95 protein-coding genes and 1 tRNA gene (1 of these 96 cut by a window edge) are annotated in these 115,343 nt (G+C 50.2%); 38 read left to right on the plus strand and 58 right to left on the minus strand.

All coding sequences use genetic code 11. From position 1 onward, the window contains the following. The 3 genes from C0081_RS12390 to C0081_RS12400 form a co-directional block, all read right to left on the minus strand. Window positions 1–99: the 5' portion of a TRAP transporter substrate-binding protein gene (locus tag C0081_RS12390; protein WP_101534140.1), read on the minus strand. The gene continues 885 nt to the left of window position 1, outside the view; 99 of the gene's 984 nt are visible here — the first part of the coding sequence; its start codon is at window positions 97–99; its stop codon lies off the left edge, out of view. Window positions 100–144: 45 nt separating this feature from the next. Further along, window positions 145–558, minus strand: coding sequence for a cupin domain-containing protein (locus C0081_RS12395; RefSeq protein WP_101534141.1), 414 nt, complete (start codon window positions 556–558; stop codon window positions 145–147). A 705-nt stretch (window positions 559–1,263) separates the two neighbouring features. After that, window positions 1,264–2,046: an IclR family transcriptional regulator gene (locus C0081_RS12400; RefSeq protein ID WP_101534142.1), complete on the minus strand. Its 783-nt coding sequence runs from the start codon at window positions 2,044–2,046 to the stop codon at window positions 1,264–1,266. A gap of 740 nt (window positions 2,047–2,786) precedes the next feature. Here C0081_RS12400 and C0081_RS12410 point away from each other — a divergent pair. Next, window positions 2,787–3,125, plus strand: a complete 339-nt coding sequence (locus tag C0081_RS12410; protein ID WP_245417947.1) for an acyl-CoA thioesterase — start codon at window positions 2,787–2,789, stop codon at window positions 3,123–3,125. Window positions 3,126–3,201: 76 nt separating this feature from the next. Here the strand turns inward: C0081_RS12410 and C0081_RS12415 are convergent, their stop codons facing one another. The 8 genes from C0081_RS12415 to C0081_RS12450 form a co-directional block, all read right to left on the minus strand. Beyond that, window positions 3,202–4,179 carry a glucokinase gene (locus tag C0081_RS12415; protein ID WP_101534145.1) on the minus strand — a complete coding sequence of 326 codons (978 nt, stop codon included), beginning with the start codon at window positions 4,177–4,179 and terminating at the stop codon, window positions 3,202–3,204. Beyond that, window positions 4,176–5,195 (minus strand): SIS domain-containing protein, encoded by a 1,020-nt coding sequence (locus tag C0081_RS12420; protein ID WP_180966881.1) that lies wholly within the window; start codon window positions 5,193–5,195, stop codon window positions 4,176–4,178. The genes C0081_RS12415 and C0081_RS12420 overlap by 4 nt, the downstream gene beginning before the upstream one ends. An 82-nt stretch (window positions 5,196–5,277) precedes the next feature. After that, window positions 5,278–6,522: a Gfo/Idh/MocA family protein gene (locus C0081_RS12425; RefSeq protein WP_101534147.1), complete on the minus strand. Its 1,245-nt coding sequence runs from the start codon at window positions 6,520–6,522 to the stop codon at window positions 5,278–5,280. A 124-nt stretch (window positions 6,523–6,646) separates the two neighbouring features. Continuing rightward, window positions 6,647–7,663, minus strand: coding sequence for a LacI family DNA-binding transcriptional regulator (locus C0081_RS12430; protein WP_101534148.1), 1,017 nt, complete (start codon window positions 7,661–7,663; stop codon window positions 6,647–6,649). Between the two features lies 1 nt (window position 7,664). Further along, window positions 7,665–8,657, minus strand: coding sequence for an ABC transporter permease (locus tag C0081_RS12435; protein WP_101534149.1), 993 nt, complete (start codon window positions 8,655–8,657; stop codon window positions 7,665–7,667). Beyond that, window positions 8,654–9,628: an ABC transporter permease gene (locus tag C0081_RS12440; protein WP_101534150.1), complete on the minus strand. Its 975-nt coding sequence runs from the start codon at window positions 9,626–9,628 to the stop codon at window positions 8,654–8,656. The genes C0081_RS12435 and C0081_RS12440 overlap by 4 nt, the downstream gene beginning before the upstream one ends. Next, window positions 9,628–11,139, minus strand: a complete 1,512-nt coding sequence (locus C0081_RS12445; RefSeq protein WP_101534151.1) for a sugar ABC transporter ATP-binding protein — start codon at window positions 11,137–11,139, stop codon at window positions 9,628–9,630. The genes C0081_RS12440 and C0081_RS12445 overlap by 1 nt, the downstream gene beginning before the upstream one ends. 86 nt (window positions 11,140–11,225) lie before the next feature. After that, window positions 11,226–12,245, minus strand: a complete 1,020-nt coding sequence (locus C0081_RS12450) for an ABC transporter substrate-binding protein (protein ID WP_101534152.1) — start codon at window positions 12,243–12,245, stop codon at window positions 11,226–11,228. Between the two features lie 540 nt (window positions 12,246–12,785). On the opposite strand from C0081_RS12450, the gene C0081_RS12455 reads away from it, so the two are divergent. The 7 genes from C0081_RS12455 (at window position 12,786) to C0081_RS12485 (ending at window position 20,173) form a co-directional block, all read left to right on the plus strand. Beyond that, window positions 12,786–13,529 (plus strand): sulfite exporter TauE/SafE family protein, encoded by a 744-nt coding sequence (locus C0081_RS12455; protein ID WP_210200483.1) that lies wholly within the window; start codon window positions 12,786–12,788, stop codon window positions 13,527–13,529. A gap of 176 nt (window positions 13,530–13,705) precedes the next feature. Beyond that, complete coding sequence (locus tag C0081_RS23865) at window positions 13,706–14,071, plus strand: ArsR/SmtB family transcription factor (RefSeq protein ID WP_101534154.1); 366 nt, start codon at window positions 13,706–13,708, stop codon at window positions 14,069–14,071. Next, window positions 14,065–15,150, plus strand: a complete 1,086-nt coding sequence (locus tag C0081_RS12465) for a permease (protein WP_245417938.1) — start codon at window positions 14,065–14,067, stop codon at window positions 15,148–15,150. The genes C0081_RS23865 and C0081_RS12465 overlap by 7 nt, the downstream gene beginning before the upstream one ends. A 27-nt stretch (window positions 15,151–15,177) precedes the next feature. Continuing rightward, the gene (locus C0081_RS12470; RefSeq protein ID WP_101534155.1) at window positions 15,178–15,414 is read left to right on the plus strand and encodes a thioredoxin family protein; all 237 of its coding nucleotides are present in this window, start codon (window positions 15,178–15,180) and stop codon (window positions 15,412–15,414) included. A gap of 521 nt (window positions 15,415–15,935) precedes the next feature. Beyond that, window positions 15,936–16,718, plus strand: coding sequence for a LytR/AlgR family response regulator transcription factor (locus tag C0081_RS12475; protein ID WP_101534156.1), 783 nt, complete (start codon window positions 15,936–15,938; stop codon window positions 16,716–16,718). A gap of 56 nt (window positions 16,719–16,774) precedes the next feature. Next, window positions 16,775–18,493: a LytS/YhcK type 5TM receptor domain-containing protein gene (locus C0081_RS12480; protein ID WP_101534157.1), complete on the plus strand. Its 1,719-nt coding sequence runs from the start codon at window positions 16,775–16,777 to the stop codon at window positions 18,491–18,493. Between the two features lie 249 nt (window positions 18,494–18,742). Then, window positions 18,743–20,173 carry a carbon starvation CstA family protein gene (locus tag C0081_RS12485; protein ID WP_101534158.1) on the plus strand — a complete coding sequence of 477 codons (1,431 nt, stop codon included), beginning with the start codon at window positions 18,743–18,745 and terminating at the stop codon, window positions 20,171–20,173. Window positions 20,174–20,281: 108 nt separating this feature from the next. Here the strand turns inward: C0081_RS12485 and C0081_RS12490 are convergent, their stop codons facing one another. After that, window positions 20,282–20,965 carry a response regulator gene (locus C0081_RS12490; protein ID WP_101534159.1) on the minus strand — a complete coding sequence of 228 codons (684 nt, stop codon included), beginning with the start codon at window positions 20,963–20,965 and terminating at the stop codon, window positions 20,282–20,284. Continuing rightward, entirely contained in the window at window positions 20,962–22,482 is a 1,521-nt protein-coding gene (locus tag C0081_RS12495) for an ATP-binding protein (RefSeq protein WP_180966882.1), read from the minus strand. The genes C0081_RS12490 and C0081_RS12495 overlap by 4 nt, the downstream gene beginning before the upstream one ends. Before the next feature lie 409 nt (window positions 22,483–22,891). Between C0081_RS12495 and C0081_RS12500 the strand changes: the two genes are divergently transcribed. The 4 genes from C0081_RS12500 (at window position 22,892) to C0081_RS12515 (ending at window position 27,386) form a co-directional block, all read left to right on the plus strand. Next, on the plus strand, window positions 22,892–23,680 hold the full coding sequence (locus C0081_RS12500; protein ID WP_101534161.1) for a C-type lectin-like domain-containing protein: 789 nt from the start codon (window positions 22,892–22,894) through the stop codon (window positions 23,678–23,680). A 190-nt stretch (window positions 23,681–23,870) separates the two neighbouring features. After that, the gene (locus C0081_RS12505; RefSeq protein ID WP_101534162.1) at window positions 23,871–25,760 is read left to right on the plus strand and encodes an FAD-dependent oxidoreductase; all 1,890 of its coding nucleotides are present in this window, start codon (window positions 23,871–23,873) and stop codon (window positions 25,758–25,760) included. A 16-nt stretch (window positions 25,761–25,776) separates the two neighbouring features. Then, window positions 25,777–25,992, plus strand: coding sequence for a 4Fe-4S dicluster domain-containing protein (locus C0081_RS12510; RefSeq protein ID WP_101534163.1), 216 nt, complete (start codon window positions 25,777–25,779; stop codon window positions 25,990–25,992). A 17-nt stretch (window positions 25,993–26,009) separates the two neighbouring features. Further along, window positions 26,010–27,386: a ferredoxin reductase family protein gene (locus C0081_RS12515; protein WP_101534164.1), complete on the plus strand. Its 1,377-nt coding sequence runs from the start codon at window positions 26,010–26,012 to the stop codon at window positions 27,384–27,386. A gap of 171 nt (window positions 27,387–27,557) precedes the next feature. Here the strand turns inward: C0081_RS12515 and C0081_RS12520 are convergent, their stop codons facing one another. Next, on the minus strand, window positions 27,558–29,834 hold the full coding sequence (locus tag C0081_RS12520) for a putative bifunctional diguanylate cyclase/phosphodiesterase (RefSeq protein ID WP_146006456.1): 2,277 nt from the start codon (window positions 29,832–29,834) through the stop codon (window positions 27,558–27,560). A 78-nt stretch (window positions 29,835–29,912) separates the two neighbouring features. Between C0081_RS12520 and C0081_RS12525 the strand changes: the two genes are divergently transcribed. Then, window positions 29,913–30,728 carry a substrate-binding domain-containing protein gene (locus C0081_RS12525; RefSeq protein ID WP_101534166.1) on the plus strand — a complete coding sequence of 272 codons (816 nt, stop codon included), beginning with the start codon at window positions 29,913–29,915 and terminating at the stop codon, window positions 30,726–30,728. A 200-nt stretch (window positions 30,729–30,928) separates the two neighbouring features. Here the strand turns inward: C0081_RS12525 and C0081_RS12530 are convergent, their stop codons facing one another. Next, the gene (locus C0081_RS12530; RefSeq protein ID WP_101534167.1) at window positions 30,929–31,846 is read right to left on the minus strand and encodes an MYG1 family protein; all 918 of its coding nucleotides are present in this window, start codon (window positions 31,844–31,846) and stop codon (window positions 30,929–30,931) included. A 468-nt stretch (window positions 31,847–32,314) separates the two neighbouring features. On the opposite strand from C0081_RS12530, the gene fliK reads away from it, so the two are divergent. From fliK to C0081_RS12545, 3 genes are all read left to right on the plus strand, one after another. Then, window positions 32,315–33,781 (plus strand): flagellar hook-length control protein FliK, encoded by a 1,467-nt coding sequence (gene fliK, locus C0081_RS12535; RefSeq protein WP_180966883.1) that lies wholly within the window; start codon window positions 32,315–32,317, stop codon window positions 33,779–33,781. Next, window positions 33,778–34,143: an EscU/YscU/HrcU family type III secretion system export apparatus switch protein gene (locus C0081_RS12540; RefSeq protein WP_101534169.1), complete on the plus strand. Its 366-nt coding sequence runs from the start codon at window positions 33,778–33,780 to the stop codon at window positions 34,141–34,143. The genes fliK and C0081_RS12540 overlap by 4 nt, the downstream gene beginning before the upstream one ends. Window positions 34,144–34,286: 143 nt before the next feature. Continuing rightward, the gene (locus C0081_RS12545) at window positions 34,287–34,991 is read left to right on the plus strand and encodes a fumarylacetoacetate hydrolase family protein (RefSeq protein ID WP_180966884.1); all 705 of its coding nucleotides are present in this window, start codon (window positions 34,287–34,289) and stop codon (window positions 34,989–34,991) included. On the opposite strand, the gene C0081_RS12550 is transcribed toward C0081_RS12545, so the two are convergent. Both C0081_RS12550 and C0081_RS12555 read right to left on the minus strand, forming a co-directional pair. Continuing rightward, the gene (locus C0081_RS12550; protein ID WP_101534170.1) at window positions 34,978–35,622 is read right to left on the minus strand and encodes a nucleoside/nucleotide kinase family protein; all 645 of its coding nucleotides are present in this window, start codon (window positions 35,620–35,622) and stop codon (window positions 34,978–34,980) included. The two genes, C0081_RS12545 and C0081_RS12550, sit on opposite strands and share 14 nt — an antisense overlap. Before the next feature lie 100 nt (window positions 35,623–35,722). Further along, a complete protein-coding gene (locus tag C0081_RS12555) occupies window positions 35,723–37,315 on the minus strand; it encodes an MBL fold metallo-hydrolase (protein WP_101534171.1) in 1,593 nt (530 codons plus the stop codon). Between the two features lie 246 nt (window positions 37,316–37,561). Here C0081_RS12555 and C0081_RS12560 point away from each other — a divergent pair, with 246 nt between their 5' ends. Then, window positions 37,562–38,311 carry an LOG family protein gene (locus C0081_RS12560; RefSeq protein WP_101534172.1) on the plus strand — a complete coding sequence of 250 codons (750 nt, stop codon included), beginning with the start codon at window positions 37,562–37,564 and terminating at the stop codon, window positions 38,309–38,311. A gap of 71 nt (window positions 38,312–38,382) precedes the next feature. Here the strand turns inward: C0081_RS12560 and C0081_RS12565 are convergent, their stop codons facing one another. Then, window positions 38,383–39,351 carry a DUF2793 domain-containing protein gene (locus tag C0081_RS12565; protein WP_101534173.1) on the minus strand — a complete coding sequence of 323 codons (969 nt, stop codon included), beginning with the start codon at window positions 39,349–39,351 and terminating at the stop codon, window positions 38,383–38,385. 191 nt (window positions 39,352–39,542) lie between these two features. On the opposite strand from C0081_RS12565, the gene C0081_RS12570 reads away from it, so the two are divergent. Then, window positions 39,543–40,568 carry an adenosine deaminase gene (locus tag C0081_RS12570; protein WP_101534174.1) on the plus strand — a complete coding sequence of 342 codons (1,026 nt, stop codon included), beginning with the start codon at window positions 39,543–39,545 and terminating at the stop codon, window positions 40,566–40,568. 30 nt (window positions 40,569–40,598) lie between these two features. Here C0081_RS12570 and hemH read toward each other — a convergent pair whose 3' ends face one another. The 5 genes from hemH to C0081_RS12595 all read right to left on the minus strand — a co-directional run bounded on the left by hemH (window position 40,599) and on the right by C0081_RS12595 (window position 45,769). After that, window positions 40,599–41,633 carry a ferrochelatase gene (gene hemH, locus C0081_RS12575; protein WP_101534175.1) on the minus strand — a complete coding sequence of 345 codons (1,035 nt, stop codon included), beginning with the start codon at window positions 41,631–41,633 and terminating at the stop codon, window positions 40,599–40,601. Window positions 41,634–41,981: 348 nt separating this feature from the next. After that, window positions 41,982–42,722, minus strand: coding sequence for an RlmE family RNA methyltransferase (locus tag C0081_RS12580; protein ID WP_101534176.1), 741 nt, complete (start codon window positions 42,720–42,722; stop codon window positions 41,982–41,984). A gap of 50 nt (window positions 42,723–42,772) precedes the next feature. After that, window positions 42,773–44,512, minus strand: a complete 1,740-nt coding sequence (locus C0081_RS12585; RefSeq protein ID WP_101534376.1) for a Ppx/GppA phosphatase family protein — start codon at window positions 44,510–44,512, stop codon at window positions 42,773–42,775. Window positions 44,513–45,291: 779 nt separating this feature from the next. Then, window positions 45,292–45,501, minus strand: a complete 210-nt coding sequence (locus C0081_RS12590; RefSeq protein ID WP_101534177.1) for a transcriptional regulator — start codon at window positions 45,499–45,501, stop codon at window positions 45,292–45,294. Between the two features lie 58 nt (window positions 45,502–45,559). Continuing rightward, the gene (locus C0081_RS12595; RefSeq protein WP_101534178.1) at window positions 45,560–45,769 is read right to left on the minus strand and encodes a cold-shock protein; all 210 of its coding nucleotides are present in this window, start codon (window positions 45,767–45,769) and stop codon (window positions 45,560–45,562) included. Window positions 45,770–47,168: 1,399 nt separating this feature from the next. Here C0081_RS12595 and C0081_RS12600 point away from each other — a divergent pair. Together C0081_RS12600 and C0081_RS12605 are read left to right on the plus strand one after the other, a co-directional pair. Further along, window positions 47,169–47,242: transfer RNA gene (locus tag C0081_RS12600), tRNA-Gln, on the plus strand. Between the two features lie 300 nt (window positions 47,243–47,542). After that, window positions 47,543–48,130 (plus strand): hypothetical protein, encoded by a 588-nt coding sequence (locus C0081_RS12605; RefSeq protein ID WP_101534179.1) that lies wholly within the window; start codon window positions 47,543–47,545, stop codon window positions 48,128–48,130. A gap of 205 nt (window positions 48,131–48,335) precedes the next feature. Here C0081_RS12605 and C0081_RS12610 read toward each other — a convergent pair whose 3' ends face one another. Both C0081_RS12610 and C0081_RS12615 read right to left on the minus strand, forming a co-directional pair. Then, window positions 48,336–49,595 carry a phage head spike fiber domain-containing protein gene (locus tag C0081_RS12610; RefSeq protein WP_101534180.1) on the minus strand — a complete coding sequence of 420 codons (1,260 nt, stop codon included), beginning with the start codon at window positions 49,593–49,595 and terminating at the stop codon, window positions 48,336–48,338. Then, window positions 49,595–49,849: a spike base protein, RCAP_Rcc01079 family gene (locus C0081_RS12615; RefSeq protein ID WP_101534181.1), complete on the minus strand. Its 255-nt coding sequence runs from the start codon at window positions 49,847–49,849 to the stop codon at window positions 49,595–49,597. The genes C0081_RS12610 and C0081_RS12615 overlap by 1 nt, the downstream gene beginning before the upstream one ends. A 353-nt stretch (window positions 49,850–50,202) precedes the next feature. On the opposite strand from C0081_RS12615, the gene C0081_RS12620 reads away from it, so the two are divergent. After that, complete coding sequence (locus C0081_RS12620; RefSeq protein WP_101534182.1) at window positions 50,203–50,718, plus strand: pentapeptide repeat-containing protein; 516 nt, start codon at window positions 50,203–50,205, stop codon at window positions 50,716–50,718. Between the two features lie 123 nt (window positions 50,719–50,841). On the opposite strand, the gene C0081_RS12625 is transcribed toward C0081_RS12620, so the two are convergent. From C0081_RS12625 to C0081_RS12645, 5 genes are read right to left on the minus strand one after another with little or no spacing between them, the layout of a single operon-like run. Beyond that, entirely contained in the window at window positions 50,842–52,482 is a 1,641-nt protein-coding gene (locus C0081_RS12625; RefSeq protein WP_101534183.1) for a signal transduction protein, read from the minus strand. Window positions 52,483–52,504: 22 nt separating this feature from the next. Next, window positions 52,505–54,097: an FGGY-family carbohydrate kinase gene (locus C0081_RS12630; protein ID WP_101534184.1), complete on the minus strand. Its 1,593-nt coding sequence runs from the start codon at window positions 54,095–54,097 to the stop codon at window positions 52,505–52,507. 46 nt (window positions 54,098–54,143) lie between these two features. Beyond that, window positions 54,144–56,840, minus strand: coding sequence for an alpha-L-rhamnosidase (locus tag C0081_RS12635; protein WP_146006457.1), 2,697 nt, complete (start codon window positions 56,838–56,840; stop codon window positions 54,144–54,146). Beyond that, window positions 56,841–57,518 (minus strand): GntR family transcriptional regulator, encoded by a 678-nt coding sequence (locus C0081_RS12640; RefSeq protein WP_101534186.1) that lies wholly within the window; start codon window positions 57,516–57,518, stop codon window positions 56,841–56,843. A gap of 26 nt (window positions 57,519–57,544) precedes the next feature. Then, entirely contained in the window at window positions 57,545–58,444 is a 900-nt protein-coding gene (locus C0081_RS12645; protein WP_180966885.1) for a dihydrodipicolinate synthase family protein, read from the minus strand. A gap of 198 nt (window positions 58,445–58,642) precedes the next feature. Between C0081_RS12645 and C0081_RS12650 the strand changes: the two genes are divergently transcribed. The 3 genes from C0081_RS12650 to C0081_RS12660 are packed head-to-tail and all read left to right on the plus strand — an operon-like array spanning window position 58,643 to window position 61,478. Further along, window positions 58,643–59,635 (plus strand): sialic acid TRAP transporter substrate-binding protein SiaP, encoded by a 993-nt coding sequence (locus C0081_RS12650; RefSeq protein WP_101534188.1) that lies wholly within the window; start codon window positions 58,643–58,645, stop codon window positions 59,633–59,635. A 12-nt stretch (window positions 59,636–59,647) separates the two neighbouring features. Next, the gene (locus C0081_RS12655) at window positions 59,648–60,154 is read left to right on the plus strand and encodes a TRAP transporter small permease (RefSeq protein ID WP_101534189.1); all 507 of its coding nucleotides are present in this window, start codon (window positions 59,648–59,650) and stop codon (window positions 60,152–60,154) included. 16 nt (window positions 60,155–60,170) lie between these two features. Continuing rightward, window positions 60,171–61,478, plus strand: coding sequence for a TRAP transporter large permease (locus C0081_RS12660; RefSeq protein WP_101534190.1), 1,308 nt, complete (start codon window positions 60,171–60,173; stop codon window positions 61,476–61,478). Between the two features lie 134 nt (window positions 61,479–61,612). On the opposite strand, the gene phnN is transcribed toward C0081_RS12660, so the two are convergent. The 14 genes from phnN to phnG all read right to left on the minus strand — a co-directional run bounded on the left by phnN (window position 61,613) and on the right by phnG (window position 74,605). Next, window positions 61,613–62,221, minus strand: a complete 609-nt coding sequence (gene phnN, locus C0081_RS12665; protein WP_101534191.1) for a phosphonate metabolism protein/1,5-bisphosphokinase (PRPP-forming) PhnN — start codon at window positions 62,219–62,221, stop codon at window positions 61,613–61,615. A gap of 30 nt (window positions 62,222–62,251) precedes the next feature. Further along, a complete protein-coding gene (locus C0081_RS12670) occupies window positions 62,252–63,406 on the minus strand; it encodes an alpha-D-ribose 1-methylphosphonate 5-triphosphate diphosphatase (protein WP_101534377.1) in 1,155 nt (384 codons plus the stop codon). A 78-nt stretch (window positions 63,407–63,484) separates the two neighbouring features. Next, a complete protein-coding gene (locus C0081_RS12675) occupies window positions 63,485–64,174 on the minus strand; it encodes a DUF1045 domain-containing protein (RefSeq protein ID WP_101534192.1) in 690 nt (229 codons plus the stop codon). Between the two features lie 53 nt (window positions 64,175–64,227). Further along, window positions 64,228–65,805 (minus strand): phosphonate ABC transporter, permease protein PhnE, encoded by a 1,578-nt coding sequence (gene phnE, locus C0081_RS12680; protein ID WP_101534193.1) that lies wholly within the window; start codon window positions 65,803–65,805, stop codon window positions 64,228–64,230. 14 nt (window positions 65,806–65,819) lie between these two features. Continuing rightward, the gene (phnE, locus tag C0081_RS12685; RefSeq protein ID WP_101534194.1) at window positions 65,820–66,785 is read right to left on the minus strand and encodes a phosphonate ABC transporter, permease protein PhnE; all 966 of its coding nucleotides are present in this window, start codon (window positions 66,783–66,785) and stop codon (window positions 65,820–65,822) included. A gap of 147 nt (window positions 66,786–66,932) precedes the next feature. Then, on the minus strand, window positions 66,933–67,847 hold the full coding sequence (phnD, locus tag C0081_RS12690; protein WP_101534195.1) for a phosphonate ABC transporter substrate-binding protein: 915 nt from the start codon (window positions 67,845–67,847) through the stop codon (window positions 66,933–66,935). An 81-nt stretch (window positions 67,848–67,928) separates the two neighbouring features. Beyond that, a complete protein-coding gene (gene phnC, locus C0081_RS12695; RefSeq protein ID WP_101534196.1) occupies window positions 67,929–68,774 on the minus strand; it encodes a phosphonate ABC transporter ATP-binding protein in 846 nt (281 codons plus the stop codon). 198 nt (window positions 68,775–68,972) lie between these two features. Continuing rightward, the gene (locus C0081_RS12700; protein ID WP_101534197.1) at window positions 68,973–69,629 is read right to left on the minus strand and encodes a DapH/DapD/GlmU-related protein; all 657 of its coding nucleotides are present in this window, start codon (window positions 69,627–69,629) and stop codon (window positions 68,973–68,975) included. Window positions 69,630–69,643: 14 nt separating this feature from the next. Beyond that, the gene (gene phnL / locus C0081_RS12705; protein ID WP_101534198.1) at window positions 69,644–70,405 is read right to left on the minus strand and encodes a phosphonate C-P lyase system protein PhnL; all 762 of its coding nucleotides are present in this window, start codon (window positions 70,403–70,405) and stop codon (window positions 69,644–69,646) included. 14 nt (window positions 70,406–70,419) lie between these two features. Beyond that, the gene (gene phnK / locus C0081_RS12710; RefSeq protein ID WP_101534378.1) at window positions 70,420–71,202 is read right to left on the minus strand and encodes a phosphonate C-P lyase system protein PhnK; all 783 of its coding nucleotides are present in this window, start codon (window positions 71,200–71,202) and stop codon (window positions 70,420–70,422) included. Window positions 71,203–71,285: 83 nt separating this feature from the next. After that, a complete protein-coding gene (locus C0081_RS12715) occupies window positions 71,286–72,209 on the minus strand; it encodes an alpha-D-ribose 1-methylphosphonate 5-phosphate C-P-lyase PhnJ (protein WP_101534379.1) in 924 nt (307 codons plus the stop codon). Window positions 72,210–72,220: 11 nt separating this feature from the next. Further along, window positions 72,221–73,378, minus strand: a complete 1,158-nt coding sequence (locus tag C0081_RS12720) for a carbon-phosphorus lyase complex subunit (protein WP_101534199.1) — start codon at window positions 73,376–73,378, stop codon at window positions 72,221–72,223. A gap of 1 nt (window position 73,379) precedes the next feature. After that, a complete protein-coding gene (phnH, locus tag C0081_RS12725) occupies window positions 73,380–74,060 on the minus strand; it encodes a phosphonate C-P lyase system protein PhnH (RefSeq protein WP_245417939.1) in 681 nt (226 codons plus the stop codon). Beyond that, the gene (gene phnG / locus C0081_RS12730) at window positions 74,060–74,605 is read right to left on the minus strand and encodes a phosphonate C-P lyase system protein PhnG (RefSeq protein WP_101534200.1); all 546 of its coding nucleotides are present in this window, start codon (window positions 74,603–74,605) and stop codon (window positions 74,060–74,062) included. The genes phnH and phnG overlap by 1 nt, the downstream gene beginning before the upstream one ends. A 294-nt stretch (window positions 74,606–74,899) precedes the next feature. Between phnG and phnF the strand changes: the two genes are divergently transcribed. From phnF to C0081_RS12745, 3 genes are all read left to right on the plus strand, one after another. After that, the gene (phnF, locus tag C0081_RS12735; protein ID WP_101534201.1) at window positions 74,900–75,661 is read left to right on the plus strand and encodes a phosphonate metabolism transcriptional regulator PhnF; all 762 of its coding nucleotides are present in this window, start codon (window positions 74,900–74,902) and stop codon (window positions 75,659–75,661) included. 42 nt (window positions 75,662–75,703) lie between these two features. Then, window positions 75,704–76,042 (plus strand): hypothetical protein, encoded by a 339-nt coding sequence (locus tag C0081_RS12740; RefSeq protein ID WP_101534202.1) that lies wholly within the window; start codon window positions 75,704–75,706, stop codon window positions 76,040–76,042. Window positions 76,043–76,169: 127 nt separating this feature from the next. Further along, entirely contained in the window at window positions 76,170–76,793 is a 624-nt protein-coding gene (locus C0081_RS12745; protein ID WP_101534203.1) for a LuxR C-terminal-related transcriptional regulator, read from the plus strand. Window positions 76,794–76,841: 48 nt separating this feature from the next. Here C0081_RS12745 and C0081_RS12750 read toward each other — a convergent pair whose 3' ends face one another. Then, window positions 76,842–78,647, minus strand: a complete 1,806-nt coding sequence (locus C0081_RS12750) for an ATP-binding response regulator (protein WP_101534204.1) — start codon at window positions 78,645–78,647, stop codon at window positions 76,842–76,844. Window positions 78,648–79,007: 360 nt separating this feature from the next. Here C0081_RS12750 and C0081_RS12755 point away from each other — a divergent pair, with 360 nt between their 5' ends. The 4 genes from C0081_RS12755 to menA all read left to right on the plus strand — a co-directional run bounded on the left by C0081_RS12755 (window position 79,008) and on the right by menA (window position 82,791). Beyond that, window positions 79,008–79,727 (plus strand): Crp/Fnr family transcriptional regulator, encoded by a 720-nt coding sequence (locus C0081_RS12755; protein ID WP_210200484.1) that lies wholly within the window; start codon window positions 79,008–79,010, stop codon window positions 79,725–79,727. 28 nt (window positions 79,728–79,755) lie between these two features. Next, window positions 79,756–80,355 (plus strand): DUF4202 domain-containing protein, encoded by a 600-nt coding sequence (locus C0081_RS12760; protein WP_101534205.1) that lies wholly within the window; start codon window positions 79,756–79,758, stop codon window positions 80,353–80,355. Window positions 80,356–80,825: 470 nt separating this feature from the next. Beyond that, window positions 80,826–81,590: a CbiX/SirB N-terminal domain-containing protein gene (locus C0081_RS12765; protein ID WP_101534206.1), complete on the plus strand. Its 765-nt coding sequence runs from the start codon at window positions 80,826–80,828 to the stop codon at window positions 81,588–81,590. A gap of 274 nt (window positions 81,591–81,864) precedes the next feature. Then, window positions 81,865–82,791 carry a 1,4-dihydroxy-2-naphthoate octaprenyltransferase gene (menA, locus tag C0081_RS12770; RefSeq protein ID WP_180966886.1) on the plus strand — a complete coding sequence of 309 codons (927 nt, stop codon included), beginning with the start codon at window positions 81,865–81,867 and terminating at the stop codon, window positions 82,789–82,791. A 50-nt stretch (window positions 82,792–82,841) separates the two neighbouring features. Here the strand turns inward: menA and C0081_RS12775 are convergent, their stop codons facing one another. Then, window positions 82,842–83,351 carry a copper chaperone PCu(A)C gene (locus C0081_RS12775; RefSeq protein ID WP_101534208.1) on the minus strand — a complete coding sequence of 170 codons (510 nt, stop codon included), beginning with the start codon at window positions 83,349–83,351 and terminating at the stop codon, window positions 82,842–82,844. Between the two features lie 281 nt (window positions 83,352–83,632). Between C0081_RS12775 and C0081_RS12780 the strand changes: the two genes are divergently transcribed. Further along, window positions 83,633–84,523 (plus strand): bile acid:sodium symporter family protein, encoded by an 891-nt coding sequence (locus C0081_RS12780; protein ID WP_146006458.1) that lies wholly within the window; start codon window positions 83,633–83,635, stop codon window positions 84,521–84,523. Window positions 84,524–84,623: 100 nt separating this feature from the next. On the opposite strand, the gene C0081_RS12785 is transcribed toward C0081_RS12780, so the two are convergent. After that, window positions 84,624–85,241: a cupin domain-containing protein gene (locus tag C0081_RS12785; protein ID WP_101534210.1), complete on the minus strand. Its 618-nt coding sequence runs from the start codon at window positions 85,239–85,241 to the stop codon at window positions 84,624–84,626. 181 nt (window positions 85,242–85,422) lie between these two features. Here C0081_RS12785 and aptA point away from each other — a divergent pair, with 181 nt between their 5' ends. Further along, window positions 85,423–86,748, plus strand: a complete 1,326-nt coding sequence (aptA, locus tag C0081_RS12790) for an omega-aminotransferase AptA (protein ID WP_245417940.1) — start codon at window positions 85,423–85,425, stop codon at window positions 86,746–86,748. Between the two features lie 123 nt (window positions 86,749–86,871). Here the strand turns inward: aptA and C0081_RS12795 are convergent, their stop codons facing one another. The 5 genes from C0081_RS12795 to C0081_RS12820 form a co-directional block, all read right to left on the minus strand. Beyond that, window positions 86,872–87,984 (minus strand): ABC transporter ATP-binding protein, encoded by a 1,113-nt coding sequence (locus tag C0081_RS12795; RefSeq protein WP_101534211.1) that lies wholly within the window; start codon window positions 87,982–87,984, stop codon window positions 86,872–86,874. Window positions 87,985–88,039: 55 nt separating this feature from the next. Then, window positions 88,040–89,677, minus strand: coding sequence for a beta-galactosidase BglA (gene bglA / locus C0081_RS12800; protein WP_101534212.1), 1,638 nt, complete (start codon window positions 89,675–89,677; stop codon window positions 88,040–88,042). 60 nt (window positions 89,678–89,737) lie between these two features. Beyond that, on the minus strand, window positions 89,738–90,892 hold the full coding sequence (locus C0081_RS12805) for a carbohydrate ABC transporter permease (protein ID WP_101534213.1): 1,155 nt from the start codon (window positions 90,890–90,892) through the stop codon (window positions 89,738–89,740). A gap of 2 nt (window positions 90,893–90,894) precedes the next feature. Next, window positions 90,895–91,905, minus strand: a complete 1,011-nt coding sequence (locus tag C0081_RS12810; RefSeq protein ID WP_101534214.1) for a carbohydrate ABC transporter permease — start codon at window positions 91,903–91,905, stop codon at window positions 90,895–90,897. A gap of 563 nt (window positions 91,906–92,468) precedes the next feature. Further along, a complete protein-coding gene (locus C0081_RS12820) occupies window positions 92,469–93,824 on the minus strand; it encodes an ABC transporter substrate-binding protein (RefSeq protein ID WP_101534216.1) in 1,356 nt (451 codons plus the stop codon). A gap of 403 nt (window positions 93,825–94,227) precedes the next feature. On the opposite strand from C0081_RS12820, the gene C0081_RS12825 reads away from it, so the two are divergent. Continuing rightward, complete coding sequence (locus C0081_RS12825; RefSeq protein WP_101534217.1) at window positions 94,228–95,256, plus strand: LacI family DNA-binding transcriptional regulator; 1,029 nt, start codon at window positions 94,228–94,230, stop codon at window positions 95,254–95,256. 60 nt (window positions 95,257–95,316) lie between these two features. Then, window positions 95,317–96,690, plus strand: a complete 1,374-nt coding sequence (locus C0081_RS12830) for a GH1 family beta-glucosidase (RefSeq protein ID WP_101534218.1) — start codon at window positions 95,317–95,319, stop codon at window positions 96,688–96,690. Window positions 96,691–96,928: 238 nt separating this feature from the next. Here C0081_RS12830 and C0081_RS12835 read toward each other — a convergent pair whose 3' ends face one another. From C0081_RS12835 to C0081_RS12860, 6 genes are all read right to left on the minus strand, one after another. Continuing rightward, window positions 96,929–97,375 carry an Lrp/AsnC family transcriptional regulator gene (locus tag C0081_RS12835; RefSeq protein WP_101534219.1) on the minus strand — a complete coding sequence of 149 codons (447 nt, stop codon included), beginning with the start codon at window positions 97,373–97,375 and terminating at the stop codon, window positions 96,929–96,931. A gap of 551 nt (window positions 97,376–97,926) precedes the next feature. Beyond that, window positions 97,927–99,282, minus strand: a complete 1,356-nt coding sequence (locus C0081_RS12840) for an amidase (RefSeq protein ID WP_101534220.1) — start codon at window positions 99,280–99,282, stop codon at window positions 97,927–97,929. 218 nt (window positions 99,283–99,500) lie between these two features. After that, entirely contained in the window at window positions 99,501–101,705 is a 2,205-nt protein-coding gene (locus C0081_RS12845; RefSeq protein ID WP_101534383.1) for an anthranilate synthase, read from the minus strand. Between the two features lie 392 nt (window positions 101,706–102,097). Continuing rightward, the gene (locus C0081_RS12850) at window positions 102,098–104,242 is read right to left on the minus strand and encodes a methyl-accepting chemotaxis protein (protein WP_101534221.1); all 2,145 of its coding nucleotides are present in this window, start codon (window positions 104,240–104,242) and stop codon (window positions 102,098–102,100) included. A 286-nt stretch (window positions 104,243–104,528) separates the two neighbouring features. Further along, a complete protein-coding gene (locus tag C0081_RS12855; RefSeq protein WP_101534222.1) occupies window positions 104,529–106,673 on the minus strand; it encodes a methyl-accepting chemotaxis protein in 2,145 nt (714 codons plus the stop codon). 254 nt (window positions 106,674–106,927) lie between these two features. Next, a complete protein-coding gene (locus C0081_RS12860; protein ID WP_101534223.1) occupies window positions 106,928–107,620 on the minus strand; it encodes a response regulator transcription factor in 693 nt (230 codons plus the stop codon). 417 nt (window positions 107,621–108,037) lie between these two features. On the opposite strand from C0081_RS12860, the gene C0081_RS12865 reads away from it, so the two are divergent. The 3 genes from C0081_RS12865 to C0081_RS12875 all read left to right on the plus strand — a co-directional run bounded on the left by C0081_RS12865 (window position 108,038) and on the right by C0081_RS12875 (window position 115,212). Next, window positions 108,038–109,480 carry a short-chain fatty acyl-CoA regulator family protein gene (locus C0081_RS12865; protein WP_101534224.1) on the plus strand — a complete coding sequence of 481 codons (1,443 nt, stop codon included), beginning with the start codon at window positions 108,038–108,040 and terminating at the stop codon, window positions 109,478–109,480. Between the two features lie 314 nt (window positions 109,481–109,794). Beyond that, entirely contained in the window at window positions 109,795–112,485 is a 2,691-nt protein-coding gene (gene pepN, locus C0081_RS12870; RefSeq protein ID WP_101534225.1) for an aminopeptidase N, read from the plus strand. Window positions 112,486–112,674: 189 nt separating this feature from the next. Next, complete coding sequence (locus C0081_RS12875) at window positions 112,675–115,212, plus strand: PAS domain-containing sensor histidine kinase (RefSeq protein WP_101534226.1); 2,538 nt, start codon at window positions 112,675–112,677, stop codon at window positions 115,210–115,212. Window positions 115,213–115,343: the final 131 nt, after the last annotated feature.

The following is a 115,343-nucleotide window of genomic DNA, read 5'->3' on the forward strand; positions in this document are numbered from 1 at the left end:
GCCAAGCTTTAGTGTCAGTGCTTGGGCAGCCCCCAACGCAAAGATGCTAATCGCTGCGCCACAGGTGGTGATTTTCAGTAGTTTCGAAAGAATGCTCATGGTTTCCTCCCTTTTGCATTTCAATGATCGTATGAGGTCGCGTATTTAGTCGTCGATATTGTTCTTGGCAGGATAAGTGCCATCAGGATTTGGCATCGTTCCGTATTGCTCCATTTTTGCCAAATGGGCGTCACGGTGCGGAGCAAAAACATCAATTGCCTTCATGCCTGTCGTGGTTTTACCGCCGTGCGGTACATTAGATGGATGCACGGCGACGTCGCCGGCTTTCATCATAATTGTCTGATCCCCAACCACATGCTCTTCAGACCCTTCCGTCATGATCATGATCTGTTCACATTCATGGTGGTGAATTGGGAAAGAGGCTCCAGGAGGATTCTCGATGAAGCTGATCATCATATTGTCACCAAGCAGGAAACGGGTGCTGATGCCTTGGTCTTCAACGATTGGAGTTAAAGGCAAATCTTTGATTGTGTAGACATATTGTTTGCGTTCAGCCATGGGACTACCTCGTCTGATAAAAAGGTTATTACGAACTCTCAATCCAAATTATTCATAAATAAATTCTCTTAGTCAAGTATGAATTTATTTATGAATNTGGAGTTAAAGGCAAATCTTTGATTGTGTAGACATATTGTTTGCGTTCAGCCATGGGACTACCTCGTCTGATAAAAAGGTTATTACGAACTCTCAATCCAAATTATTCATAAATAAATTCTCTTAGTCAAGTATGAATTTATTTATGAATAATGGTCTTCACACAAACATTAAACAGAAAAAAAGACGCAATTTCATCGTGTTACAATCCATGCAGGCCGAAAAACCAGCGCGACTGTAGAGGTAGGATGTTTAGTAATTAGAAAATTCTTCCATAACCGCAGGTATCACAGCAAATAGTTCTAACAAAGATGAATAACTAATGCGATCTACACGGATCTCCCTTGCATCACACGCATGAGCACTGCGCATTTTGAAAGCGAAATATTGAATCGACACACGTAGACTGACAGCTTTTCTGAGGAAAAATGGAAAACGGGCATTGAGTTTCAAACGAGCAATTGAAATCAATCAGGATCGCCAATTAACAGCCCTGCTCAATACATGGCGCCATATGGCGTCGAGCCTGCACGAAGCGCGCATGCTTTTGTCTCACGAATGGACAGGTATCTTTAATCTAGCTCTATTTCAGAGGAACGAGGCGCAGACTTATAGAGTGGGGTATTTGCCGCCGATTGCCGCAGTCAATCGCGCTGCCGTTGCACCAACGGCACGTCGGGACTCTTCAAAACTAACCACCTGATGATGCAGGCTGTCCGAGTTAAGCGTCAAAAAGGGTACCGTCAACACCCCCTCAACTTGTTGCTTGGCATTAAATATGGGGTAGCTGATGTTAGTAATACCACTGACTTGAGGGCTGGCTCCTACAAAAAAACCCTGCTCGCGAACTTTTTCCAGTTTGCTCACGGCGCTGTCAATTTCCACCTGCGAAGCGTGTGTTTGATTTAGAATGGCTTTTGCTTGTTCCTTTGTCTGGTAGGCCAGCATTGTGAGCCCTGAACCAGACGCGTGAATGTCAATCCGCGCGCTCATCCGAATGGAAAATCCCATTTTATAGGGGCTATCCTGCTTAGCTACAACAACCATCATGCCGTCATGAAAGACAGTGAGATGACAGGATTGTTGCGTGACGCCCGCGAGATCGGATAACTCGGTGCTCGCCGCGCTTAACAATCTTTCGAGAGGGGGGTATTTATTTGACAGCTCGAATGTTTTTAAAGTCAGGTGATACTTGCCAGTTTCGCTATCAATCGCGACATATCCCCTCGCCTCAAGGATATTGAGCATTCGAAACAGCTCATTAACAGAACGCCCGAGTTTTTCTGCCATTTCCTTTTTGGCCAGCGGTTCTTCTTGTTCGCTCAACAGCTCAATAATGTCCAGCCCACGCTCCAACGCCGGAGCCCTGTACTTTATCGTCGCATCACTCATTCTGTATCACCTTATGGAAACCCATTGTCTACTTCGAACAGGCGTGCATGAAGCAGAGAGAGCTGTTGGAATATTCAATCTTATAACCCCAGTCAACTCTTAGAGGGTCTCAGGTCTAGAGGATTTTGATTATTCCATCTCAAATGCCTCCCCCTCACAAAAAATTCTCTATTTTGGCGAGTAGACCGAGAATTTTCCATCCTTAATCAATTTATATACATACGTACTTATGCATATTTAAATAGAATTGAGCAACCCTCTAATGCGCCAATTGAGATGCCTTGATTTTAGCCCCCCACACCCGGAATTTTAGCTTGGCCAAGGACAATAAAACGACCATCACATAAAACGGCTATCACAGACAGAACGCCGAGCCCCCCCTGGTTGGGGCGTACGATAGGCAAGAAATCTCTCAAAAGCACTTTAATGAACGCAAAGCCGCGGCCTATCATCGACACCTCAGGGGTTCTCCGACAGAATGGCATCTGGTTTTGATGAAGCTTCATTGTTATTCTCTTCACAACGATGCCTGTAACCAAAAGTCTGGGCTATCTTTTTTAGAGATTGATAGATAGCTCAAGAGACAATGAAGTCTTAAATCATACTGCAGCGTGTCACGGTGTATCACGGGAGCGATCTAAATGAGCGATAATACAGAAAGCAGTCTGGCGAGGGGGCGACAGCGCAGCTCACATGGACGACAACAAGACGAAGGCGTATTGCTTATTCGCACCATTGCTATGCCTGCGGACACCAATCCGTCCGGTGATATATTTGGTGGATGGCTGATGTCACAAATGGACCTTGCCGCAGGCAATATGGCCAGCCGGGTCTCTCTGGGGCGATGCGCTACGGTATCAGTCGATACGATGCAATTTCTACGTCCCGTCAAAGTCGGTGACGAGGTGACCCTTTATGCTACGTTGCAAAGAGTTGGACGGACGTCTTTGAGCATTCATATTGATGTCTGGGCACGTCCTAGATACTCTGAAAAATCAGAAAAAGTAACAGATGCCGATTTTGTTTTTGTAGCATTGGACGACAATGGTGTGCCGCGCCCCGTTTTCGATGAATCCTGATACGGCTCGATTCATCAACTAATGCGAAGAGACCCCTACTCAAAGGAAAACGTTATGATTGTGGCGGTTGAACCTTCTAGAATTGCGAGGTGACTTCTGATGCCGATTCTCTCTTGCCTATAAATGCAGCGCAGCCATATAGGGCGACGTGATCATCCTTTAATAGATAGATTGGAAATCGCCCCATATATGTGCTCATTCGACCTTTTTCTTGAAAAGAGCGCACGAACCCGCCATTGGGCTTTGAGAGAAACATTTCAAGCGCCCGCGTAATACCGCCTGTGAGGTAGATGCCAGAAAGCGGTAGAGTAAGAAGAGCGAGATCACCGACAGCACGTCCCAATATGCGCACAAACTCCTCGCAAGATTTTGTTACGATTGGATCCGCGGACAAAAGACCGGCTTGCACAATCTCGTGGCTGGTTTTTAGGCTGGGGCATTGATTGGAGTTATAGCAAAGCATTTTATATATCTCGACCATGCCGCTGCCTGACAAAATGCGCTCCATTGAGCAACGGCCAAATCGCTCGATAAAACTATCTTGCAGTTGGCGATCAAATGCGGTCTCGGTGACCAGCGAGCTGTGACCTGCTTCGGCGCAAATCACTTCCCCCTTGAGGGAATGAAGTGCCATATTCAGGCCAGTCCCTGCCCCAACAACCAATTTGGGTGCGGGCTGTTCAGATTTAGTTCCTCGAACGATCAAATCAGTTGATAGCCGGCTTGACATGGCAAGAGAGTAGCCCAGAGCCTCAAAATCATTGAGGAAATAAACCTGCTTTGCTCCAAAGGTCTGTTGCAGTTCCTTTCTATCCAACTTCCAATCACGATTGGTAAGCCAAACGCAATCCCCTTCGATGGGAGCTGCAAGTGCAACGACTATCATGTCAATTTCGCCAACGGCCAAGTCTTGCAAATAAGCAGAGACCAGCTGCGCAAAATTGTCAAAATCCTGATTGGCGAAACGGCAGAAATTGTGCGGCTCAGTAGCTTGGGATGTATTTATTGCCAAACGGCAATTGGTTCCGCCAAGATCACACAAAAGATTAGTCATAAAGTCACCGTCACTTTCGAAAGCAAAGCTGGGGAATCGGGATCACCTCCAAGCTGTACAGACAGGCTCTCAACTGCCCGATAAAAGCTAACAATTTGGCAAATGGGATCAAGCAAAGGATGGTGTGCTTGAGTAACAGGCAGTGCCCCTCGCCTTTTTGCGGAGAAAGATGTTTCGAGCACAGGAACATGGGCGTCTCGCAGATGGCCAATTGTCTCTAAAATACCCGGCCCGGCCTCCTCTCTAGTGGCAAAACAGAGAGCTGCAAAATTGGATTGGGCCACCGCGATTGGTCCGTGTAGAACCTCTGCAGAACTAAACGCCTCGGCATGAAGGCCACATGTTTCTTTGAATTTAAGAGCAGCCTCATGAGCGATAGCAATACCGGGGCCGCGCGAAATCACGAACAAGCCCTTTGCCTTAGCCAGCTTTGCAAAATCCGGCATCCAGTTGTTTTGCAATGCGATTGCCAATGTTGATGGCAGCTGATGGATGGCCTTTATCAAGTCCTTGTCTTGTGCCCAGCCTGCAAAGATCGAAGCCAAAGCAACCAATGAACATACAAATGTTTTGGTTGCCGCTACGGCCTTTTCTTCGCCAGCCCCAATAGGTAAGACGGTATGCGCGCTTTTGGAAAGCAACGACTGGGTGTTGTTGACCAGCGCGACAGTAGCAAGACCAGATTGTGCAGCTTTGCTGCACAAAGCAGCAAGATCCTTGCTGCCACCTGACTGGGAGACAGCAATCAAGCTGGCGTTCTTTGTGACAATTGGTTGGCCATAAATAGATGCAATCGATGGCCCCATAGAGCAGACAGGCACACCCAGTTTGCTCTCAACAAGATATTTGAAAAAGAGCGCAGCATGATCCGAACTGCCGCGTGCGCAGGTGATGAGACAATTGGGTTGTTGCTGCCTAAGATGCTCTCCTTGTGCAAGATAAAGCGCAAGTGTTTGTTCCAATTGATTTGCAACCACCTCAGGGATGGAAGCAATTTCCTTGGCCATGATCGTCATGCTATGTCCCCACATTGCTTTGATAGAGAATGGTTAGCAGCCGGTGGCTGCTAACCATGGTTTGACTGCCTTTGCTGGCGCTCTAGCTTGATGCAACCCGAGCGACCAAGGGAACATAATCTTCCAAATCATCTGCAGGGAAACTGACTGTCTGGCCAATCTCGGCCGAGCGATATAGGCCAATGAGCATTTGTACCACGGCCAGCCCGTCCTCAAAGGTCTCCGACGGGGTCAAACCTTTACGGAAGCATTCGACCATATGACGGTTTTCGTCGGTATAGCCATAAACACCAGCTTCATCTTCCAATACGGGCATCAGTCCTTGTTCTGCATTCTGCTTTTCGACCAGATCCTCACCCTCTTCACCCGTCACTTCTCGGGACATAAAGACTTTCAGGCCCGTCGAAAGGGAGTTGAACTCCATGGAATATTCAGGCCCCAACAACTCTAGCTGAATGCGCAACCCTGCGCCGACATAGGCCCAAGATGTGGTTGCTTCTATCATCAACTCATTGCCTTCTTCATCTTCAAGAATAACAGTGGCACGAGCAAAATCCTCGCTAGGCCGGTTGATAAAATCTACGGCACCGCCATAACGGTCCGCCAGCTGCTGGGCATATTTTGGACGGGTCCATTTTAGATTGGCCACGGTGCCATTGACGGCTTTAACCTTCAATGAACTGCGCGGCTTATCGGGATCTGTAAGCAAATGCCGAGAAACTTCCACACTGTGACACATCATGTCTGACAGAACGCCGCCCCCTTGTTTGTCACCCTGCCAAAACCATGGCGCATGGGGACCGGAATGCTCTTCTGCGGCACGCGCAAGATATGGACGGCCGGTGGTTGATGCCGCCCGACGCCAAATAATTTCCTTGCCACGCAGCACAGGGGTACAAAAGACCTGATTTTCCAGATAGCCGTGATTGAGTCCGGCATCAGCCGCCAGACGCAACATTTCGCGCGCTTCGGAGATTGTGCGTGCCAATGGTTTTTCGCAAGCAACAGCAAAAACATTACTGCGTTTCTCTGTTACAGCGTCATGAATTTGCTTCATAATATCAAGGCGTGTGTGGTTGGGCGAAAGAATCCAAATCGCGTCCACATCACCCGATTCCAGCATTTGATCCAAAGACGCAAAAGACACACATGGGCCAAGGTCGAGTTTTTGTGCCAGACTGACAATGCGTTCGCGATTTTCGGCCTGACGGCTATAAACACCGGCAACACGCACATTGCGCACCCCAATCATCGAGCGCAGGTGAAATTCAGCAATGAAGCCAGTGCCAACAATCCCGATATTGAGGGTATCTTTTTGTACTGCCATGACTTTTCTCCCTTTCATTAAGACAAGACCATCCGTTACTCAGACAGCGCTGTCTGAATGTTCTATGATGATCAATATTTTGATTTCTCTGTCCCGCTCTACACCTGAATGCAGGGCGGGAGATCTAAGAGCCCTTCATGGGCGGCGCGGTTGTCTCCCGCATCACGATGTGGGTTGGAACCACGATAGGCTCAGTTGTGGGATTTTCTCCTGCCAAATGCGCCAAAAGTCGGTTCATCGCCTGCTGACCAATTTCCAGGCAAGGCTGATTGACCGTAGTTAACGCAGGCACAAATGCCCCGGCCAGATAGATATCATCAAAGCCTATGATTGATAGGTCCTGCGGAATTGACAGCCCTTCGTCTCGAGCAGCCCGAATGGCTCCGAACGCCATTTCGTCGTTGGCTGCATATATTGCAGTTGGGCGACTTTCCAGAGCAAGCAACCGCTTGGTCGCAGCCTCTCCACTCTGATAGGAAAAATCGCCCTGCTGCACATAGTCATCGGGCACAGCAAGACCTTCTTGCTTCATCGCTTTACGGAAACTTCTAAGCCTGCGTGCACTCATCCCTTCAGGGACGGGCCCCGCGATATGTGCTATTCTTTTATGCCCGAGCGAGATCAAATGATTGACCACATCGATCGAGGCTTGCTCATTATCAATAACAACGTGTGACAGGTCGACATCGTCAATCATTTCAAGTGCAACAACAACTTTATCCGAAATATTCTTAGGGAGTTTATAGCCTCGCGGCATTTTACCTGTCATCAGGATCATACCGTCTGCATGGCCGTCCTGCAGCATGTCAAAATAATCAGCTTCCCGCTTTGAGTCATTCTCGGTATTGCCCATCAAGACAGAATAACCTGCATCATGAGCAACGCTTTCAACGCCTTTAAAAACATTGAGGTAAAATGGATTACCGATGTCACGCACCACAATCAAAATCGACATGGTTTTTTGAGTTCGCAAGTTCCGTGCGCTGATGTTGGGCCGATAGCCCATTGAGGCCGCGACTTGCTGGATTTGCGTTACGGTCGGCCCTGCAACAAGGCTCGATCCACTCAAGGCTCTCGATACCGTTGCGGGAGAAACGCCCGCACGGACAGCTATATCCTTGATTCTCGCTTTTGTACTCACATCACCCTCTCAGTGCTTTACTGCGGCCGTAAAACAGAAGCAAAATCAATAATGTAGATCCAAATATAATTTGCCTGCCTGCCTCACCCATATTCAATGTGGTGAGAATAGATTGCATCAGGACCAAAAGGAATGCCCCAGCCATTGTACCGGTATATGCGCCGGTTCCTCCCGCCAATGCAGTTCCCCCCAGCACAACAGCAATGATAGAGGAGAGCATATAGCGGTCACCAACGTTGGCAAACGATGATCCCGAATAACCCAAAATGCAGATACCGGCGACCGCGGCAAACATACCCGAGAAAGCAAAGAGAAGGATACGAATGGTTTTTACCGGTATGCCTGCCATAAAAGCTGCATTCTCGTTGGAGCCGATGGCATAAATGCGATAGCCAAATGACGTGCGTGTCAGCATAAAGGCCATCAACACGCCAACACCGAGCCAAAGCCAAATAATGCCGGGCAAACCCAACAAAAACGGTTGAGTAACAAAGCTTGCCAAAGCCGGAGCAGACAGCCCTGAGGGTATACCGTTACGGATAACGACCAACAATCCCTGCAACACGCCTAACATGCCCAACGTCATTACCAGCGGTGGAATACCAAAAATCGTTATGCCAACACCATTCAAGAGGCCAATGAAGCCCCCTGCGGCAAGACAGGTCAGAATGGCAGGGATGATGTTGGCATTGCTGCCATCCATCACGTTACCTGCCAATACTGCGGCCAGAGAGACCACACCACCAACAGAAAGATCAATGCCCTCACGGCCACCAAGGATGACCAAATTCTGCCCTGCCGCTACTATTCCCAACAATGCGGCGACAATCGACAAACGTAGGATTTGATCAAGAGAAGCGAAACCCGGGGACAAAAAATTACCTACCGCTAACAGTGCAATTATTAGCAAAAGTGCGATCAACAGAGGATTTTTCGCCCAGACAACCAAGGCATTGTTGGCAATTGCTGTGTTTTTGTGGCTCATCATAGTCATTTATTGATCCTCCGCGACACCAGAACACCAAGCATCAGCACAGCCAAGATGGTTGCTCCTTGCACTAGATTTTGCCACTCAGACGGCGTGCCTGCATAAAAGACCAATGAACTGATCAGGCCTATAATCAAAGCGCCAATTGCCGACCCGAACGCTGAGCCCGCACCACCGGAAAGAGCGGTTCCGCCCAAAACAACGGCCGCCACGCTGGACAGAGTCATTGCCCCACCAACCAAGGGATCACCACTGGCTGTATCCCCTGTGATGCAAAAGGCTGCCAAAGCTGAAAAGACACCACAAATCACATATCCATAGATACGTATCTTTGTGACAGGCAGACCCGATTGATAGGCTGACAACTGGCCATTTCCCACCGCCAGCAGTTTGGTAACGAGGCGTGTTTTGGCAAGAATGACCAGTAGCGCAACAAGTGCTAACATAAAGAAGAAAACATTCGGAATGCCCATGCTGCGCCCGCCGTATATTTTCCAGAAAGCACTTGGTGCAGGCAAGCCGGCGACAGGCAGTATCCAAAGAGCGACACCCGAAATCAAGATGCTTGTTGCGAATGTGGCTACGATCGGCTGAAGACGGAGCCCTGCAACCACAAATCCATTTAGCAATCCGCATAAGGCACCGATAAAGATACCGATCAGACAAGCCAACAAGACAGCATAGGGCCCGCCCCCCATCTGTTGCATTATGACGACCATACTAACATTAACGATGGACAGAATAGCGCCCACGGAAAGATCAATATCGGCAGTATAGACAACGAATGTCTGGGCAATCGAGAGGAAAACGAGTGCCAGATAGGTGCTGATAACCCCTTTTATGGCGCGTACTGTCAAACTGTTTGGTTCTGCAATTCCATTCAGAACAAACAACAGACACAGGATAGCCAGCGCTGGCAAGAATGGATAGCGGCGGAGCAGATCAACCGCTCTCGACTTAGAAAGTGTAGATGGCATTATTTTGCCCCCGCGTAGGCTGCCTGATAGAGATTGAACCGGTTTTTTTCCGTGCCAACCAGTTCCTTCGATATTGACCCATTGTTAAAAACAAGAATTCGATTGGAGTGCGCCAACAATTCAACATCCTCTGATGAGTAGAGAATGATAGCCATGCCCTCATTTGCCAGCTTGCGGACAAGCGCAAATAACTCGTTTTTGGCCCCCAGATCGATGCCCTTCGTCGGGTCATCGAGCAACAGGATGTCTGGTGGATTGGTCAACCAGCGCGCAATGACCGCTTTTTGTTGATTGCCACCCGAGAGAGATCCAATCGAGTGGCTCAAACTTTCATATTTGGTACTGAGTGCAGCCAACGCTGGCTCGACCACCGGGGTCAAGACCGAAGGAAACGCTAGAAACTTATTGTCTTTCAGAAAGTGGATCGGAGCAACATTCTCCATAATAGAACGGCCTGAAATGACACCATCGCGCACCCGGTCGCCCGAAACATAGGAGAATCCATTGCGGATAGCGGCGCGTGGGCTAGAATTTTTAAAAGGACCCTGATTGCCCAAAATCTCACCTGACTGAAGCCGTTCAGCTCCAAACAACGTGCGCAACAACTGGGACTGACCTTGCCCATGCAGTCCACCCAAACCAAGAATTTCCCCTTGAGCAAGTTCAAAGGAAACATTTTTGAGACGGGAGCCTACGAGATTCTTTGCCTGAAGTCGGAGCTTGTCACTGGATTTGTGCTTTGCATGAGGGGCAACCGGTGTCGGAGTATCGACAGGAGCCTGTTCACCGATCATATCGTGAATGACCGCCTCGTGCGTGGTTTCCGAGATGAGCCGCGACGACACCGTCGTGCCATCACGAATGACCGTAATCCGATCTCCAATCTCAAAAATCTCATCCATTCGGTGAGAGATGAATATAATCGAACGTCCTTCGCGCTTCAGGTCGGCAAGGATGGAAAAAAAGCACTCCACCTGCGCCCTGTCCAAGGCTGAAGTCGGTTCATCAAAAATCAATATCGAGGCTTCACTGGCCAGTGTTTTCATAATTTCGACCAGTTGTTTTTGATCCGGTCTGAGTCTGCCAACAGGGATCTCTGCAGAGAACCCATCTCCAACCACAGCGGAAAATTTCTCAATATAGCGGGCTGCCCTGTTTTGCAGAGCCTGATCATCAACCCAGACACCGGCTTTGGTTGGAATCGCATACAGGCAGATATTTTCGGCAACGCTCAAATGATTGGATAAACTGAGCTCTTGATAGAAAAGACAAATTCCCTTTTCGCGAGCGGCTTGTGGACTGTCCAGAGAAACAGACTTGCCGTCGAGTTCAAACAATCCGCCATCCGGCTTAACGCTGCCTGCAACCACTTTACAAAGCGTACTCTTACCTGACCCGTTCGCTCCGATCAGGACATGAACTTCCCCTTGGTCCAGTACCAGATCTCCCGAGGCAAGGGCCGTTGTCGCGCCGTAAGTCTTGCAGATTTTCTGGAGCTGTAATCGACACATGTCTGCATGTCCCTTCGCGTCTATCCCAGTTTAATGGTGCTCCCAATCGGGACTTAGCCGAACCGGGAGCACCAAACGCTCACCAATTATTTAAAGTAAGCTTCGGCTTCCTCGATGGAGAGGGAGCTCGTGTAGGAATAAAAGCCAGGTTTGTCGGACAGCTCCTTTGCGACTTCAGCAACATTGTCACTGCCGATAAATGGGATCGGCAAATACATCGCATTTTTATACTGCCCAGAAGTCGCTGGCGCTTTTAGCTCGCGCCCTTTCAGCATAAACACTGAAATATTGAGTGCGCTGGCCATAACGCCTGGAGGGTTTACAGAGGCACCAGAGTTGAAATTATTACCAACCCAAAGATCGATGAAGTCCTTGCGGATTTCACCTGTAGCAGCAACCTCACCCGCTTTTTTAGCATCCATCAACGAACGCCAAGCACCAGCGGCCATGCCATCCTGAACCCAGACGCCATCGATATCAGGATAGGTTGCAAGCAAATTCTGCATGGCTTGCTGCCCCTGCGCCTGATCCCAGTTGGCATTGACTTCGTTGACAACTTTTATGTCAGGATAGTTTTCAAACACACCGCGATAACCAGCAATGCGCATTTCATTAGCTGGATGGCCCGCAAATCCGTTGATAGCAACGACTTGGCCTTTGCCATTCAAGGTTTCTGCCAACCATTTTGCGCTGATTGCAGCCCATTTGGTTTGATCAATACCAACATAAATCGCATCTTGCGAAGAAACTTCAGCATCGGTCGAAACAACAAGGATACCCTCTTCTTTTGCCTGAGAAAAAACCGGATCAAAGGCCGTTGGGCTGTTGGGGTTGATGATGATTGCATCGACACCCTGATTAATGAAATTGCGGACATGAGCAATCTGCCCAGGAACATCGACGTTGGCGCTTTGCACGACAACTTTTACATCAACGCCATGCTCTTTCCATTTGACTGCAGCAGCTTGCGCTTCTTCAATCATCTGGGTGCGCCATTCAGATCCAACCCATCCATTGGATAGGCCGATGACAAATTCTTCGGCGTGAACTGCCGGGATGGTCATAGCCATCGCAGCAAGCCCCAAAACTACTTTTTTCAGCTTCATTTTTCTTCTCCCTTTGCAACGTCTTCGTTCAGTATGAACGCATATGAAATCGATTTCAAACAAAAAATGTATTCGATTTCATTGGCTGTTTTCAGCCGTTAATTGAAATAATAAAATTAATTCATCTTTCCCACGCAACCAGTTGAGATAATTATGAAAGATGTAGTTCACTCTGAAAGACAGCCCTGGTGCACCGGGATCTGTATAACTGGGCACAAGTGTCCTTTTTCAGCCCAATAGTAAGGGCAGATATGCTTGACCAGTGCTCAAGAGACCAAAGAAGGCACACCGATTAAATCAAAAGGCTGCATATTCATTTACATGCATATTCTCTTGGGTATAAGCTCCTTCACCCAAGCTCGAGTCCCACGCAACAAATTGCAGGTCATTTCTTCACCAGACATCGATTGATCAAGCAGCATGCGCAGCGATCTCGCAGATTCTGGCTATGAAGAGACGTATCTCACGGGGAAACTTTGTGGGTCTCGCCGATAAGCTCAAAGGCAAAATAGGCACGAGCTCACAACTGGAGCAGAGTATTTGACCTTTTCAGATTACAGCCTTTATTTTGGACTAACACTATTGCTTTCAACTCTGTTTTCAATGGGTGGCGTGGGGTCAGCCATTGCATTGGTCCCCTGCTTTTCCATGGTGGGGCTATCTATTGATTTGGCCAAGTCATTGGGGTTGTTTGTTAACACAGCTTCGACGGCAACTGCCTCGATGATAGGGTTTCGCCGCGGCCTACTGGAAATGCGTTTCGCTCTACCACTCGTCATATCGGTCCTGATCACAACCCCTGTCGGAGCCTGGATGAGCCAATATGTGGCACGCGACATGATAGAAGGACTGTTGATTGCCTTTCTGGTCATGGCCGCCATGCTACTGCTCTTCTCTAAACGGGCTGCATTGGTCGCATATCGGCGAACATGGCCGCTTTACCTGATTGGTGGCGGTGTCGGTGTTCTTTCTGGTATGCTCGGCGTTGGAGGCGGCGCACTCATGATGCCAGCTTTAATTGTGCTCGGCTACGACGCCAAACAAGCGGCTCGTGCCATCAGCTTTGTCATCCCTTTTTCCTCCGCAGGTGCATTCCTCACATATCTTTCTTTCACTGAGATGAACTGGCGCCTCCTTACTGTTGTGTCTGTAGCCGCAATTATTGGAGGTTATCTTGGAGAAAAAATCATGCACCACCGGTTGAGCGCCACCCATATCAAAAAGTTTATCGCGGTCTTTTTGTTGCTCATCGCAACCAAGATGTTGTGGCAGCTTGTCACTTGATTGAGAGACATCAGAATTGTCCTATTAGGGTTGTGCTTTGAAGGCCAGGGCTCGGAAGTGATTACAAAGAATACCATAATTCTATCGGCGCTTTGGCCAACTTTGAACGGAGAGAAGGGTGCATAAAACTGAATATACATTGACTTGCATATTCGATAAAATGTATATTCGGCCTTATGAAAAACCTCACAAATACATTTGGCGCTCTGTCTGACCCGATCCGTCTAAGGATCTTGGCCTTAATTGCGCATGAGACCGAGCTTTGCGTCTGCGAGCTGGTTGAAGCGTTGGAGTTGTCACAACCAAAGATCTCTCGCCATTGTCAGTCGTTAAATGAAGCAAACTTGATCAAGTCTCGACGACAAGCCCAATGGGTACTCTATTCACTTGCCACTGACATACCCGACTGGACCAAGCGTGCTATGGACTCAGCGATAGAGGGGGTCAAATTAGACGCACAATATGTGACAGATTGTGACCGATTGAAATCGGTCGACCGGCCGCCCGTCAGGTGTGCCCCCAAGGAGAAAGAAGCATGTTAGACAATGCATCCGCAATGGGTGACGCAGGCGCGCCTCTCGAAGAGAGCAGTAAACCGAGCCCTACCCGCTTGATACTAGCCACTGTTGTCGGCGTTGCAATTTGGTGGATTGTATACAATCAGCTCATTCCGTTCTCAGAAGCCGTAACTTCTCTTTTTCCGGTTGAGCGGCACAGCCATGCCGGCGAAGCAATCGCCTTCTTTTTCTATGATGTTCCAAAAGTATTGATGCTTTTGACCCTGATCGTGTTTGCAATGGGAGTAGTTCGATCATGGTTCAGCCCTGAAAAGACTCGCGCCCTACTCTCTGGCAAACGAGAGGGCGTTGGCAACGTCATGTCGGCAGGCTTGGGCATTCTAACACCATTCTGTTCGTGCTCTGCCGTACCTCTTTTCATCGGCTTTGTCTCTGCCGGTGTTCCGTTAGGTGTGACTTTCTCTTTCTTGATCGCTGCTCCAATGGTCAACGAAGTGGCTTTGGTGCTGTTGGTTGGTCTCGTCGGTTGGAACGTTGCTCTCACCTATCTATTCTTTGGATTGGGCATTGCCATTGTGGCCGGATGGGTCATTGGCAAACTGAAGTTAGAAGGTTGGCTGCAGGATTGGGTGCAGGAAATTCATTCTGGTGCCAATGCTCCAACCGCCGCATTTGATGAAAAGCTTACATTGCTTGACCGATACAAACTTGGGTATGAGACTGTCAAAGAAATCCTCTCAAAAGTCTGGATCTGGATCATTATAGGCATTGGTTTGGGCGCAATCATTCACGGTTACGTACCCCAAGACCTTATGGTGCGGATCATGGGAGCCGATGCATGGTGGTCTGTGCCTGCCGCAGTGGTGATGGGGGTTCCTCTCTACACCAATGCCGCCGGAGTTATTCCCATTGTTGAAGCGCTTTTGGGCAAAGGAGCCGCACTAGGCACTGTGCTGGCCTTCATGATGAGCGTCATCGCACTATCCCTGCCCGAAATTCTGATTTTGCGGCAAGTTCTCACTCTTCGCCTGATCGCAGTCTTCGTCGCAGTGGTAAGCAGCGGCATTTTGGCGGTGGGATTCTTATTCAATTTGATTTTCTAAACAAACAAGACAAAGAAAGACCCTGATATGAAACACATAAAAATATATGGCCCCGGCTGCAAACGCTGTGAAGCAACCGCTCAAATGGTACGCGATGCTGCTGCCAAACTGGATCTGGAAGCCAATGTTGAAAAAGTGACTGATCCTAAGGAAATCGCTATGGCAGGCGTGATGTCTACGCCGGGTATTTCCATCGATGGCAAGCTGGTGCATGCTGGCGGTTTACCAGATGAAACCAAACTTGAGACATGGCTGAAAGCATAACCATTCAAGCAATCAGCTCCAATACTGACTGTCTCGCGATTGCACATATAATTCTGACGTCTGTTTGCTCTGAAGACACTCGGCGCCACATTTTTCCCATGAAATGCTCCATTGCATATCAAAGAGGACAATGGGGCGTCGGGTCAAAAAAATCCCAGAGAACCATTCTTTAGCGCGTCGCCCCCCATAGCGAACAAATCCCTATTGCATGCCGAGCTGTGAGAAAGATACCGCCTATATCCATGGGATTGACCGATTGCAAAACGGGCCGAAATACTGCCAACTGCCCCTCCCTGCGATGATCTTTCTGAAGGGGCATATTGTTTATCGACTACAATTCAAGCACTGAAGAATGACGCAAGTCTTATCCTAAAAGCTAACAATGTCGGTTGTCTATAATTCAACAGGCTGACTATCTCTGTGATCTAAGTCTAAGCTTGCGTGAGCCAAATTTGCTATACCGATGCAAAATAACGGCTGCACTCTATTGGAACGGAATGGTCACGGTACCTTAAATCGTCATGCAAATCAGATGTTTAATTGTCGATGATGAAGCGCCCGCTCGGGATGAACTAAAGTTTTTACTTTCCAGCCACGCTTTAATCGACGTGATCGGCGAAGCTGGGTCAGCAGCACAAGCCATAGACCTTTGTCAGCAAAGCAAACCCGATCTGGTATTTCTCGATATCCAAATGCCGGGGCAAGACGGCTTTGACGTTATCCGTACACTGGCGGATTGCCTGCCCTCACCGCCCCTGTTTGTATTTATCACTGCCTATGATTCCTATGCGGTCAAAGCATTCGAAGCGAGCGCAGTGGATTATATTCTCAAACCCGTCTCCCAGAGCCGCTTGGCAACCACCATAGATCGGGCCGTTAAATTGTTGCATGAAAGGCAAATGCCGTTGCAACAACAGATTGAAAGCCTGCTTTCTCAGGTCACCGACAAGCGCCCTACGCCAAAGCCCTCTCGGGTTTCAGTAGAAAAGAACGGTCGCATTAGGCTGATTGACCCTGCTGAAATCATTTATTGTGCTTATGAAGACAACCGGATCATGGCCTATCGCTTTGACAGCGTACTGCCAATTTATGGCATTGCCAGTATGGACCGGATGGAGGAGCATTTGGCCAATTCTGGCTTTTTTCGCGCCCATCGAGCCACATTGGTCAATCTCAATGCCATTCGGGAATTCAGCCCCTGGTTCAATGGAAAATACAGCCTTGTCATGAATGACCAGACAGGCAGCGAGCTGACCGTCAGCCGCTCTCGGGTCAAAGAATTCAAAGATCAGTTGGGGCTATAGTCGCCCTAGAATCACATCAATCATCCGTTCCTTTCTTAAAAGAGCATCCAACCGCTATGTCTATCGTCGACCTGATTGCATTCTTGCTCAAACATGTAGGCCTATTGGTTGCGGGTGCGTTTGTGCTGCTCACCCTATCGCCAGTTCAGGAAATCAATTTCCAAAGGACCGGCATTTCCAACCGGCTCTTTCTGATCGTCTTTTTTGGGTTGATGGGCATTCTGGGCACCTATAGCGGCAATGCCATATTCGACTCCATTGCCAACTTGCGAGCCATGGCTGTGGTCACAGCAGGATTGGTTGGTGGCCCCTTGGTTGGACTGGGCGCCGGTCTCATCGCTGGCGGGCATCGCTTTATGATCGATCCGTGGGGCTTTTCGGCGTTGGCCTGTTCGCTGGCAACCATCGTAGAAGGACTGATGGCGGGCTGCGTATATCTTAGGATGAAAGACCGCAGCATGAACTGGCGGGTTGCGCTCATCGTAACGCTGATCGGAGAGACGATGCATATGGGTATGGTGCTGGCCTTTTCGCGCCCAATAGAGGACGCCATGGCACTGGTTCAAGTCATCATGTTACCAATGCTGATTGGCAATGGCTTGGGAGCCGTGCTTTTTGTCCATGTGATCAATTCCATTCAGTCCTTCCGTGAACGCAAGGCATCGGATTATACCCAGAGAATTTTTGAAATCACCAATAGCACCGTAGCCCATTTGCGTGCAGGCTTAAATCAGGACAGTGCCAGCGCCATGGCAGCAATCATTCATGACCGCCTGCCCGTCGCCGCCGTGTCTGTGACCAATGCTAGCCACGTCTTGGCCCATGTAGGCGAAGGCAGCGACCACCATCTGCAAGGCTCGCCCATTGTCACCAAAGCAACTCAAAATGTGATTGCCAGTGGCAACTCCATTTTTCTGAAAGAAAAAGGCGCCATCGGGTGCAGCCATGCCCATTGCCCCTTTTCCTCGGCCATCATCGTACCGCTGAAAAAGAATGGCACTATTGTAGGCACCCTCAAATTCTATGGCTCATCAACGCAAGAACTCAATTCGATTTTGATGGAAATAGCCAAGGGACTGACAGACCTCTTCTCGATTCAGCTGGAGTTGGAAGACATTCAGGTCAAGGCCCGCTTGCTTGCCCATGCAGAGATCCGCCACCTACAGGCCCAGATCAACCCGCATTTTTTGTTTAACTCGCTCAATACGATTGCCTCATTCTGCCGCACGGCCCCAGACAAGGCACGCGAATTAATCCTCGATCTGTCGTTCTATATGCGCAAAAACCTTGATTCCAGCCGCGGCTTTATCCGCCTTGCCGACGAGTTGGACCAGATCAATTCCTATCTCGCGATTGAAAAGGCCCGTTTTGGCGAGCGTATCCGCGTCAAACTTGAGGTGGAACAAGGCTGCGAAGACTGGCCCATCCCTTCACTGATCATCCAGCCGTTGGTAGAAAATGCCGTCAAGCATGGCCTGAAGGTGCGTCCGGATGGCGGTATCGTTGGATTGGAAATTCATCGAGAACAGGGCGAGTTGTGTGTCACGGTTTATGATGATGGCGCGGGTATTCCGCCCGAGATACTGGGGTCTTTGCTGGTCCAACGGGTTATCGAATCCCAACAAGACGGGGTCGGGCTACGCAATTCCAATCAACGCCTAGAGCAGATTTACGGCCCCGAACATGGCATGCATATTATCAGTGCCCATCAGAAAGGAACCAGTATTTCATTTACTATCCCCCATAGGCGAGAGCTGCTGCCCCAAGCTTCATAAGTGCGCGCGAAGGCCTATTTAGGGCATCACTTTAGCATTTTTTAATGCTGACTGAGTCGTGCAAAGGGCCTTTGCTGCTAGAGATGCATCTACTGGTGTGCATTCCAGCGCCTGTCAGTGCATTCCAGCCTCCCAAAGTGATCTTCCAAACACAATTCTTTGCTCCGTTAATAAGTGTTAACTAGATTGCCGCCATCGCAAAAGACATGTGGCTCCTTTCCGGGCCACCCCGCTGAAGGAGGATGCGGTATGATTTATTTTCTATCTTGCGTCGGGTTGCTCATACTCGGCTATTTTACCTACGGTGTTTTCGTAGAGAAAATCTTCGGTATTGAGCCTGAAAGAAAAACACCCTGTTGGACCAAAGAAGACGGCGTTGACTATATTAACATGCCAACCTGGAAGGTCTTTTTCATTCAACTGCTCGACATTGCCGGTCTTGGGCCGATTTTTGGTCCTATTCTGGGGGCGCTCTATGGTCCACAAGCTCTGCTGTGGATTGTGATCGGTAGTATTTTCGCCGGTGGTGTCCATGACTATTTCTCAGGCATGCTTTCCCTGCGCAGTGGCGGCAAGTCTATTCCGGAAGTGGTTGGAGACGAGATGGGCATGGCTGCACGCCAGACCTTGCGGGTATTCTCCGTCGTGCTTTTGTTGCTGGTGGGTGTCGTCTTCATTCTCGGCCCAGCCAAGCTGCTCGGCTCACTGACAGGCTTCAACGTATCGCTGCTGGTTGGTCTGATTTTCGTTTACTATTTCATCGCGACCGTGCTGCCAATCGACAAAATCATTGGCCGTCTGTATCCCATCTTCGGTGCCTTGTTAATGTTTATGACCATCGGCATCACCTTCGGCCTGATCTATCATGGCTATGAATTCTTGCCCAACATGGACTTTGCCGTCAATGTGCATCCCGGTGACCTACCCATCTGGCCCCTGCTCTTCATCACTCTAAGCTGTGGTGCATTGAGTGGGTTCCACTCGACCCAGTCTCCGCTAATGGCCCGTTGTATGCGCAACGAGAAAAACGGTCGCCCGGTCTTTTACGGCGCCATGATTGCCGAAGGCATTATTGCGCTCGTATGGGCCACCGCTGGTATGTCCTTCTATGAAACACCAGAAGCCATGAATGCTGTTATTGCTGCCAGCTCTCCTGCCGGTGTTGTCAATGAAGTGTCAAATGCTCTGCTCGGGCCTCTTGGTGGCTTCCTTGCCATTATGGGCGTGATTGTTTTGCCTATCACCAGTGGCGATACAGCTTTCCGGTCCACCCGCCTAATCCTTGCCGAAGCCTTCAATGTGGATCAGACGAAAATCGTTAAACGCTTAATGATCGCTCTGCCACTGTTTGGAGTTGCCTATTTTATCACTTTGGTCGACTTCAATGTGATCTGGCGCTATTTTGGTTGGTCCAATCAGATGCTTTCCATGCTCATGCTTTGGAGCGCGGCTATCTGGCTGGCACGTAAAGGAAAACTACACTGGATCGCGACCATCCCCGCCGTCTTCATGACAGGTGTGGATGCAGCCTTCATCCTGCAAGCCAAAATCGGGCTGGGTTTGCCTGCAACAATGTCCAACATTGCCAGTGTGGTCATAGCTGTGGCATCTTTGGTCGCCTTCCTTATGCTGGTGCGCCCTGTCGCTGAAACCAGCAAAGATCCGGCACCTGCGGAATAAGAGACCACGTTAAAGAGCTTTTATCACCGACAAAAGACCGCGCAGAAGCAATCCTGCGCGGTCTTGTTATGCCTCAACCGATACAGTGAGGGGACAATCAATTTGGTTTCAGTCCCCGAACGCATAACCGATGCCATAGATAGACCTTATAAGATCCATCCCCGGGGCGATGGCCTTGACCTTTATGCGGATGTTTTTGATGTGACTATCAATGGTGCGATCCACCATATCCAAATTGTCGGAGAAGACCAAATCAAGCAACTGAGCACGTGAATAAACCCTACCAGGGTGATTTGAGAGAATTCTGAGGAGTTGGAATTCCCGTCGTGTAAGATCCAGCGCATGGCCTTCAAGACAAGCGGTCCATTTGTCTTCATCAAATGTCAAACCATGCTGGGGGAGCGATTGCTCCAGAGACCGAACTTTCGTTCGGCGCAAAACAGCCTTAACACGCGCCACCAATTCACGAGGTGAAAAGGGCTTACATAGATAGTCATCGGCTCCCAGCTCCAACCCCAAAAGACGATCAATCTCCTCGAGCTTGGCGGTTTCCATGATAATTGGAACATCAGACTGATCTCGCACTTCCCGAGCGATAGCCAACCCATCCTTGCCCGGTAGCATCAAATCCAGCACAACGAGGTCCGGTGAAAGTTCCAGAATTGTTTCCACGGCATGACTGCCCTCATGCAACATCGTAACAGCAAAGCCGGAATGCTCAAGATACTCTTTAATCAGATCCGCAAGGACCACCTCGTCTTCGACAATAAGGATGTGATCCGCCTGTGTCATTTTGTTGTATTCCTTGGCAAAGTAAGTGTGATGCGCAGTCCACCCAAAGGTGACGGGGACGCTTCAATCGTACCACCATGAACCTTGATAATCGCTCTGCAGATAGAAAGTCCAAGACCAGATCCACCCGATTGGCGCGCTCGCGATCTATCCGTACGATAGAAACGATCAAATAAATGCGGCAAATCATTAGGTTCCGGACAAGGGGCACTATCCTCGACCGTCGCGATGATCCGATCTTCCTCACGGTAGGCGCTCACTTTGATTTCACCGGGGCTGTTCGTATAGCGCAAGGCGTTCTCAATCAGATTATCGACGACCTGATGCAAACGTTGGTGGTCACAGAGGATAGGCAAGCAATCCACAGCTGTGAAGGACAAAGATAAACCTTTGCTCTCAGCCCGCAGTCGCTGACTGTCGACAACAGATTCTATGATATCTCCCAGATCATCAGGATACATCATTTCAGATCGCTGTCCCTCTTGAGTGATAGACAATATCTTAATATCATTGACTAAGCGTGAGAGACGCAAGATGGCAGCATGCATCTCGGCGTATGATTTCTCGTCAGGACTACGGATACCATCCTGAAACGCCTCGATTTCGGCTCGGAGAATGGCAATTGGGGTTTGCAACTCATGAGAGGTATCAGAAATCCATTGCCGCTCGGTCCGGCGACTGGCATCCAGGCTCTCTGCAAGGGCATTGTAGTGATTGACCAGCTCTCCCAGCTCATCGGAACGATCATTGACGATGTGGTGGCTATAATCCCCCGCAGACAGGATCTCCGCCCCATCAGCAACGCGTCGGATTGGCAACAGCAGGCGTTTGGCTAAAACAAATGCAATAAAAACAGAGACCAGAAGCGCAATTAGCGCCGACAGGGCCAAGGATTTATATTGTCCGAACAGATAGAAACGATCCGTAGGCCCGCGCGCGCCCTCCGGTTCACTGAGGCCGAGGTAACCAATGATCTCAGCATTTTGGTTTTGAACGCGCTTGCGAATTGTGCGTGTCTCAAAAAGGGAAGAACGCCGAGATGAGCCGACGACCCGTTTTCCATTAGCATCCAGTAAAACAAGGCGTTCAAACAAGATCATTGGCAAAGGGTCAGGAGGGGGTGGGAGACGCAGGGTTTGATCGGCCGTAACCAGTTCTCCTTGCGGAGAATGCGGCACTATCTGGCTACGGGGCGAAGATTGGGGGATCTCCGATCTATCTGCATCTCCCGATTTGACCTCACGATCGAGGTCTTCTGTCAGCTCCAAATGGGACAATACGAGGTTTTGCCATTCGGTTTCTGCGGCTTGAAGCTCAGGCCAGCCAGGTTGATCCGGATCGTAGCTATTGGACAGAGCCAGTTCCAGACTATCCAGACGCTGCAACTCTCCTCTAAGCAGGTATTTGGAGAAACCATCCTGCATTGCGTAACTAATCAGGGTCGCCATTGTGATAATCACAATAACCACCGTGAATAAGATGGCGACAAGGATTTGCCCAGCCAGCGAGTGCTTCATATTCAACATGTCCTATTCAGTGATCGGCAATTGTGCAGTGATTATGAAGTTATTTGAGGTGAATTCAGACAAACAAGCGCCTCGAGATACAAATCCATATCTCGAACACTGTCCATAACTACATGACTCTTATAAATAATTACAACTTTTACGCAGATAAAACCTTTAATAGGGGCTGCCCTTTTTTTACCTTTATTTCTACTCATTGGCTGCATTTTTCCCCAGTCTATTGCTGTCAAATCAAGGGGCCAACATCGCTTGATCCATCACTCAGTAATAGAAACGAAAAGGGCAAAATATGTTGCACAAGGTTTCACGTCTGACGAACACCCTATTCAGCGGTGTCTTACTACTGGTCCTGCCTGCGTGTGGACAGACCGGCGGCCAAGATGGCCCTAAGGGAAGACCAATGGGCGACCCGCCCCAACAAGGTTCACAACGTCCAGACGGTGCTGGTCAAGCAAAAGAAATCCAAGTCGGAAACCTGACCTTTAAAGCCAGCAAGCAAGTGTTTGACGGTTTTAACGCCCTTCCTGATGCTCTGACCTATACCCGCCTCCCCATCAAGGCCTTTACCCGCCCTGAAGGCGGCACTCACTATTATGAAACCGTATTGATGACGTCTCGTAATATTAGCTGGTTACAGGCCGCTGTGCTGGCTCAATCTGAAGGCGGTTATCTTGCTTCCGTCACCAGCGCGCGCGAGAATGCTTTCATTTACAAGCAAGTAAATTCTGCCAAATTTTTCTGGGAACTCCCAGACGGTCTGACAAACGCATCCCCACTTATCGGTCCATTCCTAGGCGGTATCAAACAAGGCCAAAGCGAAGATGTGAACTCAGGATGGAGTTGGGTCAGTGGCGAACGATGGTCCTTTGATAATTGGGCCGCCAACTGGATCCAAACCGAGGACAAGCAGGATAAGACAGACTCCTCCCGCCAGACCAGCAGTAGCCAAAATGGAAGGCAAGGGCCCGGAAGACAAGGTGGCAAAGGCGGGAGAGGCCCCAGCCGCGATGGTCAAGACCAGAGACAATCCCCTTCGGAAAGCACCAGTTATGTCGCAATGTCCTTTGCTGGCCTGAACAAACCGTCATCCCAATGGGGTGCATTGGTCTCGGGGCGAGGCAGCAGCATCCGGGCTCCTATCGCTTATAGTCGTGCCTTCATCATCGAATATGACAAAAAGCCTAAATAGTTACTTTTTCTGCGAAGGGTACCAAAACTCGATGACTGCATATTTGATGCACATTGTTGGCATATTTCATGTTGGCATGATGCAAAAAGAGCTACTTTTTCTGGATAGGAATGCCATTGGGTTTCCATGCCCAACAAACCTTCAACTTGTATATGCACCAGCCAAATAGTTGAGCCTAATAGGTGTTTTAATGACCAACAAAGACCAAAAGAAACCGGGCCGCACGCCTTTCTCGGCTATGTCTCGGCGCGATCTGCTGACACTGGGTGCCGTGACAGCAACAGCCGTGGCGGCGCCCATGATCATACGCAACGGAACTGCCAAACCGATGGGACAGATCATCAAAGATAACTATGACACCGACATACTTGTCATTGGCTCGGGGTTTGCCGGAGTGTTTGCTGCGGTTGAGGCCAGTACAAAGGGTCAACGGGTGTTGTTGCTGGACAAAGGTTCGGTTGGTTGGTCCGGCCTTTCTCCTTGGGCTTCAGACAGTCGCCCGTTTGACCCCACGATCTACGACCGTGACGAGTGGATGGAAAATCTCTCGACCAACTGTGAGTGGATCAATGATCGTGGCTGGCTTGATATCTTCATGGATGAGTCCATGAATATTTTCGAGACACTGGACAGTTGGGGTGTCCACAAATGCAAACCTTTCGAACGCTCCAAAGTCTTTTTGAACAAGTTGCAGCAGGCCGGTGTAGAAATCATCGAACGGGTGATGGTGACCAGTCTGTTGAAAGATGAAGCGGGCCGTGTCGGTGGTGCCGTTGGCTTCACATTTGATGACAGCAATGATGAGTGTAAATCAGTCATCGTTAAAGCCAAAGCGACCATTCTTTGCACCGGTGCAGGCGCTTACAAAAGCCCTGGGTTCCCCAATTGGGGGCAGACCTTTGATGGCGACGCCATGGCCTATATGGCGGGCGCCACAATCACGGGCAAGGAATTTCACGATACACACGGCACATTTTCCAACTACCCCGCCGCCGCCTATGAGAATTGGAGTTGGGCACAGGATGTGACTGGCGCTTTCATCATGGTGGGCGCTCCGGAAAAAGCTTCAGGTGGATTGACAATTGACGAGGCATTGCAAGCAGCACAAAGTGGTGTGTCACGGGGTGGCCACGGGCCCGGCGGCGCTGGCGGACCACCTCCCGAGATGGAAGCAATGAAGACGTCTGCCGAGAAAAACCAGTCCTATAAAGGCAAGGGCTTTCTGGCCCGCGAGGATCTTATCCTAGACTTTGGCGAACCACCATCAGGCCCACCGCCCAAGGGCCACATAAACAAAGGATATCATGTCGGAGGTGCCACATCCGGTATGGGTGTGCACAAAAGCGAAGGTGTGTTTAACGCCGACCTCAGCTGCCGGGCAGACGGTATCAAAGGCCTTTACGCCGCCGGTGATGCGTTAGGATCCATGCTGTGTGGTTCGTCCTATCCCGGCCGTGGATTTTCGTCTTACGGCTCTGCCATTCAGGGACGGATTGCCGCACAAACTGCCTGTGCAGACGTGGCAACCCTTGAAGAAGCAACCGTCACCGATGCCGAGATCGAAACCAAAGTTGCCCAGATGTGGAGCCCACGCGAAAGAGATAAAGGCTATTCTCCGAGCTGGGTCACTCAGGTGCTGCAAGGGGCTATGACGCCCTTTCACATCCTTTACATCAAAGAAGAACGGCGACTTGAAGGAGCCTTGTCCTCCATCGAGTATTTGCGCAAGCATGTTGTGCCCAATCTTGTGGCCTCAAACGGACATGAACTGCGGATGGCCCATGAAACCGCCAGCATGCTGCTCAATGCAGAAATGAAACTGCGGGCAAGCCTTTATCGTACGGAGAGTCGGGGCACACATTTTCGCGAAGATTACCCTGCCCGCAACGATGCAGACTGGCATTGTTGGGTGCTGTTACAGCAAGGCGCTGACGGCGCTATGCAGTTAGCCAAACATATGCTGCCTGAAGAATGGCGGCCTGACGCCACGGCCAGCTACCGCGAAAATTATCCCCGCGCCTATCCCGGTGAGGAAGCGTTCCTTGCCGCGCAGGGCATAGATGTAGCCAGCCAGAGCTGAACAGGAGAAGCACCAAATGGCTATTGAACAAATACATGGCTGCACCGGTTGCGGCAATTGTGTAAGGGCCTGCCCGACTGACGTGATCCGCATGGACCCTGACACGGGACTTGCCGTCATCACCTATCAGGATAATTGCCAGATTTGTCACCTGTGCCGCCTCAGCTGCCCGGTAGACGCCATAACTCTGACCCCGGACAAGGCCATATCCCCTATGGTTTCTTGGGCCTGACTGAGAGGGACTAGACCATGACAGACCTGAGCATACGGCCTCCTAAAGCAGCCTCCCCCGCTGGGGCTATGCCTTTTTCGCGTCTCCTTCTTTATTGCGCTATGTTGATTTTTGTGCCGGTGCTATTAGCCCTCTCGCAAGGGCTGACAATCAACAACCTGTTTGCCCTGCTGGTTTCCGTGCTGAGCATTGGCGGATTGGCGGCCATGCTGCTACAATTTGCCCTTGCTGGACGCATCCCGCGTTTCACTCGCTGGGCAGGCATCGACAATGCCATGCGTTTGCATCGCAAGACGGGCGAAATTTTGGCGTTGTTTTTCTTACTCCATCCGTTCTTGTTGGTTCTGCCAAGATTCTTTGTGGCGCCACAGTTGGCTCTAAGTGATCTATGGACCACCTTCACAGCGACAGAGACCGCAACCGGCTTTTATGCCATGAGCATAATGGTGGTGTTGGTGCTGGCCTCCATATTCAGAGACAGATTGCCGATGAGCTATGAAGCTTGGCGCGTCTCTCACGGTCTGGGGTTTGCTGTTGTCATGATTTTGGCAACAGACCACGCCATCACCAATGGTCGCCATGGCGTCTACAACAACTGGTTCGATGCCATGTGGGTCATTTTATGTGCGCTTGCAGTCGCTTCTATTCTCGACGCGTATCTGCTGCGTCCATGGCGGCTAAAGAAACGTCCCTTTAAAGTGGTTTCAGTCAATCAAGCTAGTGACCGAGACAGGATTCTGACCATCGAGAAAGATGGAGATTTCGACTTTGACTTCAAGGCAGGCCAGTTCCTTTGGATCAACACCAGCGGCCATGTCGGCAACCGAACAGATCATCCCTTCTCGATTGCCTCGACACCTCAAAATATGCCGCGCCTGTCCTTTGTCATCCGTAATTTGGGCGACTATACCTCAGGGCTCGATAAACTCGAACCGGGACAGACGGTGTATCTTGACGGACCTCACGGGGACTTCACCCTTGATGCTGCTAAAGGCAATTCGATTGTGTTGATTGCCGGTGGTGCTGGCATTGGGCCAATCCTTGGGCTGTTGCGCCAACTCAACGCGAACAAAGATCCAAGATCCATTCACCTTTATTACGGTAGCCGCACAGAGAAGGATGTGGTCGCTTGGGACGAGATAGAACAGATAATTGCAACAATGGAGAATTTCAAAGCAACAAAGATTCTCGAAATCACCAACGAAGAAGAGGCGGTTGCAGAAAAAGGCTACATTAATCAGGCGCTTCTAAGCCGCACATTGGACAAGGACCAGATTAATGACGCCAGCTTTTATGTGTGCGGTCCTCCGGTGATGTTGGAAGCCGTGGTGCATGATATCAAAAAACTCGGGGTTCCCTCCTCCCGCGTCATTTTTGAACATCTCACTTTTTGAGTGAAGCGCAAAATTTGAGACTATTCTCAAGAGAAGCATACAGATCAAACTACCACGGCCTGATTTCAAACCTTGGTAGTCTGGTAGATTATTTGACCAACCAACGGGCTTTGGGACCCAATTATTTTCCCACATACACAAAAAGAAAAGATCGGTCAGTATAGCTGATCATTAAGCTGCGGATCTCTGCCGGGCCATAGCGCGTTTTGTGGTCTGAATGATCACATCTCTCGGAGCTGGCCTAGCGTACAAAAAGCCCTGAATTTGGTCACAATCGAGGTCCTTAAGCAAAGCCAATTCCATTGGCGTTTCGACCCCCTCTGCAACAATGACCATGCCAAGACCTTTGCCTAACGCGATAATGCCTTTGAGGATATGCTGCATTCTTTCTGATTTATGTGCTTCGGCGACGAAAACCCTATCAATCTTCAGCTTGTCAAATGGCAATTGGATCAAATAGCCCAGCGAAGAATAGCCCGTTCCAAAATCATCCAGAGCAAGCGTTACTCCCAGTGCCTTGAGCTTGCCAAGTGTTTGGCGCACTGAAAACTCAGCATGGTCAACGAATAGGCTTTCCGTTAATTCGATGCATAACAAGTGCGGCGGCAATCCAGTTTCTCTTAGAATATCAGCAATCTCATATTCTATTGATCCCTGCCAGATTTGAGCTGCAGATACATTGACCGCGACTTCATAAGGGGGATTGCCTTCATCGATCCAACGTTTGGCAACGCGTACACTTTCGCTCAGCACCCAATGCCCGACATCACAAATCAAACTGGAACTTTCAGCAAGCGGAATGAACTCGGTTGGAGAGATGAAGCCCATTTCAGGATGCTCCCATCTCATGAGAGCCTCAAATCCAACAATCTTGTCGTGGTGAATGTCGATCTGTGGCTGAAACCAAACTTGAAGCTCATCCTCTTTTTTAACAGCTTCACGCAAATCATGTGCAAGCGCCATTTTACGGATAGCCACGGCACTCATCTCTGGTGCAAATCTGGCAAATTGCCCGCGTCCCAGCTCCTTTGCTCGATATAAAGCAAGATCAGCATGTGTAATCAAAGTCTCATGGTTGGTGCCATCAGACGGAAAGGTTGCGACGCCAATAGAAGTACTTATCGATACCTTGCCATTTGCAATCATAAAGGGCTGAGATATGGCTTCAATAAGTTGATCGGCGTAAGTATTCACAACATCAACGTCGGTTTCTCGCAAAATGACGGCAAATTCATCGCCACCCAGACGTGCGCAAAAGCTTTCCCCGCGAAATTTTTGGCTTATCTGCTGCGATACCTTGCACAAAAGCTCGTCACCCGCCGCATGTCCAAGGGAGTCATTCACTTCCTTAAAACGATCAAGATCCAAAAGGAACAATGCACCAGATGCGTTTTCTCCTCTGTCCAAGCGCCTACTGATGTCAGCCAGTTCCCGTTTGAACATCGTGCGGTTGGCAAGTCCGGTTAGAGGATCAAAATAGGCGAGATTTTCGAGTTGTATTTCCGCTTCCCGACGTTCGGATATATCCTGTATTGTTCCTGTGATTTTGTATGGCTTGCCCGATTTGTCTGGCACGGCAGCAAAAGACACCGACATCCGTACTGTCGTAAAATCTCCCAGTGTGACATCAAGATCCAACGACGCCGACCCACATGTTTTAATTGCATGTTTAACAGCTTCTTCAAAAAGGTCTCTATCACGCTCAGATATCTGTTTGCTTAAGTCGTCCCACGAACGATGCTCATCAGAATTCGTCACTTTAAACATAGATCGGGTGACAGCAGACAGGAAGAAAACATTATCTGCGAGGTTTAGCGACCAGTCACCAATTTTTCCAATTTTCTGTGCTTCTAACAACCGCTCGGTCCGATCGGCGAGGGCTCGCTTGGTTTTCTTCAGACTTTCCAATGCTTCAGATTTATTTTTCTGTGCCAATTGAATGCGCGTAAGCGTTTGGTTGATAAAACGTAAGGGCCAGTAACGGATCGCAACATATGCCAACAATGCGATGATGGCTGCAAAAGTGGCGACCAACCCGGTATCGATAAACATTGGCAAAATACTGGTTCGGACTCGAAGTCGGCCAACCGGCTCGCCAGCCCGAAGGATATCTGCGGATTGCTCGGCAGTGAACCAAGACAAAGCGCCCTCACCTCCAAAAATCACCTTCCCATCGAGCGTAAACGCCGTTTGATCAAATTGTTTTTCGGAAGAGGCATTGAGATGCACAAGCTCTGAAAGGCGTGCTCCTTGATAATCCCATAGAGCTCCATTGACATAAATATAAGTTGAGATTTTCTGAGCGCCTAGATGAGCAAGAAAAGATAGGTGATCCTTCTCGTTCTTATAGCTAACTGAAAGAAAAATAAGAGGCAGAGAAACAACCAAATAAATCGCGATAGCGAGCGCTGCACGTTTAACTATTCGCGTAATTGAACTCGAGTTCAAAGGATTGCCCCCATAAATCTATTATGATAGGTGTAGGAAGTTATTGTTTACTAACAGTTAAATTGATCGCGAAAACACATGGAAACACAGCGAATTGTCAAAATTACCGCCCTTATTATAGGTGCAATTGTGTTAAGTAGCGCCGCCAGTGCAGAAACCATTCGCATTGGCGGAACGGGAATGGTTCTGGGACTGTTACAAGCGCTCAAGGGCCCATTTGAGAGATATTCGCCACAGGATCAATTGATTGTTGTGCCTGGCTTGGGAAGCGGGGCTGGCATTGCAGCACTTGCCGATTCCGCTTTATCCGCCTCGGCTTCGGCTCGCCCGCTAAAGAAGAAGGAATCCGCAAAAAATTTGATTTTGCACCCTTTCATTGAAACACCGTTTGTTTTTATCAGCAATACCCGATCAAATTTAGCTTTTTCCTCGCCGGAGCTGGTGGGTATATTCAGCGGTGAGAAGACCTATTTGGGCGAAGGCTTGCGCGCTCGCATTATTTTGAGACCAACAGGGGATTCCGTCACGACCATTTTGGAACGAGAAATCCCCGACATGAAAAAGGCGCTGAAAACGGCAAGGGCCATTCAGGGGATCCCTGTGGCACAGACCGATCAGGACAATATGAAGTTGGCTCAAAAAATGGCAGGGTCAATAACCGCCATGACAATGACACAATTTAAAACCGAACCCAATAGTCTTCATATGATAAAAGTCGATGGTTTCGATGCAAAACAGGCCATAGCAGGTACAGGTTCCTATCCTTACTACATGACGGCTTGGATTGTTACACACAAAAACATCTCCTCTGAGGTACAGCGGTTTCTGGATTTTCTTGACACACCAGAAGCCGCCGTCGTGTATCAAAGCTCAGGTGCGCTGCGCGCTGACTAGCCGGTTCACACTCTTCTCATCTTGAGGGCATTTTGCTGCAGAGCCAAACTCCATTCCGGTTCGGCTTCACAGCAGATTTCTATTCTGCGTGCACGCAAGATGTCCGCACCGTAAGATTATGAGCCGCTTCAAATCGGACTTCTAGGCTTTTTGCAAATACATTTCATAGCCAGCCACGACGTCCTTCTATTGACATCCCTCTATTGGAGGGCTTTTACGGCAAGATCGGCCATTTTCAAGATTGCTTCGCGTGAATTGGCTACAGCAATAAAGCGTGCGTTATGGCAAAATTTAGCACCTTTCACTCCGCATGCGTCTTCCAATGCCGCATCACTCAAGCCAGCCCAATCCGCCGGCAAATCCGCACGTTGGTCAAAGGTGTCATTGGACAGCTTAATGCCATTCAGTGTCCAGTCGCCTCCACGGGGATTGACTACAAACAAGATGTGACCGGCTTCGGCTTTATCGAGGACGGAAAGGTAAGGCATTCCCATAGGTAACTCGAGGATTGGCGAAGTTCCCGCTTTGGCGATAGACTCTAACACTATGCCCTGTGCACGCGCTTTCGCTGCGAAGTTGCGAATGAAGGCCTCAATAAAACCGCGTGCTATGGATAGAGCAGCGAGAAATGCATCGTCATCAGCTGTTGGCGATGCGTCGTCAAACACAGGCTTCAAACTTCCCAAAAGCGATGGGAGCGTTAAGCTCGATAGTGGCCCTGCCACAGAGGGCTCCATCGCACCGTTGTCCAGAAGATCGATTGGCAGAACAAATTTTGTGTCGAATGCCGAATGAATTGCCTCAACATCCTGTTCTGGCACACCCATCGCCACCAGATAGTCGCGCCCGAAATGTGCCCATATCAGGCCAAATGAACTAAATGGTTGACCGTCTTCGCGCAGAGGGCTGGGGCGCTGGTGATGATCAAAAATTTGGGCTTCGGCATTATAATCACCGCCCACATCGTAGATGATTTTATCAACTGCAGGCGCAAGCCATTGCTTGTCGCGGGTGCGTTTCAGTTCGGCCTGAGGGAAAAGGCGTGTGAGGATTACAGAGGACAACAGTTCGTCCGCATGGAAGCCGCCAGAATGGGTGACAAGATGGGTGATGGTCATGGATGGGGAGCTCCAAGGGGTCCAATAAATCAAAAAGCCAACAAACGCGGCTGCTCATGTATGGTTTGTATGGCTTTCTTCACATCGAACAGCGGCCAGATCAACAAGTTTATTCTGGATAATCAAAACGACAGGACAAACAGCATAGTGCTTGCCCCTTTACGCAGCGGTCTTCAGTGACATTGACGACACTGATGCGGCTACAATTGTGCTCCTGCCTCATCTTGATTTTGAACGGTATAGACCGTGATGACATAAGCACATTTCCTATGGTTCACTTATCTGCTAACGTTAAACGATCTGCCCTTCGGTTCACAGAGGCTTTCCCCAATGGCTCTGGATATTGTCAGCACAAGTTCCTCAGCGCAAAGTAATGCGCTGAATTCTTTATTGAATTCTCTGATCAACGGCCGTGAGACCGGAGCAGTGTTGCGAGGCATCACGGCTCTTCCATCGGGAGAGTCGAAATTGAGTCTCACACTTGCGGGACAGACGGTTGAATTACAGGCCAGCAAGGACGTCGCCGCAAAACTGACGGCAGGCAGCTCCGTTGTTCTAAAAATGACCCAAAACGCAGAAGGGTCACAACTCACCATCCGCCCTAATCTGGCCAATAGCACGCCTCAGGGCGAGACGCCGACACCAGAAGATGTTTCCCCCAAGAATGCAACAGTGCCCACAGCAAAGAGCCCTCCGCAGTCTGGGATCATAGATACAGCGAAGGGCACCCCTCATCCTGTGACGATGAACGCAGCAAAGGGAATCCCTATAGCTACGCCGCCGCCCCCTACCCGCGCAGCGATACCGCTCCCCCAGACAGCTCTTACGCCTATAGACACCAAATCCTCTGGAAACATGCCTTTGCCCACATCTGCTGCAAGGCTCACACCAACACCTCCAACGACTTACAGCACGCAACCTGTGGCTACGGCTGTGGCGGGCACTCCGCAGCAAGAAGCCATGGTTGCACTGCAAAGACAAGCAATGAGCCAACAACATTCGCTGACAGATCTGTTCGCCAACATCTCTGCATTTATTCAGCAAGTTGACGCAGGACATCGGCCGAAGGTGTCTCCGGATATCGAGGTTGCCCTGCGATGGATTCTAGGCTTCCAGCTTTCGGCCAAACAGCTGGTTGGATCTGAGAAAGCAGGCGCAGACCTGCGGCAAATCATTGCGTCTCTGGGGCTATTGGGCAAGATACCGCAGGATAGCGGTGGAAAAGACCTTACTAGCAATCTCAAGGCTGCGCTCGATCTGTTGCGCTCGCTTCTGCCAGACGATGGGCAGCAGCTGCCTCCCGCCATGGGTGCCAAACGAGATCGACCTCCTCTGCGCGGGGCGCAACTGCAGGGGCAAGGGCCTCAGCCACCAACCATTACCCCTTCAGATTCAGATTCTGTGGCTCTTTCTGTTATCCGCAACAATGTCGAAGCGGCGTTGGCACGCGCAACACTGACGCAGATTGCTTCCTTGCGGTCTTCTATTGGCGACAGCACTCAAACCGGCGGGCGCGTCATTCAGACATTGCATGCCGAAGTGCCTGTGATGTTGGACAATGGAACGGCTATTATTCAGATGACAGTACAACAGCGGGACGTTGAACTGGATGATGAAGCGGACGAAGACAACGAAAACAAAAGTAAGAAAGATCGTAGCAACTGGATCGTTGAATTTGCACTGAATGCTGAGCCTGTCGGACCAGTGAATGTCTCGGTTCGTCTGCGCGGTGACATTGTTCGTATAGACTTGGCAGCAGAACGGAAGGAAACGCTTGCGGTGTTCAGGCAACACGCACCGGATTTGCAAGTGATGCTGGAGGCGTCGGGGTTAACATTGGATGGGCTACTGATTTCCGAGAGAAAACAAAGCGACGAAACAACAGCAGTAAGCGCCCTGCCTGTCGGCGAAGCCCGTTTGGATCGCACACTATGACAAAAAGGCCGCATTCATTTCCTAAAGATACACAACAAGCTCCGGTTTCCAGCACCCCTGCCAAGTTAGCGGTTGCCTTACAATATGAGCAAGGCAAAGATCCGGCTCCCCGGGTGATCGCAAAGGGTACCGGGGAAACCGCTGAACGCATCATCGATTTGGCCCGCGAACATGACATCGTCGTAGAGGGCAATCCCGTGCTCGCAGAGGCCCTGTCGCAGGTGGAGCTGGATCAATATGTACCGGAAAATCTGTTTACCGCCGTGGCGACGGTCATCGGTTTTGTAATGCAGACGGCAGAAAAGAAACGCAAAAACCAGTCTTCTTCCCTTTCTGAAACGATCAACTCTGGTGGACAATAATGGACATAAAGAAGGGTCTTCTTGCAACCGCTGGCGAAGCATTCGTGATCCTACAGATGCCTTTTGAACTATCCAAATTTTCATGATACAAGGCAGCCAACACCCAATCAGCAATGCTTCACACGATAAGTCAGGCAGGTTTCATGACCGCTACAAATTCAAATTTCGATTATGTCATTCCCCGACCGATGCTTCCTGCTTTGCCTGTCTCTGGCACGGAACAGCACTTTCCGGTGCGGCGCGTTTATTGCGTTGGACGCAACTATGCAGCCCATGCGATAGAGATGGGGCATGATCCAGACCGCGATCTGCCTTTCTTTTTTCAGAAGAACCCCGAAAATCTGCTCTATGCCAATGACTTCCCCTACCCTACTCTTACCAGCGATGTGCATTTTGAAGTTGAACTGATTGTTGCGCTCAAGGCCGGTGGCAGCGATGTGCCAGCTGCAACGGCCCAAGACTTGATCTTTGGCTATGGTGTCGGTGTAGATTTTACCCGACGTGACTTGCAGACAAAGGCAAAAGCCCAAGGTCGTCCGTGGACCGCAGCAAAGGCGTTTGAACATTCAGCACCAGTATCAGGAATCGTGTCTGCAGAAGAAGTGGGTTCTCTGTCAGGCAAAAAAATCTGGCTCGAAAAAAACGGCATCATGCAGCAAGAAAGCGACTTGGATCATTTGATCTGGAACGTGCCCGAAGTGATTGCCCATCTCTCAAACCAGTTCGAGCTTGCTGCAGGCGATATTATTTTCACGGGCACGCCTGCTGGGGTTGGCGCTGTGAAAACGGGCGATCAAATCCACTGTGCCGTGGAGGGCGTTGCCGAGCTGTCGTTCAACGTTGTTTGAGTATAATGTCGGCCTTACGACTGTGCTCTATCACCGTCCGCCCGTTGGGTAGATCGTTGGCTTCAAGCTTGCGGTTGATCCCCTCTTCATCCAAACCGAAACCAAGCCAACGTTTACGCAATCGGCGGCGCAGTTCATCCTCAGGCACGTCAATCATAGCGGTTAGATCGAAGCAATTGGCCAAATCGCACCAAGGCGTTGATCTAAGAAGCAGATAATTGCCTTCGACGATAACCAGATCGACTTCTGGGGAAATTAGACGAGCACTACCGCGCGATATTTCCAACTCCCTATCAAACACCGGCACGGCGACTTCCCCTTCTGAGGCATCACGCAGACGGAGTAAAACACTTCGCAGTCCGCCAACATCAAAGGTATCAGGCGCGCCCTTCCAGGGGCGTCGGCCCTTTGAAGCAAGAACGGCATCATCAAAGTGGAACCCGTCCATTGGCAAAATAGCGGTTTTGCCAGGGTATGATTTTTCCAACTCTTGCCACAGCGCTTCCGCTTTGGTGCTTTTGCCCGATCCTGGCGCTCCTGCGATGGCTAGAAATCGCCGGCTGTTACTGTCTTGTAAGAGCCTTTTTGCAGCAGACAGCAATTCCGCAAGGGCTTCATTCTGTGTCGACATCTTCAATCACCCTATGATTGGCACGAGGGTTTTCAGCCCCAAAAAACGAGCATTGCGCATCTAAACCAGTTAGAAGGAAACGCGCCTACGCATTCAGTTTTTAGCCTTCTTTTAGCGCCCGTTTGATGCGACGGGCCAAGGCCCGACGGGCTTTGTCATCAGCGAGGTCTGCAAAGGCCGCAGCAAGATCGATTTTTAGCTCTGCAAATTCATTGTGAGAATCCCAACCAGTGAGATCTTCGCGTTTGAGGCGATGAGTGACATTGGCGAAATACTCTGGTTTGCCTTTCCGGCTCAACCGGACCTCATCATCGATTGAAGGAATCGTGATGAGTTGCTCAGGTACACCATCTTCAACCAGAGCCTTTTTCAAAGCCTCAGAAGCGCGTTGCTCGCCGTGACACAGATACAGACCGTGGCGGATCGGTTTGCGATCGCGGATCCAGTCTAGCAACTCGTTTTCATCAGCATGCCCTGAGTAGGTTTCGATCTGACGCACCTTGCCTCTGATCTGGATTTCCTCCCCCTGAATACGGACCTTGCGGGCACCGTTTAGCAAAAGCCTGCCCAATGACCCTTCGGCCTGAAACCCCACCAACAACAAAGTCGCGTTGGTGCGCCACATGTTGTTTTTGATGTGGTGGCGAATGCGTCCTGCATCACACATGCCGCTGCCTGCCATAATGATGGCGCCAGATTTGACCCGATTGATGGCCTTACTTTCCTCAACCGATTGGGTAAAGCGAATATGGGATGCGTTGAGATCATCCAGATGCTCGGCAACATCTTCCAGAGCGTTGGCGTGTTTTTTAAACACTTCCGTCGCCTTTATCGCCAACGGACTGTCGAGGAATATAGGCACATTGTGAAGTTGGCCAGACCCCTGCAGTATCAAAATATCAGCCAACAATTCCTGTGTGCGTTCAACGGCGAAAGCCGGTATTAGCAAGATGCCGTTGTTCTGGAGGGCCAATTGGATTTCATCCAGCAGAATTTTTCGCTTTTCTTCCGACGTAACGACGGACCGAGTGCGGCCCCCGTAGGTGCTCTCGCAGATCACATAGTCAAAGTCACTCGCAGCATCAGGATCAGGGTGAAATAACTTGTGGTTGGGCCCAAGATCGCCTGACCAGAGCATCCGAAGATTGGCCTCGTTCGGATCATCTGAGGGAATTTCCAACTCGATGGAGGACGAACCCAATATGTGCCCTGCATTCCAATATTTGACACGAATGCCCTCGATGTTGATCCATTCTTCATAGTCAACGGCGGTGAAAAATTGCTGGCAGGCTTCTGCATCGGCCCGGGTGTACATCGGCTCGATCAGCGGCTTGCCACGGCGCGCGTTACGCCTGTTGAGGTGCATCACATCCATTTCCTGAATATGGCCACTGTCTGGCAACATCGCGCCGAGCAAATCTTTGGTGGGTTCCGTCATATAGACCTGACCGGTAAAACCATGTTTCACCAATTTTGGCAACAGGCCCGAATGATCAATATGCGCATGGGTCAGCAGGACGAAGTCAATTTCTGCAGGGTCAAAAGGGAACGCATTATAATTGAGTTGCCGGATCGTTTTGGTGCCCTGAAACATGCCGCAGTCAATAAGAAACTTATGTCCCGCGGTTCGCACCAAATAGCATGATCCCGTTACGGTTCCTGCTGCGCCACAGAATTTGAGTGTTGCATCCATTTGACTACTCCCTCTTGGTGGTCCTGATCAACACATCAGCCCAGTTCTGGCCAGATCAGGATTGCGCACGTGCCTAAACCACGCCTTTTCATTTTTCCACAATGGGGCGGGAATACAACATCATTTTGGAATATTTACGGATTTGAATAGATACTCCACTAAGTTGAAGCGGAAACATCCATTTTGGGCTACAGACCTTGTGATTTTCTAATGTTGCCCCCCTCAATGAAGAAACGGATTTGATCCATGAACGCCGATCGTCCAATACCAATCAATCAAATAGACAATGATGTGCTGGCCTATCAGGATACTGTGTTTTTACAACGGGAAGAATTGCGCAGTAGCCGTTTGGCACTTGAGTTTACAAAAGCGGACTTGGGTATGCGCGATCAAGGCATCAAATCCACGATCGTGGTATTTGGCAGCGCCCGCACACCAGAAGACCATCCGGACTATATTGCGGCGCGCGAGTTTGGGCGCATCGCCTCCGAACGGGGGGGCGCACTGAATGAAGCCAATGGCGGCCACATTAATGTGATTTGCACCGGTGGTGGACCGGGTATCATGGAAGCCGCCAACCGCGGTGCTCATGATGCTGGCGCGCTGTCTATCGGCCTTAATATCGAGCTGCCTCACGAGCAGGGTGTCAACCCTTACGTCACGCCCGAACTCAGCTTTCAATTCCAGTATTTTGCCCTGCGCAAAATGCATTTTGCTATTCGAGCCAATGCACTGGTGGCCTTTCCGGGTGGATTTGGAACGCTTGATGAATTGTTCGATATTCTAACTTTGAAGCAGACCGGAAAAATATCCGGCATGCCGATCATCCTGTTTGGACGCGCGTTCTGGAGCAAAATTATCAACATTCAGGCATTGATTGACTATGGCACCATTGCTGCGGGAGACGTGTCCCATTTCAGAATTGTAGACAGTGCCGAAGAATGCTGGGAAGCCATAATCGAGCACGGTTTAGCCCTAACGCATGGTGACGTTTGAGCGCTGTGCGTCTTGTTAAAAAGACCAAAGAGCGCACTGGCTTTGATAGTGCGCTCTTTAAGATCGGAGGACTAATTCAACAGCATCCAGCGGTATCGGTGTGTTCCGCCCCGCCTGTTCTCAATATGGAACTTCCCACTATCGGCGCGAATGGTCAGATATTGATCCAACCCTGTGGTCCCTGTTGGGGCGATGCCCGTCTCAAGGGTTACAAACGCATCTGCATTGATAGCAACAATCGCTGGCAAGGCACTGGCATCAAAATAGAAAAGAGCAAATCTCCCACCGCTGGTATCAGGCGTTGTCTCATCCGCGCACCACAGCATGATGACACCGGACATTTGCTTCAAATCCAATGAAACAAACGCATCGTCAGTCAGGGTTACTTCTGAGGAATTGGCTCCACTAGGCAAACTGGCAATACCCGTTGCGGGATCAGCATTGAAAACTTGAGACCAGCTTGTTCCGTCCGCACTGACTTTGATCTGAAAAGCATCAGACCCCGCCAAACCCATTTCGGCCCGGCCCGACCAATTGGATTGATAGAGCACAGAACCGGTGTCCGTTGACTGGTTTTTGTTAATTTTGATTTGGTGTCCCGCGCCATCATGATTGAACAAGCTGGCACCCGCATTCAATACCAATCGATTGGAGACATCCGCCGTCGCATTGATACCGATAAAACTGGCATTTTGGATTTTGTCCAATGGAGAGACCCATTGCGCTTGATCCCATGCAAGCAAACGCTGTTCGCTTTCGACCCAAACCCGCCACCCTGCTTGTGGCAGATAGAAGACCCAGCCTCCATTTTGCCAAGCGGCAACGTGATTATCCCTGCCCGTCCAGTCGCCCGTTGCGGATGCGCCGACCAAATGCCGATCCCCTGCGGCAGGATCTACAGGCGGGACCGTGAGATCCTTTTCAAGTACACTGAGATGCAGCAACGCATCAAGCATGTTCAACGCCTCATTATGCGTGATATGCTTCTGGTCTTGAGAAGAGACGATATAGGGCAAGGCTAGATTATCTGATTGTTCCATGATTGAAAAGTCCCGTTGGTTGACATCTGCCGCCAGAATATCGACAGGACTACCTACGGGGATTAATCGGAAAAGGCTGAATAAGCTAATGGGTAAAACTGACCCTATGCTCTTTGGAATTGCTACACCTCTGATATGATGCCAGTTAAACCGTCGTTGAAAATTATGCTTTGCACCGCTGAGGAACCGCTATGACAGATTTCGCCAACGCCCTTATCGACCGCCTACCCAAGGCCGAATTGCATTTGCATATCGAAGGGACGCTGGAACCGGAATTGATGTTGACACTGGCCAAACGCAACAAGGTGCAATTGCCTTATGAAAGCGTCGAGGATGTTGCCAAGGCCTATGAATTCGACTGCCTACAGGATTTTCTTGACCTCTATTATATGGGCATGAGTGTCTTGCAGACCGAGCGAGATTTTCATGATTTAACATGGGCCTATTTACTCAAGGTAAAGGCAGATGGGCTGACCCATGTGGAAATGTTCTTCGATCCGCAGGCCCACACAGATCGTGGCATCTCCTTTGAGACCGTATTGGGCGGCATTGTCTTGGCGTTGGAGCAGGCAAACCGCGAGCTTGGTATCACGTCCAAACTGATCATGTGTTTTCTGCGCCACTTACCTGAAGAACAAGCCTTCGACGCGCTGGAATGCGCTTGCAAACATAAAGACCATATTTTCGCGGTAGGCTTGGATAGCTCGGAAAAAGGCTTCCCACCGCCCCTCTTTGAACGGGTGTTTGCAGCTGCCCGCGGAGAGGGTTTCACGCCCGTTGCTCATGTGGGGGAAGAAGGCACCGCGGAGAATGTTCGCGAAGGATTGGATCTTCTCAAAATCGAACGGATCGATCACGGCAATCAAGCATTGTCAGATCCAGAACTGACCGCCCGCCTTGCGCGCCAACAAACACCCCTGACCATGTGCCCACTGTCCAATTTGCGGCTCAAAGGCATTCCAACGCTTGGCCACAGCCCTGTCAAAAGAGCGATGGATGCAGGTTTGCTGGTAACAGTCAATTCTGACGACCCCAGCTATTTTGGCGGCTATCTCAACGACAACTATCGCGCAATACATCAAGCGCTGGATCTGAGCGAAAAAGACATTATCAAACTGGCCAAAAACAGCTTTGCGGCAAGCTTCATTTCAGACAGCGAAAAGCAAGCGCATATTGATGCGATTGATGCTGTGGTTGAGGAGATAAAGAAGAGCTAAACCGGAGTTGGGCGAAATGCTGGGTTAGAGCTAGATCCAGCCTTGCAACTCATTCATGGTCAGAGCTTCGAGCATGTCCATGCTTTCGTCACTGTCATTGAGACAGCGGATATGCGCAAACTGCTCACCACCATGCTCTATAAAGATTTCCCGATTTTCAACGTCAATCTCTTCAAGAGTTTCAAGGCAATCGGCTGAGAAACCGGGGTTGACGATGGCCAACCGTTTGACGCCGCTCTCGGCCAGTTCCTTGACGGTGGCATCGGTATAGGGCTTGATCCATTCCTCTGGTCCGAAGAGGGACTGAAAGGTTGTACGCAGATAGTCGCCCTGCCAACCCAGCTTCTGGCGCACGAGACGGGTGGTTTTATGACAGTGGCAATGATAGGGGTCGCCATTGTCAAAATAGCGTTGAGGGATGCCATGATAGGAGGCCAGGATCAGTTCAGGTTCGAAGTCTAGCGCCTCAATCTGGCTTTTCATCGAAACAGCCATCGCATCAATATAAGCGGGGTGATCATAATAGGGTGGCAACGTGCGCAAAGCTGGCTGCCAGCGCATGGACTTGAGCACTTCAAACACAGCATCATTGACCGTCGCTGTGGTAGCCGCAGCATATTGCGGATACATCGGCAAGACCAACAAACGCTCACATCCTTTTGCAGCCAATTCTTCAATGCGTGATCTGATGGAAGGATTGCCATAGCGCATGGCATAGGAGACTTCGACGGGGCGTTTCAATTGCTTGGAGGCCAACCGGTTCGTTAAGAGCTCTGACTGACTGCGGGTTATGGTCAGCAAAGGCCCTTCATTTTTCTCGCGATTCCAAATTGCATCATATGCTTTGCCGGACTTTTGTGGTCGGGTCTGCAAAATGATGCCATTAAGAATGGGCCACCATTTCCATTTGGGCTCTTCAATCACGCGTTGATCAGACAAAAACTCTTTCAGATAACGACGCATAGACGCATAATCGGTCCCGTCAGGTGTGCCCAAATTAACCACGAGGATACCGATTTTACCAAAAGCAACAGGGGGATGATTTTCGGGCCAATGGCTGGTCATAATGAGGTCCTTTTGTCGGTTCTATCTGTCTGGCGCGTCGCAGAATGCTCTGAATAGTTGGTCAGTTCTTTCCTATTCGAGCTATTTTTATCAGCACAATGCCAGCGACGCATGCCCAACTTCGGGCTACATACATGAATTTACGTCAATGGATGGCAGTGCCGATCAAGTAAAAATGGAAAAATCGCCCTCCTGTTACCAACCATCAAGTATCGGGAGGAAACCTGATCGATAGCAAGAGAGCGATCACAAGTGGGAACAAACTTGTCTCACTCTCTGTATACGAGCGGCTATCAAGTTGGATCACAACAATTGGAAATTTGATACCGAAGAAAGCGAAGCCCGGTCTTATTCCTCTTCGCTCTCGGCTCTCTCTTCCGGTCGTCCACGGAATCCTTTGGCGTAGACATACATTTCCGGGCTTTCCTTGCGGCTGGCTGGTGGCTTGATGTGCAGGATAGACTGATAGTCCCGTTTCAACTCGGCCAGCATCTGGTGCTCTGTACCACCCTTAAAAACTTTGGATAGGAATGCGCCACCGGGGCGCAAGTTTTCTTTAGCGAACTGAGCTGCGACCTCAAACAAATGCACAGTGCGCAAATGGTCTGTTTGTTTGTGGCCCGTCGTCGGTGCCGCCATATCGGATAATACGATATCGGGCAAATGCCCACCCAACGCATCCAGCAGCATTTGTGGCGCGTCGTCATCCAAGAAATCCTTGAGCAGGATGGTCACGCCGGGAATGGGATCCATACCAAGGTAATCAATCCCGACAACGAGAGGATTTTCGCTGTTCGACTGTACGCGTTTGGCGGCAATCTCACTCCATCCACCCGGAGCACAGCCCAAATCCACCACACGCATACCGTTTTTGAGGAATTTGAGCCGGTCGTCCATTTCGATCAACTTAAACGTCGAGCGTGAACGAAAGCCTTCTTGGTGGGCGCGTTGCACGTAAGGATCGTTCAGTTGTCGCTGCAGCCAACGTGTCGACGAGCTTCTGCGTCCACGGGCGGTTTTTACCCGAACGCGTTCCACACGTAGTCCGCGACTGTCCTGCCCCTCACCGCCACCGGATTTTTTTGCCATTGAAGTGCTCCGATTAATCTATTGCCGACACGCAATTGTCGCTTGGATGTCTATGTTTCTTTTTCGGGCTGACCAACAGCCTGCTTCTGTCCTTGCCCACCGCGATGACCGCGGCCACCACGGCGACGAGAACGACGCTTTTTCGTTGATGGTTTTTTGTTACCCTGCGGGTTCCAAACACCGTCATCTATCATCATTTCCATCAAGATGCCTTCCCGCAAGCCACGATCTGCGACGCGCAGCTGCGGACATGGCCACTCCCGATGGAAGGCTTCAAGGATAGCACAGCCAGCCAACACGAGATCGGCTCGGTCATGGCCAATACACGGATTGTTCATCCGCTCATCAAAGTCCATTTCCAATATGCGCGTTATCATTGAGCGTAGCTCGTGAGCGGTCAACCAAGTGCCATCAACAAGCCGGCGATCATATCGTTCCAGCCCCAAATGCACACCGGCAAGTGTGGTGACTGTACCCGATGTTCCCAACATATGAATATGCTTGCTTTGTATGGCTTTGGTTAGAGCTTCACGCTCTTCAAAACAAACCAGCATATCGCGCACTTCGGTAACCATGGCCTCGAAGTGCTCGCGGGTTACAATCTGGCCTCCATGTTTTTCCGACAGGGTAACCACGCCAACTTGAAGCGATGTCCAACATCTAATCCTATCGGAAAGATGGCGCATAGCGCGGCGTGTCTGGCGATTGCGCTTCTCGCCAGGTAGAGGCGCCCCATCATCAGAGAGAGGGTCCAGATCCAACCAAACGATTTCTGACGATCCACCACCGATATCAAACAAAACCACGCCGTCCGCATCGGGATGGACTAAGGACGCACAACCAGACACAGCAAGACGGGCTTCGGTTTCGCGATCCACGATCTCGAGTTTGAGGCCCGTTTCGCGCTGCACACGATTTAGAAAAGCCGCCCCGTTGCTGGCACGCCTACAGGCTTCGGTGGCAATAAGACGGAAACGTTTGACCGACCGGTAAGACAACTTTGATTGGCAGACCTTGAGTGCAGAAATTGCGCGATCTTGCGCCTCCTCACTCAAACGCCCTGATTGTGACAACCCCTCCCCCAAGCGCACAATGCGCGAAAAGGCATCAACCACGCGAAAGCTTTGTCCGTGGGGCTCTGCGACCAGCAGGCGGCAATTGTTTGTGCCCAAATCGAGCGCAGCATAAGTGTCACGCGCCTGTCCTGCAGCAGCATGCCCACTGTTTCTGTTCGGCTGGGCCGAAGGGCGATTCTGGGTTGGTTTGGCCGATGGCCGCGGCGTTTGGACTTTTGCTACGTCCGTGTCAGAACGCGCGTTGTCTTGCCTTGCCTTGCCTTGCCCATTTCGGGTGCGCGGTTCCTGTCGATCCGCATTGCCTTGATCTGCCTGCTCGCGGGATGCATTTCCCTGCGAGGCGTTGGTCGCACGGTTCCGTTCGCCATGAGAATTCTGGCGCCCAGAGCGAGACCGTCTGCGAGACCCATGCTTGACGGCTTCCTGATTGCTGTCTGGATTGGAGACAGAGGAAGCCCCATCAGAATGCGGCGCTGCTGCATCAGCATGTGAAACCATATTAGAAATGGATACAGCAATAGCGCCCGCTTTTCCGTCATCAACGGATTTTCGGTTAGGATTTTCCTGTGCATTTGGCAATGCACCCGCGTTTGCCTCGACATTGGCAGGGGTATCAGCCCTTTTCCGTCGAGAGCGAGAGCGGCGTTTCTTTCGCCCTGGCTGTTGGCCCTTTGACTTTTCCGATCTATCTTGATCGGAATGCCCCTGTCGCATGGAATCGGACGCACCTAGGCCTTGGCCATTGGATACGTCTTTATCGCCACCGCTCATGACAGGCAAAACACGCGCGACGTCAGTCCCTTTTTTACCGGACGTTCCGGATACAGAGGTACTGGCAAGTGCGTGATCAGGTCCAACAGCTGAGCGGCGCCCGTTTCGGGTGCCGTCAGCATCCTGTGCCAATTTTTGTCTCCCGCTGCGCTGCAATCATGAGGACAAATCATGGCGCGCAGCATGCGATTCAATTTGTTTGTCGCGATCCACTTTATCAGCATAAGGACAAAGGGCAAGCAACGAATCCAAGTGCGGTATGGCGTGCAGGCAGTTTGTCTTACCCAAAAAAGAAAGACGTTAACCGTTTGCAACTCCATCTTTGCCGAAATGCGATTGAATTTAGGTATCCTAAATCCCTCAAATGCGTTTTCAGGAAGTTCATGAGTGCAACAAAGTCTGAGATTGTTTTGGTGTAATCGAAACCCGCGACATGCTTCTGAAGCAATTTAGATGGACCCTTGGAGTCCTAACGCACCAGCCATTGCTGTTCGATCCTGCGACATAGGGTTGCGCACTGATTTCCCCAGATCAGGTTTTGCTGCACGTACATCGGATCTGAGGAACACAATAATTTCGATTGCAAAATGTAGGTCTGAAAATTGGCCTTGAAGGCCCCTAGCCCAAAAGGCGATACAGACAAGATATCTAAATGCTGCTCGCAATCTGTTGCGTTAAACAACACGCAACGCCAGAAAAGGCAAAGAGACCAAACGAGACACTTACTTGGTTGCTCGTTTTCTCGGCGTTGCTTTTTTGATAGCGGGTTTTGCGTTGTCTTCGGCAGCCTTTGCAAGGCGCAGTGCTTTGAGTCGCGCGGTGTTTTCGCTAATTTTCAAAGCCTTTTCTTCACGTTCGTTAAGTGCATTCTTTTGGGATTTTTCTATCGCAGCAAAGCGTGCTTGCGCTCGCGTTTTGGAAACGCTTGTCATAAATTATTCCTTCATAGCGAAAACCGGGCCACACGATATGCGTGGCCCGGGCGTATTATTAGTCAGCCATTTTCAGGTTTACTGCAGAAACCTTACCGTCGCGGCCGCTTTCCAAATCATAGGAGACCTTTTGGCCTTCATCCAGACCTGAAAGGCCAGCATTTTCGACAGCAGAAATATGAACGAACGCGTCTTTGCCGCCATCTTCTGGAGCAATAAAGCCGAAGCCTTTAGTGGAATTGAAGAATTTTACTGTTCCGGTTGTCATGGTCGATACCTTGTAAATATATGCCCGAAGCCTGAGGCAAACAGGCGAGCTCCCAGTGGACGAAATGCCCATGGGTTGAAACGTTCGCGAAATCAGGGGGAAACCAAGCAAACCGGCAAGCCGGAAGATCAGATAGCCAATGACGGCAGTAAACGTGCCCTATATGTGGAGGTTTATGACGCTAAAATCAAGGCCAAGCATAAATAGTGCCTGATATTCGTCTTTAGGCGAGACGCAACTCACCCTCAAAAAGCAATTCTTTGTGCTCGGACGGTGCTATTCCCCTAGCCGCCAAAGAAACAAGTTGAAGGATGATAAGACCGGCCTTTCATCACATGCATTTATGTAGAATCGGTCTATTGATTTTGCGCCAGTCGCACTTAAATGTTATTGCGTGAGGCATTCAAAATCTGATATCATTTAGATCGTCCGTAACGACACTCGTTCAGAATACCTGAGCCTATCAGTGCCTTGTTTGAGACTAATTCAGGGCCTTCGAGACTTGAGACGCCACATCCCGTATTCACTCGGGTTCTGTTGATGCGCTGTAGTCGAATTCGTCCCTCGAGGATCAGTCTGTAGCATCATCCGCAAATTTCCGCCTGTCTATGCCTGTACGACCAAAAACACTTTTAGTAATTGGCAGTACCCGCTTTTGCAAATGCGCGTTCCGTTAAAATCTTACTCGTCACTTCACCGTTAGTCTTCGATATCACACGACAAGCAGGCGCCTCTGTGTCCAGCAAATTCGTGAGGTTTTCTGGTCCGCCTTTACCTGCATACACCCACTTGTTGTGCACTCAAATTGCACACTCAAACACCCTTCTCTGATAATTTTAACCTCAAAAGAAAGCTTATATCATGTCGAAAAATCAACGTAGCAATCGCGAAGTTCGTAAACCCAAGAAAGAAAAATCGGTCACAAATTCTGACGTATCGATGTCGAGCCAAATCAAAAATGCTCAGACAAAGAATATTCTGACGCCAAAACCCAAGAAGAAATAGTGCCTAGCACGGACGAAGACATCTGCTTGGCGTCCAATCCATTTTTAAATACCCAAGAAAGCGTTTTGCGTGTGATCCTTGAAACGTTAATGGATGGATATTCAAATTAGACAGGGTTTGAGCAGTCGTTGCATGTACGGCAGTGATGGGGTTGATGAGAGCATTTCCCCACACTGTCGACATGTTAGCCTACGCTTCGGTACAGATTTGGGCATTATTTTAAAGGCGTTCATTTGATCAACTGTGGGTAAAGCAGCAATTCTCGGTCCTGTTGTGGCTTTCTGAAAAACCCCTCTTGACGGTCCATCTGCACAGAGTTAGAACGCCCGCACAGCTTATTTATGAAACGTTCTGCCACGTTTTGTGAAACAACGGTCTAAGCCGTTGATGTTGCTGGGGATTAGTTTAATGGTAGAACAGCGGTCTCTGACACCGTCAGTCCTGGTTCGAGTCCAGGATCCCCAGCCAAAAATTCCACCTAAATTATCGTAATGACTAAGTTTTTCAGTTGACTGTGGGGTTTAATTATTCCCAACCCACCATAATAGTTTCATTAGCAAAACCTGAACTGTTGCCCACAGAAGACTTGTTTTCTTCGTATCAGAAAAACTCGGCGTTAGCCGCCGCAGGAAAGTAGACTTGCCAGCGGCTCGTCACATATCGCTTGTTGGCTGAATTGCATATGAGAACAAATGGAGAACACTCTTTATCTGCACACGCATTAGTGGCATAATTGCTTTCCCCAACGATTCGGGGTGCAAAAACTATATGGTTAAGAAAATGGACAGCCGGTTCCTCGAACTGGATTGCAATCAAATTCTTAAAACCCAAAAACAAAAAACCGAACCTTCACCAATAAGAATTCTTCATCTGCCTGGATTTAGGGTCATTGTAGACAAGTTAATGTTGGGCAGCACTTCTAGTGGTGATATGCCGACAGAACTTAGGTTGGCGATAGACAACCTCTCCAAAGAAACATTTGGCATTACGGAAGATGACACCGAATTCAGTTTTCCAGAAATCACTAGAGTTTCAGCTGTTTATTGGAGCGACGAACATATCGAGCACGAAAACAGGTTCCAAACTTGTAACGTAAACGATGAAATCGCTTTTAAAGTCCTTTACGATCTTGGTTTTGATTTCAGGGGCGACTACGGGAAACCACTCGTATGTCTCAACTATTTTAAAAGACAAGCCGAAGCAGCGGCCAGAGGGATATTCGGCAAGGTTCCTGATATCAATGAAGCAGACGTCCTCATGTGGGAACAAAAAATGCTAATAGATGTTGAGAAACGTCAGCGAAAGAATCGTGCAAAAAAACAGAACCAACGCAAAACAAACAGATTAAACAGATAGCCTAGCTTCACACAACAAAGGGTCGCAGGCTGCTTTGACCTACGACCCATCCAAGTTTTGATGGCGTTCGTTTGCACTGCTCCGTTTATCCTGCGTAGCGTAGTATACTACTCAGCCGTGCCAAGGCAAAGCAGGGCTTGTGCTGTTGTTGGGCTAGTCCGTGTCTTCAGCTTCAAACTCTAAAGTTTGGCCCTTCGGTTTGATGTTACGATGCCGTCACCTCCCCCATCAAAAGCGCAGTCGTTGGTAGCCCAGGCATAAGCTTCAGTTCATCGGTGCGCAGGGTCCCTCGGCTTCCTCCGGTGTGTGACGCGCCCAGAAACAGCGTTGTCAAATCCACCGAACTATAGTCCGACAAATCCGCAACACTCGTGGCAACACCGTCGATTATGAGTTGCGTAAAATTTGGCCCGACCCCAAAGATGATCTCGTGAGGGCCAGACCATGAGAAAGCCTCGGTTACAGGCGCGGGTTCTTTCTCCACTTCAGACACATCATAATAGGAAAGGCGCAGTTGGGTGCCGGAACCATTTGCCCTGAGCATCACATAGTCATGTCCACTGGCTGATCCGAATTCTAATATGCGATCCCAATCATTGTTCCAACCAGCCACAGCACCACGCCAAACGCCGTAGAAACCACCTGTCAGATCAACGGCAGAAAGATCAAAACTCAGCGTGTCATGACTGCGCAGGCCGCCACCAACAATGAAGCTTGTCGTTACGGATCCCGCTTCAAGTTGAACACCAGCAATATCGACATATTCGCCAGCCGTTGCCGAATAAGGCCCCGGTCCTATGTGGATCTCACCATCATGAAGAATCTCCAGAGTGGCTGTGAGCTGATACAGCGAGCCTATTTGTGCCAGCTTGAGATTGGAAAATGAAGATTTCCCATCAATGGTAACATTGGTCAAGACTTCATTGGAAGCGGCCTGAATAGCAGGGAATGCATAGCCCCCCGCCCCATCGGGCACACGCGCCATGACTTGAATCGCATTGCTGGACCCAAAGCGAAAATAGACAGAAAGCGAATAGCTCTCATCGGCCAACACATTGATGACATTGCTGCGCTTTCTGTGCCAATCTGCACCGTCGGATGAGACACTGGCAATTTTGAAATACCCAATATCTTCACCTGTTCTGCTAGATGCAGCCCCGTCATCAGCCCAGAAGTGAACGTCTTCAGGATTTGTCAAAAGTCCTTCACTGCTTGGCTCTGTATAAAGCCCCGCATCAGTTGCCCGCACCACATCTGGATCAAACTGCCGCAATAGGCCAGTGGCATCGAAGCCCCAGCCATCAGATGACCGCACCATATCAACGCGGGATTCTGAGAAGGGAACAATCAACCCGTTCATGGATAAATTGCCATCAAGACAATGCAAAGCCGACCCAGCCCCTGCCCAAGTTGCCCGCCTTTGCCAATCCAGCCAAAAGGGCCCAGACGCACCAAGAGAAAGCATTACCACACCCCCACAACATCACTGGCCGTCGTGCCTGTCGCGTTAAGACGTTTGACTCGAAGCGGCATCCAACCCGACGCATTTTTGAAGGCAACGGTTTCACCCGAGGCAAGAACAACATCAAGATGGCCACCCGTACCAACCCAAACCGCCCGCGTAACATGCGTCAGGTCACTCGCATCATTAGGCGTTAGACTCGCACCGTTGTAGGCCGGACTATCCAGTCCACTTGTTCTATTTTTGAAAGAATCCATAATCATACCTCTTTTGTTATCCAGCCATCAGAATAGATCAGCTGCAAGATAGGTTGATTAGTTGCATTAGTTTAGCAAGGAATAGGTCAATTTTGGCGTATACCGTCTCCCAATAAATCAGTCTTCGCATCAATAATGGGAATATATAATTTTGCAATTACACCAAAATCCATAGAATATAAACTGATAACAAAATATTTTTTCAAATTACACCATTCAAAAATTCGCCATACAAACATGAATAATCAGATTTTACTTATGCGTATATGAAATAAGCAAAGTTTATTCATTGAAAACAAAATCAATATATTGAGTATATTCACGTATCGTCGCATTTTAAATTAGGATTGTTCATGTCAAATAATTTATTCGCAAAAAAGCTAATCCTTGCTCCCGCTCTAACCGCCTGTATGGTTCTAGCAGCCCCTGTCAGTGCGCAGAATGCGGGCGACATTCCTAAGGTGACGAACACCGGCAAATGCGAGTCTCAAGACAATGGAAGTGGCAAATGTGATGTGTCAGGCGCCAACTATAGCGGCGACAAAATAACGGGTTGGTATCGTCACATGAGAGCCGTTGGGGCCGATTTCACCTACGCCAAAATTGGACCGGGGGCATTTGATGATGCAAATCTCTCAAACGCAGATTTTTCTGATGCAAAGATTACCGGAATGTCCGTTCACTCTGCTAATCTTACCGGCGCCAATTTAAGCGGCTCATCACTCCGTGATGCCGCTTTGGATAGTGTCAACCTCACCAACGCCAATCTCAACGGTGCACGCGTCGATAATTGGGACACCTATTTTCCATTGGTAACACTGTGCAACACCACTTTGCCCGACGGAAGCAAAAGCAATCGCGATTGCTGATCTTTGGGATTGGGGTATGTAGTCAGTTGCAGAAGCGCTTGAACCGCGTCTCTCCGGATTGATCTCAGATTGCAAAAAGGGCGCCATTTGGCGCCCTTTTAAATTTTGACAGTTCACTGATGTTTACAGCAGGTCTTTGGCTGTGCCTGCGATTTTGACTTTGATGCCTTGGGTCAAGGCCTGAGCGACAAAGGCCTGCATGACATTTTGCAGCTTGTCTTCAGGCACATAGGCGATGGTGAGGTGATTGGATTGATGACCTGCCATCAGATCATCGCGCCCAACCCCGTCTAGTACAGCGTTCAGCAATGGCCATTCATAGGTGGTTGCTTTGCGACGGCGCTCAAACTCAGCCTCAGGCAATTCAACAGCCGTACCGGAACCGATATGCATGATGACATCCGTGCCAACATAGTGCGCGCGCGCCCAAATGAAACGCCCAGCTTTGCCCTGACCTGCGATGGTTGATCCGCCTTTGGGAAAGAACATAGCAGGCTGACGATAGCCTGTTGCACCGGCGATACCGCCTTTAAGGTGAGCAAAAGGCACCGCGCCCGAGATTTCAAAATCCCAGTAGAATGTGCCTTCAAATTCACTTCCCCAACGCACGTCATGCAATGTGGTCTCTGAAGGCAGATCCATAGCATCTAGAAGGCGGAACAGCATGGCCTGAGGGATGGCTGTGCCCATGTCCACTTCGTTGACACAAGGAATTGGCTTGCCTTCACAAATGATGGCCCCATCTTCATCGGGAATGGGGAAGCGCTCGGCATTGCCAATAGCCCCCTCAGCAAAGTCAGACGCGGCACAGCAGTCTTTGAGACCTTGTTGGTATTGCACACCAACAGCCGCCAGACCAAAGCGTTTGGTGAAGCGCGCCATGGCTATCATCATGGCGCATTGCTCCAATACCTGCTCACGGGTTAGTTCAGTGGCACCATCTTTGCCCCACTGGAACTGCATACCGCGATCCTCATAAAATTTGAGGCATTCTTCGCGCATGTCTTGTGGCACCAGATCCATTTCGACCAACAGCGCAGATTGCGACAGGCCTTCCAGCGGCATGCCAATATCGCTGAGAGCTTTAATGGGGAAATAGCCGTTCATCATCCCCATGCACATGGTATCAAACAGGCCAAGGATTGCCTTGTTGCGCAGGATATAGTTGCCCACTTTGGCGCCATCTTGCCCCGCTTCGCTTTTCAAAACCGGATGGTCAGCAGGCACATCATTCAGATATCCAAGATCATGGTCAACCTTGCCCTCTTTCAACCAGCTTGCGAGACCTGATTTGAACAAGTCATCATCAAAGCCTTCAGACCACAGGCGGGAATAGTCCACTTCCAATGAGGTGAGAGACCCTGCCATACAGAGCATGCCAACAAGTCCGGGCCATGTGCCATCAAAATTGGCAAGTAGCAGGATAGGCCCACGATGTGACAGCAATGACGGAGCGATATGATGAGAATATTGCCACGCAGTCAAAAGCACGATGACGGGCGCGTCAGGGTCGATGCGAGAAAAGAGGGCCGAGCCTTCTTTTTGGGACGAAATAAAGCCGTGTCCGCGGCTTTCATCATAAGCATGGGCGCGTTTCATCTTGAAGCCTTGCGCCGCCAGTTCTTTTTCCAATCGCTCGGAATAGTCTTGATAGATCGGCCAGCAAGGCACATTGGCGCTTTCGCGCAAATCGGCGTTTGTTACAACAAGGATCTCTTTATCACCCACGGTGATAGCCGATTCCTGTTCTGGTAATTTCAACATATTACTCTCCCGATAGTAGATTCTATAAGGTGGCTGCAGCCATCAACGCGTTGTGATGTTCGCGGTTCTCATAGAGGTTTAGATAAACTTGATATTTTGCGTCGTGGAAGGCGGCCTTCGTCAAATCGGCCTTCACTTTATCGCCCTGCTGCACCAGAGCACTGCTGGCCTCTGGCAAACTGGCAAAAGCACCGCAAGCAACCGCTCCGAGGATGGCTGCACCCAAAGTAACAACATCTTCTTCACTCGCCATTTGAATGTCGCGGCCCGTGATATTGGCATATTCACGCAGCCAGAGCGGGTTTTTGGTCGCCCCACCACAAACATAGAGCGTATCAATGCTGTGGCCCGCTTTGGACATTTCCTCGATGATATGCCGTGTGCCATAGGCCACCGCTTGCAAGGTTGCCAAATACAGGCGCGCCAGAGCGTCACGACCTTTTTCCAGCGTCAGACCGGAAACAACCCCGCGTGCATGCGGGTTGGCGCGTGGCGAGCGGTTGCCATGGTGGTCGCCCAACACATGCAAGTCACGAGTGGGATAAGGATCGCGAGATTCCAGATCAGCCACCCATTCATTGAGCAGTGCTATAGGATGTTTGTCCTGCGCTTTTGCTGCAGCCTTCAGGTCAGGCCAAGCATCGCTTTGGGCAATGGTCCATTCGACCAGAGAACCGGCCGCGCTTTGTCCGCCTTCTCCCAACCAATAATCCGGGATCATGGCACCAAAATAAGGCCCCCAAACACCGGGAACCATAATCGGCTTGCGGCTAACGATCATATGACAATTGGAGGTGCCAGAGATCAAGGCCAAACCGCCATCCGGCTTGGCGCCAATCAAGGCCAAACCACCGGAATGGGCATCGATAATGCCACTGGCGACGATAACACCCGTGTGCAGACCAAGCTGCTCGGCGGCCATTTCGCTCAATTGACCGACAGGCGCACCCAATTGGGCAACTGTGGAGGGCACTTTAGACGTTAGGTCATCCAACCCGACAGCATCCAGCATATCTTGCGGGAAGCGGTTTTCGTGGGCGAGATAATTCCATTTGCATGTCAGTGTACAAACGCTTGCCACGTCCGCGCCGGTTGAACGCCAAACCAAATAGTCGGCAAGGTCAAACAGCCGCCAGATTTTTGCATAGCGATCAGGAAAATGCTTTTTCAACCACAGTATTTTGGGCAATTCCATCTCAATTGAAACTTCGCCACCCACATATTGCAGGGCATCGTTGCCCGTCGCATTGATGGCGGCAGTCTCCTCATCGGCACGGTGATCCATCCACATGATAATATCATGATCGTCCTCACCATCTTCCGATACCGAGATAGGTACCCCATCTTCGCCCAATGGAATAACAGAACAAGTGGCATCAAAACCAATCGAGCGTATGGCTTTGGCGTCAACACCGGATTTGGCTAGAGCTTCCTTTGTTGCTTCGCAGATCATGCCCCAAATGTCTGTCGATGATTGCTCGACAAAATTGACCTTGGGGTGGAATTGTTTGATTGCACGCGTCGCAAAAGCCAAACGCTGCCCTGCCTCATTATAAACACCAGTTCGTGTGCTGGCAGAGCCAACATCAATACCGATATAGAATGCTTTCTCCATATCTTTCCTCCATCGGGTTCAAATGTGATCCTTGAACCGTATCTGTTCAATTCATCGTCTTTGTCGCTGTAACTTTGAGAGTGTGATGGCCGGGGGCCAGAGCAAATTGCGCGCCTTGCTCAGTCATCATACCGACAGGCAATAATACCTGTGCATCAACGCCGGGGGGCAGCGTTATAGTCCAGTAAATCACTTCATCTTCATATCGCCAACTGCTTTTTATGCATCCGCTTTGGGCCTCATAAGCGGCTTCGACCCGTCCAATGCGTGGGTCGAATATAGGGCGCATTTGAACCCGTTGATATCCCGGTTTTTCCTCATACCAATCGATACCCGCCAAGCGGGACCAAATCCATTCCCCTACCGCACCATAGGCATAGTGGTTGAAGGAATTCATGGCCTTGCTCTGAAAGCCTTTGTCTTGGGTCCAACCATCCCAGCGCTCCCAGATAGAGGTCGCGCCGTGCCGAATAGAAAAGCCCCAGCTTGGGTAGGTCTCTTTGAGCAACAAATCCACCGCCAGTTTTTCAGCACCGTTGTCGCTTAGAACCGGACACAAGTGCCGAACTCCAAGAAAACCCGTTTGCAAATGACCGTCCGCCTCGTTGATCAATTCGATAAGGCGACTTACAGCCTGCGAACGATGCTTGGAAGGCAACACATCAAAATCCAAGGCCAGTAAATAGGCGGTTTGAGTATCGCTTTTCAGGTGTCCATTTTTCTCAATAAACGCGCCTGCAAAAGCGGCTCGCATCCGAGTGGCGCGGGTGAGCCAAGGCTCGGCATCCCGATCTAACACCCGTGCGATCTTGGCCATGAGATCGGCGAGATAGATCCAATATGCTGTATTGATCAACTCACGATTTGTTTCTGGCCCAATCGTCAACCAGTCACCATAATTGTTGTTCAACTGATTGCGGCGGATGCCGTCAGGATTTTCAGCCTCGACATAAGTCATCCAAGCCTTGAAGGGCTGCCAACAACGTTCTAGCAAAGCATGGTCGCCATACCGCAGATAATGCTGCCATCCCATAATGATGGGTGCATCGCCCCATGCAGGCGCTCCGGGTTGGGGAGTCAGGCGATAGGGATTGAGCGGTTTTGTCGGTGCGACATCAGGGAAAGCACCCTCAGGCGACTGCCCATCAATCATGTCCTCCATCCATTTTGTCAAAAAGGCAGACGTATCCATGAAATATCCGGCCGTGCGCCAAAAGACCTGCGCATCCGCCGTCCACCCATATCGCTCATCGCGCTGGGGGCAATCAGTTGGCACTGAGATAAAATTACTGCGCTGACTCCAAAAAATATTGGATAGCAACTGGTTGAGCATTGTGTTGCCGGTTTTAATCTGGCCAGTTTGCGGGGTATCTGTCTGGATAGCGATGGATGTAAGTTTTGGTGGCGAGGTAACCGGCCCGATGATGGTCAGCTCGACATATTGAAACCCATGAAATGTAAAACGGGGTTTGAAGGTCTCACCTCCGCGGCCAGCTGCGATGAATATGTCTTCAGACACCGCATACCGTAAGTTTTCAGTGTAGAGCTGGCCTGCGTTATCAAGCCGCTCGCCATGGCGCAACCGAAACTCGGTTCCCTCTCGGGCCTCGACCTCCAGTTCAACATAGCCAGCCAGATTTTGACCAAAGTCATAAATGCTTACACTATCAGAGAGAGCCGTTATCGAGCATGGAGCAAGCCTTGCGACTTCTCGTGTCGGTTCACAACGCGCCGCATCCAGTTGCGGCAGGCGCGGTTCGGGGTCAATCTGTTCGACTGGTTGCCAATGGGAAAGATCACAGTCGGGGGCACACCAACCTTCCAGTTCCAGACGGGCGTCAAACATTTCTCCAGCAAGGAAATCAGAATAACAGATAGGTCCTTGTCGTGTTGACCATGTCTCATCCGAGACGATGCATTCGACCCGACCGTCAGCAAACTCAATATGGACCTGGCACAACAATGCCGGACGGCCACCATAATGGTTGCCGGCACGGCGCTGATTGTGACCGATGCGGCCCGAATACCAACCTTCTCCAATGATGGCACCGATGCAATTGTCCCCTTCAAAGAAGGCTTCGGTTACATCCAGGGCATGATATTCGGCGCGCTGGTGATAGTCGGTCCAGCCCGGCGCCATAACATTTTCGCCGATGCGCATGCCGTTGATATACAGCTCATATAGGCCCAACGCCGAAACATAGGCGGTAGCGCGGATAGGCTTAGCCACCAATGCGTGCTCTTTGCGCAGATAGTCAGCAGGGCGCGCCTGAAAACGGTTGTCATAAAGTGCGTCTTGGGGGACATCGCGACCAGCAGGCAACACAAAATAGCGCCCGATCCAAGAGGCCTGCCAATCAGAAGCCTTCAAGCCGGTAAAGACCCTTGCTGGTTCGGCAAGACAGGAAGGCGTATCGGTTTCGTCCCATACCTGAACGCTCCACCACATGATCATGTCCGAGGGCAAGGCGTCTCCACCCCAACGCACCATGTTGGTTTGTGGGCCAATTGTTTTCCCACTGTCCCAAAGGGCACCCAAGCCCTGGAGGACATCATCGCGGCTTGTCCCGGCCACAATCCGCCAAGCGGTTTGGAAATGGGAATCTTCGGGTGACTGATTGGCCTCTAGTGCCCAACCAAACATTGGATACGAGCTATTTAAGCCGCAGGGCTCTGCAAGCTTTTCACAGCGCAATCGAACGGCGGAGACATGAGAAGCTGCAGCCTGAACTGAAACGCACACTTAAAACTCCGTCGCCCTTTTGCGCGCGTTTGAGATATGTTGATCCATGGCATCAACGGCAGCGGCGGTGTCGCGTTTTGCTAACGCATCAATGATGGCGACATGATCACGGAAAGTCTGAGGCCACAAATTTTCTGTCAGGTTAATACGGTCTTTTCGAATGAGTCGAATGCGAATGACATTGATATTATAGGCATGGAGCAGAATTTCATTGCCCGTGCATTGGACCAACAAATTATGAAATTCATTGTCTATTTCCTGCCCCCGTTTGAGGACTTCATCCGTCGGGTTTGCACTGGCCGCTGCGACGAAATCGTCATGCAGCTTTCGTTGCTCTCCGATGATATTGGCAGGCAGAATACGCACTGCGGTCATAACCGCTTCACGCTCCAAAGCAGCACGCATCTGAAACGCATCCCGGATCATCGGCAAGTCTATCGCCGTAATCTGGATGCCGCGTTGAGGAACCACCGTGATCAACCCCTCGGATTCCAAACGCGGCAACAATTCGCGCAGGGCTCCGATAGATAAGTTCATCAACTGTACCAGATCACGCTGGCTGACCAGCTGACCGGATTTCAGCCTTCCTTCAAACAAAGCATTCTGAAACAGCTCATAACCCAACTGCCGGACACTTTGCGAAGCGTCTGTGTGTTTTGTGGACCCGTCCCCTGCCATATTCAGAACCTCCCAGTTCAATTATTTTAGCACGCGGCCTCTTCTGCCTTTTGAAGTGCGATCTCTATTGCCGCCATTTTCTCAGCTGGCAGTTTTTTCAAGGGAGGTACAACGCGACCGAACGCTTCGTTGTTGTAGCGTTTGGCCAACAGCGCCTTGAGCACGGTCAACCCTCCATTGCTATCAACGGCATCAATGCGCATCGCGGCCCGCTTTTCAAACCCTTCCGAAACGCCACCTTGATAAAGCGTGACACAATCCTTTGAGAACGGATTGGTCATACCACCGATCATTCCGGCTCCGCCATTATCTACCATTTTCCTAAGGATCGTATCATTACCGGTAAAGACGGACAATTGCGGGAAGGCCTTGATGAGTTCAAGACCCGACTCAAGATCTCCAGAAGAATCCTTTATACCAACAATGCGCTTTCCAAGGCGATCAAGAACGGCCTGCACCTGTTCAACGGTAAAAGTGATGCCACTGAAGTGTGGAAAATTATACAGAACGATTTCCAGATCGGGATTTCCTGCTTTTTCCACAAGCGTTTCATAATAGCTCGCAACCCCGTCAATTCCTGCATCCCGATAAAAATAGGGAGGAATGATAAGCGCGGCGCGGCACTTCAAACGGGCCAAATCAGAATACATTGCAGCGGCATCATCAACAGAAGATGTCATCACACCGGCGATCTGGCGAGACATGTCCATCCCCAAATCAGACAATTGCTGCAAAGCTGCCAGTTTCTGCCGAACGGAGAAAGAAGGGCCTTCACCCGTGGTGCCAAAAACAGACGTGAAGGCACAACCGTCCGTTATAAGGCTGTCACAATGCGCCTTGAGCTGCGACACATCAATTTCAAACGATTCTGTGAGAGGGGTAATAGCAGCCCCAACGACGCCTTTTAAATCAGTAGTTTTCAACATTTTGGACAACCTTCTGTGGGACCAGCCCCGCAACCTTTTCGGGTCAGTATACCTCATTTGATATCTGATACAATAAGTGTTACCTTCAACTAGCAGATAAGACATATCTGATCTAAGGTGGAATTCGTAAAACCATTCCAAATTCACATTGACCAGGAGGGTCGGTGTGAAAATTGTAAATTCTATGGGAGGACGACTATGACGTCATATCGCTTTGCTGCTGCAGCTCTTCTTTGCTGTTCTTTCTTGGTTGCCCCTGCTGTTGCTCAGGATAAAATTACTCTGAAATACAGCACAGCATCGGTTCCAACCGATCTTCATACCAAAGCAATGCATGTGTTCAAAGATGCGCTAGAAGCGAAAATGCCTGGCCGCTTTGACACTCAAATTTATGATTCCAGTGCTTTGTTTGCGCAGGGTAAAGATTTGGACGCCCTACAGCGCGGCAATGCTGAAATGATCTATCTTTCATTCCAGTTGATCGCTGACAGCCTTCCACAATACAGCCTGTTGACCGCTGGTTACCTGTTTCAGGATGCCAAGCACTATCGCACCTTCCTTGCATCTGATCTCGGCCAGAAATTCAAAGCTGACGTTTCAGATGAAATGGGTGTGCAGTTGCTCGATACTTGCTATCTGGGCACCCGCCAGCTCAACTTGCGCAGCGTAAAAGACATCCAGACCCCTGCAGATATGGCCGGTGTTAAACTGCGCATGCCTGGGTCAGATGCTTGGTTGTTCCTTGGTAAAGCATTGGGTGCAAACCCAACTCCGTTGCCATTTGGTGAAGTGTATTTGGGCCTTCAAACCGGCACCATCGACGCTCAGGACAATCCGCTTCCTACGGTTGACGCTGCTAAGTTTTACGAAGTTACCAAGCAGATCACTTTGACCAACCACCTTGTTGACGGAGTCAATGTAACCGTAAACAACCAGACGTGGGATAAGCTGACAGACGACGAGAAAGCAGCAATGACCGCTGCGGCTCAAGAATCCTGTGATTACAACAATGAAGGCCGCTACAAGGAAGAAGCGCGTCTTGTTGACTTCTTCAAGGAAAAAGGACTGACGGTTACCACTCCAGACGTCGATGCATTCCGCAAGCATGTTCAGGATTATTATGTTAACTCTGATCGTTCCAAAGAATGGCCTAAAGGTTGGATCGAACAAATCAACGCGATGGCCGAATAAGGAACTCTAAACATGACCGGCTTCCTTTCACAGGAAACGCTGGTTGCTTTTGGTCGCCTTCTCAAGAAGGCGGCCAATACGATCGGTGTGCTTCTGTTCCTGACAGCTTTTTGCGGATTTATCGTCCAAATTTTCTATCGATATGTGCTTAACCTGCCACTTCTTTGGACAGAAGAAGTGACGATGATTGCCTTTATCTGGGCTGTTTTCTGGGCCGCAGCTTTTATCACGCCCATTAGGGAGCATGTCTCTTTTGACGTGGTCTATGAAATGGTCTCGGTTAAAAAACGCCGGATTTTCAGTATCATTTCGATGGTTGTGCTGATCATAGCCTTTTGCATGCTGGTTCCTCACACCTTGGATTATCTTGAATTTCTGATGAGAAAGAAAAGCGCCGTGTTGCGCCTGCCAATGCACTGGATTTATGGCTGTTATTTTCTTTTTCTGTGCGGCTTCATCATTCAGGCAGTCCATCGCGTTTGGAAACTGCTGGGCAAAGACTGGCAAGACAACATTTAATCAGGTGTGAGCTCACATGGACGTCCTTTCCGATTATGCTCTAATCATTATGCTGGTCATTATGATTGGCATTACCATCACTGGTCTCCCGTTGGGGATCGCGATGATTGTATCAAGTATCTTTTACCTCTTCATCTCGGGTCAAGATATTGGTCTTGCCGCAGAAAATGTATTGAACGGTGTGTTCGGTAACTTCGTTGCACTTGCGGTGCCGTTGTTCATTTTTTCAGCAAATATCATGAATGCCGGTAGCGTATCCGATCGAATACTCACCTTCGCATTGGCCCTTGTCGGGCGGGTGCCAGGGGGGCTTGCGCAAGTGAATATCATGACATCGCTCATTTTTTCGGGTATGAGTGGCTCAGCCATCTCCGATGTGGCCGGTGTTGGCAAAATCATCACAGAAATGATGATCAAGGAGAACCGCTATCCACGCGGCTTTGCAGGGGCCATAACGGCAGTTTCTGCTGTTGTGGGACCGATTTTTCCGCCATCCATCCCGGTTGTGTTTTATGCGCTGATATCGTCCACATCCGTTGGCGTGTTGTTCTTGGGTGGGGTCATTCCTGCGATTATGGTTTGTACCACGCTTGGTATTACCGTCTATTTCATGGCCAAGATTCGCGGTTTTCCTATTGAAGAGGCCATTCCTCTACGCGCTTTCCCATTGATTCTGTTACGCGCCATTCCCGCACTCTTAATGCCGGTCATCCTGTTGGGCGGTATCTATTCTGGTGCTTTTACTCCGACTGAGGCAGCAGCCGTCGCGGCCTTCTACGCCCTGTTATTGGCGACTTTCGCCTATCGAGTGATGGGCTTGAAGAAATTCTGGGGTGTCGTGATCGATACAGTACGAACGACGTCTGTCGTCACCATCGTTCTGTGCGGCGCTTATATCTTCAATTATGTTGTGACGGTAGAGCAAGTTCCCCAAACGGTTTTCGCATTCTTTGATTCAATGAATTTGAATCGGGTTGAATTTCTTTTGCTGCTGAACCTGCTGTTCCTGCTTATGGGCTGCATCCTCGATGTGTCGACCATTATGCTGGTTGTCACACCGTTGTTCATTCCGACGGCATTGGGGTTGGGTATTGATCTGCACCATTTGGGGATTGTGTTGGTCTTCAACATGATGATTGGTCTTATCACCCCGCCTTATGGCATTTTGCTTTTCATCATCAAAGCGTTGAACGGCATTCCATTGGGTGAGATGATCAGGGAAACCTGGCTGTTCCTAGGCCTATTGATCATTTTGCTATTGATGCTGACCTTCATCCCAGACTTGGTATTGTGGCTACCGCGCTATGCGGGCATGCTGCAATAGATAGACAAGGGCCTGAATTTCAACATTGTGTCACACAGTATGAAACCGATGAGATGCACAGTCTCATCGGTTTTTCATTGCTTCAATGAAGTATCAAGGAGTGTCAGGCAGACAGGCCTTACGGGGACGAAAACCTATCGTGTGGCTTTATCGGCCCAGCTCAGCACCAGATCGACAAAGGCCTGCCCCGCCAGCGCCAAGTCGCTCGAATTGTCGATGTGATGTGTCTTGACGTCAAACAAATCTTCCCCTTGCAATGTCTGGGTTCGAGCAAGACGCTGCTTGATTTCTTCGGCGCTTTCTCGGCCACGTTTGGCCAACCGAGCGGCAAGAATTTCGGGTTCGACCGTCAGGTTGATGACTTCAAAATGGGGGAATTGCTCACGCAACAAAGGAAGCGTTTTGCGTGATCCGTTGGCAATTGCCACGCCCCCTGTTTTGAGATGTTCCAACAAGGTGACAGGCAAGCCATAATAAAGTCCATGTGCATTCCATGATAGAATAAAATCACCCTGCATTTCTGCTTTTTGAAACTCGGGAATGGTCATGCTATCGTGATCTTCACTGGAATCAGCATTGTCACGGGTGATGCAGCGGCGGACAAATAGAATGCGTTTGTCGTCGGCCAATCGCAGCCGCGCCCAGTCCAGAACACTGTCCTTGCCAGAACCGCTGGGCCCTACCAAAAGAACAAGCGTGCCATAGCCATCCGATGCAGGGTCATTGCTATTATTATCGTTCATTGTGCTCTCCTAGCCCCTTGTGTTGAGAGACTAAACAATGCGGTTCCCTTGACGCCAGACTTGACGAATGATCGGAGTGCTGCGCGACTTGCGGACATGAACCAGATCGGCGCGTTTGCCAATTTCAATCGAACCGCGATCATCAAGTCCGGTGGCACGGGCGGGATTGTCGGATATCATGCAAACCGCCTGCGGTAGCGTAATGTCCCGATCACTGTCTGCCAACGAAAAAGCCGCTTGTACCAGTGACATGGGAATATAGTCCGAGGATAGAATGTCCAAAACACCCTCATCCACCAGATCACCAGCCGCGATGTTACCCGAATGAGAGCCTCCGCGCACAACATTTGGCGCGCCCATTAGCACGGACAATCCCGCATTGTGTGAGGCCTTTGCGGCAGCCATCGTGGTTGGAAATTCGGCCACATGAATATCCTGACTGATGGCTTCTTCTACATGCTCTATCGTGGCATCATCGTGGGACGCAAGGATCAGGCCGCGCTGCTTACAAAGATCAGCAATCATCTTGCGGTGGCGATCTGAATTGCGGGACGATGCCTCCATGCGGCGTTCACAGAATTCGTCAAACTCAGTGTCCGTCATTTTCAATTTGCCTTTGTAATAAACGGCATATTGATTGATGTCAGCAAACTGGCGTTGTCCCGGCGCGTGGTCCATAACCGAAATCAGTTTGACCAGCGGATAATTGTCGAACTCATGGAAAGCAGAGATACAGTCATCCGCCGACACTTCACAACGCAAATGAATAAAGTGCTCCGCACGCAAGGTTTCCTCGTCGACGCCACGATGAAAGGCATCGGCAAGGGCTTTCATATCTGTGTAGGTCAAATCTGCATCACTATCCAGCCCAACACGCAGGGCGTCAAATACCGTCGTGATGCCGGAAGAAGCGATCTGCGCGTCATGGGCCAAAACTGCTGCCATAGGGTGCCAACGCACCTTGGGTCGTGGGGCATAATGGCCTTCAACATGATCGGTGTGTAGCTCTACAAATCCAGGAAGCAAGAAGTCACCTTCCAGATCGTAAGCAACACTTTCCAGTGCATCGGGCAACTCACCCTCGGCTATATCGGCGATCAGGCCATCACGGATATGAATGTGCCCATGTAGAACTTCGTCTTGCTTGACGATCACGGCATTCTTTAAAATCAATTCGCGTTTCATATCGGACATATTCCTGTGTGCGGGCACTCTGCCCCTCATCGTACGTATCGTCTATTGCGGTCTTGTCTAGGCTTCGTGTCAGCCAATCGGAAACTGGCGTTTCACCAAAAAAGGCGCGCCGCGTTCGGGCTCTATGAAGAGAGACAAGGCAGAAAAACTTGGTGCCTGGTTCAAACAAGATGAAAAGTGCGTGTTGAGTGCAGTTTTAAATGTATGGGTCAAATCCTGCGGCACAGGATCGGTTAAGGTCATGTGGAACCTGAAATTTTCAAAAATATGCGGATAGCCCCAGTTGAGCAGATTATCGCGTTGACTGGCGGAAAGCTTGTCAGGATTTCGCCGCGCTATATCTGCTTGGTTTAATGGCGCACGGAACGCGTCAAAATCCCGCACCAAGGCAGACGCCAAGTCATTGAGTTCTTGTGAAGGAGCGCTTGGCAGCAACGCAAAAAAGCGCCCGAGTTGCCCAATTTTGAATTGGGACATCGTAAAAGGCGTTAGATGGGTGCAATAGGCAGCAAGCGCATCTTCCAGCTCGTTGATGCTGTGGCCCTCTGCTAGTTCAAACGGCGCTTTGAGCGTCCCATGGAACCCATACCGACGCGCAGACGACACCATGTCGTCAAACTGTGATTGCTTCATCCCGTCAATCGGGGACGGGCGTTCAATCATCGCACCTGTAATAACATCACGCCCCAGCCACAGGTTGGCAGCTTGGTTGAGCGGAGACCCAAGGCGGGGACTGTAAAAGATTGCGTAACGCGGCAAGGCTTATTTCCTTCCTATGATGCTGGCAGTCCCCCGCCAGCTATTTGCGGCTTTTAACTCTTGGTCAGCATCGCACGCAGTTTTCCTGAGATACTATCAAAAACATAGACAACAATAAGAACCAGGATGACCATGTAGAATACATTTTCCCAATCCTGATTGGTGCGCATGGCTTCCCACAATTTGAGACCAATGCCCCCCGCCCCCACAGCCCCGATGATGGTGGCAGAACGGGTATTGGATTCCCAAAAATATAGAGACTGGGACAGAAAGACCGGAAGCACTTGGGGCAACACGCCAAATCGTTGTACGAGCAAAGGGTTTGCTCCCAGAGACTTGATCCCTTCGCGCTGTTTGTCGTCGATATTTTCCAACGCTTCGGAATAGGTTTTGCCGAGTGTTCCCGTATCAGTAAAGAAGATAGCGGACATGCCAGCCAATGGACCTGGTCCGAAAGCGCGGGTGAAAAACAGCGCCCAAATCAACATATCAACGGACCTTAGAAAATCAAAAAACCGCTTGAAAATCTGGTTTACGATACTGCTTTGCGTGATATTCCGCGCTGCAAAAAACGCCATCGGAAAAGCAAGGATCGTAGCAAAAAGCGTACCTACAAAGGCCATAACAATGGTTTGCAGCATTTTAATCCAAACATCGCCGTGCTGCCATTCGGCATTGTTGACGATATTGTCAAAGGCCAATACTGCGTTTGACATGGTTGGTTTTATGCGATCACCGGATGCAATCATACTCATGACCTCACCAAAACTCTTGTTCCAGAAGGGCGAGTTGGTGTCGAACAGGAAATTCTCCCAGCCAAAGAACCGGCGGCGAATCTTGACTTCATCACTCTCCACTTCGACACGGCCATCGACACCAAAGGAGGCTACGATTTTTCCGTCGGCATATTTTTGATTGGCCCATTGAGGCAAGCCTCCGCGCGCGCGAACGCTCTGGTCCTTAATGATGTCAATGATCAATACATCTTGGCCACGAGTGAGGGTCACCATTTTTGGCTCGACGAGAATTTGGCCTCCCCCCAAAGAGACTTGCGCTTTGGTGGTGACTTCACGTCGTTCAAATTGTGCTTGCTCAGCCTTTGCATCAACCGTAGCAACGGGATTGCCTGCGGTCGCGGCCCCCGGTGCCATAAAGTCAATTGCCGCCCCCTTGGAAGGTTCGGAGGGGTTTTTAGCGGTGCCAGCATCAGGCGCCATAAAACTAAAAGCCGCCTGAGGCGTGGCAATTGTTTGCGGAGTGGCCACGACTTGGGTCTGGATGTCGACTATTTCTGTAGTCTTAGATATCCAAAGCGGTTGAGGATCGCTTCCTAATGGGGAGAAGCGCGGAAACTCGACCCTTACAAACCCGTCATCATATTCGATGTCGGGGCGCACTTCATAGGAAACCCAATCAGCCAAATAGGCTCCTGCGATATCCCAGTTGCCATTGTTCAGGACCTGTCCAACATGGAAAAAGCTCCAGGCAAAAAGGAGATAGATTATGATGGCAGCTGAAACGATCCAACCACGCAGTTGCTTGAACCAGTTTGGCTTGAAGACCTCCGGGTGGCGGTTGATGACAGCGTCCAGATCGGCCGCGGACAGTGCGTTGATGGCATGGGCAGTCATAGTCTAGTCTCCCTTTACACACTTGCGCCGAAGGCGAAGGCTTGGTTGCCAACAAGCTTCTTGCGAAGCCACGCCGAAAATTGGTCAATGGCGATGATCGTGATAAAAAGCAATATGACAATCGCCAGCGTCTTGGCTTCATGACCACGAGAGATTGAAAGGCGAAGCGCCTCTCCGACACCACCGCCGCCAACAGCACCAATGATGGTGGAGGCACGCACGTTGATCTCCAAACGCAACAACGTGTAGGAGAGAAAGTTTGGTAACACTTGCGGAACGATACCGAACCAGACACGTTCCACCCAGCTGCCGCCAACAGCCCTTAGGCCTTCATCCGCCTTCATATCGGCATTTTCGACCACTTCAAAAAACATCTTGCCCAAAGAGCCGATGGTATGGATGGAAACGGCGATCATGGCAGGAATGGCGCCCAGCGAAAGGACTGCAACAAAGAAACCTGCAATCACGATTTCAGGGAAGGCACGCAGGATCTCGAGAATGCGGCGCACCAAAAACCGCAACCACTTGCGTGTTGTCAGGTTGGATGCGGCCAAGAAGCAGAAAATGAAACCGAAGAAAAATCCGAACAAGGTGGCAACGATGGCAATATTGATCGTCTCCAGCATCTTGTAGACATATTCCGGCATGTAGAAACTGTCGATCAAAAAGACACGACCTTCAGGATAATTATACTTGAGGCTGCCATCGGCATATGGAGTTTCTAGATCAAAAAGCGCGCGCCAGACTTCCATAGCGTCCCGCGGAGCCAGATCGATGAAGAAGTCAAAAAAGTAGGGCAACCGATCAAAAAACTTACCGGCATTTGTTTCGTTGGCAAACCATAGCGAAGAGAAAAGAGCAACCAACAACAACCCGATTGAAATCAAACTATAGGTGCGCCGCTTGCGGTTGAGCTCCTGCCAGTGGCGCTCTGTCGCAGCACATTCGTCCGACAGGACAACAGGGGATTTTTGCGTCATTTGTCTACCTATAACGTTGCCTTGACAGTTTGGTTTAGCAAGATGGAGCTCGCCGAAATTTTGCAGCAAAGAACAGCCCGAGCGACAACCCGGACTGTCTGTTTCATTTCCAATTAATTTTCACCAGCATCGTGCTGTCGATAAAAATTATCCGCCAATTTTTGCTTTACGAGCAGCTACAATGGCTGTGTAAAAATCTTCATTGACCTCGGTAAAGCCTTTATAATCACCACCCTGAATCGCGGAGAAACACGCTGCATCAGTTTCAGGAAGCTTGAGCATGAAGTCTTTGAATTTGGCTTTTGTGTCTGCATCCATTGTGGAACGCACGACGATTGGGCCATTAGGGATCAATGGGGACTGCCATAACTGAACCAGATCACCCATGTCCAAGATGCCTTTGTCGACCATCTTTTTCAGGTTCCCGGATGTGTAGCCATCTTCGAATTTGCCAACGCCTGAAGACCATGTCGTGCCTGCATCGAAGTTGCCTTTAACAACTTCAAGAACCAGGTTCTCATGACCGCCGCCGAAGCCGGTTTCAGAGAAATATTCTTTGATTTCACTACCAATGGCAGCAGGCAAAGTAACACTTGGGACAAGGAAACCCGAGGTGGAGTCAGGATCGGCAAAGCCAAGTTTCTTGCCTTTCATGTCTTCCAGTTTTGTCATGCCAGAGTCTTTACGAGCCACCATGACAGAGTAATAGCCCGTAGACCCATCGGTCTGGATGGTGGTCAGGATCGGCTCAACGGCCTTAGGATCCTTCAGAAACACTTTTGCGTAACCGGACGCGCCTAGTTCGGCATAGTCAAGCGTGCCACCCAGAAGCCCTTGAACCACGCCGTCATAGTCAGCAGCTGGGAAAAGAGACACTTTGTCAACGCCGATAGCGGCAGGAAGCGCATCAACAAGACACTGGAAGTTGCGCAGACGATCCGCTTCGTTTTCGCCACCCAGAATACCGATCCGGAATTCTTTATCAGCAGCAAAAGCTGGAGCAGTAGCACCGGCTGCCAATGCAGCTACGGAAACGGCGGCAAGAATTGCTTTTTTAAACATGTTCATGTCTCCTGGTTTCAACCGGCCTTTGCCGGTGTCATCCCTGTGTGATGGTTTGTTTATCGACTTGGGTTTGGCCCTTTACGCAGGCAAAGCGATCTCGGAAGGGGCGTGCGACATCACTGAAACCGCCGCATGATCATAAGATTCTTTGATAGAAGTTGACGTGATGGCTTCGGAAATCTCGACGCCTTCCGCAGAGCCATAAATCATTTTCACGGCATCATTGGTCAGCTGCGACGCTGGGCCATCGAACACGACACGCCCCTGATACATGCCAATGATGCGCTCACAATAAGCGCGTGCGGTATCAAGCGTATGCAAGTTGGTCACCACGGTGATGCCGTCGCGTTCGTTGATGTCTTTCAGGCTGTCCATCACAATCTGCGCATTGAGCGGATCAAGTGATGCGATGGGCTCATCAGCCAAAATGATTTTCGGGCTCTGCAACAAGGCACGTGCAATGGCCACCCGCTGTTGCTGACCGCCGGACAAAGTGCCTGCACGCTGGAGCGCAGTCTGGGCGATGCCCAAGCGCTCCAAAGCCATCAAGGCTTGTGCCCGTTCTTCACGCGAGAAGACGTTGAGCAGATTGAGAACCGTGTTACGATGATTCAAACGACCCAACAACACATTGGTCAGCACATCAAGACGCGGCACCAGATTGAACTGCTGAAAGATCATGGCACAATCACGCTGCCAATCACGCAACGCACGTCCGCTAATTTTGGAGACTTGTGTACCGCCGGAAACAATGGCTCCTTCGGATGGATCAATAAGGCGATTGATCATGCGAAGAAGCGTTGATTTACCAGCGCCGGAACGTCCGATAACACCGACCATTTGTCCTTGTGGAATGGAGATATTAACAGAATCCACAGCTGTATTGGGACCAAATTGGCGCGTCACATTCGTCAGTTCCAGCATGTATCATCTCCTGCAAATTTCATTGGAACCATGTTCGCTTTGCGGTTCAACTGTTCGCAGAAGAGATACGCATCCTATGTGAAGGCCAAATGTCTGCAATATTGCAGTTGTGTGACAAATCGGACTTAGCTGCGGATAACGAAAAACGCCGTCCCTTTTGCAAGAGACGGCGCCAAACCCTGTTTTTAGCGATTTTGTCTACGGCTCATAACGCTCCAGAAAGTCTTCGATAGAGAGTGATCGAAAGTCCTCAAGTGCCCCTCTCAAAGCATCATGGGACCAGTCCCACCAAGCCAATTTCACCAACCGATCTGCAATAGCATCAGGAAATCGCTGTCGAATGAGCCGCGCCGGAACGCCACCGACGATGGCGTAAGCAGGCACATTGCGCGAGACGACGGCACCAGCTCCGATCACCGCGCCATCTCCAACATTCACACCGGGCAGAATGGTCGCACCGTGACCTATCCAGACATCATGGCCGATGATAACTTTGTTGTCCCGCCGCCAGACAAAGAAGTCCTCATCCATATCCGCGTCGCCGAAATAATCCGCTGCACGATAGGTGAAATGATGCTGCGTGGCGCGCCATATTGGGTGGTTTGTAGCATTGATACGCACAGCATTGGCGATGTTGGCGAACTTGCCTATTTCAGCGTGCCAGATATCACAATCCCGCATAACGTAGGAATAATCACCCATCGCAGTTTCGGAAATGCTCGTGCGTTCAGATACTTCGGCATAGCGCCCGAGCTGGGACTGCGACACGTTGGCACTTGCATGGATGAGAGGATTCTGGCCCAAGCGCGTGGATTTGTGGTTTGTCGTTTGAGGTGTTTCGTCTGTGGTGTTCATTGTATCCCCCAATCTTATGCGACATCCGAGTGATACAGTTTGGCACCGTCTTTCTCTCGCTGGCTATCCGCACTCTTTGCGAAACGGGAGACATCAACGATCTTGTCCGCGATGGCGTCGCGCACATCGCCATCATGGAAAATGCCCAGCAAGGCCACCCCTTCAGACTTTTTTTCGCGAATGAGATCGATGACAATGGCGCGATTGTCGGCGTCGAGTGAGGCCGTGGGTTCATCAAGCAACAGGATCGGATGTTCGGATAGGAAACCACGGGCGATATTGACCCTTTGTTGCTCTCCACCAGAGAAGGTGGCCGGAGGCAATTGCCACAGTTTTTCGGGCAAGTTGAGTCTTGCCAGCATTGTGCCGGCTTTCTGCCGGGAAACTGCTACATCTTCCCCCTGTTCTACTAAAGCTTCTGCTGCAACGTCCAACGCAGGCACACGGGGCCTGGCGCGCAGAAACTGACTGACATATCCAATCGCTTCTCGGCGGACCGCGAGGATGGTGCGCGGGTCAGCAGTGACCAGATCAAGCATTTTTCCACGATGGGCAACAACGATCTGACCTTGGTCGGTTTTGTAATTGCCGTAGATCATTTTCAGGATTGAGCTTTTGCCTACCCCTGAAGGGCCACCGAGCACCGAGCACTCGCCAGCATTGAGGACAAAGTTCACTCTGGAGACCACGGGTATATTCACCGATCCGCGCAGATGCATGACGAAGCTCTTTGAAACATCGGATACGATCAGGGGTGTTGACTGAATGTTGGACATGAAACTGACCTTTCCTAAACCTGAAGGATCGAAGAGATGAGAAGTTGGGTATAGGGCGCTTGTGGATCATCAAGCACACGGTCGGTAAGACCGGTCTCGATCACCCGCCCCTCTTTCATCACCACCATACGATGCGACAACAGACGGGCCACGGCGAGGTCATGGGTAACGACTATTGCGGCCAGTCCTAATTCTGCGACAAGGCCACGCAACAGGTCCAGCAAGCGCGCTTGTACCGAGACATCCAGACCACCGGTTGGCTCATCCATAAAAATGAGACGGGGACCGGTGACAAGGTTACGGGCGATTTGCAAACGTTGTCGCATACCACCAGAGAAGGAACGTGGCTCATCGTCTATACGGTCCGGTGAGATTTCCACCTGCTCCAGCCAGTCGGAAGCTGTCTGGCGGATGTCCCCATAGTGGCGATTGCCGATGGCCATCAGGCGTTCGCCGACATTAGCCCCTGCAGATACCGCCATACGCAGACCGTCGGCGGGGTTCTGATGCACAAATCCCCAATCGGTGCGCATGAGAAAACGTTTTTCAGCCTCGTCCAGACGGAAGACTTCTCGCATGGAGCCATCGCGCATACGATAGTTGACCATGCCGGACGTTGGTGTCAGACGGGTAGAGATGCAATTGAGCAATGTGGTTTTACCTGAGCCGGACTCGCCGACGATTGCCAGCACTTCTCCGGGCCACAGATCAAAATTGATCTCTTCACAACCAACTCGGCGGCCGTAATATTTGGAAACCGAGCGCACTTGCAGCAAGGGGTCGTCATTGAGATCCATCGGGCGCGGTGCAACAAGTGAGGATTTTGGCAAGTGGCCCGAGTTGGTTTGACCAATCGAGGAATGGTCTTTGCTGAATTGGTTTAACATACGGCCGTTCCTTCTGTCGCCGGATTGCTGTCGTCCGTGGTCTGGGTATCGGGAGCCATTGGTCCGCGATGCCCGTTAGCGCGACGATCTTCGCAATAGTCACTGTCAGAGCAGACAAACATGCGCCCGCCTTTATCATCAAGAATCACTTCATCAAGGAAGACACCTGCTCCGCCGCACAGAGCGCATGGCTCTTCAAACGTCTGGATTTCGAACGGATAGTCTTGGAAATCCAAGCTCACCACATCGGTATGAGGCGGAATGGCATAGATGCGCATTTCACGGCCAGCGCCATACAATTGCAGTGCTTCGTTGTTGTGCATTTTGGGGTTGTCAAATTTGGGGGTCGGCGACGGGTCCATGACATACCGGCCCTTCACACGCACCGGATAGGCATAGTTGGTGGCTATGTGCCCCTTTTGTGCGATGTCTTCATAGAGTTTGACATGCATAAGGCCATAGTCTTCCACCGCATGCATCTTGCGGGTTTCTGTTTCGCGGGGTTCAAGAAAACGCAAAGGCTCCGGGATTGGCACTTGGAAGACAATCACCTGCCCTTGCTTGAGCGGTTCTTCCGGAATGCGGTGGCGGGTTTGAATGATGGAGGCTTGTGCCGTCTGGGTGGTTGTTTCTACCCTGGCCATTTTTGCAAAGAAGGCACGAATAGAAACCGCGTTGGTGGTGTCGTCGGCCCCTTGGTCGATCACCTTGAGAATGTCATCCGGACCGATGATGGAAGCTGTCACCTGAACGCCTCCAGTGCCCCATCCATAGGGCATGGGCATTTCACGGCTGGCAAAAGGCACCTGGTATCCGGGGATAGCAATGCCCTTAAGGATTGCACGTCGGATCATGCGTTTGGTCTGCTCATCAAGATAGGCAAAATTGTAGTTGGCGATATCAGTCGCCCCGTTCATCAAAGAGCTGGTCATTGTGCAGCCTCCAGATTGTCGCCAGCCGGTTTAAGCCGGTCTGTTTCAGGATTATTTTCATAAAACTCAGACTGCATTTGGCGGACCAGCTTCAGCTCTGCTTGAAAATCAACATAGTGCGGCAGCTTGAGATGCTCGACAAAACCGGTTGCCTGCACATTGTCGGAATGAGAAATGACGAACTCTTCATCCTGCGCTGGCGCGACCACATCTTCGCCAAACTCATCAGCCCGCAAGGCACGGTCGCACAAAGCCATAGACATGGATTTGCGCTCTGACTGGCCAAACACCAACCCATAACCGCGTGTGAACTGCGGTGGCGCAACTTTAGAGCCTTGGAACTGGTTGACCATTTGGCATTCGCTGACCTGAATGCGACCTAGCGACACGGCAAAACCAAGCTCAGGCACATCCATATGCACATCCACCTCACCGATGCGAATTTCACCTGCAAAGGGATGATTGCGGCCAAAGCCACGCTGGGTGGAATATCCCAACGACAGCAAGAAGCCCTCGTCACCGCGAGACAGCGCCTGCAAGCGCATTTCACGACTCATAGGAAACTCGATAGGCTCACGGGTCAGATCGCCCGGTTCAGGCCAATCCTGTCCATCCGCTCCGCCTTCCGGCTTAATTCCGTCAGGCTCCATCAAGCCTTCGCTTGCGATCAAATCAGAGACGCGAGGCATCGCTTCAGGCTCGGCCTGTTCAGTCAGTTCAACTTTCTTTGCGGTCGGCACCTCGGCATCGCCAGCAAGGGACGGATCAAGCAAGCGATGGGTATAATCAAACGTAGGTCCAAGCAGCTGGCCACCGGGCAGGTCCTTAAAAGTGGCCGAGATGCGGCGTTGCATCTGCATATCTGCGGTATCAACCGGCAGGGAATAGCCAAAGCGTGGCAAGGTTGTACGATAGGCGCGGGTCAGAAAGACCGCTTCGATCATATCACCACGCGACTGTTTAATGGCCAGAGACGCCAGCTCGCGATCATACAGGGCACCTTCACTCATCACCCGATCGACGGCCAGTGACAATTGCTGGTCTATTTGATCCAACGTGACAGCGGGCACGTCACGGTCACCGCGTCGTTTGTCTGCCAAAAGCTGGTGGGCTGCGCCAATAGCGGCTTCTCCGCCCTTAACGGCTACATACATATCAGCGCTCCTCTGGCTTTGATGCGGGCTTTGAAAGGGGTTTGGGATCCAGTACCGTGATCTTTGTCGTGCGTGGCAGGCAGGCTATCGCGTCGGGCGCAACAACAATGACATCCACTCCGCGCGGATAGAGATCGTTGTTATCAGCCCATTGCGAGGCAAAGAGCGGCGAGATTGGCTCGACGGCAAAGTCATTGCTGTCCTTGATCCCGGGACCGGACAAAGACCACAGTCTTTGATTGCTCAATTTCTCAACCTGAATAATCAGGGTCGTAGAACGATCGGGATAGTCTTGACTTCCCTTTGCAAAGACTTCCAAAGGCAACAGGTCCGCCCCGCTAGAAAACACGGAAAATGTAGCCTGCGACGGCTCAACCGCGAGCGGTGCCCCCACATGGAACGTCAGCCATTCGATAAGGGTTTTATCATCTGCCAGTTTCCGATCCAACCACAGGGGTGTATCGGCATCTGCCAACGTGGCAATGATGGCCCCCGAAAGCGGAATTAACGACGCAGGGGGCCGCGCGTCGGTTTGAACGGGAATGATCGTGCCCGGCCGGGCCATAGCGTCCATAATGGCGCGAAAAATGGCTTGGCTTTGCATGACCGGATTGCCAAGCCCACCTTGCATGGCTTCAAAATTGGGTTCAGAAAACATGGGGGTTTTTGAAGACGGCTGCATCAATCTTCTCCTCTGACCATGGTGAAGAAATTGACCCGGGTGGCTTGGGTCTTAGATGCCAGATCACTATCTTTTTGTGATGCCAGCGTCCTGAGCGGGGTCATGATTTTGTCGTTGATTTTGCTCGCCATGCTTTCATCTGTCGCCAAGGCATCAATCACGGCGGCGAGTTTGGCCTTTCCGGTATCACGCCCCAACATGACAGCGTGACCAATTGCACCATTTTCCATTTTGACAGTGGCACGGGTCACCGTTGCCTCGCCAAAATTGAAAGGAGCCCCACCACCGCCCATGCGGCCGCGCAGAGCAATCAGCCCCGTTTCTGGGCCGCGCAACATTTGGCAACCGGGATCGATGCCCAGCTGTTTCCAAAGATTCAACAGTTCCTGCACAGGAGCGTTGGCCAAAACGGACATGCGCTCTTGCCGTTGGCGTTGCTCGGCGGACAAAGACGCAAGGGACGGACCGCCCTCACCGGACCTACCTGTCGAACCTGAACGGGATGAATGGCCCGCTCCATTTAAATTGATCTGTTTTTCATCCATGGTGGGCAATCCAATATTTTGATTCCAAGTCTTTGCTCATTTGTCTGCGATTTTTTTATCAACGGCATGACACTCAAGGGGCCAATGCGTGAACCATTCGCATGTTTGTTTATTTGTATAGTTTTATAGACAACCACACATATCGAACAGCTACTGGCACGCAATGACAGCATTGTGACAAACAGCAAAAAATGTGCTGCACCCCGGGCAGAATGCTGCAATAACGGGACAAGCCCCGATATTTGGCTGTATCATAGACAAAGGCGAGCCACGTTAGGCACGCAGGAGACACAGATGGCATCTGACGCTTTGCAAGCGGGCATAGAACGGCGGACTGGCATCGCGCTTTGGCGCCAAATCGCCGATGCCATTCGTGCGGGCATCTCGTCCGGTCTTGGTGATGATGCAGGGAAGTTGCCACCCGAGACAGAGCTGGCCGAGCAATTTGGTGTCAATCGGCATACGGTGCGGTCTGCGATCTCAGCTTTGGTCAGCGAGGGCATATTGCGGGCCGAACAAGGACGCGGAACCTTTATCAACCAACAAAAGCGGCTGACCTATCCGATTTCAAAAAGGACACGCTTTTCTGCCAGCCTCGCAGAGCAAGGGCAGCAAGCCATTTCAAAGCTGCTAACGCATGAAAAAACCCAAGCCAATGCCGAGATCGCCAATGCGCTGAAAATCAGCCAGGGCGCTCCGGTTTTGAGTTTGCATACGGTGGGCAGTGCCGACAATGTGCCATTGAGCCGGACGAGCTCTTGGTTTGACGCCGAGCGATTCCCCGATATTGTGACCTATTTTCAATCCCTGCATTCTGCGACAAAAGCTTTTGCTGCATATGGCGTGGATGATTATGTCAGACAGTCAACCCGCATAGATGCCTGTCACGCAACGCTGGATGATATTGAGATCATGCGATTATCCCCCGGAGCGATCGTTCTGGTGACCCATGCCATCAACGCGGATATGAACGGTAGCCCCATTGAATATTCCAAAACCCGATTTTCTGCCGATCGGGTTAATCTACAAATCGATCTGGAGGGATTGTCGTTCTAACAGCGCCCTCCTCCTTCCTCTTCACACGACTTAGGATTCAATATGAAACGCGTAAATCCACTCAAACTAAACAAATTGCAATTGCGTACTCTGGTGCTGACACAAATCATTGCGCGCTCACAACCAGAAGACGCCTGGAACAAAGACGGCTCCATTACCATCTCGTCTCTGCCGCATGCCCATGGCGACCATTTGCATGTTGGCGAATATGTGGTGAATGCGGCTGAAGCCACCGGCTTTGGCAACCAAGGTGTTTGGGGGGCGTTGGCTCGAAAGGGACTTGTTGCACAAAAAGAAGTACCGCCCATTCTGCTGACCCGCGAAGGTCTGGAATATGACACGGGTTTGGATCATCATTTCACACAAAAGTCTGACCACTAATCAAATCGCTACGCGTGAATATACAGATGTAGCTCTGGACAGATGCCTTGCCACGTTGGACACTTGTTGCCGAGACGGGATGAAGACGGGCTGCAAGATGCGGCCACGGTAAAGGAGGCTAAATGAGATGCGTATAATTTTGGCCGATGATCATCCGCTCTACCGTTCTGGCATGAAACTGTTGCTTGAGGGCCTTTTTCCTCAAGCGACCGTTGATGAAGCCGGTGATGCAGATGCGCTGAACGCGCAGATTTTACGATCGCCAACACCGGACCTCATCATATCGGATTTGTTGTTTCCCGGTTTTGATTACATGCACGATCTCAAGCGCATGCGTCAAACCTTTGCCCTGTGTCCGATTATCGCGGTCTCGATGCTGAATGACCCGATCGAAATTGATCACATCATGGGGTTGGGACTGAATGGATTTGTTTCCAAGTCTGTACCATCAGGTCAAATGCTGGATGCAATCGAGAGTGTAATGCAGGGCCAAATTGAAGTCCGCATGGGGGAACCATCCCTTTCCCCAGATCAGGCTCTCCTGCATAAACCACAACTTGAAGACCTCACTCCGAGGCAAATTGAAATATTAAAATTGCTCAGACACGGACTATCGAACAAGGAAATTGCCCGCAAGCTGGATCTATCTCCCTTCACGGTCCGCAGCCACGTTTCTGCCTTGATGAAAAATCTGGGTGTGTCCAATCGTGCTGCAGCTTCGGCCATTGCGGCCAGTAATGGCTTGGCCTGACGTGTGTGACCAGCCGTGCAATTCATGGCAAAAAAGCCCCGTCATTTGTTAGGTCTGATCTTTATCTTCCGCATTGGATGATAAGAAAATATCAAGCATTGCAGAGCGCAATTGCACTGGTTGAACCGGCTTGTAGATCAGGAGCAACCCCGCTTTGCTGATAAGATTCTTGACTGCACCGGATGAATCCCCAGAGACAATCAATGCTTTGAGCGAAGGACCAAAAAGGCGTCGCGCCTCTTTCACAATATCGATGCCCGTATAATCGGCACCAAAGGAATGATCGCTGATGACGAGATCAAACGGGCCTTCAACACTATCCAAATCAGCCATATGGCGGGCCTCAGACGTTTGACATCCCCATTTATTCAAAAGATTGACCGTAGCTTTAAGCGACTCTTGATCATCATCAACCACCAATATCCGTTTCTGTTTGAAGCGAGCACCAATCCGTTCAGACGGCGTGATGGCCTGTTCGGTGAGCGCCGTCAAAGGCGCAGCCTCAAGCCCGTTGATGGATAGACATGTGCCAGTTGGTCCTGTTTGTAAGTCCAATGTCAGATGTTGCAGGTCCGCCAAACGCCGGACAATCGCCAGCCCCAATCCAAGGCCCTTGTCTTGACTTGCCACCGTATTGTGTGAAGACGACAGTCTGGGGGTTCCGTGCGAGATTTGGGTAAATTCTTCAAAGATCAGCGCTTGATGCTCTTTCGCTATCCCGGCCCCGTCGTCCGCGACAGCGATGCTAAGACGGCCATATCGATTGCTCACATGGACGCGAACGGTGCCTTTTTCCGCATGGCGAATGGCGTTGGACAGCAGGTTTTGAACCATCCGGCGGATAAGGATGGTATCTCCCATCACACCGACACGAGGACACTCAAGCGTTAGGCTCACATGGGAAAGTTCTGCCAGAGGTTCGTAGTCATCGACAACACGGCTCAGCATGTCTTGGAGGTCAAAGCGCCCATTCCTGACCTGAATCTTGCCGCTGTCCAACAGGCCGACATCGAGCAGCGAATTGAACAATTTGGACAAGGTTTGAAGCGAGCTACGAATGCGCTGCATGGTTTCCCTGCCGCGGTCATCCATTAACGCCGTTGGTAGTGTTTCCATATGCAGGCCGATGGCGTGGATTGGTTGGCGCAAATCATGACTGGCAGCGGCGAGCAGACGGGTCTTTTCTCGGTTGGCATGGTCTGCTTCATCCGCAGCATCACGATAGCGCTGCGCTAAGTCCAGATTTTCATTGCTGATGGCAATATATTGCGACACCGATTGCAAAACGTCATAGCCGTAACGCAGCAGCATCGCGAGAAAAACAAGGACCAGCCCAGCCAGAACAATAAAATCATCACCCAACAAGAACAAACGAACGGCAAGCAACCCGAGAAATGACACCGCATACAGGGCAAAGGACCGCGGGAACGTTGCCAGTGAGCGCGTGGCCGCAGAGGTTGCCCCCGCAGCAATTGACATCTGAATGGCAAAATGGGCCACGTTGTCAGGGTTAAGGCTGATAAACAGCATAACGCCCCAACTTGCCCCAACACCAAAACTGAGCAAATCCATCAACTGGATCCAAAGATAGGGTTTTTTATTTTCAAAGGTCGAGCGCTGATAGCTAAGACGCCAAAGCTCCAACAAACAGGGATAACCAACAATCTGAAGCACACCCCAAGACCAAACAAACCAGACGGGAACAGCAGCATTCTGGACAGCGATGTAGAGCAACGCCGCTGCGCTTGCTATGTGCCCCCAATATATGGAAACCGGCGTTTTAAGAAAAAGATTGATATGCTCACGCACTCGATCTGCAGCAAGTGGCCTGATAAAGGCATCGAACAAACCCATAACCAATGACCTTTTCTCATTCTGTCGCCTTGCAGCTAGACCATGGCTCTTTGTTACGCTGCTTGATTGCCTAATGAACTGCTATTCTAGTACGTGCATATATTCGTTATAAATCAACAATATGTCGTATGCAGAGCCTTTGGAAACAAAGCCATCTCTATGTGCTGTTTGATTGAATAGAATGCGAATATTGATTAATGTCAAAGTCAGCAACTGATTTGAATTTGATTGGCTTTACGATGGCGTGGCGAAACGCTTGCCGGTATTGCAACAAAGGAAAAGGTTGCGGACATGTTAGAAAAGCATGCATTGGTCGGCCAAAATTCGGCCGGAGAACCTTAAATATCTTCTGGATTGTAAATGCTGCACGCACTCGCGACTAAAAGTGAAATTCAAGCCCTTAAAATGGCCCCTATTTTTCATGGTCTCAATGACACGGCCATGGACGAGCTGCTTCAACGCGCCAGCATCAAGAGCTATCGCCGCGGAGAAACACTCTTTATGCAAGGGGATCCCGCCGATGCATTTTTTGTGGTGATTGAAGGCTGGACCAAGATTTATCGCATCACGCAGTCAGGGGACGAAGCTGTGGTCGGGGTGTTTACACGCGGACAAAGCTTTGCGGAGGCAGCAGCCTTCACAAACGGCCAATTCCCGGCAACAGGCGAAACCGTTACTGACAGCCGTCTGTTACGGGTGCCGTCCCAGCAACTCGTTGAGATCCTAGGAAAGGCACCAGAAATAGGCCTTGCAATGCTGGCGTCGACCTCTCAACATTTACATATGCTCATCAAACAAATTGAACAGCTAAAAGCCCATACAGGAGCCCAGCGTGTGGCAGAGTTTCTCTTGTCGCTGACCAACGCAAAAGCAGGAGCCTGCATTCTTGAGCTGCCGTATGATAAGGCATTGATTGCCGGACGCTTGGGTATCAAACCCGAGAGCCTGTCACGTGCTTTTCAGAAGCTACGGGGGTATGGAGTGACGGTAAAACAAAATCTGGCACATATCGACAATCTCACTGTCCTGCAAGACCTTGTCGACCAAGAGCGCGCAGTCGTAATGCAACAGAAACGCTAACCACAACAAACAATTTTTCGGAGTAATTATGTCAGCATTTGACTCTGTCCTGGAAGCAATAGATCAGGCCAATGCCCGAGATCCCCGGCATTGTGAAGAAGAAGGAAGTGCGCCAGTTCCGCTTGAATTGTTGTATGGCATTAGAATGAGTCTGATGGGCGATAGCTTTGCCCCAGACGCCGATGAATTGGTGCGTATAGCCGCGCGTGGCCAACATATCGAACGCTGGATCATCCCGCGGGATGAATATCCGCGCGACAAGTCTGGCTACTTCCGCTGGCGCAACGAACTGAAGCGTCACCATTCAAAACGGGTTTCTGGCATAATGGCCGAGCATGGCTATAGCCAAGAAGATCAAGCCATTGTCGCCGACATTTTGCTCAAGAAAAACATAAAACGCGACGCTCGCACGCAAACGGTGGAAGATCTCGCGTGTCTGGTTTTTCTGAAATATTATGCGGTGTCGTTCGCCAAAGGCCATGATCCGCAAAAAGTGGTTGGTATTATCGCCAAGACACTGCCCAAAATGAGCGAAAAGGCGCATGCATTTGTTGCCGATTTATCATTAGACACTGGCCTGCTGGAAGCGATTGAAGCGGCAAAAATCAAACTGGCTGCAATTGAGTAGCCTTGAAACCGGCTGCTATTTTGATCTGTTAGAATCTATAATTTATACAAGGGTAGGCCCATCAGCCTGCCCTTTTGTGTATTTGGGTTCCTTTGCAGCCATTTTATAATTGCGCGTTGTTTTGGTAAAATCAACCAAATCCAGACTGATATTTCGAAAAGCAGTCCTGTTTGGCATCTGGGCCATTCAGGCCTGCGTGATAGAATAGATTGTGAGATCATTTGCTGTTCAGACGACACTTTGTTTGATCAAATAGTGAGCAACCAATGCAGCCTCACTGAAGTGTCAAAACCCTAAAAGCCACTGGATACCAATCCAATGGCCGATAATCCACGTACTCAACAATACAGGCTTCAATAAGGCACTTAAAGCTTAGCTATTTTGACAATGACCTCAAAATGGCATGAGGATTGCTCGTTATTTGAAACATATGTATTGTTACTTAATTGGCGCCGACGGAAAGATGACACATGCAGCATTTAACGCCAGATAGTGCCGACCTCGGTATATTGATTGTCGCCCATGGTGAGCGTGGTGGTCGGTTCGACAATGCACGCGCTTTGGAGCTTGCCGATGAAGTTCGCAACAATATTGGCAATGTTCAAGTTGAAGCTGGCGTTCTGAAAGGTTCACCAAGCATTTCTGATGCTTGGACCAGGCTCAAATCTTCTCATAAACTGATCTATCCGTTTTTTATGAGTGATGGCTATTTCTGCAATCGGATTTTGCCAAGAAAATTGGCGCAAGAAATCGACCAATCCATCGATGCTCTTACAATGCTGCCGCCATTTGGCGTATCTGAGTGGCTGGCGAATGGTGTGACCAGTGCCTTGCTGCAGGATATCGAGCAATTGGGCCTTAAAGGCACACGACCGCCCTTGCTGATCGCTGCGCACGGGGCGTCTATCGACAAACAATCAAGCAAACGCACGCGCCAACTGGCCGACAAACTAAAACGAACCGGCAATTTTGGGCGGATTTCATGCGGCTTCCTTGATGAAGCACCGCATCTCAGTGACATGATTGGAGAGGTCCTGCCCAATACCGTGGTGCTGCCACTGTTTAACGGCCTTGGTTCTCATTCTGTCGATGACATGGCCAAATTGGCAAAGAGCGCTCCGGAAAGCTGCCATTTTGTTACACCCGTTGGCGGTCAATCTTGGGTGGGGGACATTATGACCGCGGATATACTGAAAGCCCTGCATTGGTGGGGAGCGGCAGAAGCCGCTGAATAAGAGTCGCCCAGTCAAGGGCAGCCAGACCAGTATGGCAAGAGAAGAGCGCTTATAAGCCCCTTACAAAGCATCGGTTTTATATGGGCGATCAACGCATATCGAGCGGGGGTTTGTTATATTGCGGGCGGTTGCGGCAATTGTCTTTGGTTTTCCAATTGGATCTGGATTTTTTCATACGTCAAAAGTATAGTGCAAGCGCGTTTGTTACCTGATTTGAATCTCTCTTCGGATCATGAGATCGAACCGATGGTGTTGGCAATCGGAGTTTTTGAATATGTCTGTGCAAAGGCAGATCACTAGGGATGGGCTCGGTGTCTGGTTGATGGCCATCCGACCCAAGACACTCATTCTTTCCCTCGCTCCGGTGCTTTTGGCTGGCATTCTTGCGTTTAAAAGCATGGCCGCTGTCAACTGGGAAGTCTTTCCCTTTATTCTTTTATCAGCGGGCTTGATCCAGATAGCGACAAATTTATGGAATGATGCGGCGGACGCAGGCTCAGGCCTTGATATTGCGAGCGAGCGTTTGGGGCCTCCACGCGTGACCAGCCTTGGATTGCTACAGGCTGGGACGGTCAAATCTGCGGCCTATTTGTGCCTTGCTGTTGCCGCCTTGTGTGGTTTGTATCTGGCGTTTATCGGAGGGTGGCCGATCCTGTTGATCGGGGTTGTTGGCATTTTGTTTGCTTTCGGCTACTCAACCGGTCCCTACCCCATTTCAGGGTCGCCACTTGGCGAAGTCTTTGTGATCCTGTTCTTCGGGATTATGTCCGTGATGGGGAGCAATTATTTACTGACTGACAGTTGGTCGATGACGAGCCTTTGGGCTGGCTTTTATGTCGGCTTGCCCGCGGCGGCTGTTTTGACAGTCAACAACCACAGAGATCGTGAAGGCGATACCAAAGGGGGCCGCAGGACGCTCGCCATCCAGCTCGGCCCCAGAAGAACAAAGCAGCTTTATACGATATTTCTGTTGGTCTCTTGCATTGGCATCGTGCATGTGTCCAACGTGATCAGCTTTGGCACTTTGAGCCTCGTCAGCGTCTTGGCAAGCGCTGTTCTCATGGCCTTTGCTTTGAGCGTTCCCATCAGAAACCTGTTTTTGGCCAACACAGCTGCGGACTTGAACAAATGCTTAATGGGCACATCCATGTTCCAGCTAGTATGGATTGCGGCCTTCATCTTCGTTCAGTTGCTTACCTAAATTAATAAAAAGGCCTGGCGACAGTCGCCAAGCCCTTTTCTGTCATTGATTTATTTTTGGCTTTTGGACTTATCAATTTTGGAGTGGTCCATTTTGGAATGATCCATCTCGGGAGACATTTTGGCTCCAATACCGCCAATGGTTACCTCAACAGTCAATTTTCCGGCTTTCTCAAAGGTCAGTTCCAACGGAAAGCTTTCGCCTTTTTTGAGCGGTGCCTTCAATTGCATCATCATAACATGATATCCGCCGGGCTTAAGTGCAACAGTGGTTTTTGCAGGCAACTCGATGCTATCGACCTGACGCATTTTCATGACATCACCCTCATGAATATGAGTGTGCAATTCGGTTTTCGCTCCGACATCCGCGCTGGCAGCCAGCAAGCGATCTGCCTCGCCATCATTTTTGATGGTGAGGAAACTGCCTCCAGATGAGGCCTTCCCCGCAGTCGCCCGAGCAAACGCGTCTGATACGGTGATTGAGCCGACAGTCCAATCAGCCGCATGAGCAGAAAAGGCGCTTGCAGCAACGATAAGGGCGGCAGCAAAAAGAGTTTTCATGAAAAGTCCTTTTATTTCTTGTGAGGTAGCGTTCAGTAATTACCCGCACCCTTTCTTTCGGTCAAGCTTATCCGGGATTTCAACCCAGCCTTGCTGTTGGAGACGATATAGGGGGATGCAGTCAACCAACGAATTAAACTTAGGACCTATGTGACAAACCGTATATAATTATGACACGGGTCAAAGAAGCAACAAACATCCACCGATATGGTCGCCTTGCAGATTTGCTCTGATGACGGTTTCAGATTTTAAATGACGCATACGATCAAGGAAGGTTAAACGTGAATACTCCCCTTATTCCCCTCGGCCTCGCTTTAATCATGATGACGGTTGGCCTGTCGGTTCGTCTTCAAGATTTCAAAGCTTTGTTGCATGAATTGCGTGTTGTCGGTGCCGGCATCCTTGCTCAAATCATCTTCTTGCCTGCGATTGCTCTTGGTGTCGCATTGGTCACCAAACTGGATACCGTGTACGCGATTGGTTTAATCATTTTGGCATCTGCCCCCGGCGGTATTACATCCAATTTGCTTACCGTTTTGGCGCGCGGCAAGACGGCCCTGTCTGTCTCCTTGACGATCGTTACCAATCTGTTGGCCTTCATCACCATTCCAACAGTGTTGTCCATCGCGTTTTTGGTGTTTAACGATCACAGTGATTTGGGAGCCCTCGGGGTCGAGCTCACGTCATTGCCCTTCGGCGAGACCGCAATGAAAGTATTGGCGATTTCCGCTTTGCCTTTGGCAATTGGCATGGCAATCGGTCACTATTTTCCGCGCCTTTCCATGCGCATCCAAGGGCCCGCCAAATTTATCGCATCAGCAATATTTGCGGCCATCGTGTTTACGTCTTTCTACAGCGAATGGGCCAGTATAACCGCACATTGGAGTACGGTCGGTCCGGCCGTCATCCTACTCAACTGCCTCGCTATCGGGTCTGCTTTGCTGGTTAGCCGGATGTTCCGCGTAAGCACCCGTCAAGCACTCACCATCGCGATCGAATGCGGGTTGCAAAATGTTGCCTTGGCTTTGGTGATCGCACAATTCATGGGTGATGGGCGCTTTATGGTTCCCGCTTCGATTTATGCCTTGGTGATGAATGTGTCGGTTCTGATACTGATCGCAGTTGGCAACCGCCTGTCTGCAGAGGAAGCAGAAATCACCCCGAAGAATTGATCCCAACCAATATAATCTTGACGAAAGCCCGGGTTTTAGTCCGGGCTTTTTATTTGTACTTTATTTCTTCGACTTCAAAATCAGTCTGGCAATCAAACAATCAAAAAGTCGGTGGGGTGCCCGCGCTGATGCAAATGCAGGGCTCCGCGCCTTTGTTTCTGAAGCGATGGGGAATGGTGCTGTCAAAATACCATGCATCCCCCTGCCGTAAGACTTGTCGCATTTCACCGACGCTAACCTCAAGGCTACCAGACAGAACGATGCCGCATTCCTCGCCCGCATGACTGAGCAGGATTTTGCCTGTGTCAGCGCCCGGCATGAGGGTTTCATGCAGCATCTGGATGGACCTTCCCGGGCGATCTGCGGCGACCAGTCGATAGGATAATTTATCTTTGCCGATCTCGAGCAACTCACTGGCCTTGTAGAAATGGCGTTCGCCGGTGGCCAACTCAAACGAGAAGAAACCGGCCAAGTCCATCGACAGACCATCCAAGATGCGTTTGAGCGCTCCGACGGAAGGGTTCGAGCCACCGCTCTCAATCTGAGAGATGGTGGCGTTGGCCACCCCTGCTCGCCGTGCCAATTCTCGTTGAGACAGGCCATGCGCATTGCGTAAGTGACGCAAACGCGCACCAACGTCGGCACCGACATCAGCCCCTTCGCCCGCACTTTGATCCGTTTGTGGGTCAGAGCCAGAGGTGCCAATTGGGTTCGCCATACTTTATTCCTGCTCACTGTCACAGGCTGTTTTTGTTTGCCTGTTCAATATTTCAAACACTTTGGTATCAATATAATGTTTTTCAATGGGTTACGCGACATAAAATAAGGACTTGTTCAATATAGGCGATGCCAGCACACTTTGCTCATAAAAAGAACAGAACAATCCCACAGAGGTAACCATGAATCATATGAGCAACAGGCCCAATGATCTGTCCAGCTACTGGATGCCCTATACTGCCAACCGCGCCTTCAAACAGGATCCCCGTATGATCGCCGCAGCTGACGGTATGTTTTATAAAAGCGCTGACGGGCGAGATATCCTTGACGGCACAGCCGGTCTCTGGTGCGTCAATGCGGGCCACAATGCGCGTCGGATTACCGAAGCCGTCCAGAAGCAAGTCGCAGAGCTGGATTACGCTCCCAGCTTCCAGTTTGGACATCCAAAAGCATTTGAATTTGCCAACCGTGTTGCCGACTTGTTTCCAGACGGTATGGATCATGTATTCTTTACCAATTCGGGGTCTGAAGCGGTAGACAGTGCACTGAAGATCGCATTGCATTATCACCGGATGCGCGGCGACGCTGCGCGCACACGGCTTATTGGTCGCGAGCGCGGCTATCACGGATCTGGGTTTGGCGGTATCTCTGTTGGCGGTATCGTCAAAAACCGGATGTATTACGGCTCACTGCTAACCGGTGTTGATCACCTGCCACATACCCACGATCTGACGTTGAATGCCTTCTCGCGCGGTTGTCCTGAGCACGGGGCAGAAAAAGCCGATGGTTTGATTGACATCGCCACCTTACACGACCCGTCCACCATTGCCGCTGTGATTGTTGAACCGATGGCCGGATCAACCGGGGTTTTGTTGCCACCCAAAGGCTATTTGAAACGCCTGAGAGAGCTATGCGATCGCTATGGCATTCTTTTGATTTTTGATGAGGTCATCACGGCATTTGGACGTCTGGGCGCCAACTCGGCGGCAGACTATTTCGGTGTCAAACCCGACATCATCACAACTGCCAAGGGCATCACCAACGGCGTGGTTCCGGCAGGTGCTGTGATTGTCTCCAATGAAATCTATCAATCCGCGATGGACAATGCCGATGCGCCCATAGAGCTGTTTCATGGATTCACCTATTCCGGCCATCCCCTTGCGGCGGCGGCTGGCCTTGCCAGTCTTGATACCTATGCACAAGATGATTTGTTCGAACGTGCCGCGGCTCTTGCCCCCTATTGGGAAGAGGCGATTCACAGCCTCAAAGACGCACCCAACGTAATTGATATCCGTAATCTTGGGCTGGTTGGTGCCATTGAGCTGGAACCACGTGCGGGAGCAGCTGCGGCACGCGGTACAGAGGCCATGATCAAGGCATGGGAAAGGGGTGTGATGATCCGCGTCACAGGTGACATCATCGCGCTATCTCCGCCGTTGATTATAGAAAAAAGTCAGATAGACCAGATATTTGGCACCCTTTCTTCAGTGCTTGATTCAATTGCCTAATATTCTGATTCACCTGCCTCACAAAATGATTCAAGTCAGATAGTTTCCATTTCAAGCCACACAAACGAAAAGCCCGGATGTTTCCATCCGGGCTTTTACATTTAAGACCTAAGTTACAGACCGTTAGTCTTTGTCGAGCCAACGGAAAGATATATCATCTTCGGTAAACAGATGCCGCTTATCATGGTCTGCGGTCAAGCTGACGGACTGGCCACGCACAAAGTCATGATTACCCGGAATTTTGGCAATCAAAGGTTCGTCGCCTTCCTGTGGAGGCTCGAGATAAAGCAAGGTGACTTCACCCAGTTTTTCAACGATGCGCACTTCACAAGAATAGAGTGGCTCTTCACCCTCCGTAGGTAGGCGCAGATCTTCTGGCCGCACACCGAATTTGGCTTTTTTGCCTTTCCATTCAGCACCGGTTGACACTTCCACCTGAAAACCGGGTTCGCCTTCCTTGAAAGACACGCGCGTGATATCGCCGGTTTCTATAATGGAGCAGTCATAGATATTCATCGCCGGAGAACCGATGAACTGGGCAACGAAGACGTTTTTGGGATTGTTATACAATTCCATTGGAGCGCCGCATTGTTCAATCGTGCCGCGTGTCGAAAGTACCACGATGCGATCTGCCAATGTCATAGCTTCAACCTGATCATGGGTCACATAGATCATCGTGGTATCGGGCATGCTCTCATTGAGTTGGGAGATCTCAATGCGGGTGGCAACACGCAGCGCGGCATCAAGGTTCGAGAGCGGCTCGTCGAACAAGAAGACCTTGGGATCGCGCACAATAGCGCGCCCGATGGCGACGCGCTGACGTTGACCACCGGAAAGGGCCTTTGGCAGACGTTGCAGATATGGGGTAAGCTGAAGGATATCAGCGGCATTGTTGACCCGCTTTTTGATCTCTTCTTTGTTCGCCTTGGCGATCTTCATACCGAACGCCATGTTGTCATACACGGTCATATGCGGATAAAGCGCATAGGTCTGAAACACCATGGCGATGCCGCGCTTGGAGGGGGGCACCTCGTTCATGCGTTGACCATCAATCAGCAATTCACCGCCAGTGATGCTTTCAAGGCCGGCGATCATACGCAAAAGCGTTGATTTGCCACACCCGGACGGGCCAACGAAAACGACGAATTCGCCCTGCTTGATATCAAGGTCAATATTCTTGAGAACCTTGGTAGAGCCGTAGGTCTTTTCAATGTTGGTAAGCTTCAGACTTGCCATCCCGTCCTCCCGTCAAAAATGTCTATCACATCGATATGCGCATTCATTGTCATCTTCATTCCATTACACCGAAGAAGGCCCCATAGGCGGGCAGTTTCAGTTTGCCGTCTTCAATGGTGGAAGCAAATCCATGCCCATCGATTGGAGCGACGTTGATGCTGTCAAATGGCATGTCCCTGTCTTCGCCAACAAGATTGAAGGCGCAAAAGACATGGTCATCACCCAGTTGGCGCACGAACGATAAGACGTCACCATCTGTTTTCACAAAATGCAAATCGCCTTTCACAAGTGACGGATGCGCCTTGCGGAACGCCAACAGACGCTGATAATGGTGCAGCAACGAACCGTCATCCTTATCAAGGATGCTCACGGCCTTGGCCTTGTGAGGCTCGGCAACCGGCAGCCATGGTTTGCCGCTGGAAAAGCCCGCATTTTCATTGCTCTCGTCCCACACCATCGGTGTGCGGCAGCCATCGCGCCCCTTGAAATCAGGCCAGAACCGAATGCCATACGGGTCTTGCAGGTCTTCATAGGCAACATCGGCCTCTTCTAATCCCAATTCTTCACCTTGGTAAAGACAAACAGAGCCGCGCATGGATAACAGAAGTGCTATGCGCACGCGATTGGCAGCGTCTTGTAAGTCTGGCGATACCGGCCAGCGTGATGCGTAACGCGGCACATCATGGTTTGAAAAGGCCCAACAAGGCCAGCTATCCGGCGACGCTTTGATCAAATCGCCAAAAACCTGATGCACAAAGGCCGGCGATGGAACGGTTTCGCCAAGGAAGTCGAATCCATAGCACATATGCACCTTATCACCGCCCGAGGTATAGTCGGCGACGATCTCCAGCCCCCTCTCCTCATCACCAACCTCACCCACTGCGGCGGCAGCGGGATACTCATCCAGCAAAGAGCGAAAGCGTTTGAGGAACGCCAAATTCTCTGGTTGGCTTTTGTCGTAAACATGCGACTGGTAGCCATAGGGGTTGGCTGCAGGGGCGGTATTAAACTTGCGCCGCTCGGGAGGCAGTGGTGGATTGTCCTTCAAGCTTTGCGAATGAACATAGAAGTTGATGGTATCCAGACGGAAACCATCAACCCCACGATCAAGCCAGAAGCGAGTTGCATCAAGCAGCGCGTCCTGAACATCCATATTATGGAAGTTCAAATCCGGCTGGGACGCGAGGAAATTATGCATGTAATATTGTCGACGGTGGGAATCCCATTCCCACGCTGCACCACCAAAAATGGAAATCCAGTTGTTGGGCGGAGATCCATCGGGTTTTGCATCGGCCCAGACATACCAATCTGACTTTTCACCATCACGACTGGAACGGGACTGCTTGAACCATTCATGCTGATTGGATGTATGCGATAGCACCAGATCAATCATCACTTTGACATTCAGATCGTGCGCCACTTTGACCAATTCATCAAAATCGCCAAGCGAGCCGAACATTGGATCAACATCGCAATAATCGGACACGTCATAGCCGAAATCGTCCATAGGCGATGTAAAGAAGGGAGAGATCCAAATGGCATCCGCCCCCAAAGAAGCGATGTATGGCAGTCTGGATGTGATCCCTTTGAGGTCGCCAATACCATCGCCATTGCTGTCCTGATAGGACCGCGGATAGATCTGATAGATCACCGCGCCGCGCCACCAGTCCTTATCGATTGCAGTCTCTTGCATAGTATTTCCAGTAATATTCACGTTTGCGTTTGCTTGCCCATGCGATCGAGCAGGCTAGACTTAACCTTTGACCGATCCAGCCAGAAGACCTCGAACCAGATAACGCTGAAGCGAGAAGAAGACGCCAAGCGGAACGAGGATGGTGATAAAGGCTGACGCCGTCAGAATTTCCCAGTTGCCGCCGCGAGAACCAAGCATTTCGCGCAGGCGCCCTGTGAGCACCAATTGATCTTCGCCATTGCCCAAGAAGACCATCGCGACCAGAAGGTCATTCCAGACCCACAAGAATTGGAAAATCGCAAAGGACGCCAAAGCCGGAAAAGACAGGGGCAAGATGATCTTGATGAAAATGTCAAAGTGGCTGGCGCCATCCACACGGGCTGACTCGATGATTTCGCGTGGCAGCTCAGAAATATAGTTGCGCAGCAAATAGATCGCCAACGGCAGGCCGAAGCCGGTATGCGCAAGCCATATACCCAGATAGGTCTTGGCTGGAACACCAAAGAAACCACCCACCTTATTGTAGAGTTGCAACAATGGAATGAGAGACATTTGTAGCGGCACAACAAGCAGCCCAACGACAACGGCAATCAAAACCGCACGACCAGGAAACTGCATCCAAGCCAGGGCGTAGGCAGCAAAAGCTGCAATGAGGATGGGAATGACCGTTGAAGGAATTGTCACAGTGAGTGAATTCACAAAGGACTTGCCGATGCCTTCAGCCGCCAGCACCTCTCGGTAGTTGTCCAGCGTAAAAATTGGCGGGCTGATGACTGTATGGAACACACGGCTACCACGGGATCCGGTCATTGGTTCAGGCGACGTCAAGGTATAATGACCATCTTCCTGAACCGTCATTTTGCGCCCCTTTGACATTTCAGCAACCTCACCGGGCTTAAAAGCGGTGGGGTCTTGGGAACGCCATCCAAATGCTGTGACAGTGCCTTGTTCGTCATTCTCGGTCAGGATATTGCCTTCCAGAACAAACAGTCCGTCGCGCTCGATTTGGCTATCCGGCCCCATGGTGCGCCCGATCAGATTTTGTTCGGATGAAACAAGGGCCGTCCACCAGCCGGTCACGGCCAGTTGGTCCTTGTCTCGGATTGACGATACAAACAAGCCGATTGTCGGCAAGGTCCAGAGCAGCACGAGCAAGAGAACGGATAGATGCACCACCCAGAGCAATGGTGATTTTGTATTAGACCCAGAGATCATTGTTAGTGCCCTCTATTTTCGGAATTGGCCGAACGGATGTTCCAAACCATGATGGGAACAACGAGCAGCATGATGATGACTGCGATGGTTGCGCCTCGACCAAAGTCGCCGCCGCCACGGAACATCCAGTCATACATGAAGTTGGCAAGCACCTGCGTATCCCATTGCCCATTTGTCATGGCAAAAACGATGTCGAAAACCTTGAGCACTGTTATGGTGATGGTGGTCCATACCACAGCAATGGTCTTCCAGATCTGCGGCACCATGATGTAGAAGAAAATTTCAACACCGTTGGCACCATCAATGACCGCAGCTTCGATGGTTTCTTCCGGAATACCACGCAAAGCGGCAGACAAGATTACCATTGCAAAGCCGGTCTGGATCCAGATCAGGATGATCATCAGGAAGAAGTTATTCCAGAAGGGAATGGTAATCCAAGCCTGAGGCTCCATGCCCAATGCTTCGACAACCGCGTTGAGAATACCAATTTGATTGGACCCTTCGCCGCGATATTCGTAAACAAATTTCCAAATGATCGACGCGCCGATGAAGGAAATTGCCATTGGCATAAAGATAAGAGATTTGGCGATATTGCCCCACCAAATCCGATCGGTCAGCGCCGCAATCACCAATCCAAAGAAGGTCGACATGGCAGGAACAAAGAGTAGCCAAAGCATGTTGTTGAACATGGATTGACGGAACCCCTGATCAGACCACAGCCAGACATAGTTGCTAAGCCCTACGAAGGTGTCGCTGTCGTTGTCATAAAAAGAGAGGCGGATGGATTCCACAGCCGGATAGACCAAATAAAGGCCAAGCGCTAACAGTGCCGGGCCCAGAAACAACCAGGGGCGAATTTGATGCGCCCGCGTAAGATTGTGTATTCCCTTTGTCGCAGAGGCAACATTGGCTGGATACACGCGATCCAGAAGCCAATTCGAGCCATAAAAATAGACGACGCAGCCCAGGACACCGACGACCACTGTCCCTAATGCCGATGCTAGTTGCTCCATTTACGCACGCTCCACCTTTGGTCTGCCGGAAATGACAAAAGCAAAACTCGCAAAATGACGATGCTTATGCGCTTTACCATTGACTGTGCCGGTCTATTGATTTGAGTTTTTCGACCCTTGTCAAACTTGGCCTGAGCGTCGTGAGCACCACGGCCTCTCAAGCCCAAATCGAAAAGTATCGTGACATATTGCAGCAAGGTAAACCCATTTTGTCCCTGCATTATGACTGATCTGTCTTTCAAGCAATTATGGTTTTGGGTTGCAGCTCGTGAATTGTGAGTGTGTTGTTCAAACGTCCTGTTGCCTGCACCAAAGTGAAGAGAAATAGTCTTTATGTCTCCAGTGAGAGGCGTATCTGCCGGATAAAACACCTCAAACAATGGCTTTGGTTCAAGCATCTTCGCTCAAATTAAAACACGCTCACAATACAACAGCAGCCTCCCTAGCGAAATCAACCGAGCCCCCCATTATCAATGGCTGACCACTCTCCGTTAATCACTGGCCCCCATATTTACTATTTGGGGCCAGTGATTTCACTCTTTGCACGAAGTGGACTGCAAGTCTTACTTCAGAGCATCCCAGGTTTTCTGGATTTCGGAAGTGACTTCTTTGGCATCTTTGCCGCCAGCATAATCAACCATGCCGGTCCAGAAAGACCCAGCGCCGATTTTGCCGGGCATCAGGTCTGAACCGTCAAAGCGGAATGTTGTCGCATTGAGCAAAATCTCTCCCTGTTTTTTCAGAGCTTCGTTTGCATAGGCTTCGGTGTTGACGCCTTTATGTGGTGTCAGCAGACCTGCCTGAGCCATCCAGACTTCATGCGCGATTGGCGACTTCAAGAAGTCGATGAATGCATGAGCCCCTTTGGATTCTTTCGTGATAGCAAACAAGGTACCAGCACCAAGCACCGGTTTTCCGAGATCTTTGCTTGCGTATGCAGGGAAGTAGAAGAAGTCTGCATCCTGACCCAATTTTGTGCCTTCAGGGAAGAAGGATGGGATAAAGGAAGCTTGGCGATGCATGTAGCATTTAGGAGGCGATGTAAACATGCCTTTTGGGCTGTCGCGGAAGTCGGTCGTTGCCACAGCGCCAGCGCCGCCATCAACAAAAGCATCGTTGCGTGCAAACCAGCCAAACTCTTCGACAGCACCAACAACGGCAGGATCGTCGAACTTGATTTCGTTGGAGACCCATTTGTCATACACATCAGGAGCCTGAGTGCGCAACATCAGATCTTCTACCCAGTCGGTAGCGGGCCAGCCCGTTGCACCACCAGAACCCAAGCCGATACACCAAGGAGTTCCGCCATCAACGACGATCTGCTCTGTCAGGGCTTTCAGGTCTTCCATGCTTTCAGGCACTTCATAACCAGCATCTTCAAAGTTTTCCGGCACGAACCAGACCAACGATTTCAGATCAACTTTATAGAAGAAACCATAGTAGCCATCGGCACCGTCTTTGCCTTTGTAGGTACCCAGATCAACCCAAGACTGACCAGCAGCATAGTTGTCTTTCACCCATGCTTTGGTGTCGTCATGCAAAGGAACCAAATAGCCCTTTGAAGCGAGGTCAGCGGCCAAACCCGGCTGCGGGAAGACAGCAACATTGGGTGCCGATCCTGCGCCGGTGTCGATTACAATTTGTTGTTCGAAACTATCAGAGCCAGCATATTCTACCTTGGCGCCTGTTGCTTCTTCGAAATAATGGATCACACTTTCAAACAGATCCTTATCGGCACCGAGCCAAGGACCAGAAACAGTGACAGTCTCACCTTTCAGGTCAATTTTTTTCAACTCATCATAAGAAGACCATGTGAAGCGCGCATCTTCACCCGGCGCAAACTTCAGATGGTCAGCGGCCTGAACACTACCAGCTGCGAGCGCAGCAACAGCAGCACCCAACATTAAGGACTTCAACATTTCGCAAACCTCCCAAGGACACCAACCCAAAGCCGCATCCCGTCGTTAACAAAAGAACAGCACACTTTTTTCAAAGCGCTTTGAATACAATTGAGGATGCTTGGGATAACTCAAAGAGTCAAGTATGAAATTCCAAAACCCAGCAAATGCCTCACATAACTAGAAGCTATACTAAGCCTTAATACGTATACAGCACCCGCAACGTCAAATATTGTTATAAAACCGGATTGTAGAATGACCTTCTTTATGCCTAAAATGTAGATCGGTTTTGAAAGGGCTTTGGCCCATTCTATCGGCTCTGTATCAACCAAGTTTCCTGGGAGGGCCGCACCGAAAGCTGCTGCTTTGTCGCTTTGGGTGCGAGACGGTTAGGTGTGGGCGCGATGATATTGAGGTGACCGTCGTGAATCTGAAAGAACTGTCCAATATTCTGAAACTGTCTCAGACCACGGTCAGTCGTGCCCTGAACGGATACCCCGAAGTCGGCGAAAAAACACGCTTACGTGTCGTGGAGGCCGCTCAGAAATACAATTACCACCCCTCCTCTTCAGCCAAACAATTGGCGATGGGTCGATCCCACGCTGTCGCTCACGTTGTGCCGCAGAGTCCTGAACACTCCATGATCAATCCGCATTTTTCGGACTTCATTGCGGGTGCGGGTGAGACCTACTCTCGATTTGGCTATGATATGCTCATTCCTGTTGTACCCTTTGATGAGCAAGAAAATTGCTATCGCGAATTGGCTAAGTCGGGTCGGGTCGATGGGGTGATCGTTCACGGCCCTGCCAAAGATGACGCACGCATTGAATTGTTAGAAAGCCTCAAAATTCCTTTTGTGGTGCATGGACGAACTGAAAATGGAGCCAATCGGTATAGCTGGTTGGACGTAAACAATCGCAGCTCCTTCAAAAGAGCCACCAATTTTCTGCTCGATTTGGGTCACACACGCATCGCCCTGTTGAATGGGCTCGAAGAAATGGATTTCGCTTTCAGACGCCGCATTGGCTATGAATCTGCAATGGTACAACATGGTCTGGAAGTTGATCGGGATCTGATTTTTTCAGCCGATATGATTGAACCTTATGGGTATGAAATCACACGTGAATTATTAAAACGCCCTAATCCGCCGACCGCTGTTTTGACCTCTTCGGTATTGACCGCTTTGGGTGTTGTGCGCGCAGCCCAAGAAGCAGGACTTCATCTTGGCCGAGACCTCTCGGTTTTGACCTTTGATGACCAGCTTTCCTTTTTGCAGTATAGCGGCGTTCCGCTCTTCACCGCGGTAAGGTCCTCGATTAAAGAAGCAGGCAAGCGATTGGCTGAAATCCTGTTAGAGCGGATTGCCAATCCCGATAGCCCGCCGACACAAGAACTGTGGGAAGCCGAACTGGTTGTAGGTCGCTCGACGGGTCCGCGTCGGATCATCGAATAGAGGGTCGCCTTTTGCGCCCTCGATAGACATTTTGAATTATGAAGTCAGCGAGAATTTTCTATGCCCATTCTTTCCCGACAGCCCGCTTTTACTGTGAGGCGCTCTGATTTTCCCAAAGACTTCGTTTTTGGCTCCTCGACCTCCGCCTATCAAATTGAAGGCAGCTCTTTTGGCGGATGTGGATCCAGCCATTGGGACAGTTTTGCCGCAAGCAAAGGCAACGTTGCCAATTTCGAAAATGGCTCAATCGCCTGCGATCACTATACTCGATGGGAGGGAGATCTCGATCTTATGAAAGATTTGGGCCTTGATGCCTATCGGTTTTCATCCTCTTGGGCGCGAATATTGCCACAAGCAAATGGCGAAACAAACAAAGAAGGTCTCGATTTTTACGACCGGCTGGTGGATGGGCTTTTGGAGCGCGGCATCGCACCGCATTTGACTCTCTACCATTGGGAATTACCCAGCTATTTGGCCGATATCGGCGGATGGCGGAACCGTGATGTGGGCGACTATTTTGCTGATTATGCAGAGATTATGATCAAATGTCTGGGTGATCGTCTGGCCAGCGTTGCTACATTCAACGAACCATGGTGCGTCACTTGGCTCAGCCACTATCATGGGATGCATGCCCCCGGACTAAGAGATATTCGCGCCGCCAGTCGCACAGCTCACTTGGTGCCCGTTGCTCACGGCAAGGCTATGGCTGCGATGCGCGCTCTAGGCCAAGAGGAACTGGGAGTCGTGCTAAATTTTGAACACACCAGCCCATATGACGACAAACCCAGTTCAGCAAAAGCGGCTGAACTGGAAGAAGGCATATTGAATCGCTGGTTTTTGAGTGCGTTCACCAAAGGGAAATATCCAGACACTGTTTTGGACCACATTGAAGCCTACCTGCCGAACAATTGGCAAGATGACATGGCACAAATTGCAACGCCAATCGACTGGATGGGTGTCAATTATTATACCCGCACTTTGGTTTCAGCAGGGGAAAGCCACCTTGGCAGCGCCCTTCCTTTGAGTATCACTCATCATGGAGGACTGCCCCGAACGGAAATGGATTGGGAAGTCTTTCCCGAGGGACTTGGCGAAATTCTTTGTTGGATAAGAGACAATTATACCCACGACACCCCCCTCGCCATCACTGAAAACGGCATGGCCAACAAAGACATGCTGGTCGGTGACGCCGTCGATGATCAAGAGCGTATTGCCTATCTTGATGCGCATTTCAACAGTGCACTCAAAGCGATCGACAAAGGTGTGCCTCTGAAAGCCTATTTTGTCTGGTCTTTGATGGATAACTTTGAATGGTCGTTCGGGTTCGACAAGCGGTTTGGCATTATTCACGTGGACTTTGACAGTCTTCAACGCACACCAAAGGCCTCATACCACGCCCTGCAGCATATGCTCTCACATGAGAAACCGCACTGAAGTAGCACGCCGCTATCGGGAGAAAAACACAAGTCCCAAGTCTGGTCGCCGCTGCGGGGACAACGACGACCAGTATGCAAATCCAACGGACTAGCATAATGTGGGCCCAAAGGCCCTACGCGCAGAGAATTTGCTCATAAAAGCAGCGACACTTTAATTGGGGGACTAGTCGCTATTCTCTGCTCGTTCTTGTTTGCTATTCTAGGGGAGTAATTCATGCCACATCGGCAAGCCCACCCTACAATGGCAAAACCATCGTTTCTTTTACGGTTTCCAGAGCGATCAGCGTTTCCGTCGAACGCACTCCTTGCAGTCGTTTGAGTGACGACACGATGAAACCATTTAAATCGGCGTTGGTACGCTCACGCACTTTGAGCATATATGAGTGCGATCCCGTTACATGATGCAGCTCAAGCACTTCCTTGAAAGAACTGGCCGCCAACACAAATTTTTCTTCACTAAACGCATAATCCAGATCCACAAAAACAAAAGCAGTAACACCGAACCCTACACTAGCGGGTTCGACAATTGCCTCAATTGCCCTTACGGCACCAGAGTCCAGTAGCTTTCGAACCCTCTCATTGGTCGCTGAAACCGACAAACCAATTACCTTGGCCAAATCAGCGCTCGCTCTTCTTCCGTCTTTCTGAAGCAGAGCAAGCAGACGTCGATCAATCTCGTCCATACAAGTAAATTTCCGTAGTCTGGATGAGCAAGTCAGATAATCGGGTTCCCAATCATTTGCAAGCTACAGTTTAGCGCCGTTAATCATAATTTGTGAGCAAACTGCCTGCCGGCCTTTTGGATTTGTGAATATATCGCACCATGCGCAACCACATTTCCACATAGTTCCAACGCCTTACAAATAAAATAATTATATTTCTTACGTTGAAAGTCTGTCGCCCAAAAACGAATTAATATAGTTGTGGAAAACATTCCCGGCAACCATTTAACGCACAGACTGAAACGGCAATCGCCCCTCGAGGCAAAGGCACGGCTTGTTTTATTTGAACAAACCTAGAAAATCCGAACCAAACGCCTGTAGTTTTTAGGAAATTCTACAAAAAATTTAGAGCGTTACTTTACGAATATGGTCTATTAGACTTTGGTATTTACTAGATATTTCAGCATCACATATTGAAATATTATTACAAAAACGCATCATAGATCCAAGAACAGATTACCCAACACCCGTCAGATGTGATCGTGCGAGCAACGTTTGCACACCCCAGTTGACTAAGATTTCAAGCAAAAGTCGATTGACTCCGCGATATTCAACACGTTTGCATCCTGATTATATTCCCCCATAATCATCAGTCCAACGGGTACTGATCCTTCTGCCCCAACAGGAATAGATGCGGATGGTCGGCCAAGTAGATTGCCGATAGATGTATTACGCAGGACTTTTAGGTTGGTCTCGAAATACAACTCGTCAGACGCCAAAAGAGGTTTGATTTCCGGCGGGACAACAGCGACCGTTGGCATCAGGATCGCATCATAATTGCGTGTCGCCATATGTGTGCGCTCTTGCATGTCTTTTTGCAGATCCAGCATTTCGATATAATCTGCAGCAGCAATATGTGCTGCCGCTTCAATACGGCTACGCACGCGAGGATCCACACTATCGCCATACTCCATGAGAAATGCACGATGAGCATGATAGGCCTCGGGGCCGACAAGACTCCCCATATGACCGATGTCAGTGAAGCGATTGATGGCATCCACCTTGATGCGTTCAAGGCGGGCTCCGGCTTTAGAGATTGTTTCAAGGGCACGGACAAAACCGCCTGCGACTTCCACGTCCAATCCGTCCAGTGCAATGGTTTCCAGAATTCCAAACCGGAAACCGGCCAAAGGACGGATGTCCGCATCAGGAACCGGCAAACCGGCCATCAAATGATCAATCAACCGGCAACAGGCCATAGAATTTCCGATGGGGCCGACAGTATCTAGCGACCGCCCCAGTGGGAAAACGCCGTCTAGGGGATGACGGCCAAAGCTGGGCTTGAAACCATATAGACGATTGAAAGCCGCAGGAATTCTAACTGAACCACCGGTGTCCGATCCAATGGCCGCAATAGCCATATTCTCGACCACAGACATAGCCGCCCCAGAAGACGACCCACCGGGCACTCGACCGGTTAAACGATCCCATGGATTCAGGGGGGTGCCAAAATGCGGGTTGATACCCAGACCGGAATAGGCAAATTCCGTCATATTTGTATGTCCAAGGAAGATTGCTCCGGCTGCGCGCAACCGCGCAAGAACGAGGGCGTCTTGCTGTGCAGGCTTTGCCACACCTGCCAGAGCTTTGGAGCCAGCAGTTGTCGGTTCACCTGAGACATCAAACAAATCTTTGACAGAAATGGGAATACCGGCAAGCGGGCCTTGCGGAACATGCATTTTTCGCATGGCATCTGAGGCTGCCGCTTGTGTGATGGCCGCGTTTTTGAAGGTCCGGACAAAGGTACGCGCGCCTTCCCCTTCGTCTTTCTCAATGACTCTATAGGCGGCGCTCACGAGATCGACAGAGGAAACGTCCCCTTCACGCAAAGCTTTTTGCGCTGCTGCGATTGTCCAGAGATCAGCCATGTGTCTTCTCCTGCCTACCGTCTTTTCCGGCCTTTTTCACAGAACCGCCTCTTGGTCTGATGTGACCGCGATCCGAAAAGCCAGTGTAATGACGACATGTTAGCGACAAATGGCCCGCTTGTCGCCCTTGGTTGCGGGTGGACAAGAAATGCTTTGGCATTTGTGGAGAAACACAGCAGAGCACAGGAACGGACCTCATGTGCTCTGCTGGTCAATGCTTATGTATTTTTTGCAGCTTTCACTTTGGCCACGACATTCTCAATCATCAACATACCTGCGTCCCCCCCCAGACTCATTATAGATTCGGGATGGAACTGAACCGCGCTGATTGGTTCAGACACATGTTCCAGCGCCATAATTACACCGTCTTGGGTTTCGGCGCTCACGCGCAACTGATCTGGTAGCGTTGCACGGTCTGCAAACAAGGAGTGATATCGCCCAACAACCACTTCGTCGGGTAGACCTTTGAAAAGTCCATCCGGTGTCAGCTTGATGCGCGACGGCTTGCCATGCATCGGCGTCCCCAACTGGTCAAGAGTGCCGCCAAAGGCTTCAGTTATGGCCTGCAAGCCAAGGCAGACTCCAAAGATAGAAAGGCCTCTTTGGCGCGCCTTGGCAATCGTAATGTCTGTGTTAAAATGCTTCGGTGAGCCTGGGCCGGGCGACATAACAACAAGGTCAGGCTTAACCCGATCGAAAACGTCGTCAGCGACAGGTGTTCGGACCGTTACCACGTCCGCTCCTGTTTGACGGAAATAGTTGGCCAAGGTATGCACGAAGCTGTCCTGATGGTCGACCAACAGGATCTTAACCCCTTCACCAGGATGCTTTTTTGTCTGCCCCTCAACTAGAATTTCTGGATTGGCTGCATCTCTGATCGCGGCACGCATCGCAGACGCTTTGAGTTCTGTTTCAGCTTCTTCAGCCTCCGGATCGGAATCAAACAGCAATGTCGCCCCTGCCCGCACCTCGGCAATACCATGCTTGATGCGAATGGTGCGCAAGGTCAGACCTGTATTCATGTTGCCGTCAAATCCAATCATGCCAATAGCTCCACCGTACCACGCACGAGGGGATTTTTCATGTTTCTCAATAAAATCCATTGCCCATAATTTGGGGGCACCGGTCACGGTTACAGCCCATGCATGAGACAAGAATGCGTCCATTGCGTCGAGGCCTTCGCGCAAGCGTCCTTCGATGTGGTCCACGGTGTGAATAAGGCGGGAGTAAAGCTCAATCTGGCGACGCCCCTTGACGCGTACCGATCCGGGCACGCAAACGCGGCTTTTATCATTGCGATCAACGTCCGAGCACATGGTTAGCTCTGACTCGTCTTTTTTGGAATTGAGCAATTTGAGGATTTGTTCGCTGTCCTCAATCGGATCACGCCCACGTTGGATGGTGCCGGAAATGGGGCAGGTCTCAACCAAATTGCCGTCGCTAACTTTGACGAACATTTCGGGGCTGGCTCCGACCAGATATTCTTGCTCACCAAGATTGATCATAAATCCATAAGGTGAGGGATTGATATGTTGCAGACGGCGAGAGATCGCCGAAGGGTCGCATTTGACCGTTTCATAAAAGGTCTGCCCCGGCACGCATTCAAACAGGTCTCCACGGCGAAAATAGTCAACCGCTTTACGGGCAACATCTGCATACTCGCCTTTTTTGTGGTCGCCATCTGGCGTATTACGATTGGTACGTTCAAACGGCTCGATACGTGCCTGACGCTCCATGCCCTCTGTGGTGTTGCCCTCATAGGCAAAATCATAGCGGTATCTGGTGGCAACTTCGGCATACAGGTCAACAACGATGACTTCATCAGGAATATAGAGCACCATATCGCGCTGATCGTCGGGGCGCTGAAGCTGCATTTCGACGGAATCAAACTGGAACGCCAGATCGTAACCAAAGGCACCATAAAGTCCGAGAATGCTGTCTTGGCCAGATTTAAACAGACCAACCACTTCACGTACAACAGAGAAGACACTTGGAATGCGGCTGCGTTCTTCTTCGGTAAAGCTCCCTTCAGGTTGCTTAACCTTCAATGCAATACGCGTTTCGTCTGACTCATAGGATTGGATGACAGACAAATCTTTAAGAGTTTTGTGGATCGCTGGCATCAAAACGACACCACGATCATTCAGCGCCTCAATGGTCACAGAGCGGCCGCGCGCTGTAATGACAAGTGGAGGATTTACAAAGCCAAACTCACCGCGGGTATAGCGTCCGGGATATTCGTAGTTGGACGACAAGACCACACCGCGCTGAGAATCCAGCTGGGTCAAACAGTTATCAAGGGCTGTTTTGAAATCATCTTGACCAGAAACACGGAGAACCTCGATGCCACCCTCTGTGATGTAGTCCTCATCGGGAACAAAATCTATGTCTGCGCTGTCAGGATTAAAACTATCGTTGCTCATCATTTCCTCACTGATATGGATGCAGTTTACGCGTCCATTCATCTTCCTTTGCATGTGCCGCTTCATCCCGACGCGGTATCTGCAAAGCCTGTCAGACACACAAAAGCCGCCGGAGGTCCGACGGCTTGATCCCATTCAATTGTTACAAAAACACATAAGGGTATAGTCAGCCGCCGTTATTGCGTCCGCCACCACCAATTTGCGATTTTTGCAGCAAAATATGTCATGCATTCGGTTTATCCGATTTCGCCTTTGTCGGCAAGAGCCTTATCTGTTTTGTTACAAAGGTGCGCGCCCCTCTACTCAACAGCACGCATTTTTTCAAAAGCAACCAAACAAAAAACAGGGCCACAAGGGCCCTGTTTTATAATTTCCATTCAAGTTCAGGTCGGTCAGGCGGCAGAGACGCCTTTCAGGAAATGATCCACTTCATTTCTGAGTTGATCGGTCTGACGGGCAACATCCGATGAGCTAAGCTCAACCTGATCGACTGACTGCGTCGTCTCAGCAATGGAAGAAGTCAAATCTGACATGTTACGCGCCACCTGCTGTGTCCCATTCGCAGCCTGCGTCACATTGCTGCTGATTTCATAGGTTGCAGTCCCCTGCTCGTCCACCGCAAAGGAAATGGTATTAGTGTATTCATTCACTTTTTCCATGGTGGTTGCGATGCCTTGGATCGCTTCTACAGCATGATCTGTGGCGGATTGAATATCCTGAATTTGCGAAGCAATTTCTTCGGTTGCTTTGGATGTCTGATTGGCCAACTCTTTCACTTCAGAGGCGACCACTGCGAACCCTCTCCCGTGTTCACCGGCCCGGGCCGCTTCGATCGTGGCGTTAAGAGCCAGCAGATTGGTTTGCTCGGCAATGGCCTGAATGAGGGAAACCACATCACCAATTTTCTGAGCGGAATGGGACAACCCAGACACCGTTTCGGTTGTCTCACGAGTAGCAGCGGTTGCTTGATTGACGACCTCAGAGGTCTCTTTGACCTGCCGCTTGATCTCTTCAATCGACGCGGACAATTCTTCAGCAGCAGATGCCACCGTTTGCACGTTGCCAGAGGCGACTTCAGAAGCAGCAGCAGAACTGTTCGCTTTATCGGCAGTTTGATCGGCAACGCCGGACAATATTTTTGCAGCATTCTGCATATTATCCATATTGCTTGCTACATTGTTCAGCAACTCTGAAGAAGACTTCCGGAAGCCTTCGATCATAGCTTCTACTGCTTGCTGACGCTGGGCGCGCTGCGCGTGATCCTGTACGCTTTGCTCTTGCAAACTTTTGCGCTCTAACGCGTTGTTCCGCAGGACTTCAACAGAGCGGCTCAATTCGCCAATCTCATCCTGTTTTTCCATATCAGGCAGGTCGACATCATAGTTTTCTTGCGCAATTTCCATCACGCCCTGGTTCAGCTCTTGCAACGGAGCCAAAGAGGACCGGATGAACCATGCACCAAGTCCACCCATAACCACCAGCATCACCAATCCAAGGATCAAAAGACTATGGGTTAATTGATTCGATGGAGCCAGAAGCTCGTCATAAGACTGCTGCGCGACGACAGCCCAATTGGTTCCCAATACGGTCATTGGAACGGAAATGGCACGGAACTTCTCTCCGTTAAAATCAACATCGCCTCTTGAAACTTGTCCTTCCAACGATTTTGCAGCTACATCGGAAACCGACTTTGGCAGATCCACGACTTGCTTGTTGGAGAAATCGATGCTTTGGAAACCGGAAGAAACCAAGTCTATTTTGCCAGTCTGCCCCAGACCAGTCTTATCACTCATAAGCGAAGTCAGTTTTTGTGTGTCGAGCTCAAGAGCAACCGCACCAAGGGTCAGCCCCCATTTTTCAACCGGCGCCACGAGATAGCTCTTGATTTCGCCATTCACGTTGAAGAAGCCAGTAAAATGAAACCCTTCATAGGGCTTTTTCGGGTTTTCTTTGGCAGATGTTGTAATCGGGCTGACTTGCATCGCCAGTTTTTTGTTTATGTCGCCTTCACGATAAACGTTTTTCCCCAGTTCATCGCCCTTCATATAGGAATAATAAGCGTCGCCCTGTTTGTCGAACATGATCAGATCGCGGAACATTCCCCCGGCTAACAACTCACCGATTTTCTCATGATGTTTTGCGTGGGTTTTGGTGTAATGGACATCTTTGACATCGACATCAACAAGCTTATTCCGCTCCCCAGCACCATAGGGATTGTCATCGATGTAATACTTACGTATCGAAGCAGACGCTCCCTCCTTCAACCTCTTCCAATTGCTTTGCAGCTCTGTCGCAGCATTGGCCGTTGTCGTGTGCGAGACAAGAGAGTTCATTTTCTCTTGCAACTGCTCCATATAGATGACGACCGTGCCAGTACGCCCCTTTGCCCCGTTCAGCAACGCGGTCTCAGTTAGGCTAACAGACGTATTGCTTCCCATCCAAGAAGCAACCGTAACAAATAATGCTACCACGATGGTAACCGAGGCAACCATGATCAGGGGGATCTTGGTTGCAAGACGTTTGGGAAGGATCTGCATAATATTTACCACACCTCTTTAAGTTTGGAAGCAGTGTCCTATAACTTATTTAGTGAAAGGTAAATTTTACCCGCGTCAACCAATGCGAGTAAAAGAAATGTATGGATAGTCCACAAATACGCAGGAATGTTTCCATTTTCTAAGGATCAATACTTACCATTTTGCGACAACGGTCTCTTTTCAAGGCGCCAATTGTGAGTAACTTTGGTTGCTCGCATGAATAGAATAAGAAAAGCAGAGCCCATCGGGCTCTGCTTTTGGATCTCCATATGTCACAAGTCTGATTTTATGCCGCTGCAACACTTTTTAGGAAACAGTCCACTTCTTTCCTCAACATATCGGTTTGTTGGGCCACATCTAGCGAATTCTGTTCCACCTGATCAACAGATTGGCTGGTCTCGGCAACGGAGGCCGTAAGGTCTGACATATTTCCAGCCACTTCAAGTGTACCATTTGCGGCCTGCGCAACATTCTGACTAATCTCAAAGGTTGCAGCCCCCTGCTCTTCGACTGCATGGGAAATAGCCAAGGTATATTCATTGACCTTTTCCATTGTGTCAGCAATCCCTTGAATAGCCAGAACGGCGTCTTGCGTGGCACCTTGAATGTCCTGAATTTGGCTGCCGATTTCTTCTGTTGCCTTGGACGTCTGGTTGGCCAATTCCTTGACCTCGGATGCCACCACAGCAAAGCCTTTACCGTGCTCGCCTGCGCGCGCGGCTTCGATTGTAGCGTTAAGCGCCAATAGATTGGTCTGCTCTGCGATTGCCTGGATCAAGGAGATAACGTCTCCAATTTTCTGCGCAGAATGCGACAGACCCGATACAGTTGATGTGGTTTTTCGAGTCGCTTCTGTTGCCTGATCAACAACCGTTGATGTCTCATTCACTTGACGTTTAATTTCTTCAATTGAGGCAGACAGCTCCTCGGCAGCAGAGGCAACCGTTTGAACATTGCCAGAGGCGACTTCAGAGGCGGACGCTGAACTGTTGGCTTTTGTCGCAGTTTGTTCAGCAATCGCAGATAACAATTGCGCGGTCTGTTTCATGCCTTCCATATTACTGGAAACATTGTTGAGCAAGTCAGAAGAAGAGGAACGGAACCCATCGATCATGGTTTCGATTGCTTGTTGTCGCCTACTGCGTTCAGCTTGCTCTGTGCGCCCCTGCTCTTCGAGTCTGCGGCGTTCTTGTGCATTGTTGCGCAGGATCTCAACAGAGTGGGCTAATTCGCCAATTTCGTCTTTGCGTCGGCTATCAGGCAAATCGACCGAATAATTTTCCTGAGCAATCTGCATCACACCTTCGTTCAGCTTTTGCAATGGAGACAGGGAAAACCGAATAAACAGAGCTCCAAAGCCACCCATCAACAGCAGCATCACAAAACCGACGACAAGCAGGATCTGCGTCAAGCTTTTGGATGGCGCGAGCAATTCTGAGTAGGCTTGTTCGACAACCAAAGCCCAGCTTGTTCCCAAAACAGACAAAGGCACAGCAATGGCACGATAATCTTCGCCTTCAATGGCAATATCGCCGGTTGCCACAGATCCCGTCAGAGCCTGCGTTGCAATATCCAAAACAGACCCGGGCAGGTCTCGTACCCGATGCTGGCTAAAGCTAACCTGCTTCAGATCGGCGGATACCAGTTCGATTCCGCCGGTTTCACCCAATCCAGACCGGTTCTCTACAATTTCGGCAAGAGTTTCTGTATTGACCTCAAAAGCGACAGCGCCCAGCGTGCTGCCCCATTTGGTAATCGGAGCCACCATGTAGGCGGTGATCTTGCCATTCACTTCAACAAAGCCGGTGAAGCTGCCACCAGTGTAGCCACTGTCCGGAGTTTCGGCTGCAATTTTGACAATTGGCTTAACCAGAAACTGCAATTCTTCATGAAGCACGCCGTCTTCATTGACGTTACGTGCAAACTCATCGCCCTTGCGATACGAATAATAAATATTTCCGTCTTTACCAACCAACAGCATATCGCGAAAAAGCCCACCTTCGAGCAAACCAGCAACACGTTCCTGATGCTTCTTATGGACTTTATCGTAATAGACACCCTCCGCGTCACCAGACAGCATCTTGTAGCGCTCTTGCTCGGGATTGGGGTTATCATTTACATAAATTTGACGCAGTTGCTTTGCGGCTTCTGTTTTCAGCACACCCCAGCCACCCGACAGTTCGGTCGCGGCATCCGCCGTGATGGTATGCGATGCCATATTCTGCATCTTGTCTTGCAATTGCGCCATATAAAGAGTGACGGTGCTGGTTCTGCCTTTGGCAGCATTTAGCATCGCGGTTTCGGTCAAACTGACAGACGTCTTTCCTCCGACCCATGTTGCGACACCCACAAGGACAGCCACCAATATGGTAACCGATACGATCATGATTACCGGAATTTTTGTAGAAAGTCTTTGCGGAAGGATTTGCATCCTGTTTTCTCCTGCGGATCCTGGAAGTGATTGCAGGTAGTGTTGGTGATTTACCTTTCTGAATTGTAAATACCGTATAACTTAGCCCCGTTTTATAATCACAATTGCGTATATACACGGGCAAACTGGCTTGGCTCGGACGCAAGCCCACGTATTCTCGAGCATTCCGTGACGACAAACGAGAGTTGGTCAAACGCGAACAAAAAAGGGCGCGACCCGCGCACTCTATTCTATTGCTTTGGATATAAGTAAGCCTACATCATCCGGTTTGCGATCGCGACGGCTTGCGTACGGCGATAGCAATTCAGTTTTTTCAAAATCAGAGAGATATGATGCTTTACGGTTGCTTCCGTTAAGCTCAATTCGTAAGCGATCTGTTTGTTGAGCAAGCCATCCCGCAAATAGCGCAGAATCGTCATTTGTTTTGGGGTCAGATTGGCCAGCTTGGAATAAAGTGTTGAACGCTCAATTACAGCATCGCTTTCTTCAACGGTTATATCGTCTGCAATGCCCGTTTTGATCCTTTTTGTCGTTGAACGCAGTTCAGACACAGAAGCTGTTTTGTAAAGCACCCAGTCAACCCCATTCCCCAGCGCGTAATGAGCCAACCCTGTATCGGCTTCATCGCAAATCAGAACCAGGCGCGCGTGCTTATAGGCCTTGCGGACATCGGTTAATGCAGCCGACCCACGACTCGCCGTCGCATCCAGATTGAGAAACAGCAACGTATCTTCGCGATCAGGAGCCGCACTGAGCATTTGATCCAATGTCGTGCAATCCAAGACAGGCGTATATTCACGCTTGATCCCTAACATGCCAAGTAGGCACTCGGTGAAAATCGGATGTGTTTCAGCAAGAACAATTGTACGGTAATTAACGGTTCCTTGCTCGCCCTGATGCCCCAAACCGCGACGCACCTCTCCACCAATATCATCGAGCAACAGCATATATATTCCCCCTATTTGTGGTCCTGAGACACATGTCTCTGATGGTTCAACTCTGCAAACGCAAGCAGCTTTTGGTACAGTCCGTTAAGGCAACCAATAGCGCGCGCCAGAGACAAGATCGCCTCCCTCCGCGCCAAGCAACTTGCCTGGTCTGGTTGCCTTTGATCATAGACACCTATGCAAGTGATCAAAGACAACCAACTCCATCACCACCGATGTGGTGGTTAGGCGGCCCAGGGCCTTTGGCCCCTAGCCTTTCGTCCTCCCGCACTAGCCCAAAGGCTAGCAACAGAATTGATAAAATGACAACCACACAAGATTGTCAATGAACAGCTTGATTTAATTGAGTAAATTTGCGAATATTTTTGCAAACATTTTTTTGCAAATTGCAAATCTTGCAAATATATGGAGACAGCTATGGCAGAGAAGTTATTTGTTGGTCCCAAGGTGCGCACGCTTCGTGAAAGCCATGGCTTGACGCAATCCAGTTTTTCAGATCGCCTAGGAATTTCAACATCTTATCTGAATCAAATTGAAAACAACCAACGCCCGCTCACCGCACCGGTGCTGCTTGCTCTTAGCCATCACTTCAATCTTTCGCTCACCGATCTGGCAACCGCAGACACCAATCGTGTTCTTGCCGACCTAAAAGAAGCTCTCGCCGACCCTCTCTTTCGAGACACCAATCCCGGGCTGCAAGAACTCAAAATGGCCGCATCCAATTCACCTTGGCTCACACAAGCTTTCCTGACGCTGCATCAGGCTCATCGGCGCGCCAATGAAAGACTGATGGTTTTGGACGACGCATTGACCACACAAAGCACGGAGGGCGTAGAGCGCTCTACCCTACCTTATGAGGAAGTGCGCGACTATTTTCATTATCACGACAATTATATTGATGAGCTAGACCAAGCTGCGGAAGATCTGGCTCGGCGCCATGCCATGATGGAGGGCAACCGCCTCAGCCAGTTTCAGGACTATCTTGAACAAAGACACAATGTGAGGGTTCGCTATACCGAAAATCCCGCCAACGATCAGACAATGCGCCATTTCGATCAGGAAAGCCGCGTGCTGAGCCTGAATAGCGCGCAGGACGCTGCCTCACTCAGTTTTCTACTGGCTCACCAAATTGCCATTATGGACTATAAAGATCTGATTGATGCACGCGTAGCAAAGGCTGGCTTTCGCTCAGAAGCAGCAGAAGCGATTGGCCGCATCGGGCTTGCCAATTATTTTGCAGGCGCTTTGTGTCTACCATATCAAAGGTTTCTGGAGTTTGCCCGAGAAACACGGCACGACATCGAAAGGATACGTCATCATTTTGGCGCCTCTCCCCAGCAAGTCGCCCATAGACTTTCCAGTATGCAGCGCCCCGGTGCGAGGGGCGTTCCATTCTATTTTTTACGGGTGGACAAAGCAGGGAATGTTACCAAAAGACACTCGGCGACCCGCTTTCAATTTGCCCGCTTTGGAGGAGCTTGCCCGCTCTGGAACGTCCACGAAGCCTTTGAAGAGCCCGGCCGGTTTTTGGTCCAGATTGCTGAAATGCCAGACGGGCTTAGATATCTGTGTATTGCAACGAGCGTAACAAAGCTTGGCTCTGGCTACCATGCTCCGGTACGCCGCTATGCCATTGGATTGGGATGCGAGATATCTTATGCTGATGAAATTGTTTACTCTGACGGGCTAAACCTGAAAAGCAGTGCGGGCGTGGTTGAAATCGGAGTCTCTTGTCGCATTTGTGAACGTCGCAATTGCCACCAAAGAGCCGTCCCTCCTGTCGACCGCAAACTGATTGTAGACCCCGACCGTCGCCAGTTTGTACCCTTTGAACTGGCCAACACAGGAAGGGAAAAGTGAGTCCGTGGAGTCGGTTGGCTTTGCGCGTTAACAATATGATTCATCTGCTTCATGCATTGATTTAAGTAGAAACACGCAAGACTTATGGCGAATATGCATAGCTGCTATCCACTCATAGCAATTCACAACATAGTTGTGAATTTTGCAAACATCGCCCGTTAAGTAATGTCGCCGCAGCACTCAACGACCATTCAAAATTTCCACCTGTTTACAGGCAACTGCACCATCTATCTAACTTGCCCTCACCACCCTGTCCCAGATAGTCTCGATTTCAGGTGCACGTCCTCTATCCCCAAATATAAGAAGAAGCTCTCATGCCACAAGACCATAGCGTCGTTAGACTGGAAGACTACCAACCCACTCCTTATCAGATTGATCGTGTCTCGATGGCCTTTCGCCTTGACCCGATGCAAACCGAAATCACAACGACGTTGAGGATGGCGCCGCGACAGGGCTCAAACAACTCTCAAGCGTTGAAGCTACAGGGAGACGAGATCAATCTGATTGGTGCACGCCTCAATGGCTCGGCTTTAGACGCCAGTCACTATGAAGCCACTCCAGACTCGTTCGTGCTACATAAACCACCCCAAGAGACATTCATTCTGGAATTTGTGACCAGAGTAGCCCCTGACAACAACACCCAACTCATGGGACTTTACCGCTCAAGCGGCACCTATTGCACGCAGTGCGAGGCCGAAGGCTTCCGCCGCATCACATATTTCTATGATCGTCCAGATGTACTAAGCGTTTATGAGGTGCGGATTGAAGCGCCCAAAGATGTGCCGTATTTGCTTGCCAATGGCAATCTGATCGACTCAGGCGACATGGATACGCCGGAAGGGTTCGATACTGCACAAGCATGGCATTATGCGGTGTGGCAAGACCCCTTCCCCAAACCATCTTATTTGTTTGCTATGGTTGCAGGAGATTTGGCGCGCGTTGAAGATCACTTCATTACCCGTTCGGGACGCAATGTTGCGCTGCATATCTATGTGGAGCATGGCAAAGAAGATCGGGTCGCCTATGCAATGGACTCGCTAAAGCGATCCATGAAGTGGGATGAAGATGTCTTTGATCGGGAATATGACCTTGATATTTTCATGATCCTGGCTGTGTCCGATTTCAATATGGGTGCAATGGAGAACAAAGGCCTCAATATATTCAACGACAAGTATGTTTTGGCCAAACCAGACACGGCGACGGATACCGACTATGCATTGATTGAGGCCGTGATTGCCCACGAATATTTCCATAACTGGACCGGCAACCGGATCACCTGCCGTGATTGGTTCCAACTATGCCTGAAAGAAGGTCTTACGGTCTTTCGCGACCAAGAATTCTCATCCGACATGCGCTCGCGCCCTGTCAAACGCATCTCAGATGTGCGCCAACTTCGTGCACGACAGTTCCCCGAAGACAGTGGCCCCCTTGCTCACCCTGTGCGACCAGAAGCCTATTCAGAAATCAACAATTTCTATACAGCAACTGTCTATGAGAAAGGCGCCGAGCTTTGCCGGATGCTGAAAACACTCATCGGGGATGATGGCTTCAAAGACGGCCTCGACTTGTATTTCAAGCGATTTGATGGGCAGGCCGTCACAATCGAGGATTTCCTTGCTTCCTTTGAAGAGGCGTGCTCCGTCAATCTGACACAATTCTCTCAATGGTATCGACAAGCCGGTACACCAAACTTGGTGGCTACCTATACGTATGACGCTGCACGTGGCCAGATGAGCCTAACCATTGAGCAATCATGTCCTCCCACACCAGGACAGCCCACTAAGAAGCTGATGCAAATCCCGGTCCGGTTTGGGTTGGTTGCCCGCGATGGAAGCTCAGCCACGTTCAGCGGCATTCGCGATGCAAAATCGGGTGGTCTGATCGGGGGATCTGATTGTACGTTGCTGACCCTCACAAACAGAGAGCACACATATATATTCGAGGGCGTCTCGACAGATGCCCTGCCATCGCTCGCACGCGGGTTTTCTGCTCCGATTCATTTGCGCACCAATTTGACCCTAGAAGACCAATTGATCCTCGTGCTGCATGATACAGATCCCTTCAACCGATGGGAGGCCACCCAATTTGTGTTGATGGATCACTTGATCCGGCAGACAAGGGCCAATCGGTCATCCTCCATAGCAGTTGACCAACCAGTCAATGCCGCGCTCATAGAGGCCCTAAAAACCTGTTTGCTGGATGACAGCTTGGAGCATGCTTTCCGCGCTCAGTTGCTGCAGGTTCCCAGTGAAGCCGACATTGCTCGCGAAATTGGAAAAAATGTTAATCCCGACGCCATTCACGCCGCCCGTGAAAGTCTACGTCAAGAGCTCGCAAAAGCGCTCGGCACGACGCTGGTAGAACTTTACCAGAGCTTGCAGGATGGTGGCGCATTTCAGCCTGACTCTGCATCTGCAGGGCGTCGTGCACTGCGCAACGGATTGTTGGATCTTATCCTTGCCGCAGGAGAAGGCACAGCAAAAGGCATAGCCACTGCACATTACAATGAGGCTAGCAATATGACGGACCGGTTTGCGGCACTCGCGGCCATGACGTTAAACCGCTCCACCGCTGCGGATGCTTTGTTGACCGACTTTCATGATCGCTACGCAGATGATGCACTCGTCATTGATAAATGGCTGTCTTTGCAAGCTTCCAGCCCACAAGAGGGCACCATCGGTAAAGTCAAAACCCTAATGGACCATCCATCCTTTTCAATGTCTAACCCAAACCGGGTCCGCGCCTTGATTGGTGCTTTTGCTATGAACAACCCAATCCAGTTTAACCGAAAAGATGGCGAAGGTTTCAAATTGGTTGCCGACATTATCCTCACGCTTGATCGTTCTAATCCGCAAACGGCAGCTCGCCTTGCCAATAATTTTCGCTCCTGGAAGGTTCTGGAAGCATCAAGGCAAACCAGCGCCGAAAGAGAATTGCGGAGAATCGCAAATACTGAAGTTCTTTCAAAAGATGTGGCAGATATCGTCAATCGCTGCTTGCAATGAGTAAAAGTGGCTGAGTCTTTAACAGAATCAAACCGGGAGTGACGACAAAACACTCCCGTTAACCTTCTGTTAACCAAAAAAATCTCTTCGGACTCTAGACAAACCCCTCCTGGTCGATTCAAATACAGAATATATCGGAGATGCGGCACACCTCCGACAATCGAACAACACCGACCTAGGAGGAAGGGTATGACGCAGGCTGATATTGCCAGCGCACCCAAAGCGGTACGATTCCGTTTTTTTGGCGACAGAATGGAGAATGGCGCGAGTACCGTTACAGGACCGGCACGCCTTCTTGCTGACCCCTCCTATATATCGCAGATCCGTCAGGAACCCTGGCTGAGACGCATTATTCCGGTGGTTATTCTGTCTTTCATTGCCTTGGTTGGCATTTGGCGCGCATCAGATTTGATGCAGCAACGCGAAGCCATAGACCAAAATGCTCGTAAAGAGATCCGGCTTTTGGCAACTCTGGTCACCGCCCATGTAGGAAATGAGTTCGAAGCATTCATCCGGCGGACGGAACTGGCCCAGCAGCAGAGTAGCAACCGCATAACAACAGGCAAACCAGCCAAAGCACTGTTGCCCGAGGGTTCCAGAACCAATCAGAAAAGCAGCACAAAAACCGACACCTATGTTGGCACCGATGGGCGCGCGACGACCTCGCTTAACACCCCCAGCAGGGCCACTTTTCAAGAATGGCTATTCGCTTCCCTACCCGATGTAGATCTTGCTGATAATTATCAGATATATTTGACAGATGGCACGGGTGTGATCGTCGCTTCTATTCCACGCGGCGCTCAGAATATGAGAAAAACACTGATTGATCTTTTGGGAAGAGCGCAGGCCTTGTCGACATTTGGAGCCAGCGCTGGGGTTCTTGACATAACCTTAAATGACGAAACCGCAGCATTTGCCGCCGTGCATCATTTGGGAGGGGGGCGTGGGTCCGTCACAATACTCCGCGGTACAGACAAAATGTTCTCGGCATGGCGTGGCGACGTCGCACGCAATGTGATTGTGTTCGCGCTCATGAGCGGCATCATTCTTTTGATTGTCTATGCTTTCTTTTCTCAAGGCGCCCGGGCGCGGGAAGCCGATAATATCTATATCGCAACCATTCAACGCATGGACGCATCCCTCAAACGGTCCAGATCAGGTCTATGGGATTGGGATTTGGAGCGCGGGCACATCTATTGGTCACGATCGATGTATGAACTTTTGGGAATGGAACCGAGAGATCAATTGATGGGATTTGCAACCATCAATGAACGCATGCATCCGGAAGACGGTAATCTGCATCAACATGTTGAAGAATTGTTATCGTCTGATGCCCGCATGATGGATCGTCAATTCCGCATCCGACATGAAGACGGACATTGGGTTTGTTTTCAAATCAGGGCCGAGCTAACCAAAACGCCAAACAATCGCCTTCACCTTATGGGTGTTGCGATAGACGTTACGGAACAAATCGCCATTGAAGAAAAAAACATGCTTGCGGATCTACGCCTTCGCGATGCGGTTGATACAATCTCCGAGGCATTTGTTTTATGGGATAATGAAAGCAAACTTGTATTGTGCAATCGCCCTTATCGCGAACTGCACAATCTATCCGATGACGAAAATCTTGTGGGCTTGAGCTATAACGAAGTTATGGATCGGGGACAGCCACATGTTGTCGCCTTGGAAGACAACAAAGACATAGAGACAAGCGATGTTTTGTTTGATCGCATTAATCTGACGCCTCTTGAAGCCCGCGCTTACAAAGTGCAATTGGCCGATGGACGATGGCTGCAAATCAGTGAGCGGCGAACACGGGATGGTGGTTTTGTATCAGTCGGAACAGACATCACAAACCTGAAACTGCAAGAGAACAACCTCCTCGACAGCGAACAACAGTTGATTGCGACTGTCTCAGATTTGCGCAAGTCACGACAAACTCTTGAGTTGCAGGCCCAACAGCTGGTTGTGCTCACAGAGCAATATGCCAAAGAAAAAGACAATGCCGAGGTAGCCAATCGTGTGAAATCGCAGTTCCTTGCAAATATTTCCCACGAATTGCGCACCCCGCTGAATGCCATTATCGGCTTTTCCGAAGTCATGAAACAAGAAATCTTTGGCGAGCATAAAACCACTAAATATCGTGATTATTCTGCTGACATCCATAGTAGCGGTTCTTATTTGCTAAAGCTGATCGACGATATTTTGAATATGTCACGTCTTGAAGATGGGGAAGTTGATCTCAATTCAGAAACTCTGGACATGGTGAAATTGGTCCGCAAGATCAATGAAACAGGCATCACCGATCAAGCTGAAGAGCGAGATATCACCATCAACAATGAAATGCCAGACTCTCTTGAGATCTTTGCTGATCCGCATTTCATGGAACAAGTTGTCATCAATTTGTTGGAAAATGCTGTAAAATTCACGCCAGAAGGTGGGGAAATTTCGTTATCAGGCAGTCAGCAGGACGGGTTCTCAACTTTGACCATTGCAGATACCGGCGTTGGCATTCCACAAGATGCCATTGACCGTCTTGGGCATCCATTTGAGCAAGTCCAGAACCAATTTACCAAAACCCATCAGGGTTCGGGACTGGGACTTTCAATCGCGCGGACCATCGTATGCTTATCCGGTGGGACGATGAAAATACGCTCGCGTATTGGTCAAGGTACAAGAGTTACCATCCGGCTGCCCAGACGATCAAATGATATGCTATCATCATAATAAAGCCTGAAACCTAGAAATCGTGAGCCACTTATGGCCTTAGCCCAAAGAGCCAATTAAGCGTCTTGCACACAATAAGTTTGTTAAGACGCTCAATTTCTTTGCTTTTCAAAGACCATGTCAGAAGAGCC

The organism is Cohaesibacter celericrescens, from assembly GCF_002866925.1.
GTDB lineage: Bacteria > Pseudomonadota > Alphaproteobacteria > Rhizobiales > Cohaesibacteraceae > Cohaesibacter > Cohaesibacter celericrescens.

Bases quoted from the DNA above. Each gene is read 5' to 3' on its own strand.
- C0081_RS12395 (WP_101534141.1), bottom strand. From the start codon at position 558: ATGGCTGAACGCAAACAATATGTCTACACAATCAAAGATTTGCCTTTA.
- C0081_RS12400 (WP_101534142.1), bottom strand. From the start codon at position 2,046: ATGAGTGATGCGACGATAAAGTACAGGGCTCCGGCGTTGGAGCGTGGG.
- C0081_RS12410 (WP_245417947.1), top strand. From the start codon at position 2,787: ATGCCTGCGGACACCAATCCGTCCGGTGATATATTTGGTGGATGGCTG.
- C0081_RS12415 (WP_101534145.1), bottom strand. From the start codon at position 4,179: ATGACTAATCTTTTGTGTGATCTTGGCGGAACCAATTGCCGTTTGGCA.
- C0081_RS12420 (WP_180966881.1), bottom strand. From the start codon at position 5,195: ATGACGATCATGGCCAAGGAAATTGCTTCCATCCCTGAGGTGGTTGCA.
- C0081_RS12425 (WP_101534147.1), bottom strand. From the start codon at position 6,522: ATGGCAGTACAAAAAGATACCCTCAATATCGGGATTGTTGGCACTGGC.
- C0081_RS12435 (WP_101534149.1), bottom strand. From the start codon at position 8,657: ATGACTATGATGAGCCACAAAAACACAGCAATTGCCAACAATGCCTTG.
- C0081_RS12440 (WP_101534150.1), bottom strand. From the start codon at position 9,628: ATGCCATCTACACTTTCTAAGTCGAGAGCGGTTGATCTGCTCCGCCGC.
- C0081_RS12445 (WP_101534151.1), bottom strand. From the start codon at position 11,139: ATGTGTCGATTACAGCTCCAGAAAATCTGCAAGACTTACGGCGCGACA.
- C0081_RS12450 (WP_101534152.1), bottom strand. From the start codon at position 12,245: ATGAAGCTGAAAAAAGTAGTTTTGGGGCTTGCTGCGATGGCTATGACC.
- C0081_RS23865 (WP_101534154.1), top strand. From the start codon at position 13,706: ATGAAAAACCTCACAAATACATTTGGCGCTCTGTCTGACCCGATCCGT.
- C0081_RS12465 (WP_245417938.1), top strand. From the start codon at position 14,065: ATGTTAGACAATGCATCCGCAATGGGTGACGCAGGCGCGCCTCTCGAA.
- C0081_RS12470 (WP_101534155.1), top strand. From the start codon at position 15,178: ATGAAACACATAAAAATATATGGCCCCGGCTGCAAACGCTGTGAAGCA.
- C0081_RS12475 (WP_101534156.1), top strand. From the start codon at position 15,936: ATGCAAATCAGATGTTTAATTGTCGATGATGAAGCGCCCGCTCGGGAT.
- C0081_RS12480 (WP_101534157.1), top strand. From the start codon at position 16,775: ATGTCTATCGTCGACCTGATTGCATTCTTGCTCAAACATGTAGGCCTA.
- C0081_RS12485 (WP_101534158.1), top strand. From the start codon at position 18,743: ATGATTTATTTTCTATCTTGCGTCGGGTTGCTCATACTCGGCTATTTT.
- C0081_RS12490 (WP_101534159.1), bottom strand. From the start codon at position 20,965: ATGACACAGGCGGATCACATCCTTATTGTCGAAGACGAGGTGGTCCTT.
- C0081_RS12495 (WP_180966882.1), bottom strand. From the start codon at position 22,482: ATGAAGCACTCGCTGGCTGGGCAAATCCTTGTCGCCATCTTATTCACG.
- C0081_RS12500 (WP_101534161.1), top strand. From the start codon at position 22,892: ATGGGCGACCCGCCCCAACAAGGTTCACAACGTCCAGACGGTGCTGGT.
- C0081_RS12505 (WP_101534162.1), top strand. From the start codon at position 23,871: ATGACCAACAAAGACCAAAAGAAACCGGGCCGCACGCCTTTCTCGGCT.
- C0081_RS12510 (WP_101534163.1), top strand. From the start codon at position 25,777: ATGGCTATTGAACAAATACATGGCTGCACCGGTTGCGGCAATTGTGTA.
- C0081_RS12515 (WP_101534164.1), top strand. From the start codon at position 26,010: ATGACAGACCTGAGCATACGGCCTCCTAAAGCAGCCTCCCCCGCTGGG.
- C0081_RS12525 (WP_101534166.1), top strand. From the start codon at position 29,913: ATGGAAACACAGCGAATTGTCAAAATTACCGCCCTTATTATAGGTGCA.
- C0081_RS12530 (WP_101534167.1), bottom strand. From the start codon at position 31,846: ATGACCATCACCCATCTTGTCACCCATTCTGGCGGCTTCCATGCGGAC.
- C0081_RS12540 (WP_101534169.1), top strand. From the start codon at position 33,778: ATGACAAAAAGGCCGCATTCATTTCCTAAAGATACACAACAAGCTCCG.
- C0081_RS12545 (WP_180966884.1), top strand. From the start codon at position 34,287: ATGACCGCTACAAATTCAAATTTCGATTATGTCATTCCCCGACCGATG.
- C0081_RS12550 (WP_101534170.1), bottom strand. From the start codon at position 35,622: ATGTCGACACAGAATGAAGCCCTTGCGGAATTGCTGTCTGCTGCAAAA.
- C0081_RS12555 (WP_101534171.1), bottom strand. From the start codon at position 37,315: ATGGATGCAACACTCAAATTCTGTGGCGCAGCAGGAACCGTAACGGGA.
- C0081_RS12560 (WP_101534172.1), top strand. From the start codon at position 37,562: ATGAACGCCGATCGTCCAATACCAATCAATCAAATAGACAATGATGTG.
- C0081_RS12565 (WP_101534173.1), bottom strand. From the start codon at position 39,351: ATGGAACAATCAGATAATCTAGCCTTGCCCTATATCGTCTCTTCTCAA.
- C0081_RS12570 (WP_101534174.1), top strand. From the start codon at position 39,543: ATGACAGATTTCGCCAACGCCCTTATCGACCGCCTACCCAAGGCCGAA.
- hemH (WP_101534175.1), bottom strand. From the start codon at position 41,633: ATGACCAGCCATTGGCCCGAAAATCATCCCCCTGTTGCTTTTGGTAAA.
- C0081_RS12580 (WP_101534176.1), bottom strand. From the start codon at position 42,722: ATGGCAAAAAAATCCGGTGGCGGTGAGGGGCAGGACAGTCGCGGACTA.
- C0081_RS12585 (WP_101534376.1), bottom strand. From the start codon at position 44,512: ATGCGACAGGGGCATTCCGATCAAGATAGATCGGAAAAGTCAAAGGGC.
- C0081_RS12590 (WP_101534177.1), bottom strand. From the start codon at position 45,501: ATGACAAGCGTTTCCAAAACGCGAGCGCAAGCACGCTTTGCTGCGATA.
- C0081_RS12595 (WP_101534178.1), bottom strand. From the start codon at position 45,769: ATGACAACCGGAACAGTAAAATTCTTCAATTCCACTAAAGGCTTCGGC.
- C0081_RS12605 (WP_101534179.1), top strand. From the start codon at position 47,543: ATGGTTAAGAAAATGGACAGCCGGTTCCTCGAACTGGATTGCAATCAA.
- C0081_RS12610 (WP_101534180.1), bottom strand. From the start codon at position 49,595: ATGCTTTCTCTTGGTGCGTCTGGGCCCTTTTGGCTGGATTGGCAAAGG.
- C0081_RS12615 (WP_101534181.1), bottom strand. From the start codon at position 49,849: ATGGATTCTTTCAAAAATAGAACAAGTGGACTGGATAGTCCGGCCTAC.
- C0081_RS12620 (WP_101534182.1), top strand. From the start codon at position 50,203: ATGTCAAATAATTTATTCGCAAAAAAGCTAATCCTTGCTCCCGCTCTA.
- C0081_RS12625 (WP_101534183.1), bottom strand. From the start codon at position 52,482: ATGTTGAAATTACCAGAACAGGAATCGGCTATCACCGTGGGTGATAAA.
- C0081_RS12630 (WP_101534184.1), bottom strand. From the start codon at position 54,097: ATGGAGAAAGCATTCTATATCGGTATTGATGTTGGCTCTGCCAGCACA.
- C0081_RS12640 (WP_101534186.1), bottom strand. From the start codon at position 57,518: ATGGCAGGGGACGGGTCCACAAAACACACAGACGCTTCGCAAAGTGTC.
- C0081_RS12645 (WP_180966885.1), bottom strand. From the start codon at position 58,444: ATGTTGAAAACTACTGATTTAAAAGGCGTCGTTGGGGCTGCTATTACC.
- C0081_RS12650 (WP_101534188.1), top strand. From the start codon at position 58,643: ATGACGTCATATCGCTTTGCTGCTGCAGCTCTTCTTTGCTGTTCTTTC.
- C0081_RS12655 (WP_101534189.1), top strand. From the start codon at position 59,648: ATGACCGGCTTCCTTTCACAGGAAACGCTGGTTGCTTTTGGTCGCCTT.
- C0081_RS12660 (WP_101534190.1), top strand. From the start codon at position 60,171: ATGGACGTCCTTTCCGATTATGCTCTAATCATTATGCTGGTCATTATG.
- phnN (WP_101534191.1), bottom strand. From the start codon at position 62,221: ATGAACGATAATAATAGCAATGACCCTGCATCGGATGGCTATGGCACG.
- C0081_RS12670 (WP_101534377.1), bottom strand. From the start codon at position 63,406: ATGAAACGCGAATTGATTTTAAAGAATGCCGTGATCGTCAAGCAAGAC.
- phnE (WP_101534193.1), bottom strand. From the start codon at position 65,805: ATGACTGCCCATGCCATCAACGCACTGTCCGCGGCCGATCTGGACGCT.
- phnE (WP_101534194.1), bottom strand. From the start codon at position 66,785: ATGACGCAAAAATCCCCTGTTGTCCTGTCGGACGAATGTGCTGCGACA.
- phnD (WP_101534195.1), bottom strand. From the start codon at position 67,847: ATGTTTAAAAAAGCAATTCTTGCCGCCGTTTCCGTAGCTGCATTGGCA.
- phnC (WP_101534196.1), bottom strand. From the start codon at position 68,774: ATGCTGGAACTGACGAATGTGACGCGCCAATTTGGTCCCAATACAGCT.
- C0081_RS12700 (WP_101534197.1), bottom strand. From the start codon at position 69,629: ATGAACACCACAGACGAAACACCTCAAACGACAAACCACAAATCCACG.
- phnL (WP_101534198.1), bottom strand. From the start codon at position 70,405: ATGTCCAACATTCAGTCAACACCCCTGATCGTATCCGATGTTTCAAAG.
- phnK (WP_101534378.1), bottom strand. From the start codon at position 71,202: ATGGATCTCAATGACGACCCCTTGCTGCAAGTGCGCTCGGTTTCCAAA.
- C0081_RS12715 (WP_101534379.1), bottom strand. From the start codon at position 72,209: ATGAACGGGGCGACTGATATCGCCAACTACAATTTTGCCTATCTTGAT.
- C0081_RS12720 (WP_101534199.1), bottom strand. From the start codon at position 73,378: ATGTATGTAGCCGTTAAGGGCGGAGAAGCCGCTATTGGCGCAGCCCAC.
- phnH (WP_245417939.1), bottom strand. From the start codon at position 74,060: ATGCAGCCGTCTTCAAAAACCCCCATGTTTTCTGAACCCAATTTTGAA.
- phnG (WP_101534200.1), bottom strand. From the start codon at position 74,605: ATGGATGAAAAACAGATCAATTTAAATGGAGCGGGCCATTCATCCCGT.
- phnF (WP_101534201.1), top strand. From the start codon at position 74,900: ATGGCATCTGACGCTTTGCAAGCGGGCATAGAACGGCGGACTGGCATC.
- C0081_RS12740 (WP_101534202.1), top strand. From the start codon at position 75,704: ATGAAACGCGTAAATCCACTCAAACTAAACAAATTGCAATTGCGTACT.
- C0081_RS12745 (WP_101534203.1), top strand. From the start codon at position 76,170: ATGCGTATAATTTTGGCCGATGATCATCCGCTCTACCGTTCTGGCATG.
- C0081_RS12750 (WP_101534204.1), bottom strand. From the start codon at position 78,647: ATGGGTTTGTTCGATGCCTTTATCAGGCCACTTGCTGCAGATCGAGTG.
- C0081_RS12755 (WP_210200484.1), top strand. From the start codon at position 79,008: ATGCTGCACGCACTCGCGACTAAAAGTGAAATTCAAGCCCTTAAAATG.
- C0081_RS12760 (WP_101534205.1), top strand. From the start codon at position 79,756: ATGTCAGCATTTGACTCTGTCCTGGAAGCAATAGATCAGGCCAATGCC.
- C0081_RS12765 (WP_101534206.1), top strand. From the start codon at position 80,826: ATGCAGCATTTAACGCCAGATAGTGCCGACCTCGGTATATTGATTGTC.
- menA (WP_180966886.1), top strand. From the start codon at position 81,865: ATGTCTGTGCAAAGGCAGATCACTAGGGATGGGCTCGGTGTCTGGTTG.
- C0081_RS12775 (WP_101534208.1), bottom strand. From the start codon at position 83,351: ATGAAAACTCTTTTTGCTGCCGCCCTTATCGTTGCTGCAAGCGCCTTT.
- C0081_RS12785 (WP_101534210.1), bottom strand. From the start codon at position 85,241: ATGGCGAACCCAATTGGCACCTCTGGCTCTGACCCACAAACGGATCAA.
- aptA (WP_245417940.1), top strand. From the start codon at position 85,423: ATGAATCATATGAGCAACAGGCCCAATGATCTGTCCAGCTACTGGATG.
- C0081_RS12795 (WP_101534211.1), bottom strand. From the start codon at position 87,984: ATGGCAAGTCTGAAGCTTACCAACATTGAAAAGACCTACGGCTCTACC.
- bglA (WP_101534212.1), bottom strand. From the start codon at position 89,677: ATGCAAGAGACTGCAATCGATAAGGACTGGTGGCGCGGCGCGGTGATC.
- C0081_RS12805 (WP_101534213.1), bottom strand. From the start codon at position 90,892: ATGATCTCTGGGTCTAATACAAAATCACCATTGCTCTGGGTGGTGCAT.
- C0081_RS12810 (WP_101534214.1), bottom strand. From the start codon at position 91,905: ATGGAGCAACTAGCATCGGCATTAGGGACAGTGGTCGTCGGTGTCCTG.
- C0081_RS12820 (WP_101534216.1), bottom strand. From the start codon at position 93,824: ATGTTGAAGTCCTTAATGTTGGGTGCTGCTGTTGCTGCGCTCGCAGCT.
- C0081_RS12830 (WP_101534218.1), top strand. From the start codon at position 95,317: ATGCCCATTCTTTCCCGACAGCCCGCTTTTACTGTGAGGCGCTCTGAT.
- C0081_RS12835 (WP_101534219.1), bottom strand. From the start codon at position 97,375: ATGGACGAGATTGATCGACGTCTGCTTGCTCTGCTTCAGAAAGACGGA.
- C0081_RS12840 (WP_101534220.1), bottom strand. From the start codon at position 99,282: ATGGCTGATCTCTGGACAATCGCAGCAGCGCAAAAAGCTTTGCGTGAA.
- C0081_RS12845 (WP_101534383.1), bottom strand. From the start codon at position 101,705: ATGAGCAACGATAGTTTTAATCCTGACAGCGCAGACATAGATTTTGTT.
- C0081_RS12850 (WP_101534221.1), bottom strand. From the start codon at position 104,242: ATGCAGATCCTTCCCAAACGTCTTGCAACCAAGATCCCCCTGATCATG.
- C0081_RS12855 (WP_101534222.1), bottom strand. From the start codon at position 106,673: ATGCAAATCCTTCCGCAAAGACTTTCTACAAAAATTCCGGTAATCATG.
- C0081_RS12860 (WP_101534223.1), bottom strand. From the start codon at position 107,620: ATGCTGTTGCTCGATGATATTGGTGGAGAGGTGCGTCGCGGTTTGGGG.
- C0081_RS12865 (WP_101534224.1), top strand. From the start codon at position 108,038: ATGGCAGAGAAGTTATTTGTTGGTCCCAAGGTGCGCACGCTTCGTGAA.
- pepN (WP_101534225.1), top strand. From the start codon at position 109,795: ATGCCACAAGACCATAGCGTCGTTAGACTGGAAGACTACCAACCCACT.
- C0081_RS12875 (WP_101534226.1), top strand. From the start codon at position 112,675: ATGACGCAGGCTGATATTGCCAGCGCACCCAAAGCGGTACGATTCCGT.